This window comes from Paracoccus sp. SY, assembly GCF_002901215.1.
In the GTDB taxonomy this organism is placed as follows: domain Bacteria; phylum Pseudomonadota; class Alphaproteobacteria; order Rhodobacterales; family Rhodobacteraceae; genus Paracoccus; species Paracoccus acridae.
On record NZ_NWMQ01000002.1, the window covers coordinates 270,840 to 354,599 of the forward strand.

Below are 83,760 nucleotides of genomic sequence, written 5' to 3' on the forward strand. Positions count from 1 at the left end.
TTTCTTGTTCATTACTAGGACCTGCAAAGGCGGCAACTTTGCTCGTTTGCAGTATGTCTGGATTACCCCAAGGTACCAAGTGGCGGCTCTATGATGAACGCCGATGAGCTGGGATAGCTCGCCGTAGGTAAACGGATCTGCCTCCTGTCTTCCGACAGCCTTCGCCCTCTTCACTAGATGGGGCCAAGCTGCGCGCGCGCGTTCTAGGTGATCAATCGCCATAGTTACCTCTTAAATCTGAATGCCACGAAGGTGTTGTAGATCGCACTGGCAAGCAAGGATAACCTCTATGGCCGTTAAAGTTGGAAATGTGGCCGCGGACCCGCTGTCGAATTCCTTCATCAGCCTTGCGGATGCCATAGCATATCTGGAACCAGAAGCCGCTGTAGCGGGTACAGGCAGCCCGCTAGAGCAGTTCATGGCCGCAGACACAGCTAAGCAGGAAGGGGCGCTTGTGCGGGCCTCTCGCTGGCTGGCAGGAGCGTTCGAATGGCACCCCATGACAGAGGCTAGCCTGATCCGCCTTGGGCACGTTGCGGCGCGGCTGGCTGCTGAGGGCTTCGGGCGCGAGACATTCGCTGGGGTCGATGCTGCCGGAGTAATCCAATCTGAGACTGTTGGCCCAATCAGCGTCACCTATCGAGACGGCGTGCGGGCAGATGCAGGTGGGCTGGCCTTCGACTGGTTGCGGCCTATGCTGCGCGGTCTGATCGCCAGCGGCAACACAGCCTGGCTGACGCGGGCATGAAGTTCGACTACAGCCGCCCGCGCGCGACAGCGGATCGCCTTATCGAGCGGTTCGGCGCACCAGCCACGATCCACCGGCTGCCTGACTTGGCGCCGGATACGAACGACGACGGGCCGGAATACCCTTGGGAGGTCGAACCCGAGGGCGGGGACGACGACCCGACGACGCATCCTGATCCCGTGCCGATGCAGATCCCGGTGACCGCAGTCGATACCGGCACTCACACCCGATACGACCGGGGCGCAGACGGGGCGCTGATCCCACGAACCGTGAGGGTGATCCTGATCGCCGCCGCCCGTGCAGAGCCGAGGATGGGCGACCGGATTGTCATGCTCGACGGACCGCATGAGATTTCGCGTGTTGCGAGGGTTCAGCCAGGTGATACGGCCTTGCTCTTTGAGGTTGAGATAGCAATCTAGGCCGGGTGTTCTGGTCATTTCATCTGTGGCGGTTTCGGCTGCACCATTCGCAGGGCAATCCGATCATGGCGGCGCAAGCCCTGTGGTCCGATCCTGACATATTCACGATGACCGACGCGATTATCCTTGCAGCATGGGTTGCAGGCATCCGCGCGGAACTGACCCGCAGGGGGATGGATGGCCCGCAACCCGACACTGCAACAGATCGAGGCCGTTGAGGCGCTTCTAGCCGGTGCCGAGAAGCAGATCCGCGAGGCCTTCCTTGCAGCAGTCTATGCAGCACGGGGCAGGGTGGATCTGGGGGCGCTGATCGACGCCCTGGAACGGCGCGACATCGAGGCGACAATCGAGATGCTGCGGTTCGATCAGTCGCTGCTGTGGCCGCTTGAGGAGGCTGTGCGTGGCACGTTCCTGCAAGGTGGGGCATCGGTAGCCGGAAGCCTGCCAGCAGGCTTGCAGGGGCGCTTCGGGTTCAATGGGCGGCATCCGAGGGCGGAGGCAGAGATTGCCCGCATTGGGGCTGATCTGGTGGTCACGATAGAGCGGGAGCAGAACGAGGCGATCCGCACCGTGATCTTGGACGCGGCAGAACGCAACCGGCCGTCCGGCGAAACTGCCTTGGACATCATCGGCAGGGTTGTCCGTATCGGCCCCGAGAAGGGCCAGCGGACGGGCGGCATCGTCGGCCTGAGTGAGCCGCAGACCCAGCGATATCTGTCTGTGCAGCGCCTGATGGAGACCCCGGAGGGCGTGCAGGATCTGGTGGTTAAGAAGGACGGCAAGCTGACCGTCCGTTACAAGGTCAATCTGGCAACGAAGCAGCGCATCCTGCGGGCCTATAAGGCGGGCACGGCTGTTCCTGCGCCTGATCGGACCATCAGCAACCGGGAATACAAGAACAAGCTGCTGCAAGAGCGCGGCCAACTGATCGCCCAGAATGAGGCGCACGTCGCCCAGGCTGCGGGGCGGCATGAGGCATATCAGCAGATGGCCGAACGCGATGACGTGGAAGCGGTCACGGTCAAATGGATCCACGGGTTCAGCCGCGACTTCCGGCCCGATCATCTGCGCATGAATGGCGAGGTCCGGCGCCTCGGAGAAGGCTTCGTGATGGATGATGGCGTGGTGATGATGCACCCGCATGATCCGGCAGGTGGGGTGAAGCATTCGGCTTTCTGCCGCTGCACTGCCTTCTACCGAGCAATCCCTCGGAGGGTCTGATGGCTGGCAAGTTCACGGCTGACCTGTCCCGCCTCTGCGAGAAGGCCAAGGACAACCTCGAATACATCGCCAAGCAGGCGGTGCAGGACGTGCTGGAAGGCGCGCAGACCACGCAGCGCGGCATCACCCAAGGGGCCACCGGCTTTGAAACTGGCAAGATCCCAGTCGGCCTGACCTCCGATCTGGTCAACAGCCTGACGGTGGACGGCAAGAAAGGCGCAGATGCTTATGTGCTGGCCCTTGCCGACCTGAAGCTGGGCGACGTGATGGAGTTCGCGTGGACCATGCCCTACGCCGCCCGTATCGAGTTCGGCTTTGTCGGCACGGATAGCAAGGGCCGGGAATACGAACAGGCCGGCCGCTTTTTCGTGGGCGAGAATGCGGCCAAGTTTCAGCAGTTCGTGGAAGCGCGGGCCAAGGAGGTCAGCAAGTGAAGCCCTCCGCCGTGCAAAACCGGATCGGCCAGCATCTGGTCGGTCTGGGCAAATCCGTCGTGTTCCCCAATAAATCCGGCCCCATCCCGGCCAAGCCCTACTTGGTCATGCAGAACCGCAGCCGGACCGACGTCGACGGCGCTTTAGCAGGCGGGAAGGGCTACAGCGAGGGTAGCCAAGCGGTTGTGGTCGTGGGCGAACTGAACGCCTTCGCTACCGCAGCCGATGACCTGGCCTATGCCGTCAAAGAACGCTTCCCGAAGGCCCTGCGCTTGGGCGGCGTCACGATCCGGGGCGCATCCGTCCAGGGCGGCTATACGACCGAAACCGATTACCGCGTGCCCGTCATCATCGACTGGATCGCGACCTAGCTTGCCCCGCCTCGGGCTGCCCACCTGGGCGAACAGGGGCAAACAACCAACCTGGGACGCAACCTCCGCCATTGGCGGCTGTCTCGACATGCTTGAAAGGGCAAACCAATGGCCGACAATCTGACCACCGGCATCGGGACGATCCTCTACGTCTCCGCCACCATCCCCGCGACCTTGGATGAGGCCGGCTTTGCTGCCATCACCGGCTCCGGCTGGGTTGAAGTCGGGGAAATTACCGAGATCCCCGACTACGGCGGCACCTCCGAAGTCGTTACCCACACGCCCCTGAAGACCGGCGTGCAGGAGAAATTCCACGGCGCCGAGAACGCCGGCTCGCTGCAGATCCCGATGGCTTATGACCCCTCGGACGCGGGCCAGGCGATCCTGAAAGCCGCCAAGGCTGACAAGAAGCAGCGCGCCTTCCGGGTCGAATATCCCAAGGTCGATGTGGCGGCGACTGCCGGCCGCACCGACTACTTCGTCGGCAAGGTGTTCGGCGTGACCCGTGGTGCCACCACGGGCGGCGTCGTTTCCGGCACGGTCACGGTCGAACTCGACATGGAGCCGATTGAGGTCGCGGAAGACTGATCCGGCGCAAGTCGGGTATCGGGCCGGAGCGTCGGTGCAGCGTTCCGGCCCATCATGCACCAGCACCAACAGGATCACCCACATGGACTTTTTGAAGCAATTCGACGCGCGCGGCGCGGCTGAAACTGCACGCGAAATGGAACTGCGTGACCAATCCACGGGCGAGGTCATCACGAACGGCGGCAAGCCCTGTATCGTGCTGGTCAAGGGCGCATCGAGCCGGACCATTCAGGCCGCTCTGCGCGAGGACGAGATTGCCCGGGCCAAGAAGGCCAAGGCGGCGAAGGATGCCAGTGGAGAGGTGGACACGCAAACCGCCGAGGACCTGCATCAGGCCACCTGCAAGGCTGCCAGCCGGTTCATCGCCGGGTTCAAGAACATGCAGACCGTGGGCGAGGATGGGAAAGCGCGAGACCTGGGCGCAGATGACATCCCTGCCTTCATTGACCTGACATTCATCAGTCTGCCGCACCTGATGCGCGAGAAGGGCGACAACGAATGGCGCAAGCCGTCCTTCGCCCAGCAGGTGCTGGACTTCGCTCAGGATGACGCCGCTTTTTTGGCGAAATCCGGGAAAGCCTGACCCTCTACGCCCGGCAACTGGGCTGGCTGCACGCCCTGCACAAGCGGGGCGACAAGGAGAGCGACAATACGCGGATGGAGTTGCGCCGCAGTGCTGGCGCACCCCTCAACCTGCCTGAGCCGCTGGCCCGCCGTGATCTGCTGGATTGCATGATGGCGGATGACGGCATCGGCTGGACTTCGGTTGGCATGGATCACCGGCCGCTGCCGTGGTCGGAGATCGTAGCCTTCGCGGCGCATCAAGGGCTGGACGAATGGGAGCGCGGGACGATCCGCGCCTTGTCAGTGGCCTATCTGGATGGCCGAAACTGCACGGCAGAGCCGAACGCGCCGAAGGGCAGGGAAGGCAAGCTGGCTATGGCGGCCGCAATTGGTGCGGCACTGCGCAGCAGATGAAGGAACGGATGATGCTGAAAACCAATGACGACCGCACCCTATTCTGGGACGTGGGTGGCGGCAGGATCGAAAGCATCATGACGGGCAAGACTGTCGCAACGGTCCACCTCGACAACATCACGGCCGACGAAGCCTACAACGTCATGAACGCTACGCTGGACGCTTTGCATCAAGTATTCGCTCCGCCTAAAGACGAGGCGGAGCATCGGATGCTGCCCCGGTCAGCCTGGACCTTCAAGATCAGCCACGGGATGCTACTGGTTTGTCGGAAGCACCTTGTCTCGCCGGACGGAACTCACGCCGTGTGCTGGGAACGCGTCAGCTTCGACGGATCAGATCCTGCGGATGACCTTGTCGCCCAGAAGGATCTTGAAGGCCTGACCTTCAGACCCGTCGAGCGGAGTAACGTCTAAGCCATCGTCAAGGACGTAATCGATGGCCCCGCCACTTGTCTCAGAAGGCCTGCCAAGCGGCCTATATGTTACCTGCCGCTGGCGGACAACGACCGTATAAACATTGCCTTCGTCATCCTCGCAATCGAAGCGTTCAACTTCTTCCATCCCATTCCCCTGAGTCGTTCCCGCCCATCACGCCCCTAGGCAGGGTCGCGAGTCTAGCAGGAACATCCCGAAGTATTCCGTCTATGCATCTTCTCTTCAGGTGGTCGCGTTGACGCTCGATAGTACCGGGAGAGCGCTCATGACTAAGCTATCTGTTCTACTCGTTGCGGTCATGGGGTTGGCAGCCTGTGAACCAGCATTGAAGACCGCGCCTCCGCCCGAAGCGTCAGACCGTCCAATGGATGAGGTGCCAGTCCAAATGACGCTGGCGAATGGTGACAGGCATTACAGCTTCAAAAGCGGATGTGTTGTTATACTGGAGCCGACAGCAGCCGTGGTTCGTTCTGAGCAGGGAGCGTGCGAACTTCACCACCGCGATATCGCCCTGCTGTATGCTTCAGGGGATTGAGCAGGGCCTGCTCAGTGCCGTGTAACAGCCCTGTTACAGGACATTCGGCGGGTGGCGGCCGGAGGGTCAAACCTCACGTGCAGCTTGTTTGTTGTACGACAATTGATATGTTTTCATTGTGTTCTGCTATCGAGGGAATAGATGGACGGCGGGGTGACACTGAGGACCGATGACCTGATCACCGCTGCGCTGGATCGTCTGGACAGGGCTGCAGAAGAAACCCTGTACGAGGACTTGCGGGGCTATGACGATGTGAACCGCGCTCTCAACCTGATTTGCCAGCTGCATCCGCAAGGTGAACACTTGGCGAAGGTGTGGCGAGAGGTTTTGGAGTACAAGAAGCCCCGACTGCGGTCGAAGGAGTTGGCCAGTCTCGCAGGCAGGCTGCGGGAGGGGTGGGGATCGCTTCCTTCGTCCTAGTCGGCGGGGCTGTGACTGCTTTTCCGGTGCAATTAATTAGCTGGCGATGAAATGGGGCGACAATTCAGCCTTCTCGGTTAGATCTATGTGCGCTCCGCGCAGCTGCAATTTCTTCTAACGTGGGCGCATGATCGTCATCTGGATCGTGAGCGACATACTCCCAGTCTGGAGGGAGGGAAGAAATCGTGAGGTTTGAACACGATAACTCCTTCCTCAAAGCACGTTCCATTTCGGAGACCTGCAGCTTACCCAAGCCTGGCAGCCAGCACCGCTTAACGGCTGCGAACTCTTGCCTGAACTTAGGGTTGAAGTTTTTGATCAAGGCGCATTCATCTGCTAAAAATTCTTCGGAAGTTGTCATGAGGAGGACCTTTCGAGGGTGAAGCTCAATGCAGGCAGAGACGTCGGCTACTCATGTCGGGCGAAGATCACTCTATCCCAGGCCTCATAAGGGCCAGCTTGAGAATGGAACATCGCCCAGTCCGTTTGAGTGCGAGAGAATTCCAGGATGGACTGCTGGAAAAGCGTATGACCTTCGGGGGTGTCATCAACAGGCCGTGCGATGAAGCCTTGGGGGTCCGGTTCGACACGCGTGTGAGGGATGATCGGCAGATCGGTCATGGGGTGCTTCCTTCTTCTTTAGGCAATCCCTGCGCTCTGCGGACTTTCTCAGGGAGCGTGTAAAGGTAGGTCAGCAGCGTGAACGCGAACTCACGTGCTGGCTCGATCTCTTCGCGGCTGTCAAAATCATGATCGTCGTCATGAAGGGCAAAGTTGCCGTCGTTTTTAACTATCCGGATCCAGTCGAGCATAGCTGGCGGCAGCAGGTTGGTCTTTTCCAACATCCCGATCTTGGGACCAAGCATCTTGCCTTTAGCCTCTTCACTTAGAAGCGGCGTGACAGCCCGATCTACTGCCTTTCGATAACCCCCAGCAGCAAGGTTCCAGATGCCCTGAGAGTATGCCTTTTCTGCATCGAGGTAGGCCCTGAGAATAGGCGGAGGTAGATGCTCAGGCGCTGACGGTTTGGCTGGCGATGGTGCTTGAAAAACAATTTCAAGGTCTGCGTGATGTCCTTGAAACTTGGCTGTGCCTGACAGATCGCCTGCCGATTTCTCAAGTGCGGGCGGCGCTAAACAACGACCTTTAAAACCGGCAACGACCATGCGTCCGCATGGTCCACACACCCCTGAAGCGTCGAAGGTATAAGTTGAACTGCGATCTCGATCAGATCGAGAAGGGGTGGTGCTGGTGACGACTATCTTGTGGATGTAGAATGGAGAGTGCGACACCATGCAGTGTGGACAGTCGAGTGACATGAACAACGACACGCAAAATCTCCTTCGTGGAATGCTACACCAGCATAATGACACGATCGGTCTGTTTGACCGCCTGATCGCAGAGTACCGGGCAACTGGTGACGCCGGGAAGCAAGAACTGTTCGCGGCAGTTGCGGCCGAGCTAGCGACGGCCCAGGCAGCGGTCAGGGCGACAGCGGGCCGGAGGTTGTAAGCACTTACTGTTCGTCGGGTTCAAGGAAGGTGTCCTCGGCAAAGGGTTTTAGACGCTCAAGCAGCGCAGGGAATGCTGGTGACTTGTCAATGTCCAGGATCAGAACCTTAAGTTCCTTGGCGCTCGCGACGACCTTCTCGTCCGTTACCTCTCCGGCACCCACAATGACTCCAGCGTTAGAGCCAAACCGCTTTTTTGCCCTACTTACTCTTTCCACGTGCTCGACTGTTAGCTGGGAGAGAGACATTTTGCAGTCAACCGAAACGGCTATCGGTCCTTTGAATGCAATCATGTCGATGCCTTGGCGCTGGATGTCCATGCCGCTTTCTACACTCCATCCGAAATCCAGAAAGAAGGCTTCTACTCCTCGCTCAAAAACGTTCATTGCATGGGGTGCCGGATACGCGCTTTCCAACGTCGCAATGATCTCGGCATTCATGCTGCGATTGTTCGCCTCTGCGGCAGCCTTGATACGGTCGCGCATCCCGTCAGGGAGGCGGACGATGAACTTGTCGCTTTCGCGGGTAGTAGGGGCTGCCATAGCGATTCTCCGAATTGCTGGCACCGTGCCTTAAATTTATTCTTGACGCCATGCGTGGCACGGTGCCATATGGTGGCATGGCGCGGTGCCATAGCGAAAGAAGGACATGACAAGCAGGGAAAGCGACAAGTTCATGCTTCGGCTGCCTGACGGTTGGCGAGAAGCAATCAAAGCGCGGGCGGCGATCAATCGCCGGACCATGACACAGGAAATCCTGACGGCGCTTGAGAGTGTCGTGGGAGAGGCAGCGGGGGGCAAACTTGCCGGTGAGGCCCCCGCTGCCGGGAACGAAAACGCCGCGTTCGAGCGCGGCGCTGTCTAACCATCATGGCAAAGGAACTGCCACAATGACTGCGATGCAGAATATCACCAACCTACCGGCGGTGCAAATTGTCGGAACAGAGGTCCATAAGATCATCTACAAGGGCGATCCTGTGATCACCTTCGCTATGGTGGATGAAGTCCATCAGCGGGCGGAGGGAACTGCAGGGCGCAACTTTCGGGACAACCGAGATCGGTTCATCGAAGGAGAGGATTTCATCACGGAGAAGCTCGACGTTTTGCGTCGGGGTTTCCCCGGGGTCTTTCCCGCTCGTGGGGGTGGCGATACCATCCTGCTGACCAAGCGCGGCTACCTAAAACTGGTCAAGCCGATGAACGATGATCGCGCTTGGGAGGTCCAGGGCGAAATGATCGACCGCTACTTTGCGGTTGAGCTGATGGCACCTGTCGCCAAGAGGATTGCCAAGTCAGACTCACGGGAGGTTCGCCTCACGATGAAAGAACTGGTTAAGTTCGGCAAGTTGGCTGGCTTCGAAGGTTCTCAACTCGCGATCTACGCTAGCAGGGGAACGAAAGCCCTGACCGGCGTCGATCCGATGGAGCAGATGGGCATGACGGCCTTGCCTGCCCCGGACAGCGAGGCCCTTCTTTGCCCTTCCGACATCGGCGCTGAACTTGATGGCCGTTCAGGTCAGGCGATCAACCTGCTTCTAACTGGTTACGGTTATCAGACTGCCTTCCGTGACAGGAAAGGCAAGATTGCTTACGAGCCGACCGAACAAGGCAGGGCCGCTGGGGCGGTGATGGTCGATGTACGCCCAGATCACGACAGGGGCGCACCGAAGCGGCAACTTCGGTGGCCGCACAGCATTGTGGAGCGGTTGCGGGCCGATCTGAAAGGCGGTGCCGCGTGAAGCGTGCCGAGAAGCTTGGTGAAGCAACTATCAACGGCAAGCAGGTGTCTATTTTCACGCCGCCCCATGACGAACCGGATTTTCCGTGGGTAGACGCATATGAGCTTGCCCGTGCGTTCTTGCCGAAGCCAGCGGCGAAAGAGATCGTCGAGCGGACAAAGCGGTTCAGCAAAGGGCCATCTGCCGTGGCTACTACGCGGAATGGCGGAAAAGTCTCCATCATCATGTGCCACGCCATGGCTCAAGGACTGATGGGGTCGATAGATGACCTGAGCGGACATTCCGATAGCGAAGACGGTGCATGGCCCGATGGTGGTCCTGCGTTCCAGGAATACAGCATCAATGCCGGACGCTTCATGGCCGATAACTGGCCGCTGTCGTTTGAGGACTTGATGGCTGCTTTCAAGAACCAAGGCGGACCCTTCATGCGGAACGCCGTAGTCTGACTAAACGGCCGCGCGAGAAGGGATCAACTTCCCACGCGGCCTAACCATCAACCTGATCAATGGGAGATCAGATCATGGCTCAGGCCGAATATAGCGGCATGTCCGCTGCAATCCAAGGAAACACCGTTTCGCGTCGGCGCCTTCTCGCGGCATCCCCCGCAGCCTGCCTTATGGCGGCTGTCGGCGGTGCCTACATTGCCGGTGCAGAAGCTGCCGGTGCAACTGAGGCCGAAACCCGAACGCCGCTCGAAGCCCTCTTTGATCGCTGGCTGGTTCTGGACGCGGAAGAGCGCCGCATCTACGCCGAAAGCGACGACGAGGACGAACATGGTGACGCGACAGATCGCAAGATCGAGGTCGAAAACCAGATGCGGGCAGCCCCGAAGCTCAAGATCACCGATGTAGCCCTGATGATCCTGGCAAGCACCGATTATGGGTTGTTCGGGCTGTCCGACGAATGGCGGGAGCAGTTCCGGGACGAAGCCCGTGTGCTGATCGCAGCATAACGAAACCGGCCCTCAGGTCGTGGCAGGGGCGGGTGATCGCCCTTGTCAATGACAATCATCTTGGAGAATCAACATCCTTTTGCTTTATAGACAAAACCTTGCGGGATTTGTCATTTGCCTAGAGTTGTTGACGGACCATTTGAATGGGACTCTGCCAAGGAGCAGGAGAACATCGGCAAACACGGCATTAGCTTCGCGCAGGCTAAGTCCTTATTTCGCAAGACGTCTTTACGACGCGCAGCAAAAGTATCACCTAATGAGCGCAGGGAAATGTTCATCGGGGAACCGCATCCCCCAGTGAACAAGTTGTCAGGACATCAAGACAACGTGTGGAAGGTGATTTTCACTATTAAAGTGGATAGTGGTGGGATTCGCCGCTTCCGCATCATATCTTGTCATGACGCGAATGCTGGTGAACGCGCCGCGTATCGGGCTTTTTCCAGTTAGGGAAAGGATGTGCAATGAAGACGATGCCAGTCACAGGAACGCAGTTTGACCTCTTGGTCGAAGAGGGCGCTGACCTGGGTGCATTCTTCGAAGATGCTCCTATTCCTGATCATATTGTGGACACGCCTGAGGCACTCTTGGAATTCATCGCGACTGAACATGCCGATCTTGCGCTACCGGCCATCCCCCTTGGCACAGGTGATGTCTTCGGTGCTTGGATCAGTGGCGCAGATCTTAAACTGGGCGGCACAGGCGTTCTTGCAGACTTCGATATCGCGGTGAGAAAGAGTCAGCGAAAGCCCTCGAAAAACTTCATCAAACATGCTGAAAGAATTGCGAAATCTTTTAACGCAGCACCAAGAAAGAAGAAGCCGTCTGTAATGCGGGATGAGTATCTGACAGCCGCTCTTGCAGGATATGTGGCTCCGCCGTCCGGAAGATCTGCGAAGAAATGATGGCCAACTAAGGCTTGTGTGAGCGCCCCTTCAGGGGCGTTCTGCTATCTCAACGCCTCTTCGGCAATGTAGCATCGCATCCCATCGACGACCATCTGTGCGAAAACAGAGTCGCTAGCCTCTGCGCCAGTAGGGGCGTCCATCATAATAGCGCGTGCTAGCCGCCAAGGCGGAAGTTCGTGCGGATGGCTGAGAGAGTAGCCAATTGCTCGCCTAAGAACGGCAGGCCGAACCGAACAGCCTTTAGAGGCAATAACTGCAACTGCGACTGCCTTAGCCTCAAGCGACGGCTCGGAATTCCGCACATTCCATTCCACCGCAGCGACCCCGATGGCTGTCAACATTGCGGCGGCACCTAAAACATCAAACCACGCCATACTTCCTCCATGCATCAGTTGCTTGGAGGAAGATGGCGTTTTTCTTGAAGAAAATGCGAGGCCTAAATGTCTTCATTCGCCAAGGCTTAGTACAGGCGCCCCCTGAGGAGGCGTTCTGCTATTCTGGTGTAGGGAGAGGTTAGTAGCGGCGCACCTGCCGCTCACGGGGAGCATTCGGCGGAGCTGTAGAAGCATCCTGCTCTTTGGCTACCTGGTCGGTGGCGTCATAGTATTCCCGTCCGATCAGCAGCAGGACAGCACCCAAGGCCGGCATTAAGCTTGCTAAAAACAGGCCTACCTTTTCCGGCTCACCATACCCGGAAAAGGTCAAGACTTCGGTAAGCTGCCATCCGATTACGGCAGGGCCAGCAATGAAAAGCAGGGCGCCAAACCAGCCCAGAGCGCTCAGGCGCTGACGATAAACCGTCATTCTCTAATCCTCTCCAATCCTCGCAGCATTCTGCGGGGATTTTCGTGTTCTGCCAAGGAGGCGCCAGTGACCACAGCAGCGAAACTGGTTCTCATCGCCGACGCATCCAGCCTGAAGCAGGGAGAGAATGCGTTAGACTCGCTGGCCCGAACTGGGGGCCGCGTCGAAGGCAAACTCACTGTGGACATGAAGTCCATTGAAAAGGCTATGGCTTCGCTTGGCGGCGTCATGGGCAACCTCGACAAGACCATGCAGGCTGTTGAGCGTGCGGTCACTGGATCGATGAGCCGGGCGCAGCAGGAGACGACCAAGAGCGCACGGACCTTTGACGATCTGCGACGCGCGATTGATCCAGCGTATGCAGCGTCGCAGCGGTTCGCAGAAGTGCAGGGCGAACTAGCGTCTATGGTGGCGTCTGGCGCGGCCAACCAAGAGCAAGCCAATCAAGTCTTGGAGATCGCCCGCAGCCGATACTTGGGCGTCGCCACGGCGGCGGAACAGGCAGAACAGGCGCAGCGCCAGCAGGCGCAAGCTGTCGCCATGGCGACCAGCAACTACCAGTCTCTGCGCGCCAGTCTCGATCCTATCTATGCCAGCAGCAAGCGTTATGAGGCGGCAATCGAGACGGCAGATGCCGCGCTCAAGGCCAAGATCATCACCGAAGCCGAACATGCCCGCGTGATGAAGATGGCTGAGGCGCAGATGCTGTCTTTGGCACCTGCGACCGAGGCCATTGCGCCAGCGGCTCAAAAGGCTGGGGATGCAACCAGCAAATTCGGCATGGTCGCCAACCAGATCGGCTTCCAGCTTCAAGACGTCTTCGTATCTGCCCCCATGATCGGGTGGTTCCGGGCTGTTGCTCAACAGGCCCCTCAAGTGGCAGGCGCATTCGCCATGCTCGGCGGATCGCTTGGAACAATTATTCCATGGATGGGCACAGCAATAGCTGTCGGGGCCGCAATCCTTCCGATGTTCATGAATGCGGCGGAAGCATCGAATGCGGCAGAAGATGCCGTCAGCGATCTATCGGATGCAATGAGCAGGTATAAAGCAGCTTCGGAGGGCGCCGCGCGTCCTACGGCTGAACTGGCCGCCCAATTCGGCATCAACACGGAAGCAGCGCGCCGCCTCTACGAGGTTATGGCGGATCTGGCGCAACTGGATCTTGCGCAGTCTATGTCCGGCGCCGTCAGCGCAGCATCTGCACAACTGGAAGGACTGAACGAACAGGTTCAAAAGGTCGCTTATTCTGCCACGCTGATGAACGGCATCCTACGTCCAGAAGGTATCTCGATCTTCAAGGATGCCATGGCAAAACTCCGCAGCGAGTATGGCCTGACGGTTGGTCAAGCAGAAAGTCTGAATGCCGCCTTGCAGCGCCTGCAAAACGCTAAGGGCGTGAGGGATCAGGCTGTCGCAGCAGCGGACTTTGTGCGTGTTCTGCGCGATGCCCAAGCGGCAGGTGCGACGATCCCTCCTGAATTGGCAGCGACCGCGCGCCAAATGGCCCAAGCTGCGCAACTAGGCTTGGAATTGAGCGGCACGATGGACAGCAGCGCGGATAGTGCTGCCGCCATTTCCGCAGCATCCTTTGGCATTCCGCCTATTCTCAGCGAAGCCGCGCTGGAGGCCATGAAGCTTGCCCAGAACTTGGGCTTGGCAATGGGACAACTGAGCGCGGTGATCGCAGGTATCCAGACAGCGCAGCGCACCGCCCAGAACATCGCACGCATCAACTTGGAGACCGTTGGTGATCCTGTCGCCCGAGCCGGTGCCATCGCTGAATATAAATTGTTGGAGGAAAGCGGCACGGCTGCTTATGCGGCGATCCGCAGCGGCAGCACGGCGGCGCTACAGGATATCAAGCGTTCCACCGATGCCGTAGCGGAAGGTGCCCGCGTCACAGCGACAATGGAAATCAAAGCCAGTGACGCTGACAAGGCATATGCCAAGCTGGCAGCCGCAGCCGGTAAGGCCGGAAAGGCGGGCAAGAAGGGCGCCAGCGATGCCGCCAAGGAAGCCGAACGCCTGACCAAGGAACTCGACAAGGGTGCAGAGCGGTGGCGCGACATGCTCGACCCGATGAACAAGTATCGCCGGAAGATGGGCGAGTTGGCCCAGCTTACCGGCCGCTTGTCCAAGGACGAAATGGCCGAAGCCCAGAAGCGCCTGAACGTCGAACTGGCGGATAGCCTCCCCCTCGCGGGCGAGTTCGTGGACATCATGTCCAACGGCCTGCTGGACGGCTTCAAGGGCACGCTGTCGAACGTCATGGGCATGTTCAAGAAGTGGCTTGCCGAAATGATCGCGACGGCGTGGAAGAACCGCATTGTCGTGGGGATGGGTGTGAGCGGCGGCGGTGTCGCTGGCGCAGCGGCGGGGTCCGTCCCTGGCGTTCCCGGCATCGGCGGCGCAGGCGGCGTCCTGGGCGGGGCTATGAGCGGCTTGGGCGCCCTCGGTGGCGGCATCCTGTCCGGCGCATCGGGCTTCCTGTCGGCTGCCATGGGCGGTCTGGGCAGTGCTGCGACCTATACCGGTTTCATGCTCAAGGGCGCGACTGCGGGGCTTGCGGGTCTCGGGTCCGCCATCGGTGCGATTGCCCTGCCGGTGGCGGCTGTCGCTGCTGTGTTCTCGTTCTTCAAGAAGAAGACCAAGGAACTGGATGCCGGGATCCGCGTGACGGTGAAGGGCATGGATACGCTGGTCGAGGAATTCCGCAAGACCGAGACCAAGCGGTTCTGGGGACTCTCGAAAAAGACCCGCACCAGCTACGACGAAGCCGACCGGGAAACCAGCGATGCCATCAGCCGCGTCGTGGGCACTTTGCAGGCTGGCGTGATGGAAGCCGCAAAGGTGCTGGGCTTCGGCTCTGCCACCTTCCGCAACTTCGCCCATGAGATGAAGGTCAGCACAAAGGGCATGAGCGAGGATGATGCCCTCAAGGCGGTGCAGGAAGCCATCGCGGGCTTGGGCGACGACTTCGCGGGCATGGTTCCCGGCCTGAACCGGATGCGCAAGGACGGGGAAGGGGCCTCCGATGCCCTGCTGCGCCTCTCGCAGTCGCTGGTGACAGTCAACGGTATCATGGACACGCTGGGCCACCGCTTCCGCGCAGCGGGCCTGTCGGGCGCTGATGCTGCCTCCATGATCGCGGATGCCTTCGGGGGGCTGGATGCCATGGCACAGGCCACGCAGCGGTTCTACGAGGCATTCTACAGCGATGCCGAACGTCTGGCGACCACGACCCGGCAGACCGCGAAGGCCATGGCTGACCTCGGGATCGCCATGCCCAAGACCCGCAATGAATACCGCGCCATCATCGCATCGCTGGATCTGACCACGGAGAAGGGCCGCAAGACCTATGCCGCCATGATTGGCATGGCTGATGCCTTTGACCTGATCCTGCCGCAGATCGGCAGCTTCACGAAGGAGATGGAGAAGCTGCAAGGTCGGGTGACGACCGCCCTGGAGAGCGTCATCGACAAGCTGAGCAACGCGATCAAGTGGAACGCTGCCGCTGCGGCTGACTGGCGCAAGGCTGGCACCAGCATCCGTGAATATCTGGACAAGCTGCGCGGCACGGCAAGCGCCCTGTTCAGCCCGCAGCAGGCTTTGGCCTACAACCGCGCCGTCTATCAGCGCACCCTCGGGCAGGCCATGAGTGGCAACGTGGAGGCAGCACAGGCCCTTCCCGGCGCGGCGCAGACCTACCTAGGCAGCGTGCAGGATACAGCCCGCAGCCGCGTGGATGCCGCACTGGCGCAGGCCCGCGTTGCTGCCGCTCTGGGTAAGGTAGCGACCAAGACCGACACCACTGCCACGGCCTTGGAGAAGGTCGCGGAACTGCAACAGCAGCAGCTGGACCTACTGACAGCCGCGCGGGATCACATTGCGGCCGGGAATGCTCTGACCAAAGAAGGCATCACGAAGCTGCTGGGTCAGCTTGGAGGCTTGGATGCCAAGATCGCGCTGCGGGCCAATGATGCCGGGACCATCGTGGCGGGCTTCAACGAGGGTCTCAAGGGCACGAAGGTTCAGGCGAACGTCAGCGCCACTGTGTCGGGCATTGCGAAGATCACAGGGGCGGAAGGCTTGCAGGGTGCTATGGGCACGCTGCGCGGCGCCCTGGTGGATCTGCGCGCGGCCATTGCGGCGGAGACGAAGCGCCAGCAGGACGCCGTGAAGAAGGCCAATGAGGTCATCAACAAGCCGCCAGTTGCGCCGAAGCCAGCACCGCCCGTAACGCCCGCTCCGGTCAAGCCCCAGACCTACACGCTGGCTGATTACAAGCTGGTCGGCGGTTACGGCCTCGGCGGATCAGAAGGCAACGGCTACTCCTACACCATCCGGGGTCCGCTCGGGGGTGTGCGCACCTTCCGCGATGCCATGGGCACGATAGGCTGGCAGGACTGGATCAAGGGCCAGAACTTCCCCGCCTTTGCCACAGGCGGCACCCATCGCGGCGGGCCTGCCTATGTTGGGGAGAAAGACCTCGAACTGGTCGCGCCGTCCCGCATCTACAGCCCCCGCGAAACCAAGGCGATGCTCGACAACCGCGAGGTCGTGGCGGAACTGAAATCCATGAGGTCGGAAATGTCAGAACTGCGTGCCCATGCCAGGCGCACCGCTGAAAGCGTCGTGCAGACGGAAAAGACCCTGAAACGGGTCGATGCGGTCGGCGTGAAGATCGACCCCGACCAGAACGCAGTCGCTGGCATTGTCGTCAACACCCCTGGCTCAGGCTCGGGCGAGGGTGTTGATACCGACTATGTTGCCATCTTTGAGGCGGCACGAAATGGCTGAATTTGCCCTTGACGCCAACACCCGCGCCTTGGCTGCGGCCATGGGTGCGGCTGTGGGTGAAGTCGCAGCGAAAGCAGACGATGCTCGTGCTGCATCTGTCCCCTTTTCCGGCTACGACGCTGCCTTGGCAGCACCTAAGCTTGCATCACAAACCCGCATTTCTGCCGTGGTCTCGGGCTATCTGGTCGAGTGGGTCCACCAGTCGGGCGGGCCGTGCCTTGGGGGCGGTTGGTCGCCTGCCGGGGATTTCACGCCCATGCACTTCGGGGCAGTAGGCGACGGCGTGACTGATGACGGGGCCGCGATCAATGCGGCACTGGCGGCATATAGATCAATGGTCGAGAGCGTCACAGATGGCGTCGGCCCTGTCGATTTCGACCTGTGCGGACGCACATATAAGACGACCCTCAGTCTGAATGCGACGGGCCTTTCCACCTGGGGATGGGCGATCAAGAACGGGACCATTCTCGGCCACTGCACCGGCAAGCCCGTTCTGGACATGGTGGGTTCGCGCGGCGGCGAGATGCACAATCTCATCGTCTATGGTGACAAGAACAACCGCCCGTCAGTAGGAATTCAGAACGCCCGCGCTGTTGGCGCGGTGAGCGGGAACGAACACGCCTTCAGCGCCAACCAAACCATGTCCCACGTCATGACGCGGGGGTGGTTCTCCATCGTCGGCTTCTGGGCCTATGGGCAGGAAGTCACGACCTATCTGCATTGCGGGTTCTGGAACAACGACCCCAACGGGGCGGCGGCGTTCCATGTCGGGACGGATGATTTCGCCTATCGTGGCGTCCGGCCGATGCGGATGCAGTCCGACTACATGCCCCCGATGACGGGGGAGACCAGCTACATTTGCAACGTCTATCTCAATTGCGACTGGCGCTATCTTCCGCAGGGCAACTCCATATCAGGAACGTCCCTCACCAGGGGTACCACAACCACCTTCAACGCCGCCTTTGCCGCGCCCTTCACGGTTGGGCAAAAGGTGGTCTTTGCGTCCGACACCTACAACCCGGATGCCTATGGCGTTACCGGCTCCGTCTTGTCTGTCACCGGAACGACCGTGGTCGTTGACATCAACTCCACGGGTTGGCCCACCTATGCAGGTCAGGCATACAACCTTTACGGCGCGCAGGATGGCGCAACGGTGGTCTTTGGCCGGGGCCGCGACCACAACTTCACGACCTGTTACATCGTTGCCTTTGGCGGTCCTGCCATGGATGTGGTTTTCGGCACCGGGCAAGACCCGATGGATAAGATCAACCTTGATATGCTGTTCGAAGGGGCTGGTTCGGACAGCTATATTCGCTTCATCACGGAGCGGGCGGGACAGGGGCTAAGCGCATCCAGCATTTCGCTTTATCAGGTGGCGTCCCGAAATAGCTGTCTTGCCGTGCAGGGGTCTTTCCCGGTGGAACTGCGCAGCACGCCGATTTCAGTCGCGGGCCGCAGACAGACTTCGCCCAATGTGTTCGACGCACCGGCTAACTTCGCGATCCGGGGCGGTCCGATCTACACCTATCAGGCAGCGAAAGTTCCCTTGACGGGCTATGCGGCGTTCCGGTCGCGGGTCATCCAGAAGGACACCAACCGGATTTTCGATGTGGGTGCGCAAAGCTATGGCGCACATCAGATCGCTCCTGGGTCAGACGGCTTCTGTTCCATCCAGCTTATGAATGCAGCGAATGCTGTTTCCGGGTTCATCAGGTTTGATCCTGTCAGTGGCGCTTATACGTTTTCAAGCACGGGCACGGCTACTGACTACTTGATGACGGCCACTGCGTTTTACCCGAACGATGATTTCGCTTCAGACCTTGGCATAGACACCAGGTCGTGGAGGACAGTGAGGGCGCAGCAGTTCGTTGCGAATAATGTCGGCGGCAAAACCGGCACATTCACGACTGCGGACGGAAAGACCATCACCGTAGCGGGTGGCATCATCACGGAGATCTCCTGATGACCACGCGCAACCACCTGCCGCCACGGAAGATCTGATATGAGGATAATTGAGCCGATCACCGTCACCCCAGCCATGGTCACTGCTTCCAACGTGCCAGTTGAAAGCCTGCCCGCGTGGAATGTCGGTACGACGTATGCCAACGGCGCGCGGGTGATCTTCGACAACGGCATCTGGGAGAGTGTGCAGGCCAGCAACACTGGCCATAACCCGGGCGCGGACACCCTATCGCAATGGTGGGTGCGGCGCGGAGCAACAAACAGGTTCCGGCCCTTCGATCAACGGCTTGGGGAGGGGGCAACGGGCGGCGCGACGATCACTTATTCCATTGCCCTACCACGCACACTCAATGCCCTGTGCTTCTTCGGATTGAATGGCACATCGGTCCGGGTTCGCATCATAACGCCTGGCCCAAATGTGATTTATGACCGGACGATCCAGCTTGCGTCCCGTCAGCCCGCCGCGACCTTTTGGGAATACATCTACAACCCATTCACCTTCAAACCGGATCTCGTGCTAACGGGCCTCAAGCTTCCGTCTGGCGGCACAGTCGAGATCACCATCAATGCAGGTGCCGCCGCCCAAGTCGGAGAAATCTTCCTTGGTAATGATATTGCAGTAGGCACGACGCTTACCGGTTCCCGTTTGGGTATCGTGGACTATTCCAAGAAGGATCGTGATGAATGGGGCGGAGTATTCCTGGTTCCTCGGCCTGTCACCAAGACCGTCAACTTCCAATTTTCCATCCCCACAACCGCCGCCGCGCGGGTGCAGGAAATAATTGAGCGCGTCACGTCAAAGGTCTGCGTGTTCTATGCCGTCGATGGCGAAGACCCGTTTGGGACCACCGTCGCAGGCGTGATGCGGGACTATGATCTGACGCTCGACGCAGGCCGATCCTTCGGCACCATCCAGGCCGAAAGCCTGACCTGACACTTTCACCATCGAAGTAGGGAACCCGCCTTGCGCGGGCTTTTTTTGCATGGCAATCACTCCCCCGCCCACGCCACCGAATACCGGCGATCCCGCTTTTCTGGAACAGCGAGCCGATGCGTTCTTCGGCTGGTTTCCGACCTTCGTCAGCCAGTTCAATGCCGAACTACCGTTCATCTCATCCAAGGGTTGGGCAACGTATAGCGGAACGGCCAATGCCATTGTGCTTACGGCTGGCTATGTCTCGCTGCTACGAGGCACGCAAGTTCGGTTTCGGGCAACTGCAGCCAATACTGGCGCGGCGACGATCAATCTGGATGGGCTGGGCGCGCGGCAGTGCCGAACGATCACCGGGGCGCCTTTGCCCTCAGGGTATATCCTCACAGACGCAGATACTGTGGCTACTTATGACGGCACCTACTGGGTGCTGGATCGCCAAACAGAGCGCGGGATCAACGCCAACGGCGAATATGTCCGCTTCGGCGATGGCACTCAGGTTTGTACACACGTCCTGACTAACCTCCCTGATCCAGCGGCTGCTTGGGGCAGCCTCTACATATCCACCGAAACTGTATGGAACTTCCCGTCCAGTTTCCTTGGTGCGCCCTATGCCGATGCGAGTGTGCGCTTCGGTGGAGGCATCTTTGCTAAATGCAGGCCGAATGGAGCCACATCGGCCAGCGTTTCCCTGATCTCTGGGCAATCGCTGCCCAACACGCGGGTCGCGGACACAATCGCCATCGGCCGCTGGTTCTAGGAACACCCATGAAAATCATTCTGTCTCCGCAGCTTTGCGCTGCGCCGTTTGTCATGTCTGCGGTCGGGGATGTGCTGACCATTGACGGCATGGAATACGACTTCGGCCCCTTGGCCGAGGGCGATGTGCTTCCCCGTGATGCCGTGGACTGCCCTTGGTTGGCGTCGGACGTGACCCGCGAGAACGGGCATGTCTGCATGACGCTGATCCTACCGCACGGCACCACGGCGCCGCACGAGACGCGCTTCCCTGAGCATTTGACGATCACCGAGGACGGACCGGTTGAGCTGCCGCCCTTCGACACCACCCCTGCAATCGAGGAGCCGCAAGCATGATCGATTGGACAAAGGCTGTTACCCTTGAGGCCCGGGCCGCAACTCGCGATGCAATGGCGCGTGAAGCCATTCGCGCTCGCCGCGATGCTGCGATCAGCACTGGCATTTATGTCGCAGGCATCCCTGTCGGCACTGACGATCAGTCGCAAGCCAGGATCACGGGTGCAGCCCTGGCTGCAATGCGTGACGCTGCCTATTCCGTGGCCTGGAAGGGCAGCGATGGTGTGTTCGTCACTCTGACGGCGGATCAGGTGCTGACTGTAGCCGACGCCATCCGCGCCCATGTCCAGGCCTGCTTCGACCGCGAGGCTGCGCTTCTGTCTGATCTGACAACCGGACAGTCCTATGCTGTGAACGAAGGCTGGCCCAGCCAAGACGTGCGCTTGGCAGATGGGGCAGCCCTCGCGCATCGGGTCGGTGCCGGCGTCTATCGCGTCCTGACATCAAATGCCGATTGGGACGCAGAAGCACCCGAGGGCCTGACCGTCACCCTGTCTCACGATGGAACCGCGCTCACCGTCTGGGTCTGGCGCGGAACGTCTCTGGCAGACATCCCTACCGGCCAGCATCTCACGCTGCGCCCCATCAGCGAGGATTGAGCATGGCTCACGGCATCAAGCGCGGGGCCACGGTCCTGCTGGCACTGCAATTCACCCCGGAGGAGTGGGCGCTGATGGTGCCGATCTCTGAGACGGCGGCCAAGGTCAAGGTAGGGGGGTCAACGTACAGCTTCACCACAACTGTCGATCAGGCCAACCGCGCCATCCTCCTCCGGTCGGAAACCAGCGGATGGAAGATCGGCAAGGGCGAACTGGACGCAATGGCGATCCATGGCGGCGTGACAACGCTATTCCCGCAACTCGCCAACGTCGATTTCCCGGTCATTCAAGGGGTCACGCTATGAGGCTTGTCCAACTCAACGGCCCTCACCTGGTCGTCACTGAACTGTCCGGCATGGCCAATCGCTTGGCGGAGGTTCCGGATCCTTGGCAGATCGAGGGAATAGGCGACCTTGTGTCTGCTATGACCGGAGCATCGTCCTCTCCGGTGATCGTTGCGCCCCCGTCCTTGTCGCCTGCTACGGCCTTCGTGGGCGAGGCTGTTTCGGTGTTTCCTGGCATCTTCACGGGCGCTACGCCTACGGCCATCCTGCGGCTCAATGGTATCAACGTCACCGGCCAGATCATCAACGGGGAATACACCCCAACTGCGCCCGGTACGCTGTCCCTGTCTGTCACCGCACCTCCGCTGCCGACAATCTCTGTCAGCGCGACGATCAGCCCCTTGCCGGTTCAGCCGACCATTCCGGCGCAGTTTGCGGAAGATGATTGGGAGATCGCCACAGGGGCAAATCCTGGCGAAGTCCTGATCAACATCCTGGATCTGCCCGAGGATGGCGGCAGCCCGATCAACGCCATCAAGTGGCAGGCAGGTGATGGGACACCCCAGACCCTGGGCGGCACCGGCGTCGGCCAAAGGGCTGTGGCAGCGGGTTTGCCCGGCGCGGAGGTATCGGTCGTCCTATTCGCTGCGAATGCCATGGGAGATGGCCCACCCAGCGACCCCAAAACGGCTGTTACGGGCGCTGTCGCTCAGGAAGCCCCCTCCGTGCAGACGCCCCCGTCCATCAGCGGCAACACGCCCGTTGGCAGCATCCTCACTCGCACGGCTGGCACGGCAACCGGCGTTCCCACGCCGACCCGCGCAACGCAATGGCTGCGGAACGGGACCATCCTCTCGGGCCAGACCGCGAACAGCTTGGACACCACCGGCTTTGCTGCGGATGACGTCATCACCACGCGCGACGTGTGGACCAACAGCCAAGGCACCGCAACTGGCACGTCTGCCGGGGTGACGCTGGCAGCGTCGAACCTTCAGACCATAACCGCTACTCTGTCGCCCAACCCCCCGGCTGCGGGCCAGTCGTTCAGCGTGACGTTCAGCGTCGATCCCGATACGGCACCCGGCTTGACGGGAACCGGCTTCACCCGCACCGGCACTGCCCCTGCATCGGGCGACCTGACCATCAACGCGACCGAACCGGGCTATGCGCCGTTTGAGTGGGTGATTGCCACCGTTCCGGCGGTGGCCCCGGCTGCATCGGGTGGCTCTCTGCAACTGTCGGACGGTAAGGTCTCCTTGGTGGAGCCGAACGTAACGGCAGGTTATCCCGAGCCAACCACCACCCTGACCGCACTCACGCGGAACGGGACGAACATCCTGGCCGAACTAGACGAGAACGGAGAAATCCCGGATGCGGTCAAGGCCACTGCCAGCACCTATTCGGCAACGTGGGTCATCAGCAACGGGGGTGCCCCTGATGTGACCATCACTGAGACGCTTGAAGTTGCGGCGGCGGCCATCACGGCAGTCTCTGAGCCGACCACGGCACGGCTCTACGCAGGCCAGACCCCGGCAGCCATCCCGAACATCGCTGCCGCCACGAACACCGCCAACTATACGAGCGTGGCGGGCGTCGTCCTGTCCGCTCAGTTGCAGATCAACGGCGAGAACGCGACGACATCCACGGCCCTTGCGACCGGCGATGTGGTTTCCGTCCTTGTCACGGATGATGATGGCCTGACGCGGCGGTGGGTTCTGTCCACGGTCGAATATGCGGTCAAGTTCACAGACAAAGGCGCGGGTGGCTGGGCCGTTGACATCAACGACCTGGTGCCGGGAACGACCAACGTCACGATTGGCTGGGACGGTGAAACGACCACGACGACCCGGAACGCCATCGAGGCTGGGCCGGTGGTTCACATCGAGCCGACCATCAGCCTGGACGGCGAGGTCTTCACGGTCAGCAACCCAGGCCCGTGGATCAACGAGGCAAGCGCGGGCGACATCAGCTATACCTATCAATGGCGGCGCGGTAGCACGAACATCACAGGCGCGACCGGCGAAACCTACACCCGCGTTGCTGCTGATGCAGGCACGACTACGACCTGTCGCGTGACGGCGACGGACCTGAACGGATCGACGGTCTATACCACGACCGGCATCGCCAATCCGGCCGCGCAGGTGTTTGAGCCTTACGCAGCCGTAGCGGGAGCGCCCTATCGCTTCCAAGCCACCACGGCCAACACCTCGACGTGGACCGTGGACATCGGCACGGCTCACGCTGATCGGGATATTCTGGTCTGCGGCGGGCAGATTGGCGCGAACGGGCCGACGGTGACGGGTGTCACCATCGTTGCGGGTGGACAGACGATCACGCCGACGCTGGTCCGCGAACAGTCAAGCATAGCGACCAGCCCCAACACCCGCCTGCGCCTCTACCACGCAAAAGTGCCGCTAGGGACGACTGCCGATATCACCCTGACAACAAGTGCGAACACCACGTTTCGTTTCATCGATTACCGGCGCGGGGTGGGCAACACGATTTCCGCCCAGAACGGGGGTGGAACCGACGCAGGCACAAGTCAGGTTAGCGCGGTCCTTACCGGGGCAACTGCTGGCCATGAGGTGCTGGCCTTCCACGCCCGCCCTTCTACCCCCAATGTGGAATGGACCGGCGTGACCGAGGCTTACGACATCGACCCCACGGGCGGGACGAACAGATACATCTCGGCAGCGGAAGGCTTCATTCCCGAAACAGGCGAACTGACAGTCGCGACCCAAACCCGTGGATCGGCGGGCGGTGCCAGCAACGCTCAATCCGCATTCATTGCCATCGCAGCGGGAGAATAACCCATGACCGAAGCAACATTCCGACCTGTTCCGGCAGGCACGACCGCACTCCTGACGGCATCCGTTGGAGCGATCACCATCAACCAGACGGTGTTGTGGGGCGGCAGCGCAGGCGGGGGCACGGGCGGGGCAACCGCTACGATCAGCGTCCGTCGCGGCCAGCAGGACTTGGCGCCTGAGGGCATGGTCTTCTTTGCCGACGTTTCCGGCTTTGACGCCCAAAAGCCCACGGACGGATCAGTCTATGATCCGACCATGCACGATTTGCACTACACTTGGACCTTTGGCGATCCCGGAGATTATACCACGCCGGTCAATATGCTGCCGGAATGGCGCAACAAGAACGTCGCTTATGGGCCGTTCCCAGCGCATTGCTTCACGAAGCCCGGTGAGTATCGCGCCATTGTAACGGTCTATGAGCCGTCCAGCCGCAAGAGCGCAGCGGCCTTCGTTGATGTTGTGGTCCGCGATCCAAATGTTGTCGTGCCTGCCGCGACGACCGTTGTCTGTTCGTCCAGCAGCAACTGGACGGGAATGCCAGCGCATGACGTGTCGAACCGGACGACCACCTTTGATGATGCCATCGCCAGATTGCAGGCTCTGAAGGCAAACGGGGCGCTCACTCGTCTAGTGTTCCGCTCGGGCGATGAGTTCGACTGCCTCACCAGTCCCTATATTGGGGACAAATACCGCAACCTTCATGTATCCGCACACGCCGCTGGTAAGGCTATCATCCATAACAGATCGGGTTCTCCTGTATTCCGCTGCTACAGCGGTGTGCTGACGAGCGGGGTGTCTATTTCGGGGCTTCGCTTCATTGGAGGTTGGGATAGTACTACTGAGACCATTGATCCGACTTATCCAGGCACTAATGGGAGAAAAGGCGTCGCATGTGAGAGCGGCCACGTCACTGTTCATAACTGCGAAGGCGATGGTCTTTGGCAGACTGTCTTTGTCGGCGGCTCTCAAAATATCACCGCTGTCGCCTCTGAAATTGCTGCTACAAACTGGGAGGATTACGGATCTTATGTCGATGGTCCCAACCGTGACCTCACGGACCCAACATTTAACTCATATGCAGGCTTTCTAGGCTGTCGTTTCACACAGCATGTGAACGCCCTTCAGGGCGGCAATGGAAAGCTCATGGATGATAGAGGCAACCGCCATGGGCCTCTCCGCATCGAAAGCGTGGGCTATATTTACGTCGATTGCTTCGACCCCATGTCCAGGAATAGCTGGGCGCCACCTGCATACGGAGTTCCTGCTGAGCAGCCCTGTATCAGGGACCAGAGGAATGACCGACGCACTCGCGGGTTCTTTTCTCGCGTCATGGCCGAGGGCACGGCATACAATAATGGTCCTAATACCCCTAGCTCGACGTTCCAATACGAGCCATGCAACACCGTTATAGACAAGATCTATGATCTGGCGTCTGCTCGATCAATGAGAAGCTTCAACATTGTGTCCTCTGCGCTGACTTTGAGGAACTTCATTACACATAGAACCAATGTCGGAACTGGGAGTAATCCTTACAGTGCCAGTGTGGATATCGGCATACCTGAAGGCGACTTGCCGAAAGTCTCGGCACAGAATTTTGAGGAGCCGATCAAGATTTACAATGGCACAATCGTCAACGAGTGTGACGATACGCAGATTAGGAGAAACGGCTCTAATTCTCCTGAATTCGAGCCTTCCCGCGTGAGGCTCGGCATCAATGATGTGCAAATTAGCAATCTAGTGGCGCATTGCCCGAATTATGCAGGAGGCTTCACGGGTGACGGACCCATCAACATGGCCCGCCTTCCATTTACTGCACGGTATCTGGGCTATCGTTGGAAAAACCATGTTTCCAGCCAGCTTGGGGACAAGCTAACCATGGACACGTCCTTCGGTCAGAACCCCCCAGCTCCTTACTCGTATTTCCGGCCGCTCAGGGCAGGGCAGTCGGGCGCGACGGTCACATCCCCGGCAATCGGATCCGCGACGGGGCTGGTGGCCTATGACGATCTGCTGGGCAACATTCGGCCTGCGCAGGCGTCCCGTGGGGCGATAGAGCCGCTGGCGAATTAAGAACGGCGGCGCCTTCGCATCAGCGCGAGGGCGCCCAACCCCATCGGCAACAGAGCAGCGGTGGCGGGCAGTGGTACGGGGGCTAGTTCAATCGTCCCTGAGACATCGAGCGACCAAGGATAATCATCATCCCTATACCAAAGGGATCCCACTAAGCCGTTCCAGTTGATGAGGTAGGCATACAGTCCTTCGATGCTGGAGCGTTCGCTGTAGCGGCCATCTGAGTAATCATCGCGGAAGTATCCGAGGTTATTGACGGTACCTTTTGAGAAAAACACGATCCGTTGAAACAGATCGGCGTCCTTGTCGCCAATATGAAGATCGCCATAGACTGACTGTCCCACCGGGATACCCATGAACTTTGCGACACTCGGCGCGGGTTCATCACATTCCCCTGCTTCGCAGATATACTCCGCTGTGAGCGTCAGCTTGACGTGATCCACCGTCGCCGCCTCTGCCGATCCCACCCCCGCGACCACGGCAGCCGCCGCGCATAATGCCTTGATACCCATAATCCACCCCTGAAAATCGAATCACCCGGCCCCATGCGCGGCTGCCGGAATGATCCGCATCACGGCGGCGTGAGTCTCGGGGAATATGCGCGCGGTTAATCAATCGCGGCGCGAACCGTGATCCAGAACAGCATGATAGGCAGAATATGCTCAGTCGCTTTCCGTGGTTCACCCACTATGCCAGTCGCAAGCTGGAGTGGCTGATATCCATATACACGATCTGGTTCGGCGTGATGCTTGCCCTGCCGATGATGTCCATGACAAGCGCCAGCTTCATCGGGGCATTGGCGATCTTTGATGAGACCACATGGGGCATTGTGTATGCCTGCATCGGGGCGCTGCATTGCTACTCGCTGCACATCAACGGCATGGCGCCTTGGACCCCTTTTGCGCGGCTGGTCGCACTATTCCTGAACGCTAATGCATTCTTGGCGATGGCCTTGAGCCTTCTGCCAGCCAACCCTTGGGGAACAGGCGTATTGACCTACGGCTTTCTCGCGGTCGGGTTCTGCGGTGCCGCTTTGTATTCGGCCGCTCAAGATTGTGGCCGTGAAGTTAAGATCTGGCGGGCGGCACGACATGCAAAGCATTGAACACCTGAACTACTTCGGCCAGGGCATGGGCGCCCTGATTATCCTCATCGGCATCGTCTTTGGATATCTGAGGGGGTTTTTCAAAGGTGACGGCAAGCCTCCCCTGGAACGCCCGCCTGCACCCCATGAGGTCAAGCAGGCGATTAGCAACCTGCATTCCCAGATTGAGCGGACTGTGATGGATGAGGCTGTCGCGCGGGATCTTCTGAAAGGCATCGCCAAGCTGATCATCGCATTAGAGGCGGCTGCGGAAGCCTTGGACCAGAACACCGAAATGAGCGGCGATATGCGAGGCGACATCCGCGAGGTATCGCGTGACCTCCGGTCGCTTGTCACCGAACTGCTGCGGGCACAGATCGACGGGGCCAAGCGATGATCCACTGGCACGTTAGTAGCTGCGCAGGCTTCTTGCTGACGGGCCAGTATCGTCCTGTGTGTTCCATCGTCTGGGCCTTGCCTGACTGCCGCCCGCGCACGGCCTTCGCCCGGCGTATGAACGCCACCTTCTGCGAAGATCGGCACTGCGGCCGCATCCACGACACCTACGTCATCTGCGCCATGCTGCGCGGCCCGATCCAGTATGACCCACCCCCGATCACCGGCAGGCGTCATCCCGATCCCGGCTACTGACCCAACCTCATAGGCATCATCATGCAAACATCTGAAAAGGGCATTGCCCTAATAAAGGCGCATGAAGGCTTGCGTCTGGAAGCCTACCCGGATCCGGCGCACGGCTGGGCTGTGCCGACTATCGGATACGGCCACACCTCCGCTGCGGGATCGCCGCCCGTCACCAAGGGGATGCGGATCACCGAGGCGGGCGCGACTGAGATCCTGCGCAACGATCTGCGCAAGTTCGAGCGGTATGTGCTGGATGCCGTCACCGTGCCGCTGAACCAGAACCAGTTCGACGCCCTGGTCAGCTTCACGTTCAACCTTGGGCCGGGCAACCTGCGGAAGTCCACGCTGCTGCGCAAGCTGAACGCGCGGGACTATGCGGGCGCGGCCGATCAGTTCCTGGTCTGGAACATGGCTGGTGGCAAAGTTCTGAATGGCCTGACCAAGCGGCGCACGGCCGAACGGGCGCTGTTCCTGACCCCTGCCCAGGAAAGCCCTCGCCCCGCTCCCAAGCCCACCCCAGCCCCCGCACGGGCCGCCCCTGCTGGCGGCGGCGTGATCGCCGTTGTCGTCGCTGCAATCGCGGCTGTTGCCGCCTTCATAGGACTGCGCTGATGAAGCTGATCCCCCAATGGCGCAGCGCTCTGCGCATGTATTCCATTCAGATCCTGCTGTTTATTGCGGCCCTTCCGGCTGCGTGGGAAGCGGTGCCTGACGAAATCAAGCTGCTGATCCCGCTGCCCTGGCTGCCGTGGATCACGACCGCCCTAGCCATTGCGGGCATCGTCGCTCGTCTGGTGGACCAACGCAGCCCCGAACAACGCAAAGCCGATGAGGTGCGAAATGAAGTGGATGGCATGTCTGATGCTGCCGTTGCTGACCGCCTGCGCGACCGCGCCGACCGCTGATCCGATCTGCCCCGCGACCGATCAGGCACGAACCGCCTTGGCTGGTGCCTTGGTGGCTGATGGCGGGCCGCAGTCGCAGCGGGCAGGGCTGGTGCTGATCGAGACACTGGATGGGGTTTGCCGCTGATGCTGAACATCACGCCGGAACGCATGTCGGACCTAATGATGAAGTGGCATCTAGGACCGGGCAGCACGGGCAATGCGCTTGTGCTGCATCGGTTCGTTGGGCCGGATCATGGGCCGCACCACTCGCACCCTTTCAGTTGCCGCAGCTACATCCTGCATGGCGGCTATCAGGAGGAAGTCCTGCACCCTGACGGCCGGATCGAACTGCGAGACCACCGGCCCGGCGACGTGGTGGAAATCCCGCACGACCATGTGCATCGGATCGTCAGCTTGCATGAAGGGGAGGCGATCACGCTCTACGAGGTGCTGGGGCCGAAGGTGCAGGAACCCGGCTTCTTCCGCTGGGAGGACGGCCGCATGTTCTATCGGCAATGGGATGCGGCTGATTGGACCCCGGCATGAACCCCTGGCTGATCCTCTGGGCGTATCAAGCGGCGGTCGTCAAGTCGCTGGCTGCTTGGGGCGTCGGACCCGGCTGGCTCCGGTAACATGACCCGCCCGACCTGTTAACGATCCGCCGTTTCGCTGACATGACCGTCAAACGGCCGTTTTATCGCGTGGGGTGAAATTGTAGGCTGCCCATTATGCCGCTGTGGAATGAACCTGCGAGGGGAAGCTGATCGACCCTAGATGCGCCTTGCACTTGCTAACGGCAGGGCCGAAATCAGAAGCACCCCTGCTTTCTAGCACAGCGTCGATTTTCGCATCACGGCGCTTGTCATAAACTTCCACGGTCTGGTCGCCTATCGTGTAGAAGCCGAGGCGCTTGCTAGGGCAGGCGTCCAAGACTTCCTGAAGGCAGGCCAGCCATTTCTTTTCCGCTGCTGTCAGCATGTCATTTCCTCTCGGTAGACGTTTTCAATCGCTCGTTTCCTGACGCGGGTGATTTTCGGCCAATTTGGCCCGCAGTATCGCCAGCAGCAGCCCCCGCGCCGGGGGATAGCCGTCACCGGACCACACAGGAGCGGCAGGGGAGCGTTGCACCCACATCTGCCCGCCCGGTGCCCGGCCCCAGTCGTGATCGGGAAGGAGGATGCCCTTTAGAAACAGGGCGGCGTTCATGTCGTCCCTGCAAGCCTGCTGCACTAGATCGATATCGCGTTGCTCAAAAGCACAGACATGATCGTTGTCCATCCCCAAGAAGGGGACGTAGCTGCCAGCCTTCACCGCTTCTATCAGCCGTTCCAGCGCGTCAGTCATTGATCGGCTCCTGTGGTGGGGGCGGGCGGTAGGGCGTCGTAATCTTCATCCTCCGGCCAGTAATCGTCGTCTGGATGAATAACCCCGGACCCCATGCATTCCTCGCAGGTTTCGTCTCCGAAGCCGCAGTAGCAGTCACCGGGCCAGCAGTCGCAGCGGGTTTCGCCCCGACCATTGCAGGCGGGGCATCTTTCCAGGGGTTCAGCCATCAGCATCCCTCCATCGGTTTGACAAATCCCACGCAACCCATTGACCCACCGGGGGCGGGCAGGTCGTGCGCCTCGCATTGGCGGCGGATGATCTCGGCCATAGTCGCCGGATTGGACGGCGGCAGGATAGGATAGCCGCGCGCATCAGTATTCATGGGTTTCATCCCCTTTAGGAACGCACTGATATGCTGTCAGATCGGTGTGCGTCACAAATATGGCGCCGCCTAAAGCGCCCCACATAGCAAAGCTGAAAGCGACCCATAACTGCGCCATCACATCACCTCCATCGGTTTGACAACTTCCGTCCAACCCATTGACCCACCGGGCGCGGTTTGACGCTCTGCCGGGGGCCAAGTGGCTGATGTTGCGGGGGCGGCGACGGATTGAAAATCCGATGCTCTGGCTTCGCAACATTCCGGGTTCGTTCCGGCTTTGTCCGCGCATTTCTCGCAGCAAAGGCCGTTGAAATTGTTGGGGTTAACTAGCGGATTTGAAGTCCGGCCGCCCCACCGGGGACGATTCCCTTCCAATGTCGCCGAACAGGTCGGCGCGATGGGGATTGATGCGACGTAAATCGCCTCGGCGCAAGGTCAGGCCAAGGCGGTCGAAGAAGTCGAGGATCTCGATGGCGACCTTGCGGCCGTTCTGCACCCGGTCGCGAAAGGCGGGCGCGGTGAACCAGCCGTCGGGCGACTGCGCGGCCACGTCCAGGATGATCGCCACCATCTCTCGGGTCACCTCGCGGGCGAAGAAATGGTCATGCGCGATCTGGTCGGTGCGGCCCAGTTTCTGCGTCAGGCGCAGGACGCGACGCACGTCCTTTTCGTCGATGCCGAATTCGGTCGCGAAGTCGCGCACGCGCGGCGGGCGAAAGCGGGTCTCGCCCGCAAGGGCGGGCGCGATGCGGTCCCACAGGGCCTCGTCCTCGGGCGTCAGGCGGACCTCGTGGCCGGGCAGGCGGACGAAGGCGCCGTCCAGGACCGCGCGGCCCACATCAGCCTCGGCCCGCAGGAAGGCCAGGAAGGCGTCCTTCGGCAGGCGCGGTTGCAGTTGCAGGCGCAGGCGTTCGCGGCCCAGTCCCGCCAGATCGGGGTTGCCTTCGTGGAACTGCGTCAGGGTGTCCGTCAACTGGGCTTGCAGCGCGTCCAGCACCGGCCGGCCAAGGGCCAGGTCGCCGATGGTCGCCCCATCCGCGCGGCGCAACGCATCGGCCAGACCGGCGGGCGACAGGCTGCGGTCGCGGGCAAAGGCCGGCAGATCGACCGGCGCCACGGCCAGCATCGCGGCAAGGGCCGCCGCCGGATCCTCGGCGCGGGCGGCGTCCAGCAGCGCCAGCCGTTCGGGCGTGCGGCGCTTGCGTGCGGGGGCGCGCAGGTCCAGGAAGCCCCCGCCGCCGATGGTCCGGCTGGCCGACACGTCGCGCAGGATGAAGCGGTCATGCACCGCCGCAGCAATGGGCCGGTCCAGGACGATCTGCACCGGGCCGCCCTGGCCGGGCTGGATCGGATCGCCCAGGGGCACGATGCGCGCGCCGGTTTCGACCGCATGGCTGTGCAGGCGGGCGGGGAACCAGGTGCCGATGGGCTTCGGTTCGGACGGCAGCACCGTCAGCCAAGCGTCGATCCGGTCGGTCGGCGCGTGCAGCGCGGGCGACAGCACCACATCGCCCCGATGGATGGCGTCCTTGCTGATCGCCTCGCCTGCCAGGTTCAGCGCGCATCGCTGTCCCGCAAGGCCTTCGGTCGCCGGGCGGTTCTGCGCGTGGATGGCGCGGATGCGGGCGGGCAGGCCGCGCGGGCTGACGATGACCTGATCGCCGACCGCGACGCGCCCGGTCAGCATGGTGCCCGTGACCACCGTGCCCGCGCCGGACAGGGTAAAGCTGCGATCCACGGCCAGGCGCATCGGGCCATCGACATGGCGGGCGGCCGTCGCGGTCTCGGCGGCGATCAGGGATGCGCGCAGGGCGTCGATCCCCTCGCCGGTCAGGGACGACACGGGCAGGATCGGCGCATCGGCCAGGGCGGTCCCTGCCAAGGCGTCGCGGATTTCGGCCGCGGCTTCGGCGCGGCGCGCATCGTCCGCCAGGTCGGCCTTGGTCAGCGCCACGATGCCGCGCCCGATGCCCAGAAGGTCCAGGATCGCCACATGTTCCCGCGTCTGCGGCATCACGCCGTCATCGGCGGCCACCACCAGCAGCGCCATGTCGATGCCGCCCGCGCCTGCCAGCATGGTGTGGATCAGCCGTTCATGGCCCGGCACATCGACAAAGCCGGTGATGGTGCCGCCACCCAGGTCGGCATAGGCAAAGCCCAGGTCGATGGTGATGCCGCGCGCCTTCTCCTCGGCCAGGCGGTCGGTATCCGCGCCGGTCAGTGCCTTCACAAGCGCCGTCTTGCCGTGGTCGATATGCCCTGCCGTGCCGACGATCATGCCGACAAGGCCCCCAGCAGATCCTCGTCCCGATCCAGGCAGCGCAGGTCCAGGATCAAGGCGCCGTCGCGGATATGGCCGATGACCGGGCGGGGCAGGGTGCGCAACCGCGCGGCCAGCCGGTCGGGCGCATCGCCCCCCGCACCCGTGATCCGCAGCCCGGCCGAGGGGATGGTATCGGTGGGCAGCGCCCCCGATCCGATCTGGCTGGCGCAATCGGTCGTCGTGACGGTGTAACCGGGCAGCAGCGCGGCCACCTGCGGGGCAAGCTGGGCGGCCTGGGCTGCGATGTCGGCCTGCGGGCGCGACAGGTATCGCAGCGTGGGCAGGCGTTCGGCCAGCCGATCCGGGTCGCGGTACAGCCGCAGCGTCGCCTCCAACGCTGCGATGCGGATCTTGTCCAGGCGGACGGCGCGTTTCAGCGGGTTCCTGTTGATCTGCGCGATCAGGTCGCGCCGCCCGACGATGAAACCCGCCTGCGGCCCGCCTAGCAGCTTGTCGCCGGAAAAGGTAACCAGATCCGCGCCTTCGGCCACGGCCTCGGCCACGGTGGGTTCGCGGCGCAGCCCCCAGGCGGCCAGATCGACCAGCGACCCCGCGCCCAGGTCATTGAGCAGCACCACCCCGGCCTTGCCCGCGATCTGCGCGAGGTGCGGGGCCGGCACCTCGGCCGTGAAGCCCTCGATGCGATAGTTGGAGGTATGGACCTTGAGGATCAGGCCCGTGTCCGGCGTGATCGCATCCTGATAATCGCGAGGGTGGGTGCGGTTGGTGGTGCCCACCTCGACCAGATGCGCTCCAGCGCGGGCCATGATGTCGGGCATCCGGAAGGCGCCGCCGATCTCGATCAGTTCCCCGCGCGACACGATGGCCTGCCGTCCTTGGCCGAAGGTGTTCAGCGCGATCAGGACGGCGGCGGCATTGTTGTTGACGACGGTCGCATCCTCGGCCCCCGACAGCTCGCACAGAAGCCCGCGCAGATGGTCGTCACGCTGCCCGCGTCCGCCACTGCCCAGGTCGAATTCCAGGGCCAGGGGCGCGGCCATGGCTGCGCTTGCGGCCGCGATGGCCTCGTCCGCCAGGATCGCGCGACCCAGATTGGTGTGCAGGACGGTGCCGGTCAGGTTCAGCATCGGCCGCAGGTCCGACTGCGCGGCGGCGGCCAGGTCGGCGGCCAGCAGATGCGGCAGGCGCGCGGCCTCGGCATCGCCATCGGCGCCGTCGCGGATCGCGGCGCGGGCGGCGTCAAGCCGGACCCGCAGCCCCGCCGTCACCGCCGTGCGGCCGTGGCCGTCGATCAGCGTCCGGCCCATCGGGGACAACAGGAACTGATCGACCGAGGGCAGGGCCCGGAACCCCGTCATCAGTATCCCGCGATGAAGGGGTTGAAGCCGCCGCGCCGGAAGTCGGTGTCCTTCATCAGCATGTCCAGGCCCAGGCTGGACACGTCGTCGGCGATGGGATCGAGGCTCGCGTTCTTGACCTGATACAGGATCTTGACCCAGCCCTTGCAGTCGCCGCAAACCTCGGCCTTGACCGTCGCCTCGTCCGTTTCGGCGCTGCGATAGCTGATCGCGGCGTTCGATCCGCAGCAAAGGCAGACGACGCGCACCTCGTTCCACTGCGTCGCGCAGCAGCCGCAGGTGGCATAGCGCGTGCTTTCGATGCCCGCCGTGCCCATCACCGATGACGTGGCGGGCTTGCCGCCGCAGGTGGGGCAGGTGCCGGTCCTGATCTTGACCAGCTTCGTCGCGTCAAGCGTTCCCGCCAGCCGCGCCAGGTGCAGTTGCACCGCCGCGCCGACGAACAGGTGCGGGGCCGCGCTGTCGTGGGGGATGCGGTCGGACAGGATGTTTTCTAGCAGCCAATGCCGGTCGGCGATCCCCGACGCCGTCACGGCGGACAGCGAAAGGCGGGCCTGTTCCGGCATCTCAAGGGTCGCGGCCTCGGCCAGGAAGCGGTCCAGCGTGGCATGCATCCCTTCGTCCGTGGCAAGCGCCATGCGGTCGATGGGGGGCATCCGGCTGGCGCGGGCCAGTTCCACGCGGTCCGAGGGAATGGGCGTCACTGCAGGCAACTCGCGCGCAAGGCGCGCCTGCAAAGCGGTCAGGTCGGCCAGAAAGCGCATATAGGGCCCCAGGTTGCCGCCGTGATCCGCCAGAAAGGCGAAGCGCCCGGCCCGCTTGTCGAAGACAGCGGCGGCATCGGGCAGAAAGGCCAGCGGCGCCACAGGGACGCCGCCAATGACCGAAGGGTCGGGTTTCAGACTGTTGTTCATCGTCTCTCCGGGCCGGACGGTCTCATGTCCGGCCACTTGCCTTTGCGTTATTCTGCCGGGCCGTTCTGGCGGCGTCCAGCCAGCTCGCGCAGCCACTTGCGGTGGTGGCGATAGGCCCAGCCCCCGGTCACGGTGCCCCGCGTCATGGCCCGCAGCGTGCCGCGTGTCCAGAAGGCCGCATAGACGTGCAGGATGAAGACCAGGATAATCGCCACCGCCGCAAGCGCATGGGTCAGCACGGCCCAGCGGCGCGTCGGGATCGACACCAGGTCGCCGAAGAACTGTTCCCAGATCATGATGCCGGACACGATCAGCACCACGATCAGCAGCGTCATGCCCCAGAAGATGAACTTCTGCCCGGCATTGTACTTGCCAAGCTCGGGCAGGTTCTCCTCGTTCCCCTTCACCACGTCGCCGATCTGGGAAAGCCATTTCCGGTCGTCCGGCGTGGGCAGGTTCAGCCGCCACAGCTGGATGAACATGACCATGAAGCTGACGAACAGCACCACGCCGATGATCGGATGCAGCCACCGTGCGCTTTGCCCCCCGCCGAAAAGGCCGGTCAGGAAGTAGAGCGACGGGTGGAAGAACGCGAGGCCCGACAGCAAGAGCAGGATCAGCGAGATCGCCGTGACCCAGTGATTGGCCCGGATGAAGCCCCGGTAACGGCTGACCGTCACCGGGCGGGTCGATTCGATCCGGTCGCCCGGTTCGGAATAAACGGGACGCGCCATTCAGACAGCCCCCCTGTCATCCGAACCGCCGGAGCTGACCAGCTTCTCGGCCTCTTTCTCCTCGTGCTCGTCCACCTTGTTGGCGCGGGCGAAGATGCCGTGGATCGCGGCGCCGACGGCTGCCACGCCCATGACGGCCAGACCGGCGGTCTTGGTCACGCCCTTCCAGCCTTCGACCACCGGCGAGATGCGGGGATCGTCCGGCAGCTTTTCATAGATCGACGGCTTGTCGGCGTGATGCAGCACATAGAAGACATGCGTGCCGCCGACCCCCGCCGGATCATAGATCCCGGCGTTTTCATAGCCGCGCGACTTCAGATCCTCGACCCGTTCGTTGGCGTGCGCGATCATGTCTTCCTTGGTGCCGAAGACGATGGCCTGCGTGGGGCAAGCCTTGGCGCAGGCCGGACCCTGGCCCACGGCCACGCGGTCGGAACACAGGGTGCATTTATAGCTCTTGTGATCGACCTTGCTGATGCGCGGGATGTCGAAGGGGCAGCCGGTCACGCAGTATCCGCAACCGATGCAGTTCTCGTGGATGAAATCGACGATGCCGTTGGAATACTGCACGATGGCGCCGGGCGCCGGGCAGGCCTTGAGGCAGCCCGGATCCTCGCAATGCATGCAGCCGTCCTTGCGGATCAGCCATTCCAGGTTGTCGGTTTCCGGGTTCACCCATTCCGTGAAGCGCATCAGGGTGAACATGTTCGGCGTCAGGTCGTGGGGGTTTTCGTAAACCCCCACGTTGGTCTCGACCTCGGGCTTGGTGTCGTTCCACTCGATGCAGGCGGACTGGCAGGCCTTGCAGCCGATGCACTTGCTGACGTCGATCAGCTTGGCGACCTTTTCCAGTTGCCGCGTGGGCTGCGGCACGTTCGGCGTGGCCGAAATTCGGACCACGTCGGACGGCAGCAGGTTCGACGCGATCGGCTGAACCGGGGGGTTCGAGGCCGCGGTCTTGGGTTGGGGCGCGGTTTCGCTCATGCCACCGGCTCCTCTGCCGAAGGTTCGATATTGACCATGAAGGCCTTGAATTCAGGCGTTTCCACGTTGGCGTCGCCCACCTGGGACGTCAGGCTGTTCGGCCCGAAACCCTTCTTGGCGGCCCCCACGAAGCCCCAGTGCAGCGGAATGCCGATCACATGGACGGTCTTGCCGTCGATCTGCATCGGCCGCAGCCGCTTGGTCACCACAGCCTTGGCCCAGACCTCACCCCGCTTGGACCAGACGCGCACCCGTCCGCCGCGCGCGATGCCGCGCTCGGCCGCCAGTTCCTCGCTGATCTCCACGAAGAACTCGGGCTGCAACGCGGCGTTCACCGGGTTGTGCTTGGTCCAATAGTGGAAATGCTCGGTCAGGCGATAGGAGGTCGCCACGAAGGGGAATTCGGGATCCCCGATCTCGGCAAACTGGTCGGCGGTGCTTTCGAAGACCCGCGCCACCGGGTTGCCCCGCATCTTGGGGTTGAACACGTTGGCGATGGGGGCCTCGAACGGCTCCATATGGGTGGGGAAGGGACCGTCCCGCATCATGCCCCGGGTGAACAGGCGCGACGCACCTTCCGGGTTCATGATGAAGGGGCGGACCTCGCCCGGCTTGGCCGTGATCGGCATGTCGGGCACGTCATAGCCTTCCCATTTCTCGCCGGTCCATTCGATGATCTTGCGCGACGGATCCCACGGCTTGCCCTGCGGATCGCAAGAGGCCGCGTTGTACAGGATCCGGCGGTTCGCAGGCCATGCGAAGGCCCAGTTCAGGAAGGCGCCGGTGTCGTCGGGATCGGTGTTGTCCCGCCGCGCCATCATGTTCCCGGCCTCGGTCCAGCTGCCGGCATAGATCCAGCAGCCGCCCATGGTCGAGCCGTCGTCGCGGTAATGCCCGAAGCTGGACAGTTGCTGCCCGGCCTCGGCCACGACCTTGGTGGGATCGGCGGCGTCATAGACGGTTGCAAGGGCGCGGCCGTTCATCTCGCGCGCAAGCTCGTCTGCCTTGGGATCGTTCGGGTCGCGATAATCCCAGGTCAGGTTCAGGATCGGGTCGGGGAAGACCCCGCCTTCGTCCTGATAAAGCTTCTTCACGCGCAGGAAGATCTGCGCCATGATCCAGGTGTCGTGCTTGGCCTCGCCCGGCGGGGTCGCCCCCGGCCAGTGCCATTGCAGCCACCGCCCCGAGTTCACCAGGGCGCCTTCATCCTCGGCGAAGCAGGTGGTGGGCAGTTCCAGCACCTCGGTCTGGATCGCCGCGCTGTCCACGTCGTTGTGGATCCCGTGGTTCTGCCAGAAATGCGAGGTTTCCGTCGTCAGCGGGTCCATGACCACCAGCATCTTCAGCTTGGAAAACGCCTCGGTCATCTTGCCGCGGTTCGGGAAGGACAGGATCGGGTTGAAGCCCTGGCAGAAATACAGGTTCACCTTGCCGTTGTTCATCAGCTCGAACATGCGCATGCCGTCATAGGCTGGCACGTCGAGCTTCGGCAGATAGTGATAGGCCCAGTCGTTTTCCTGCGTGGCGGCATCGCCCCACATGGCCTTCATGAAGCTGACCATGAACTTGGGATAGTTCTGCCAATAGCTGATCTGGTTCGGCACGATCGGCTTGAAGCCGCGGGTGGACATGTAGGTCGCCCAGTCCGCTTCCTTTTCCGTCGGGATGTTGAGGTATCCCGGGATCAGGTTCGACATCAGACCGATATCGGTCAGGCCCTGGATGTTGGAATGGCCGCGCAGCGCGTTCATGCCCCCACCCCGGACGCCGATATTGCCCAGGATCAGCTGCAGCATCGCCATGCCGCGGATGTTCTGCGCACCCTTGGAATGCTGCGTCCAGCCAAGCGCATACATCGAGGTCATGGTCTTGGTCGGGGACGAGCATTCGCCGATCATCTCGGCGATGTGCAGGAACTTGTCCTTGGGCGTGCCGCAGACGCGTTCCACCATCTCGGGCGTGTAGGCGTCCACATGGGCTTTCAGCAGGTTCCAGACGCAGCGCGGGTCCTGCAGCGTGGGATCGGTCTGGACAAAGCCGTCCTCGCCCATCTTGTAGTCCCAGGACGACTTGTCATAGTCGCGCTTTTCCTCGTCATAGCCGGTGAAAAGCCCGTCGGACCAGCCGAACTCGTCCTTCACCAGGAAGGAGGCGTTGGTGTAGTTGCGGACGTAATCCCACTGAACCTTGTCGTTCTCGATCATCCAGCGGATCATGCCCATCAGGAACACGATGTCGCTGCCCGGACGGATCGGCGCATAATAATCCGACACGGAGGCCGTGCGGTTATAGCGCGGATCGACCACGATCAGCTTGGCGCCGCGATGGTGCTTGGCCTCGGTCACCCATTTGAAGCCGCAGGGATGCGCTTCGGCGGCATTGCCGCCCATGACAATGACGAGGTCGGTATTCTTGATGTCGGTCCAGGAGTTGGTCATCGCTCCACGGCCAAATGTCGGGCCCAAACTGGACACCGTGGGGCCGTGTCAGACGCGCGCCTGGTTATCGAATCCGACGATCCCCATGGACCGGACCGTCTTGTAGGTCAGCCATGCGGTTTCGTTTGTGGTTGCCGATGCCGCCAGGAAGCCGGTCGTCGTCCAGCGGTTGACCGGCACGCCGGCCTCGTTCGTCTGGATGAAGTTGGCGTCGCGGTCGTCCTTCATCGCGCGGGCGATCTTGTCCAGGGCCTCGTCCCAGGTGATGTCCTGGAATTCGCTGGCGCCGGCGGCGCGATAGCGCGGCTTGGTCAGGCGCGTCGGCGCCTTGACGAAATCCTTCAGCGCGGCGCCCTTGGGGCACAGCGTGCCGCGGTTCGTCGGGTGGTCCGCGTCGCCTTCGATATGCAGAAGCTCGGCGGTTTCGCCGGCTTTCACATCGCCCTTGGAATACATGATGATCCCGCAGGCGACCGAGCAATAGGGACAGGTGTTGCGTGTTTCCGTGGTCGTGGCCAGCTTGAAGGCGCGCACATGCGCCTGTTCCGCCGCCTCGGCCTCGCCGAAGCCCATTGCCCCGAGCGATGTCGCCGCAACCCCCGCACCCGCAAGCCGTAGGAAGCCGCGGCGCGAAAGGTCGATATTCATGAGACCCCTCCTGCTGCCTGTCATGAAATGAGATAGGTACATGACCACCTTTGCTTTTCAGGCAGGCAAAAGTCAAGGAGGGCAGGGTTGTGGACGCAGGATCGTGACCCCGCGGCAGGGTGCGGCAAGGTGCCGCATCCGCTGGTGCGCGGCGAGGGACTCGAACCCCCACGCCGAAGCGGTTGGACCTAAACCAACTGCGTCTACCAATTCCGCCAGCCGCGCACTGACGCACCCATAAGGCAGGACGGGCGACGCGGTCAACGGGTCATCGCGATGGCGATCTGCGCCGCAAGGCGGGCGTTGTTCAGGACCAGTTCGATGTTGGAGGCCAGCGAACGGCCATCGGTCAGTTCGAAGATGCGCTGCAGCAGGAAGGGCGTGACCTCCTTTGCGGCGATGTGCCGGTCCTGGGCTTCGGACAGGGCCTGTTCGATGAAGGGGCCGATCACGTCGGCGGTGATCTCGGATTCGCGGGGGATCGGGTTGGCGACAAGCTGGCCGCCCTTCAGGCCCAGGCGTGCGCGCATGGCGGCCGCGGCGGCGATCTGGTCCGCGCTGTCCATGCGCAGGGGCGCCTTGATGCCGCTGGACCGCGACCAGAAGGCGGGCAGTTCGTCCTGGCCAAAGGCGATCACGGGAACGCCCAGGGTTTCCAGCACCTCCCATGTCTTGGACAGGTCCAGGATCGCCTTGGCCCCGGCGGCCACGACCGTCACCGGGGTCTGCGCCAGTTCCTGCAGGTCGGCCGAGATGTCGAAGCTGCTTTCCGCCCCGCGATGCACGCCGCCGATGCCGCCGGTGGCAAAGACCCGGATGCCCGCCAGATGCGCGCAGATCATGGTGGCCGCGACCGTGGTGGCCCCCGTGCGGCCATTTGCCAGGCAGACGGCCAGGTCGGCGCGCGACAGCTTCATGGCCTGGTCCGAGGGCGTCTGTGCCAGGGCTTCCAGCGCATCGTCGGTCAGCCCGACATGGATTTGCCCGCCCATCACGGCGATGGTGGCGGGGGTCGCGCCGTTGTCGCGGATCACCTGTTCGACCTGTCGCGCCATTTCCAGGTTCTGGGGATAGGGCATCCCGTGGGTGATGATCGTCGATTCAAGCGCGACGACCGGGCGGCCCGCCGCAAGCGCGTCTTCGACTTCGGGCGAAAAGGTCAGGGGGGCACTCATGGAACGTCCTTTCCGGAAACATGCGCGGCGGCGGCATCCACCGCCTGGCGCAGGGCCGCGTCGCGCGGCTGGTGGTTCAGTTCGGCGGCAAGATGTGCCGCCAGGAAGCAGTCGCCCGCGCCGGTGACGCGGGCCACGGTGACAGGTGGCGGGGCGAAGGTCAGGGTGGGCGCGCCCGCCATGGCCTCGGCCACCGGGCGGGGTCCGTCCGTGACCAGCACGCGGGCCGCGCCGCGCGCCACCACGCCCTGCGCGGCGGTCGCGGCATCGGGGCAGGCACGCCCGGCCAGGATCTCGGCTTCCAGGCGGTTCAGGTAGAAGCAGCCGCGCCGGGCGGCGATCAGCGGTTCCAGCCGTTCGGCCTTGCCGGGGCTGGCGGGCACCACGCGCAGGTCGGCGGCGGCCAGGCGGGGGTCGCGGGCGATGGCGGCCAGCAGATCCTCGGTCAGGTTCCCGTCCAGGACGACCGGCGCGGTCCAGCCGGACAGCGCGCCGTCCAGGGCCGCCAGGATCGCGGTGCCCGCATCTTCAAGGCTGTGGACATCGGCGATGGCGGCGATCAGCCCCTCGCTGTCCTCGATGCCCATATAGGTGTCGGTGGGCAGGCCGGTGTCGCGGGCCAGATGATCGGTGACGACGCCCAGCCGCCGGGCTTCGGTCACCAGGACCTCGCCTTCCGGGTCGCGGCCGACGGCGGACAGCACGGCGGGGCGCAGGCCCCAGCGGGCCAGCGCGACCGCCACGTTCAGCGCCACCCCGCCGGGGATGTGGCGGATGCGGCCCGGCACATCGGCGCCCGGCGCCATGCGGCGCGGCGCGCGGCCGATCACGTCCCACAGCATCGCGCCGATGCACAGGATGTCGGGGCGCGCCGGATACTGGACCCGATCCTGGGCCTGATCCTGGGGGTCGGTCATTCGCGGGTCCAGCTTTGCATCTCGGCTTCCAGAAAGCGTTCGAAATCGTCCAGGTCAACAGGATCGAACTGCCCGAAGCCGCCCATCCAGACGGATGCCGCGCGCATCCCCTCGGGGTCCAGCTTGCACCAGGTGATCCGGCCCCGCCGCTCCTGCCGGATCAGGCCCGCCGCCGCAAGGACCGACAGGTGCTTGGAAATCGCGGCCAGACTCATGTCGAAGGGCGCCGCGACGTCGCTGACGGCCATGTCGTCCTCCAGCAGCATCGACAGCACCCGCCGCCGCGTGGGATCGGCCAGGGCCGCGAAGATCAGGTCCAGCGGGTCGGGCGAGGGGGTGTCCATGCCCATCTCATGGCGCGGAATGGCGGGAATGGTCAACTGCGCGGTTGAACGTTCTGCGGCCGGGGCAGGGGCCAAGGGCCGGTCCTTCGGCAGGCCGATCAAGCAAAACCTTTGTTTGCCAGATACTTGCATGATCAAGTCACTTGCTTGACTCGGGCGGCGATCCCCCCTAGACAGCGCCGCAACGAAGAACGGGGCATGACAGATGGCCGAAGACCCCCGGAGCGATGTGGACAGGGAAGCGGATGCCGCCCGTCTGCGCGACCTGGAAGACCGGCTGTCCCGCCTGACCCGGAAGCCAGAGGCGAACATGCCGATGGCGGGCTATGACAAGGCGCATGTCGCCTGGCGCATGGTCACCGAAATCGTCGCGGGCATCATGCTGGGCGCCGGGATCGGATACGGGTTGGATTACGTGTTCGGCACTTTGCCGGTCATGCTGATCCTGTTCATACTTCTCGGCTTCGTGGCCGGCATCAAGGTGATGATGCGCACGGCGGCCGAGCTTGGCAGCAATTCCGGCAAGCCGCCGGGGACCGACGAGAGGGATTGATCGTGGCGACCGAAGCGCATGGCGAGGCAACCGGCCTGTCTTTCCACCCGATGGACCAGTTCATCGTCCGCCCGCTGTTCGGCGACGGCCCGGTCCACTGGTACACGCCCAGCAACGTGACGCTGTGGCTGTTCGCCATCATCCTGGCCACGCTGGCGCTGCTGGTGCTGGGCACGCGCGGCCGCGGCATCGTGCCGACCCGCACCCAGTCGATCGCGGAACTGTCCTATGGCCTCGTGCACAAGATGGTCGGCGACATCGCGGGCAAGGACGGGCTGAAGTACTTTCCCTATATCATGACGCTATTCATGTTCGTGTTGTTCGCGAACTTCCTGGGCCTGCTGCCCCTGGCCTTCACGGTCACCTCGCATATCGCGGTGACGGGCGTGCTGGCGCTGGCGGTGTTCCTGTCGGTGACGGCTATCGGCTTCATCAAGAACGGCGCGCATTTCCTGGACCTGTTCTGGGTCCGCTCGGCCCCCTTGGCGATCCGCCCGGTTCTGGCCGTGATCGAGGTGATCAGCTATTTCGTGCGCCCCGTCAGCCATTCCATCCGACTTGCAGGCAACATGATCGCCGGCCATGCCGTGATCAAGGTCTTTGCCGGTTTCGCAGCCATCGCAGCCGTGGCCCCGATTTCCATCATCGCGGTCGTGGGCATGTATGCCTTCGAAATCCTGGTGGCCTTCATCCAGGCCTATGTCTTCACCATCCTGACCTGCGTCTATCTGAAGGACGCGCTGCATCCGTCGCACTGACGCCGGACGCACAGGTCATCAACCCAATCCACCACTTCCAACCGCAAGGAGCATCATCATGGAAGGCAATATCGGAGAACTGGGCCAGTACATCGGCGTCGGCCTGACCGCCATCGGCATGGGCGGGGCCGCCATCGGTGTGGGCAACGTCGCCGGCAACTTCCTGTCGGGCGCGCTCCGCAACCCGTCGGCCGCCGCCGGCCAGACCGCCACGCTGTTCATCGGCATGGCCTTTGCCGAAGCCCTGGGGATCTTCTCGTTCCTCGTCGCGCTTCTGCTGATGTTCGCGGTCTGATCCTGCGCCATCCTTGCGGCGGGGTGGGGCTTCGGCTCCGCCCCTTCGTGACTGTCAGGGCCAAGGGGTAGGACATGATCAGCCTGTTGCAAGAGGCCGCCACCACCGCGGCCGAACATACCGAAAGCGTGGCGTCCTCCGTCGCGCATGGAGAGACCGAGACGACAACGGGCCTGCCCCAGTTGGATCTCTCGACCTTTGCGAACCAGATCTTCTGGCTGGTCGTCGCCATGGTCGTTCTTTACTGGGTCGTCGCCAAGATCGCGCTGCCGCGCATCGGCGCCGTCCTGTCGGACCGCCAGGGCGCCATGACCGGCGACCTGATGGCCGCCGAGGAATTCAAGCTGAAGGCCAAGGAAGCCGAGGCCGCCTATGATAAGGCGCTTGCCGATGCCCGGGCCGAGGCGAACAAGATCGTCGCCGCGAACCGTGCGGAAATCCAGAAGGAACTGGATGCCGCCATCGCCCATGCCGATGCCGAGATTTCGGCGCGCGGCGCGGAGTCGGAAAAGCGCATCCGCGAGATCCGCGATTCCGCCGATGTCGATGCGCGAGAGGTCGCCCGCGACGTTGCCGCCGAACTGGTGCGCAGCTTTGGCGGGACGGTCGATCAGGCCGCTGTCGATCAGGCTGTGGACAGCCGCATGAAAGGGGCCCTGCAATGAAGAAACTTGCCGTCATTGCCGCCACCGGGCTGAGCGCCGGACCGGCCTTTGCCGCGACGGGTCCGTTCTTCTCGCTGCGGAACACGGACTTCATCGTCCTGGTCTCATTCCTGGCTTTTGTCGGGGTGCTGCTTTACTTCAAGGTTCCCTCGCGGATCGGGGCGCTGCTGGACAGCCGCGCCGCCGGCATCCGCCGCGACCTGGACGAGGCCAAGCGCCTTCGCGAGGAAGCGCAGGAAATCTATGCCAGCTATGAACGCCGGCAGCGCGAAGTGGCGGGTCAGGCCGACCAGATCGTCGCCAATGCCAAGCGCGAGGCCGAGGCCCAGGCCGCCAAGGCCAAGGCCGACCTGAAATCCTCGATCGAACGGCGCCTGAAGGCGGCCGAGGATCAGATCGCCAGTGCCGAGGCCGATGCTGTGCGTGCCGTGCGCGACCGCGCGGTGCAGGCGGCGATCGCCGCGGCGTCCAGCCTGCTGGCGCAGCAGGTCGGCGCAGGACAGCGGTCCGCAGGGATCGACGAAGCCATCGACGACGTGGCGCGCCGGTTGAACTGAGATCGCAGGAACAGCAATTGCGAAAAACCCCCGGTCGAAAGACCGGGGGTTTTGCTTTGCCTGCGCGTTTCGTGCGGCTGACGGTCAGCGGGTCGGGCGGATCAGGATCTCGACCCGGCGGTTCTGCGCGCGGCCGGCGGCGGTGTCGTTGGAGGCGATGGGCTGGCTGAAGCCTGCCCCGCTGGCGATCAGGCGCTGCGGCGACACGCCCGCTGCGGACAGGATGCCCGCGACGGACTGGGCGCGGCGCTGCGACAGGTCGGCATTCAGCGCCGCGCTGCCGGTGTTGTCGGTGTGGCCCACGACCTCGACCCGGCTGTTGGGATACTGGTTCAGGTTGCGCGCGACGGCATAAAGGTCGTTCTGCGCGGCGCCCGACACGGCGGCCGAGCCGGTGGCGAACAGGATCCCTTCGGGCATTACGACCTGCAGGTAGGAGCCGCGGTTGATGACCTGGATGTTCGGGTTCGACAGCGACTGCTGCAGCGCCTGCGCCTGGCGGTCGAGGATGTTGCCCGCGACGGCCCCGGCGATGCCGCCGACGATCGCGCCGCGCGCCGCGTCGCGGCCTTCGTTGTTGCTGTCGTCGTCGCGGGTCGCGCCCAGGACGGCCCCCACGGCGGCGCCGGCAAGTGCGCCTTGCTGCGTGCGGCTCATGCCGCTGGTGCCCGTGCCGGTGCCGTCCATGGGGGCGCAGGCGCCAAGTGCCACAAGGCCCCCGGCGGCGAGGAGAGAGGTGACGCGAAGGTTCATGGGAGTTCCTTTCATGGTCTTGCGACGTGAACATGCGGCAAATTCGCATCTGCCGTCAAACGTGCGCGAAGCTGGCCCAGTTCCGGGCGAAAGGGAAGTCACGGCTGCGTGGAAGGCGTTGGAGTGGCGGAAAAACCCGCCCTTGCAGGCCGGGCTTGCATTGCTGTCCCGGGCCGGTCAAAAGCGTCGGGCCATGGTCCAGCCCCGCCGCCTTGCCCCTCCCTTGCCCTTTGCCCAGCAGGTCGCGATCTTTTCGCGCCTGGCAAGCGCCAATCCGCAGCCGGTGACCGAGCTGGAGTTTTCCAACCCCTTCACGCTGGTCGTGGCCGTCGCCTTGTCGGCCCAGGCGACCGATGTGGGCGTGAACAAGGCTACGCGCGGGCTGTTCGCCATCGCCGACACGCCGCAGAAGATGCTGGACCTGGGCCTTGAGGGCGTGACCGAGCATATCAAGACGATCGGCCTGTTCCGCCAGAAGGCCAAGAACGTCATCGCCCTGTCCCGCATCCTGGTCGAGGAATTCGGCGGCGAGGTTCCCGACAGCCGTGCCGCCCTGATGCGCCTGCCCGGCGTGGGGCGCAAGACCGCGAACGTGGTCCTGAACAGCGCCTTCGGCCATCCTGCGCAGGCGGTCGATACGCATATCTTCCGGGTGGGCAACCGCACCCGCATCGCCCCCGGCCGCGACGTGGACGAGGTCGAGCGCGCCATCGAGGACAACGTGCCCGCCCGCTTCCAGGACAATGCCCATCACTGGCTGATCCTGCATGGCCGATACATCTGCCAGGCCCGGCGCCCGCGTTGCGCGGTCTGCCCCATCTACGACCTGTGCCCATACGAGGAGAAGACCGCATGACCACCCCCTATGTGATCGGCATCGGCAATGCGGTGATGGACGTGATCTCGCCCGTGGCCGAGGACCGGCTGGCGGCGCTGGGGGTGCGGAAGGGCATCATGCAGCTGATCGAGCGCGAGCGGTCGGAATACCTGATGGCCGCGCAGGCGGACGATCACGGGCCGGGGCGCGCGCAGTCGAAGCTGGTGCCGGGCGGGTCGGTCGCCAACACGCTGGCGGGGATCGGGATGCTGGGGCTGCGGACGGCCTTTATCGGGCGGGTGGCGGACGATCCGCTGGGCCTGTCCTATGCCGAGCAGACCGAGGCGGCGGGGACGGTCTTCGTCAACCCGCCGGTCGCGGGCGAGCAGTTGCCGACATCGCGGAGCATCATCCTGGTCACGCCGGATGGCGAACGGTCGATGAACACCTATCTGGGGATTTCCGCCGAACTGGGGCCGGACGACGTGAATCCATTCGTTTTTCAAGGGGCTGGATGGCTGTTCCTTGAAGGATACCTGTTCGACAAGCCCAAGGGGAAGGAGGCGTTCCTGAAGGCCGCGAAGTCCTGCCACGAGGCGGGCGGGCAGGCGGGGATCGCGCTGTCGGACCCGTTCTGCGTGGACCGCCATCGCGAGGATTTCCGCCGCCTGGTGGCGGGGCCGATGGATTACGTCATCGGCAATGTCCATGAATGGACCTCGCTTTACCAGGTCACGGATCTGGAGGAGGCCCTGCGGCTGGCCCAGGCCGATTGCGGGACGGTGATCTGCACGCGGTCGGGCGAAGATGCGATCCTGATCCGCGACGGGGAACGGGTGAGCGCGCCGGTCCACCGCGTCGTGCCGGTGGATGCGACCGGGGCGGGGGACCAGTTCGCGGCGGGGCTGATCTATGGGCTGGCAACGGGTGCGCCGCTGGCGGTGGCGGGGCGGATGGGCTGCATCGCCGCGGCCGAGGCGATCGGGCATGTGGGGCCGCGGCCCGAGCGCGATCTGCGGGCGGATTTCAGGGCCGAGGGTCTGATCTGAGTTTGCGTCCCGCGAAAGCCGGGGGCGCTTCGCCCCCCGGACCCCCCGAGGATATTTGAGGTCCAATGCAAAGTGCCGCTGGTCGGCAGCCCCGGCGTTGCGCGGTTCTGCCGGCGCGTGTATCAGGTCTGCGACAGATTTGCAGTTTGAAGGACATTGCGGATGCGCAGGGTTGTTGTCACCGGATTGGGCATGGTCACGCCGCTGGCCTGCGGCGTCGAGGCGACATGGGAACGGCTGCTGGCCGGGCAGTCCGGCGCGGGGCCGATCACGCGCTTTGATTCCAAGGACGTGGTGACGAAATACGCCTGCGAGATCCCCTTCGGCGACGGCAGCGACGGCAGCTTCAACCCCGACGACTGGATGGAGCCGAAGGACCGGCGCAAGGTCGATGACTTCATCCTGTACGGCATGGCCGCGGCCGAGCAGGCGGTGAAGGATTCGGGCTGGGAGCCGCAGACCGAGGAGGACCGCGAGCGGACCGGCGTGATGATCGGATCGGGGATCGGCGGGCTGACCTCAATCGCGGAAACGGCGGTGCTGATCAAGGAACGCGGGCCGAAGCGGGTGTCGCCCTTCTTCATTCCCGGCGCGCTGATCAACCTGGTGTCGGGGCAGGTGTCGATCCGCTTCGGCTTCAAGGGGCCGAACCATGCGGTCGTGACCGCCTGTTCCACCGGGGCGCACGCCATCGGGGACGCGGCGCGGCTGATCATGCTGGGCGATGCCGACGTGATGGTCGCGGGCGGCGCCGAAAGCCCCATCAGCGAGATCGGCATCGCGGGCTTCAACGCCTGCAAGGCGCTGTCCACCAAGCGCGACAACGATCCGCAGTCGGCCAGCCGCCCCTATGACGTGGACCGGGACGGCTTTGTCATGGGCGAGGGCGCCGGCTGCCTGGTGCTGGAGGAATACGAACACGCCAAGGCGCGCGGGGCGAAGATTTACGCTGAAATTCTGGGCTATGGCCTGTCGGGCGATGCCTATCACATCACCGCGCCCAGCGAGGATGGCGATGGCGGCTTCCGCGCGATGCGCAACGCGCTGAAGAATGCGGGGCTGGAGCCTTCGGCGGTTGACTACATCAACGCGCATGGCACCAGCACCATGGCCGACACGATCGAGCTTGGCGCGGTGGAGCGCCTGCTGGGCGATCACGCGCCGAACGTGGTGATGTCGTCCACGAAGTCGAGCATCGGCCACCTGCTGGGCGCGGCGGGCGCTGTCGAGGCGATCTTCTGCGTGCTGGCGATCCGCGACGGGATTTGCCCGCCGACGATCAACCTGGACAACCCCGCGGTCGAGCCGAAGCTGGATCTGGCGGCCAATGCGGCCGTGCGGCGCAAGGTCGATGTGGCGCTGTCCAACAGCTTCGGCTTTGGCGGCACGAACGCCTCGCTGGTCCTGGGGGCGGTCCGGGGATGATCTGGCGCAACATCGCCTCGAACTTCCTGACGCTGCTGATCGTGCTGCTGATCGCCGCGGCCGCGGCGGTGGCCTGGGGCAAGCACCAGTTCAGCGGGCCGGGGCCAAGTGCTGTCGCGCAATGCGTGCAGGTGGCGCCGGGGGCAAGCCTGAACGCGGTCAGCCAGCAGCTTGTGGAACAGGGCGCGATCAGCAATTCCTATGTCTTCCGGGCCGGGACGGATTATCTGGACCGCGCGCGCGATCTGAAATTCGGCAGCTATCTGGTGCCGCCCCATGCCAGCATGGCGCAGATCGTCGATGTGATCACCACGGGCGGGCCCTCGACCTGCGGGACCGAGGTCGTGGTGCGGGTGGGCGTTCGGGAAAACACCGTGCTGTTGCGCGACATGAACCCGGACACCGGCGCCTTCGAGGAGATGGCGCGTTACAACCCCGCGACCGAGGAAGCCCCGCAGGCGATCCTGGCGGCTGCGGACAGGCCCGGGGCGCGGCTGCGCGTGACCATGGCCGAGGGCGTGACCAGCTGGCAGGTGGTCGAGGCGCTGAAGGCCGCGGCTTTCCTGACCGGCGAGGTCGAGGACATCCCGGCCGAGGGAAGCCTTGCCCCCGATACCTATGAGGTCGAGAAGGGCAGCGATCGGTCTGCCCTGCTGGCCGAAATGGCCCGGCGGCAGTCGGCCATCCTGGCGGCGGAATGGGAGGCGCGGCCCTTTGGCCTGCCCTATCGGACGCCCGAGGAGGCGCTGATCATGGCATCCATCGTGGAGAAGGAGACGGGGGTGCCCGAGGAACGACCCCAGGTGGCCAGCGTCTTCGTCAACCGGCTGGAGCAGGGGATGCGGCTGGAGACCGACCCCACGGTGATCTATGGCATCACGGGCGGGGAAGGGATTCTGGACCGAGGCCTGAGGCGGTCCGAACTGGCGGCAACGACGCCATACAACACCTATCGCGTGGATGGCCTGCCGCCCACCCCGATCGCCAATCCGGGCCGCGAGGCGATCCGGGCGGCGTTGAACCCCGACAGCACGGACTATCTGTTCTTCGTGGCGGACGGATCGGGCGGGCACGCGTTTTCGCGCACGCTTGAGGAACACAATGCCGCCGTGGCGCGCTGGCGCGAGATCGAGCGGCAGCGTGGCGCGGATGCGACCAGTCCCGTCCAGGGCGACGGCTGACACGGCCCAAGCCGTTCAAAGGGTTTGACAAAGCCCGCCCTGCGCCGCAGCATTGCGGTCAAGGGGCGGGCTTTTCCAATGGCGCGAACCGCGCCGGGCGCCGCCCTGGCAGGAGGATGCGCCATGAAACTGTCCGACATGTTCTCGACCCTGGCCGAAAATGCCCGCACCTATGAAAAGCGCGTGGCCGAATGGCAGGACGAGATGAACAGCCGCAACGACGAGATGATGGCCAGCGCCCGCAAGTGGCAGGAAACGGCCATGCAGCGCCAGGACGAGATGAACCGGCAGTTCCGGGGCTATTTCGAGGAAGCCGGCGAAAACGTCCGCAACCAGTGGCAGACGATGCAGACCGCCTGGGAGGAGCAGTTCCAGAAGATGCGCGAAAAGGGCGAGGAAATGCGTGCTGCCGCGATGAAGTCCGGGCATTTCCCCGAATGGGCCGAAGCCTACGCCGCGCAGATGGTGGGCTTTGCCCAGAAGATGCAGGACGAGGCCGCCAATGCCATCGCCGCCGCGACCGAGGCGAAGGGCAGCACGTCCAAGGGGACCAAGGACGTCTGACAGGCGAATCCCGCGCCCTGTCGGAGTGGTTTCCGGCAGGCGTTGCCCGGCAACATCCAAGGGTGTTGCGCAGGGTGTTGCAGGGGGTCAACCCTTTGTTCGGTTTTGCTAATTCCTGGTTGACCGTGCGCGCACCGGTTTAGCGATTGACTTACCGAACGCCCTGGGGTAGAACATTTACATGCTGGGAAAAGTGGGCAAGCGGCCGGGGGGCGACCTCTAGGGCCGCTTTTTCAGTTTTCGGCTCGTGCGGACAGGACACGAGGCGGGACAGTTTGCATGAACGATATGAAATGGCGCGGGGTCGTTGATCCCGAAGGACCGTTTGCGGCCGGGGCAAGCCCTGCCCGGACGGACGTGAAGCCTGGTGCGAGTGCTGCGCCGGAGGTGGACCCGAACGAGGCCATCGCCGTCGCAGAAGGGTTGTTCTGGTCGTATGTCAAGGATTTGAAACGTCACGAGGCCGCGTTGGAGGCCCGGCAAAGCGGGGCCGTCGATCCCGCCGAGCTGAAGGAAGCCATGCAAACCGCGAAGGTCGTCCGCGAGGCGGTCGGTCTTCTGATGGCGGAAAGGAACAGGGTTGACAAGCTACGCAAGGATATCGCCGGAGGGGTCGGGGGCGGAAGCCTTGACCTTGACCAGGCACGAGATGAGATCGGGCGCCGCCTGGCTTGCCTCCGCCGCGCCGGAGGACGTTGACGAATTCCTGGGCGGGCTGTCGGAAAACGCGCTGATGGCGCTGCCCTGGATGTTCGAGTTCTGGGCCCTGGATCATCAGTTGCCCCCCGAGGGCGACTGGAAGACCTGGGTGATCATGGGCGGGCGGGGCGCGGGCAAGACCCGCGCCGGGTCCGAATGGGTGCGGCGGATGGTCGAGGGTCCGACCGCCGCCGCACCGGGGCGCTGTCACCGCGTGGCGTTGGTGGGCGAAACCTTCGACCAGGTGCGCGAGGTGATGGTGTTCGGCGAAAGCGGGATCCTGGCCTGTTCGCCCCCCGACCGCCGCCCCGTCTGGGAAGCCGGGCGCAGGCGGCTGGTCTGGGCCAATGGCGCCACTGCCACGGTTTATTCCGCGCATGAGCCCGAGGCGCTGCGCGGGCCGCAATTCGACGCGGCCTGGGCGGATGAGCTTGCCAAGTGGAAGAAGTCCGAGGATGTCTGGGACATGCTGCAATTCGCGCTGCGCCTGGGGGATCATCCGCAACAGGTGGTCACCACGACGCCGCGCAACGTGGGGGTGCTGAAGCGGATCCTGGGCAATGCGTCCACGGTCACAACCCATGCGCCGACGGATGCGAACCGTGCCTATCTGGCGGAAAGCTTCCTGGCCGAGGTCGCGTCGCGCTATGGCGGGACGCGGCTGGGGCGGCAGGAACTGGATGGCGTGCTGCTGGACGATGTGGAAGGCGCGCTGTGGACCACGGCGATGCTGGAAGGCGCGCGGGTGGAACGCGCGCCGAAGCTGTCGCGTGTCGTCGTCGCCGTCGATCCGGCGGTGACGGCGGGCAAGGCCAGCGACGAATGCGGCATCGTGGTCGCGGGCGTCGTGGCCGAGGGCGAGCCGGGCAGCTGGACCGCCTATGTGCTGGAGGACGCGACGGTGAAGGGCGGGCCGCTGGATTGGGCGCGCGCCGCCATCGCCGCGATGGACCGCCATGGCGCCGAGCGTCTGGTGGCCGAGGTGAACCAGGGAGGCGACCTGGTGGAAAGCGTGATCCGGCAGGTGGATCCCCTGGTCCCGTTCCGTGCCTTGCGGGCAGGGCGGGGCAAGGGGCTGCGGGCCGAGCCTGTGGCGGCGCTTTACGAGCAGGGGCGGGTCAAGCACCTGCGCGGCCTGGGCGCGCTGGAGGACCAGATGTGCCAGATGACGGTGCGCGGCTTTGAAGGCCGGGGCAGCCCGGATCGGCTGGATGCGCTGGTCTGGGCGATCCACGAGTTGGTGATCGAGCCGGGGGCAAGCTGGCGGCGGCCGCAGATGCGGCGGTTGTGACAAGGCCGGGGGCGCTTCGCCCCCCGGACCCCCAGAGGATATTTGGACCAGGATGAAAGGGCTGCCGAAAGGCGGCCCTTTCTCGTTGGCATGGAGGCAAAGGATGGCGTTTCGGTTGTTTACGCGGGAGGAGAAGCAGGCTCCTCCGCCAAAAAGAAAGGCCAGTGCGACCGGCCGTGTCGTGGCCCTTGCCAGCGGTTCGGGCCGGGCAGTCTGGTCGTCGCGCGACACGGTCAGCCTGACGCGGGGTGGCTTTGTCGGCAACCCGGTGGGCTTTCGCTGCGTCAAGCTGATCGCAGAGGCGGCGGCGGCGGTGCCGCTGGTCTGCGAGGATCGCGAGCGGCGCTACGACATCCATCCGGTGCTGGATCTGCTGCGGCGCCCCAATCCGGGGCAGGGCCGGGCGGAACTGTTCGAGGCGCTGTTCGGGCAGATGCTGCTGTCGGGGAACGGTTACGTCGAGGCGGCGGGCCTGGGTGCCCAAGGGTTGCCCGAGGAGTTGCACGTCCTGCGGTCGGACCGGATGAGCATCGTGCCCGGCGCGGACGGCTGGCCCGTCGCCTATGATTATGCCGTCGGAGGGCGCAAGCACCGGTTCGACATGACGGGCAGTCCCGATCCGATCTGCCACATCAAGTCCTTCCACCCGCAGGACGACCATTACGGGTTGTCGCCCATGCAGGCGGCGGCGGTGGCGCTGGACGTTCACAACAGCGCATCGGCCTGGTCCAAGGCGCTGCTGGACAACGCGGCGCGACCCAGTGGGGCCATCGTCTACAAGGGGGTGGACGGGCAGGGGGTTCTGTCGCCCGAGCAATATGATCGCCTGGTCGGTGAGATCGAGACGAACCACCAGGGCGCGCGCAATGCGGGGCGTCCCATGCTGCTGGAAGGGGGTCTGGACTGGAAGCCCATGGGCTTCAGTCCCAGCGACATGGAGTTCCACGAAACCAAGCTATCAGCGGCGCGAGAGATCGCGCTGGCCTTCGGCGTGCCGCCGATGCTGCTGGGGATCCCCGGCGACGCGACCTATGCCAATTACGCCGAGGCGCACCGGGCCTTCTATCGCCTGACGGTGCTGCCGCTGGCCACGCGAGTCGCGGCATCGGTTGCCTGGTGGCTGTCCGAGCATCAGGGCGCCGAGGTCGATCTGCGCCCCGACCCCGACCGCATCCCCGCCCTGGCCGAGGAACGCGACCAGCAATGGGCGCGGATCGGGGCCGCCACCTTCCTGACCGATGCGGAAAAGCGGGCGCTTCTGGGCCTGCCGCCGCTGGCCGGGGCGTGACCCGATGGAAGGGTCGCGTTTCGTCAAGGACAGCTTCGGCTGGCATGACCAGCGGTTCGAGGCCCAGGAGAGGATCATGGCGCTGCAGTTCGGCACCATGGAGAAGCGGCTGGAGCGGATCGAGGCGCTGATCGAGGGGCTGGAGCGGCGGCTGTGGATGACCGTCTATGGCGTCGTGGCCGTGATCCTGACGCAGGCGGTGCAGGGAATTTTGGAATTCGCGCCGAAAGGAGGGTGACGGATGGTTCCGGGACTTGAGGTGAAATTCGCGGGCGGTGCGCCGGTTCTGTCCGACGGCCAGGTGATCGAGGGCTATGCCAGCCTGTTCGGCCTGACCGACCAGGGCGGCGACGCGGTGGCGCCCGGGGCGTTCCAGGCGTCGCTGGCGCGGCTGGCGGCCAAGGGCGACAAGGTGCGGATGCTGTGGCAGCACGACCCCGCCAAGCCCATTGGCGTCTGGGACGAGATCCGCGAAGACGAGAAGGGCCTGTGGGTCAAGGGCCGCCTTTTGCCCGAAGTGGCGCAGGCGCGCGAGGCCGCGGCGCTGATCCAGGCAGGGGCGATCGACGGGCTGTCCATCGGCTATCGTACGATCCGTGCGGAACGGGACAAGCAGGGCCGCCGCGTCCTGGCCGAGGTCGAGTTGTGGGAGGTGTCGCTTGTGACCTTCCCGATGCTGCCCGAGGCCAAGGTGGGCCGCAAGGAGGCGGACGACCTGCGAGAAGTGGCAGCGCTGTTCACGGCAGCGGCGGAAGCCTTGCGGGTTTGAGATTGCGGTGCGTGCGAGGCACGCACCCCAGGGGTTTGGGCCGCTGCGGCGGTCCGAAAACAGGGGCGGGTCGGCCCCGATCATCGCGATGAGGAGACAGACCATGACCGAGGTGAAAGCCGCGGAAGGTGGCGGCACGGCCGCCGACCTGAAGGGGGCCATGATGGGGTTCGTCAGCGAACTCAAGGGCTTTCGTGACGACATTCAGAAGAAATTCACTGCACAGGAAGAGCGTATGAACATGCTTGATCGCAAGACCGCCATCCGTGGCCGCACCCCTCTGTCCGCAACCGCCGAGGTCGAGGTGCCCCACCAGAAGGCGTTCAACGCCTATCTGCGCAGCGGCGACGATGACGGCCTGCGCGGTCTGGTCATCGAGGAAAAGGGCCTGACGGTCGCCAGCGACGGCGGCTTCCTGGCCGCCCCGCAAGTCGCCGAGACGGTCCAGAACGTGCTGCGTTCCGGCGCGTCGCTGCGCAGGCTGGCCAATGTCGTGGCCATCGAATCCGCCAGCTATGAAGTGCTGGTCGAGAAGAACGAGATGGGCGCGGGTTGGGCCACCGAGGCTGCCGCAGCCGAGACGGCGCCCGGCCAGATCGAGCGCATCTCGATCCCGCTGCACGAGCTGTCGGCCATGCCCAAGGCCAGCCAGCGTTTGCTGGACGACGCCGCCTTCGACGTCGAGGCATGGCTGGCCGAACGTATTGCCGACAAGTTCGCGCGGTCCGAAGCCGCTGCCTTCATCACTGGCGACGGGGTTGCGAAGCCGAAGGGTATCCTGACCTATCCGACCGCGCTGAACGCCGCAGCGGGCACCAACAAGATCGGCGTGGTCGAGACTGGCACCGCAGGCGGGTTCAACGCGGCTGCCCCGGCCGATGCGCTGATCGACCTGATCTATGCCCTGGGCGCGGAATACCGGGTCAATGCCAGCTTCGTCATGAACTCGAAAACGGCAGCGGTCATTCGCAAGATGAAGGATGCCGATGGCCGCTTCCTGTGGACGGATGCGCTGGCGGCCGGGCAGACGCCGCAACTGCTGGGCTATCCGGTCCTGATCAGCGAGGACATGCCCGACATCGGCATCGACGCGCTGGCCATTGCCTTTGGCGATTTCCGCGCCGCCTATACCATCGTCGAGCGTCCCGACCTGCGCGTCCTGCGCGATCCGTTCAGCGCCAAGCCCCATGTGCTGTTCTATGCGACCAAGCGCGTGGGCGGCGGCGTGACCGACTTCCGGGCCGTCAAGCTGCTGCAGTTCGCCTGATCCCGGATCGCGGGAACAGGTGAGGGAAAGACCGCGCACGGGTCGGTGGCCATCCTGGCTTTGCAACTGTCCGCGCGTGCTGATGGCTGGCGCGCGGGCGCGGTCTTTCCCGATCTGATGCGACGACAAGGCCCCCAGCGGGCCTTGTCCCGGTGGATGACGAGCGGACAGCAAGACGGGAGGTTCGCGAGATGATGCTGATCGAGGAAACGGCGCCGGCGGCCGAGGCGCTGCCTGTCGCGGCGCTGCGCGAGCATTTGCGGCTTGGAACGGGGTTCGAGATTGCGCAGGACAATGCCGAGGACATGGCCTTGGCAGGCTTTCTGCGTGCGGCGATCGCCACGATCGAGGCGCGCACGGGCAAGGTCCTGCTGACACGGCGCTTTCGGATGCAACTGGACGACTGGCGCGACCGGCTGGGGCAGACCCTTCCCCTGGCCCCTGTGATCTCGGTCGAAAGGATCGAGATCGATGACGGCATGGGCACCGTCACCGAGATTCCGGCAGATAATTGGCGGCTGCTGCCGCATGGGCAGCGCCCGATGATCCTGCCTGCCGGGGTGATCCTGCCGCATGTGCCGCGGAGGGGCTTGGTGAATGTGACCTTCTGGGCCGGCTTCGGCGAGACCTGGTCGCAGGTTCCCGCCGATCTGGCGCAGGCCGTGATCATGCTGGCGGCGCAGTATTACGAGGATAGGGGCCAATCGGGCGCAAAAGGTGCGATGCCATTCGGCGTCAGCGCCTTGATCGAACGCTGGAGGCAGGTTCGGACCCTGGCAGGACGCGGCAGCCGAGAGGCACGCCGATGAGCACGCCCAAGCTGAATGTGCGGTTGGCTTTGGAAGGATCTGCCCGGCAGGACGATGGAATGGGCGGCTATCGCACCGTCTGGCAGCCGGTCGGTTCGCTGTGGGCCGAGATGAAGTCGCAGGCGGGACGAGAGCGCGGGGCCGAGGTGGGTCCCGAAAGCGTCGTGTCCTGGCGGATCACCGTTCGGGGCGCCAGGGCCGGGGACCCGCGCCGTCCGGTCGCAGGCCAGCGGCTTCGGATGGGCCAGCGGATATTCGTCATCGAGGCCGTGGCGGAACGCGACCCGGCTGGCCAGTCTCTGACCTGTTTTGCCCGAGAGGAGAAGCAGACATGAGCTTTGCGGCAAGCATCGCCCTGCAAGGGGCGGTTTATCAGCACCTGCGCGCAGATCCCGCCCTGAACGACATGGTCGGAGACGCGATCTTCGACGCGATGCCGGTCGAGGCGCCTGCGGGTGTCTTTGTCTCGCTTGGCCCAGAAGATGTGGTGGATGCCGGCGACATGACTGCGGCGGGATCGCGGCACGACTTTGTCGTGTCCGTGCTTTCGGGTGCCGGGCAGGGCGGGGGTTTCGCCGCGGTCAAGGCGGCCGCCGCCGCTGTGGCCGAGGCGCTGGACCAGGCGCCCCTGACGCTGAGCAAGGGGCGGCTGACCGCCCTGTGGTTCCTGCGCGCCAAGGCGCGGCGGGTGGAAAACGGTGCCGCGCGGCGGGTCGATCTGACCTTTCGCGCGCGGATAGATCTTGGCTGAGGAGATAAGCCATGGCGGCACAGAATGGACGTGATCTGCTGATCAAGATGGACATGACGGGTGACGGCGCGTTCGAGACCATTGCAGGTCTTCGCGCCTCTCGCCTGTCTTTCAATGCCGAGACGATCGATGTGACCAGTCTGGAAAGCGAAGGCGGCTGGCGCGAGTTGCTGGGCGGGGCGGGCGTGCGCAACGCGTCGATTTCCGGGTCGGGCGTGTTTCGCGACGCCAACACCGATGGGCGTGCACGCCAGATCTTCTTCGACGGAGAGGTGCCCCGCTTCCAGGTCGTGATCCCCGATTTCGGCACGGTCGAAGGGCCATTCCAGATCACGGCGCTGGAATATGCCGGAAGCTACAACGGCGAGGCCACCTATGAGGTGACGATGGCATCCGCTGGCGCGCTGACCTTCGTGGCGCTGTGATGGCGAATCCGTTGCGCGGAGAGGTCGAGGTGGTGCTGGACGGCACCGCCCATGCCGCCCGGCTGACGCTGGGCGCGTTGGCTGAACTGGAGCACGAGCTGGGCGCCGACAGCCTGATGGCGATTGCCGGGCGGTTCGAGCAGGGCCGTTTCAGCAGCCGCGACGTGCTGGCCGTGCTGGTGGCGGGTCTGCGCGGAGGCGGCTGGCGCGGGACCGCGGCGGATCTGCTGACAGTCGAGATCGGCGGCGGGCCGGTCGCAGCCGGCCGGGCGGCCGCCGAGCTTCTGGCGCGGGCGTTCCGGACCCTTTCATGAGTGGGGGCTTGGACTGGCCCGGTCTGATGAGGGCCGGCATCCGAGGGTTGGGGCTGCGCCCTGACCAGTTCTGGGCACTCACGCCCGCCGAACTGGCGCTGATGCTGGGGATCGAGGCGGGATCGCCCGCCATGACGCGGGACAGGCTGGCGGAACTGGCCGCGCGCTATCCCGATCGGCCAAGGGAAACATCTGGATAAGGGCAAGGATCTATGGCCAACAAGGACGGGTTCAGTTCAACGCTGGATCAACTGGATGAAGGGTTCAGCCAGACCAGCCGCATGACCGCCGCCTTCGAGGCGGAGCTTGACCGCTTGCGGCAGTCCGTGACCGTGACCGCGCGCGAAGTAGGGTCGCTGAGTTCGGGGATCGAGGGCGGGCTGCGCCGGGCTTTCGATGGCCTGATCTTTGACGGTGAGAAGCTGACGGACGCGCTGAAGGGCATCGGGCGGTCGATTGCGGACACCGTCTTCTCGATGGCGATGAAGCCGGTCGAGAATGCCCTGGCCGGTTCCCTCGCGCAAGGCATTGGTGGAATGCTGTCGGGCGCAACGCCTTTCGCCAATGGCGGGGCCTTTGTCCAAGGCCGGGTGATGCCCTTTGCCAAGGGCGGGGTCGTCAGCCAGCCGACGCATTTTCCCATGCGTGGGGCAACCGGCCTGATGGGCGAAGCGGGGCCCGAGGCGATCATGCCCCTGCGGCGGGGTGCCGATGGCAGGCTTGGCGTCGCGGCCGCCGGAGGCGGCTCGCGTCCCATGAATGTCACGGTGAACGTGACCACCCCCGACGTGGCGGGTTTCCAGCGCAGCCAGTCGCAGATTGCCGCACAGCTTGGCCGCGTGCTTGCGCGCGGCGAACGCAACAGCTGAGACAGGGACCAAGATGGCATTTCACGAGGTAAGATTTCCGGCCAACCTGTCGTTCGGCTCCATTGGCGGGCCCGAGCGTCGGACCGAGATCGTGGCACTGGCCAGCGGGTTCGAGGAACGCAACACCCCCTGGGCACATGCACGCCGCCGCTATGACGCGGGGATGGGTCTGCGGTCCCTGGACGACTTGTCTGCCTTGGTCGCGTTCTTCGAGGCTCGGGCGGGTCAGTTGCACGGCTTTCGATGGAAGGATTGGTCGGATTACAAAAGCTGCCTTCCTTCGCAGGCGCCGTCCTTCGACGATCAGAAAATCGCATCAGGGGATGGGATGACGACGGTCTTTCAGTTGACCAAGACCTATTCCTCGGGTCCAGGCCGCTATGCAAGGCCGATCACCAAGCCGGTGAAGGATACGGTGAAGGCAGGGATCGGCGGAAACGAAGTGTTCCCGGGCACGCATTATGTCGTCGATCATGAGACGGGCCTGATCGCCTTCGCCGATCCACCGGAACCGGGAGCCGCTGTAACCGCGGGTTTCGAGTTCGACGTGCCGGTGCGATTCGATACGGATCGGATCGCCGTGTCCGTCGCGTCCTTTCAGGCGGGCGAAATGCCCGCCATTCCGGTGATCGAGGTGCGGGTATGACGACGACCACGATCGCGCGCGCCTGGATGGTGCAGCGTGCCGACGGGATGGTCCTGGGGTTTACCGATCACGATGCAGGGCTGAAGTTCGACGGCATCCAGTTCCGCCCGGACCACGGCATGTCGGCGCGTGCCCTGGTGCAAGCGACGGGCCTTTCGGTTGACAACTCCGAAGCTGAAGGCGCGCTGTCCGACGACGCCATCACGGAAAAGGACGTACTGGCAGGACGATGGGACGGCGCGGTCGTCAAGATGTGGGAGGTGGATTGGACAAACGTATCTGCCCGGCGGCTGGTCTTCGCAGGCAGCCTGGGAGAGATCGTGCGATCCCAAGGCGCCTTTCGCGCGGAACTGCGCGGTTTGTCCGAACCTTTGAACGCCGCGCGCGGACGGGTGTTTCATCCACGCTGTTCGGCACGCCTTGGGGACGGGCGCTGCAGGCTGAGCCTGACCAACGAAACCTTCATGATCGAGGCTTCAATCGCCGACATCAGGGACGGGCATATCCTGCGTTTTGCAGGGTTTCCAGCCTATGAAGCAGGGTGGTTCGAGCGGGGCAGCCTTCTGGTTCTGACAGGCAAGGCAGAGGGACTTCGGGGCACGATCAAGAACGACACGGCCTTTTCGAACGGCGTCCGAGAGATCGAACTGTGGCAGGGTCTGGGTATTGCGCCGGTTGCAGGGGATCGGGTCCGAGTGACGGCAGGCTGCGACAAGAGAGCAGTGACATGCCGCCAGAAATTCAACAATTTTATGAACTTTCGCGGCTTTCCTCATCTTCCTTCGGAAGATTGGATCATGGCTCCGCAGGCGGGTCGATGACCATGTCAGACGATATCGTGAGAATGGCGCGGGCCTGGATCGGTACGCCCTATCAGCATCAGGCGAGTGTCAAGGGCGTCGCTTGCGACTGTCTGGGCCTGATCCGGGGCATATGGCGTGAACGTCATGGGACCGAACCAGAGACACCCCCACCCTATACCGCCGATTGGGGTGAGGGCGGCGGGCAAGAGGTTCTGATGACCGCCGCGTTGTGCCATTTGATGCCGATTGATCGCCAAACGCCGATGGAGCCCGGAGAGGTCTTGCTGTTCCGAATGCGTCCAGGTGCGGTTGCCAAGCATCTGGGCATCCTGTCCGCTGCCGGCCAGGCGCCGCGCTTCATACATGCCTATAACGCGCATGGTGTCATCGACAGTCCGTTGACGACGCCCTGGCAAAGCCGGATCGCTGCCCGGTTCCACTTTCCCTGAATTCCAGACTTAGGAGGCCATCATGGCGACCATCATGCTGTCCGCCGTAGGAGCGTCGATTGGCGGAAGCTTCGGCGGTGCGGTTCTTGGCCTGTCGGGCGCCGTCATTGGCCGCGCAGTCGGCGCGACGGTCGGCCGGGTCATCGATCAGCGGTTGCTGGGCAACGGATCTAAGGCGGTCGAAACCGGCCGCATCGACCGGTTGCGCCTTCAGACAGCAGGCGAGGGTGCCCCAATTCCGCGGATTTGGGGGCAGATGCGTTTGCCTGGCCATGTCATCTGGGCTTCGCCCCTGGAGGAGATTGCGCGATCCGAGGAGGCGGGCGGCGGCAAGGGTGCGCCGAAGTCGAAGGTCACCCAGATCAGTTATCGCCTGTCAGTCGCGCTTGCGCTGTGCGAGGGACGTATTCTGGGGGTCGGGCGGGTCTGGGCGGATGGCGAGGAGATTTCGCCTGACGATCTGAACATGCGCGTTTACAACGGCGATGAAACCCAACAACCTGACCCGGCGATTGCCGCGCATGAGGGCGATATGGCGCCTGCCTATCGCGGGCTTGCCTATGTCGTGCTGGAGGATTTGACCCTGGAGGCCTGGGGCAATCGGATGCCTCAGCTAAGCTTCGAGGTGACGTCGCCTGCACAGGACGGCAGCGGATTGTGTCGCGATGTGAAGGCTGTCGCGCTGATTCCCGGGACGGGAGAGTACTCTCTGGCGACGACTCCGGTCCATCAGGATCTGGGCCTGGGCGAACTGCGTTCGATGAACGTCAACACGCCGATGGGCGGCACTGATTTCACCGTTTCGATGAACATTCTTGACCGAGAGTTGCCAAACGTCGGATCGGTATCGGTGGTCGTATCCTGGTTCGGCAGCGACCTGCGCATCGGCCAGTGCACGGTGCAGCCCAAGGTAGAGCAGCGTGAGATCGATGGCGACGAACTTCCTTGGCGGGTTGGGGGAATTGGCCGCAATGCTGCAGTGCCGGTGGCCCGGGTCAACGACCGGCCCATCTATGGCGGAACGCCCGCGGACCAGGCCGTGATCGAAGGATTGCGGGCCATTGCAGCGTCGGGACGGAAGGCGGTCTTCTATCCCTTCATCCTGATGGAGCAGATCGCCGGCAACAAGCTTGCCGATCCCTATGGCGCCGACGAACAGCCGGTCATGCCGTGGCGGGGCCGGATCACGACATCCATAGCTCCGGGTCGGCCGGGATCGGTTGATGGCACGTCCGCTGCCGTTGCCGAAGTAGAGGCGTTCTTCGGCAAGGCTGCCGTCGATGATTTTTCGCGCGACGGCGACAGGGTGAACTATGGCGGTCCCGAGGAATGGTCGTATCGCCGCTTCATCCTGCACTATGCGCATCTCTGCGCGGCAGCAGGAGGCATCGACGCATTCCTGATCGGTTCCGAGATGATCGGAATGACGCAGATCCGTGGGCCGGGAAACAGCTATCCGGCAGTGCAGCAACTGTGCCGTCTGGCCCAAGATGTAAGGAGGATCCTGGGTCCTTCGGTCAAGATCGGTTATGCTGCCGACTGGTCGGAGTACTTCGGCCACCATCCGGGCGGGGGAGAGCTGTTCTTCCACCTGGATCCCCTGTGGGCGCATCCCGACATCGATTTCATCGGCATCGACAACTATATGCCCCTGTCGGACTGGCGCGATGGCGAAGATCACCTGGATGCCTCATGGGGACATGTCGGAAATCCAGCATACCTCGAGGCCAATGTCTGCGGGGGCGAGGGCTACGACTGGTATTATGCCAGCGATGCCGACCGTGACGCGCAGCGGCGCACGCCGATCACCGATGGCGCCTATGACGAGGCCTGGGTCTGGAAGTACAAGGACCTCGCAAGCTGGTGGCAGAACCTGCATTATGATCGGCCGAACGGGGTGCGGTCGCGACAGGCGACAGGATGGGTGCCCGGATCGAAGCCGATCTGGTTCACCGAATACGGCTGTGCGGCGCTTGACAAGGCCACCAACCAGCCAAACAAGTTCCTGGACGCCATGAGTTCGGAAAGCACGCTGCCCTTCTACTCCAGCGGGCAGCGTGATGATGCGATCCAGGCGGCGTACATCCAGGCAGTCGCGTCCTATTGGTCTAAACCGGCCAACAATCCTGCCATGGAGGATGGGCGGCGGATGGTCGATCTGGACCGGGCGCATGTCTGGTGCTGGGATGCGCGGCCATACCCGGCCTTTCCTGGTCGTACGGATCTCTGGTCCGATGGTCCTGCCTGGCAGCGTGGACATTGGCTGAACGGGCGTGCCGGATCGATCATGCTGTCCACGGTCATCGGCGATATCTGCCGTGAGGCGGGCGTGGCGAACTTTGACGTCAGCACCGTCACCGGGGTCGTGCGCGGCTTTCATGTGAACGGGGGCGAGACATCGCGGGCGGCGTTGCAGCCCATCTTGCTTGCGCATGGGCTGGACACAGTTGAACGCGACGGGAGCCTGCGGTTCGTACCGCGCGACGGTCAGGTGACGCGGCATCTGGGTCACGAGCATCTTGCCATTGGGGACGAGGTCAATGGCTTCGAGACGACCCGGCAGGCACAGGTGGAACTGTCGGGCCGTTTGCGGCTGACCCATGTCGAGGCGGGTGGAAGCTATACGACCGCCACGACCGAGGTCAGCTTGGCGGATGCCGATGGCAACTCGGTCAGCGACAGCGAATTCGCCATGTCTCTGACGCGCGCCGAAGGCCGGGCCATCGCCGAGCGGTGGCTGGCAGAGGCGGTCGTTTCGCGGGACACGGCGCGCTTCGCTCTGCCCCCGTCGGCCGCCGACCTGGGACCAGGCGACGTGATCCGCATGGATGATGGCCGGGGTGAGCCGAAGCGCTGGCGCATTGATCGGGTGGAACGGGCAGGAGCCATCACAGTGGACGCCGTCCGGGTCGAACCTGGGGTGTATCGTCCGGCCGTCACGAACGAAGACGACAGGATTGCCACACGCTATAGTCCGCCACTGCCGGTATGGTCGTTGTTCTTGGATCTGCCGTTGCTGAAGGGCGATGAGCAACCGCACGCGCCTTATCTTGCGGCAACGGCGAAGCCATGGCCGGGATCGGTCGTGGCCTATTCTTCGATCGAGAGCGAAGGCGGGTTCGAACTGAACACGACGTTGAGCCGACGTGCCTTCATCGGGCGGACGGAAACGCCACTTGTTCGGGCGCGTCCGGGCGTGATCGACCGCAGTGCGCCCTTGCTGGTCAGGCTGAAGGACGCGTCGCTGAGATCGGTCGGAGAAAAGGCGCTGCTTGCAGGGGCGAACGCCCTGGCGATCGGTGACGGATCGATGGAGAACTGGGAAGTCATCCAATTCTCCAAGGCTGTTCCGGTTGACAAGGACCTGTGGGCGATCAGCGACAGGCTGCGCGGCCAGGCGGGAACCGATGGCATCATGCCGGAAGTCTGGCCGAAAGGCAGTGTTGTCGTATTGCTGGATGGGGCGGCGCAACAGGTGGCATTGCCACCTTCGGCCCGCGGGCAGGAACGGTTCTGGCGCATCGGGCCGGCCCGAAGAGCTTTCGACGATCCCAGTTATCGCACCCGTGCGACACAGGCGCGGGGGATCGGCCTGCGGCCCTATGCCCCTTGCCACTTGCGTGCCCAAGGCCGGACGCTGGGATGGGTCCGTCGCAGCCGCGTCGATGGCGACGGTTGGGATGGCGCCGACATTCCATTGGGTGAAGTTAGCGAACGCTATCGTGTCCGCATCCTGCAAGACGGTCGTGTGCTGCATGAAGCGGATGTGAACGCACCGGAATACACCGTGCCCGAGCAAGTCTGGAACAACGCGCAGCAGGGTGGCCCCTTTGTCGTCGCTGTTGCGCAATTGTCCGATCAGTTCGGCCCCGGCCCCTTTGTCAGGAGGACTTTCAATGACGAATGAAACCACGCGTTTCCAGTTGCCGCTGCTGCAACCCGCCCAGGCCCAGAAGCATGTGACGGTCAACGAAGCCTTGATGCGTCTGGATGGCCTGACCAACGCCGTCTTGGAAAGCACCTCGGTCCTGATCCCCCCAGAAGCCGTGATCGACGGGCAGTGCTGGGCCGTCCCGCAAGGGGCCACCGGCCCATGGGCCGGGCAGACTGGGCGGATTGCGGTTGGCACCAATGGTGGTTGGGTCTTCATGGCCCCCTCGCGAGGGATGCGTGCCTTTGTGGCCGACCAAGGGGCCGAGGCGATCTTTGACGGCCAAGGGTGGTTTGTAGGCGGCGCAACCTTTGGCAGGCTGGGTTCCGGTCTGGCCGTCCGCATGTCCGAGAAGGAGGTGACTGTTGGTGCGGGTGCATCCTTCGACACGGGCCTTGTCATTCCGGCAGGTGCGATGGTGATCGGCGCCGCCGCCAGAGTTGTCCAGCCCCTGACCGGCAGCTTGCAGACCTGGCGTCTTGGCACGGCGGATTCGAACAACCGCTTTGGCCAGGGCCTTGGAAAAGGGGCGGGTTCATGGGCGCGCGGAATGCTTGGCGCGCCCATGACCTATTACATCAGTGCCAACCTGCTAATGACTGGCGAAGGCGGGTCGTTCACCGGCGGGAAGGTCAGGCTGGCCGTTCACTGGATGGAACTGCGGTTGCCGGACTGAGAGCCGTTCTTTCCCTTGGTCGCTGTTCACGTTAAGAAGGGTCAGTATTCGCCCGGATCAGTGACATGAACATGCAAAGCAGCACCAAGAAGAACCTGGGCCTGGATCGCGATGCGATCTGGGCGCAACTGCGGGACGAGGCGCGAGCAGCGGTTCGGGACGAGCCCCTGCTTGGCTCATTGATCCATGCGGGTTTGCTGCATCACAACAGCCTTGAGGCTGCGCTGGCTTATCGGTTCTCGCTCAAGCTGGCCAGCGGCGAGATGAGCGAACAGATCCTGCGAGAGATCGCGGACCAGGCCTATCGTTCCTCGCCCGAACTGGGTGATGCGGCGCGTGCGGATCTGCTGGCTGTTTACGATCGTGATCCCGCCACGCATCGGTTGTTGCAGCCCATCCTGTTCTTCAAGGGGTTCCAGGCGTTGCAAGCCTATCGCATGGCGCATTGGCTGTGGCAGACGGGTCGGATCGACATGGCCTATTTCGTGCAGATGCGCTGCTCGGAATGCTTTGGCGTGGACATTCACCCTGCTGCCGTCATCGGCACGGGCGTGATGATCGACCATGCCCATTCGATTGTCATCGGTGAAACGGCGACGGTCGGCAACGACGTGTCGATGCTGCACTCCGTCACGCTTGGCGGCACCGGCAAGGAAGATGGCGACCGTCATCCGAAGATCGGCGACGGAGTGATGATCGGGGCAGGCGCCAAGGTCCTGGGCAACATCCGTGTTGGTCATCATTCGCGTATTGCCGCAGGTTCGGTGGTCTTGCACGAGGTGCCGTGCTGCAAGACGGTCGCCGGTGTTCCGGCGCGCGTCATTGGCGATGCGGGATGCCCTGAACCATCGCAGAGCATGAATCAGCTGTTGGGTCTGGGCGAGGATTATCTTTGAGACCAGGCGACGGCGCCGCTGCCGCGCAGGTCTGCCAGCGTGATGTTTTCCTTGCGCAGTCGCATATCCAGAGCCTCGGCCATTTGCGTGACCAGGGAAAACCCCTGGTAGATCAGGGCGGAATAGATCTGGATCGCAGTTGCACCTGCCCGGATCTTCTCCCAAGCGTCATCGACTGATGAGATTCCGCCCACCCCGATGATCGGAATTGCGCCACCCGTGGCGCGATAGAGTTTTGCCAGAACCACAGTCGAACGTTCGAACAACGGGCGTCCCGACAATCCCCCCGCCTGCCCGGACTGGGGGCTGGCAAGACCATCGCGTGACAAGGTGGTATTGGTGGCTATGATGCCATTGACGCCGCTTTCCATGGCGACGGTTGCGATGTCGGCAATTTCCCCATCCGCCAGGTCAGGGGCGATCTTCAGAAAGATCGGCCGTCGCAATGACAGCCTGTCTCGCGCCTCCAGCACTCCCTGCAGCAGGGCAGAAAGCGCCGCAGCCCCTTGAAGATCGCGCAGCTTTTCGGTGTTGGGCGAGGAAACATTCACCGTCAGGAAGTCTGCCGACGCGCCGGCGATATTGACCACGGCTGCAAAGTCGGCGGCGCGGTCTGCGCTGTCCTTGTTCGCCCCGATGTTCAGGCCGACGGGTATGCCCCGGGGTCTTGCAGCCAGACGCAGGGCGATGGCCTGCGCTCCTTCATTGTTGAAGCCGAAGCGGTTTATGATGGCCTGATCCTTCGTCAGGCGGAAGAGGCGCGGCTTGGGGTTGCCCGGCTGCGGACGCGGCGTGGCGGCGCCCAGTTCGATAAAGCCGAACCCCGCCCGCATCAGGGGGCCAACAGCCTTCGCGTTCTTGTCATAGCCAGCCGCCAGTCCGATGGGATTTGGCAAATCCAGACCCGCCAGGCTGGTCCGCAACCGATCGGACGTGACAGGCGATCCGGTCAGGGGGACCAGACCTGCCGACAAGGCCATGATCGACAGGTCGTGCGCACGTTCTGGATCCAGCCGATGCAGGGCCGCCAAACCAAGTTTTTCCACCAACGTCATTCCAGTGGTCCCGTCTGGTGGCCATCCTTGCTGCGCGAGATGACCCGTGACCACGCGATGTCCCCCATTTTCAGGGGGCGATAAAGATGCGGGAACAGATCGCCCCCGCGCGACGGCTCCCATCGCAGATCGTCCCCGAAGGCTGCCACATCGCAAGCCAGAAGAAGCAGGTCCCCTTCATCCGCGAAATGCCTTTTCAGGGTGGTTTCAAGCTGGGCCGCAGTCGAGAAATGCACGAATCCGTCAGCCAGATCGACCGGTGCCCCCTTCGAGGTGCCCGCTGCCTGAAGATCGGCCCATTCGGCAGGCCGCAATACCTTGTAGATCATCATGGGCGCATTTGCCGCCTGACCCCGCCCCTGGTCAAGCGGGGACATCCGCGTGTTTGACCCTTTCTGCAGGCTGGGCCAATCTTCCTTCGATCCGATCCAATGGGAACGAAAGGAATCACCGATGTCATTCCGCCTTCTGTCCGCCGTCTCGGCTGCGGCGCTTTTCGCGGGCGCGGCCCAGGCCGAAACGGTGCTGCATATCCTGCATACCAACGACCTTCACAGCCGCATCGAAGCGATCAACGAATACGACAGCACCTGCGACGCGGAAACCGCTGCGGCCGGGGAATGTTTCGGTGGCGTCGCGCGGGTTGCGGCCAAGGTCAAGGAACTGCGCGACAGGATCACGGCCGAAGGCGGCAATGTCATCGTGCTTGATGCGGGCGATCAGTATCAAGGCTCGCTGTTCTACATGACCTACAAGGGCAAGGATGTCGCCGAATTCATGACTGCCATTGGCTATGACGCGATGGCGGTCGGCAACCATGAATTCGACGATGGCCCGGAAGGACTTGCGGTCCTGGCGGATGGGGTGGAATTTCCGGTCGTGTCCGGCAACCTCGACCTGTCGCAGTCCAACGTGCTGAAGGGCAAGGTCGAGAATGTCGTGACCCTGGACATCGGCGGGGAAAAGATCGGCATCGTTTCCGCCTTGGCCATGGATACGCCGGAAACTGCATCCCCCGGTCCCAGCGTGATCTTCCAGGACGACATTGAAATCCTCAAGGCCGATGTGCAGGAACTGACGGACCAGGGCGTGAACAAGATCATTGCCCTGACCCATGTCGGCTATCTGCGCGATCAGGATTTCGCCAGGCAGGTGCCCGGTCTTGATGCCATCATCGGCGGCCATTCGCATACCCTTCTGGGCGACATGGAAGGGGCCGAGGGCCCGTATCCGACCATGGTCGCCGGTCCTGACGGGACCGAGGTTCCGATTGCAACTGCCTATGCTTATTCGAAATATCTTGGGCACCTGACCCTGACCTTCGACGATGACGGTGCCCTGACCAAGGCCGAAGGGCAGCCGATCCTTCTGGACAATTCCGTCCCCCAGGACGAGGCCGTCGCCGCGCGCGTCAAGGAAATGGCTGCGCCCATCGAAGAACTGCGCCAGCAGGTCGTGGCAGAAACCGCAGCGCCCATCGACGGAGACCGCACCAGTTGCCGCGTCAGGGAATGCGAGATGGGCAACCTGGTGGCCGACGCGATGGTGGACCGGGTGAAGGACCAAGGGATCACCCTTGCCATCGCCAATGGCGGCGGATTGCGGGCCTCGATCGACCAGGGACCCGTTACCATGGGCGAGGTTTACACCGTCCTGCCGTTCCAGAACACGCTGGCGACGTTCCAGTTGACAGGGGCGGATGTGGTCGCCGCGCTGGAGAATGGTGCCAGCCAATACGAGGAGGGCGCCGGGCGGTTCGCACAGGTTTCTGGGCTGAAATACACCGTCGATCCCGCAGCCGAGCCGGGAAGCCGGATCAGCGACGTGATGGTGATGGCGGATGGCGAATGGAAACCCATCGACCCAGCCGCGACCTATGGCGTCGTGTCGAATAACTACATGCGGTCGGGTGGCGACGGATATGACGTCTTCGCGACAAACGCGCAGAACGCCTATGACTTCGGCCCTGATCTGGCGCAGGTCGTCGCCGATTACCTGGCTGCGCAGGATGGCGCCTATCAGCCGGCCATGGATGGCCGCATCACCGTAAAATAAGACAGACTGCCCCCGGCCTACGGGGGCGTTCTTCCTTACAGCGGTTCGACCAGATGCCTGCGGCCCAGGTTTCGGCGCTGGCGCTCGGCAAGCTGCCGCGCTTCATGCCCGGACAGCAGTCGGCGGGCAGGATGGAGCGATCTCTTCTGCGCCAGTTCGGGAAACAGGGTCAGGATTTCTCGGCGGGCGGCGTCGCTGACGGTGTTCATCGCCTGCGGTCCCGTGAAAAGGCTCTCGGACCAGGCGCCGTTCGACATGACAATCTCGTGCCGATCAAACAGAAGGTGGAAATAGGTCACGCCTTGCACCGGGATGGTCACCTCGATCCCCGGAAGGCCGACCAGATGCTTGGCCGCCACCAATATCTCGGCATCCTTGAACAACCGGTGGGCGATGCGGGACCGGACCAGCATCCTGTGCTGCGGCGAAACGGTCAGGTCGCGGTCAGGGCAACCGGCCCCAAGCGCCCCGGCACGGATCAGGATGGGGCGCAGGTTGGGCCGGGCTTCCAGACCTTCTGCCGTCACATGCGATCCGCCCTGCCAGCGCAAGGGTTGAAGGCCCCGATCCTGGGTCAGGACCATGTCGCCGGGGCTCAGCGTCTCGACGGTTTGCGAACCTTCCGCCGTGGCGATCAGCGTGCCTTGTGCAAAACATGTCACTGCGGCGGGCGGCGCATAGGCGACCGCGTCGTTGCTGCGCCCGATAGTGTGAAGCTCCTTGTAGGTATAGGATCGGGCAAGGCTGAAGGTCGGGAAACTGCCGTCCGGTTTTGCAACAGGCATCAACAGCACCGAATAGCGCCCACCCAACTCTGGACCGGTCGCACCTGGAACAACCTGCCTGGGAAACAGCGCGCGGAACTCGTCGCGTGTGCCGTCGGGATTGACCGTCGTGCTGCGGATGATTGACGCAAGATGGAACGAGATCTGCGTTCCTGCCGGGGTCGGCTGCGCATCATTGCCGAAGATCACCGCAGTTGTCAGCGTCTGACCGGTCGGGTCGGGATTATAGCGGCCGCTCTGAAAACTGTTGTCATCGTCGCTGATGGTAATCGACGACAAGGTTGCGCCAGGAAGCCCGATGACACCCGAAATATTCGACCAAGGAGCCTGCTCTTCGCCGCCGGACGCTTTTGTCGTGATCGGTTGACTGACGGTCAATACTGTAAACTGATAGTCCATTCACCAATGCCCCGCCGGCTTGTCCGCCTGGGGCGCCGGACACGCAGCCGTCCGCACTGGCATATCGTCCGATGGTTAATGAACTGTTAACGGCTGCTGCCGCCGTCAGGGATTCCAGCGCAAGAAATTCGCGATCAGCCTCAGCCCGACGGCTTGGGATTTCTCGGGATGAAACTGCGTGCCCACGATATTGTCGCGCCCGACGACGGCCGTGACCGGCCCGCCGTAATCGACATGCGCCAGCAGATGCGCGGGATCGGCGACCTTGAACTGCCAGCTGTGGACGAAATATGCGTGATCGCCGGTTCCGATCCCCTCCAGAACCGGATGGGGACAGTCGATCACCAGATCGTTCCAGCCCATATGCGGCACCTTCAGGCCGGGGGCGGCGATCGCGTCGATCTGCCCGCCGATCCAGTCCAGGCCGGGCGTTTCGCGGTATTCGTGACCCGTGGTGGCCAGCATCTGCATGCCCACGCAGATGCCCATGAAGGGCACGCCGCGGCCCAGAACCGCCTCGCGCAGGGCCTCGGCCATGCCGTCCACTTCGCCCAGGGCCGTGCGGCAGGCGGGGAATGCCCCGTCGCCCGGCAGCACGATCCTGTCGGCGCGGGCGGCCACCTGCGGATCCGCCGTCACGACGATCTCGGCCCCCGCGTCGCGGCCCATCAACTGAAAGGCCTTTTCGGCCGAATGCAGGTTCCCGCTGTCATAGTCGATCAGTGCCACCCGCATCACAGCGCCCCCTTGGTCGAGGGCAGAACGCCCGCCATGCGCGGATCGGGTTCGATCGCCTCGCGCAGCGCGCGGGCCACGGCCTTGAAGGCCGCTTCGGCGATGTGATGGCTGTTGATGCCGTGGATGCGGTCCACATGCAGCGTGATCCCGCCATGGGTGGACAGGGCCTGGAAGAATTCGCGCACAAGCTGGGTGTCGAAGCTGCCGATCTTCTCGGTCGGGAAATCGACGTTCCAGACCAGGAAGGGCCGCGCCGACAGATCCAGCGCCGCGCGCACCAACGAATCGTCCATCGCCAGCAGGAAGCTGCCATAGCGGCGGATGCCCTTCTTGTCGCCAAGCGCGCGGACCAGGGCCTGGCCGATGGCGATGCCCGTGTCCTCGACCGTGTGGTGGTCGTCCACATGCAGGTCGCCCTTGGCGCGGATCGTCAGGTCGATCAGCGAATGGCGCGACAACTGGTCCAGCATGTGATCGAAAAAGCCAACCCCCGTCTGGTTGTCATAGACCCCCGTGCCGTCAAGGTTCAACGCGACCTCGATCTGCGTCTCGGCGGTGGTGCGGGTGATGGTGGCTTCGCGCATGGGCATGTCCTTTCGTCGGCTTGCCTTATAGGGTGCGGGGCGCGGCGCGCCAAGCGGGCAGGCTTGTCATGGGCGGGTCGGGATGCCAAAAACAAGGAACGCCATGAAAGGACCGCCGATGAGCGATATCTCTGTCAGCGAACGCCGTCTCAGCGCGGCCCTGGATCGGATCGGCCAGTTCCTGGACCGAAGCGGATCCGTTTCCGCCGGGCAGGGGGCCGATCTGCAGGCGGAACTGGACGCGGCCCAGGCGCAGATCGCCGCGCTGACCGGGCAACTGAACCAGCGGCAGGCGGATGCGCAGGCCGGTGATCTGGCGGAACAGGCCGCGCGGCTGGCTGCGGCCAATGACGACCTGGCTGCGGCGAACCGTGCCCTGGTCCAGGCGATCGCCAAGGAAAGCGATGCGGTCGAGGCGGTCAGCGTCGCCCTGGAGGCCGAGATCGAGGCGCTGCGCGCCGCCCGCGCCGCCGAGGCCGCCCAGCTTGGCGCCTTGATGGCCGAGGTCGAGCGGCTTCTGGCGGAAGACGGCGCCAAGCCGGACGCCACGCCCGAAATCGCCGGGGACGCGGGCGGGGTTCCCGAAGACGATTTGCAGGGGGGGGGCAGATAATGGCCGAGGTCGAATTCACCATCGGGCACAAGGAATACCGTGTCGCCGCCCAGGACGGAGAGGAGCGCCTGCTGCAGCGGGCCGCCGGACTTCTGGACGCCGAAGCGCAGCATATCCTGTCGCAGGCGGGCCGGACGCCAGAACCGCGCCTACTGCTTCTGGCGGGGCTGATGCTGGCGGACCGGCTGGCGACGATGGAGGAGCGTGCCGAAAAGGCCGAGCGTCATCTGAACCGCCTGCAAGCCAATCCCACGCGGGTCGAGGTGCCGGTCATTCCGGCGGATCTGAAGGAAGCCATGGCCGAACTGGCGGCCCGCGCGGAATCCTTGGCCGACCGGCTCGAGGAACAGGCCGGGCGTTAACCCGGTCTTAACATCCCGCATGGCAGAAAGGCGCCATGCGTGCCTTGGTCCTTTTGCTTCTGCTTTGCGCCTGCGCGACACCCTCGCCGCGGATGATGGGGTCGGTCCGCCATGACATCCGCCTGCAAGGCATGGATTTCGCCGTCTTTCACAAGGACGACCGGGCCGAGGTCGTGCGGCTGGATTTCGTCGCGCGGCCATCCGTCGCCATCATCCGCCCCCTGATGGAACAGGCGGCGCAGCAGGCGACGGGATGCACGGTCATCCCTTTCAGTGGAACAAGCGTGGTGTCCCGCGATACGGGTGTCGCTTCCTTCGATCTGGATTGCTGGGGAACGCTCAGCCCTGGCCCAGGAAGGTGATCAGGATCTGTGCCACCGCCTCGGGCGCGTCGGCATGAAGCCAATGGCCCGCGCCCTTGACGCGCACGACCCGCGCCTGCGGGAAATGCGCGCGCAACGCAGCCTGGCCGGGGTCGGTCACATAATCCGACCGTTCGCCCGCGATTTCCAGGACAGGTCCCTCGAAGCTGCCCTGCGGAAGGTCGTCCGGCCAGCCGGTCAGCGCATCCATCTGGTCGCGCAAGGCCTTCAGGTTCAGTCGCCACGCCTTCGGATCGGATTTCAGGTCCAGCGATTGCAGCAGGAAGGCCCGCACGCCGGGATCGTCGATCTGCCGGGCAAGGGCGGCGTCGGCGGCGCTGCGGCGGTCCACAGCCTCAGGGTCCAGCGACTCCATCGCGTCGATCAGATGCGACTGCGAATGACCATAGGCGACTGGCGCGATGTCCATGACGACCAGCTTGCGGACCCGTTCGGGCCGGGTCAGCGCCAGCACCATGGATGCCTTGCCACCCATCGAATGCCCCACCAGATCGACACGTCCCCCCAGATCCGCGATCAGCCGCGCCAGATCGTCGGCAAGCGCGGGATAGCTGTGGTCGGGGTCGTGAAAGCTGTCGCCGTGGTTGCGCATGTCCACCGTGACGACACGCCGCGCATCGGCCAGCCGGCGGGCCAAGGCGCCCAGGTTGCGGCCCTGCCCGAACAGGCCGTGGACCATCAGGATGGGCAAGCCGCCATCCGTGCCCATGATCGAGTGATTCAGCATCATGCAGCGACCCTAGATCGTCTGGCGCCCCCCCGCCAGAGCGTCTAGACTGCCGCCATGACCCGCAATGCAACCGGCCCCGACGATATCCGCGACATGGCAGACGAGGTGTCGCGCCTGATCGCCGCCCGTTTCGGCGGTGCCCGGCGGGGCGAACGCCCGCCCTTGTCGGTGATGCTGCGCCGCCGTGGCGGCGCGCTGCCGCGCCGGTTGCGGAAGCAGGCGCTGGCCCTTGCCCAGGCCGACGAGATGTCCGCCCAGCCGAAGATCGCCCGGCAACTGGATCTGGCGGGCCTGTCGCGCATCCATCAGGCCCTGGTCCTGCATCTGCAGCCGCTTGGCGAATTGTCCCGGTGGCAGGGACGGGCGATCGGCTTCGCCGCCTCGGTGGCGCTGGGCCTGCTGGTTCTTGCGTCGGTGGTGATCTGGATCCTGCTGTGGCGCGGGTATCTTTGACCGTTGCATTCCCTGCAAGGCAGGTTTAGCGCCATCACACTTGTATTTGCTGCATTCAGCAAGATGCTGAGGCATCTCCCACAGGAACGCGCGCATGACTGAACACGGCAATCTTCGCTATGCCATTCTGGCATTGGCCCTTGGCGCCTTTGCCATCGGCACATCGGAATTCGCGGCCATGGGGCTGCTGCCGTATTTCGCGGGCGATCTTGGCATTTCCGAGCCGCAGGCGGGACATGTGATCAGCGCCTATGCCCTGGGCGTGGTGATCGGCGCGCCGCTGACGTCCATCATCGGGGCGCGACTGCCGCGCAGGCGGTATCTGGCCGCGTTGATGGCCTTCTATGGGGTGATGAACATCGCCGCCGCCGTCCTGCCGGGGCTGGCCGTGCTGACCGGGATGCGCTTTCTGGCGGGCCTGCCGCATGGCGGTTTCCTGGGCGTGGCGATGCTGTACGCCGCCGATGCCCTGCCGCGCGAACATCGGGCGCGGGGCGCGGCGCAGGTCATCATGGGGCTGACCGTCGCCAATATCGTCGGCGTTCCGCTGGCCGGCTGGCTGGGCCAGAGCATCGGCTGGCGTTGGGGTTTCGCGCTGCCGGGCTTCATCGCGCTGCTGTCGGCCTGGCTGATCCTGAAGGTCGCCCCCCGCGTCGGCGGCAATCCCAATGCCCGACCCTGGGACGAGCTTCAGGCCCTGCGCAACCCCCGCGTCCTGTGGCTGCTGGCCGTGGGCGCGATCGGCTTCGGCGGGTTCTTCGCCGTCTATGCCTTCCTGACCGCCGCGATGATCGCCACGACCGATGCGCCGGCCTATGCGATCCCGCTGGCGCTGGGCGTCTTTGGCGTCGGCGGCACGCTGGGCACCTGGGTCGCGGGGCGCCTGACCGAACGCCTGGGCCAGGTCCGCGCGGCCTATATCAGCCTGGCCGCCATGGCCGCGACGCAGGGCTTTGCGTCCTTTGTGGTCGGCAACTGGCAGATGATGGTTCTGTCGTCCTTCCTGCTCGCGGCGGGGGCGGGGCTGGTGATCCCCCTGCAGACTCGGCTGATGGATGTCGCGGGCCGGGCACAGAACATGGCCGCCGCCATGAACCATGCCGCCTTCAACGCGGCTAATGCGCTGGGGCCGTTCCTGGCGGGCCTTGCGCTGGCGGCGGGCTGGGGCTGGGCCTCCAGCGGCTATGTGGGCATCGCGCTTACGGCTGCGGGGGCGGTGGTGCTGACGCTGGCAGTCTGGCATGATCGGGCAAGCGGGGCGGTGGCAGACTGCGCATGATCACTTGGCGCGAAGTCGAGGCGAATTCCCGCCGCCAGGTCACGAACAGCACGACGGCCGTCCCCAGCATCAGCACCCAGGGACCGGCCAGCCATCCCAGCGATCCCAGCGCGAAATAGACGCTGCGCAGCCCTGCGTTGAAGCTGCGCGCGGCGGTGATGTTCAGATCCGCCGCCTGCATGGCGCGGTCGCGCGTCATCGGGTCCAGCGGGTCGTTCGGAACCGCCGCCATCATGATCGCGCAATATCCGAACAGCCGATGCGCCCAGACGAACTTCAGGAAGGCGTTGACGACGAAGAACATCGTCACCAGCAGCTTCAGTTCCCACAGGATGTCGCCGCCTTCCAGGGCAAGTTCCCGGGCCAGGCCCTGCAACTGGTCGGTATTGCCGATCAGCGCCAGGATCCCGCCCGTGGCGATCATGCAGGCGGATGCGAAGAAGGCCGTTCCTTCGCGCAGGCTGGCCAGGATGTTGCCGTCGAAGATGCGCGGGTCGCGGGTGATGAAATGCACCATCCATTCGCGCCGGAACCGCGTCATCAGCACCGACACGGAAGGCTTGCCCGCAGGGGGCCTTTCGGTGAACCAGCCGATGCCGAACCAGACGGCGAACAGCAGGACGATGGCCGACAGGTCGGCGGCAGAGATGGAGGCGGGCAGCGACAAGAGCAGATCCATGGCCCGTTCTAGCCCCGTTCACAGCTGGTTGAAAAGGCCGGGGTAGAGGTCTTGACAGGGCCTTTCCTGCTCCTAAATCGACATTACCGGCGGCCAGATGGCGCCGGTTCATGGCCTGCCCGGTGATCGGGGGGCACAGACTATTGCATCGCTTGTGAAGGATGTGACCATGCGCAACTTTGACCTGACCCCTCTCTATCGTGCCTCGGTCGGCTTCGACCGTCTGGCCGACGTGATGGACCGCGCCCTGTCGGCTGACGTGTCCGCGCCGACCTATCCGCCCTACAATATCGAGAAGACCGGCGAGGATGCCTATCGCATCTCCATCGCCGTGGCCGGCTTTGCCGCCGACGACCTGAATGTCGAGGTTCGTGACGGCGCCGTGATCGTGTCGGCCCGCAAGGCCGAGGAAGACGACGGCCGCACCTATCTGCACCGCGGCATCGCGACCCGCGCGTTCGAACGCAAGTTCACCCTTGCCGATCACGTGCGCGTCGATGGCGCCAGCCATGTGGACGGGATGCTGCATATCGACCTGGTCCGCGAGATCCCCGAGGCCCTGAAGCCCCGCCGGATCGAGATCGCGAAATCCGCCCCCAAGGTCGAGCATCTGGACGCCTGAGGCACCCGGACGGCTTCCGCTCCGTGAAGCCCGAATGCCCGTCGGTTCACCCCGGCGGGCATTTTGCTGTGGTAGGCCCGGAGGGACTCGAACCCCCAACCAAGGCGTTATGAGCGCCCTGCTCTAACCATTGAGCTACAGGCCCGGCCGTCCGTCCCGGTTAATCGCAGGGCGGCATTGGGTCAAGCACCGATCACCGTTGCCCCGGTTGGCGGCTTCCGTTATCGGGTGCGCAGCATTCAGCCGGGGGCCGCCATGACCAAGAACGGGATCAGCTATCGCGATGCGGGCGTCGATATCGACGCGGGCAATGCGCTTGTCGAACGCATCAAGCCCGCCGCCGCCGCGACCGCGCGTCCCGGCGTGATGGATGCGCTGGGCGGCTTTGGCGCGCTGTTCGACCCGCGCGCGGCGGGTTACGACGATCCGGTTCTGGTCGCGGCCACGGATGGCGTGGGCACCAAGCTGCGCATCGCCATCGACACCGGGCATCTGGACGGCATCGGCCAGGATCTGGTCGCGATGTGCGTGAACGATCTGGTCTGCCAGGGCGCGGAGCCCTTGTTCTTCCTGGATTATTTCGCCACCGGCAAGCTGTCGGTCGATGAGGGCGCGCGCGTCGTCGAAAGCATCGCGCGCGGCTGCAAGGCGGCCGGTTGCGCCCTGATCGGCGGCGAGACGGCCGAGATGCCGGGCATGTATCACGATGGCGATTTCGACCTGGCGGGCTTTGCCGTGGGCGCCATGCAGCGCGGCACGGCCTTGCCTGCGGGCGTGGTCGAAGGCGACGTGCTGCTGGGCCTTGCATCCGACGGGGTTCATTCCAACGGCTATTCGCTGGTCCGCAAGGTAGCCGAACGCGCGGGCCTTGGCTGGAACGCGGCCTCGCCCTTTGGCGAGGGCGATCTGGGCACATCCCTGCTGACCCCCACGCGGCTTTACGTCAAGCCCGCCCTCGCCGCGATCCGCGCGGGCGGCGTCCATGCTCTGGCCCATGTCACCGGCGGCGGCATCACCGAGAACCTGCCCCGCGTCCTGCCGAAAGACCTGGGTGCGGATATCGACCTGTCGTCCTGGACCCTGCCGCCGGTTTTCCGCTGGCTGGCTGAGGCGGGCGGGATCGAGGGCGCCGAGATGCTCAAGACCTTCAACAGCGGCATCGGCATGATCCTGTCGGTCGCGGCCGACCGGGCCGATGCGCTGTCCGACCTGCTGGCGGGACAGGGCGAGACGGTCCACCGCCTGGGCCGCGTCACGGCGGGGCAGGGCGTGCGCTACAGCGGAACGCTTGCGTGAAGCGCGTCGCCATCCTGATTTCGGGCGGCGGTTCGAACATGCTCCGCCTGGTTCAGGACATGCAGGGGGGCGATCATCCGGCGCAGCCGGTGCTGGTCGCCTCGAACGATCCCGACGCCGCCGGCCTGGCAAAGGCCGCAGCCCTTGGCGTGCCCACCGCCGCCGTGGATCACCGCGCCTATCCGGGCGACCGCGCCGCCTTTGAAGCCGCGCTGCTGGAACCGCTGCTGGACGCGCGGCCCGACATCATCTGCCTTGCGGGCTTCATGCGCATCCTGACGCCCGGCTTCATCGACCGCTTCGAAGGCCGGATGATCAACATCCATCCTTCTCTGTTGCCCAAATACCCCGGCCTCCATACCCACAAGCGCGCCATCGAAGCAGGCGATGCCGAGGCAGGCGCAACGGTTCACGAAGTCACGACCGACCTGGATTCAGGCCCGATCCTGGGCCAGGCGCGCGTCCCGATCAAGCCGGGCGACACGCCCGAGACCCTGGCCGCGCGCGTCCTGGAACGCGAACACCAGCTTTACCCGCTGATCCTGCGCCGCTTCGCCGCGGGCGCCCGCGAACGCTTCGACATCTAGCCCCAAAGCGCGGTCAGGGCGGCCACGGGATCCTCGGCCGTCCAGATCTCGGGTCCGATGGCGATGAAGTCGCTGACCGGGGACAGTTGTTCCAGCAGTTCGCGGGTGATCGCGCCTTCGGCAACGACCGGAACCTCGATCATCTCGGACCACCACTGGAACAGTTCCAGTTCGACCGGCTCGCCCCGATACAGCGCGGACTGCCCCACCGGGCCGAAGCTGACGTAATCCGCCCCGGCCTCGCCCGCGTTCATGCCCTCGTGGCGCGAATTGCCGCAGAAGCAGCCGACGATGGCATCCGCGCCCAGCTCCTTGCGGGCATAGCGCACGGCCTTCGCGCCGTCGGTCAGATGCACCCCGTCCAGGCCGTGCCGCTGGGCCAGGGCCACATGATCGTCAATCACCACCGCCACGTCGCGGGCGTGTGCGATTTCGCGCGCAAGATCGGCAAGGCGGCCCAGTTCGTCCTCCTCGGCCCCGGCACGGATCCGCAGGCATGCCACAGGAAAGGCATCCATGACCGCCGCCAGTTGCGGTCCCAGGGTCGATGCTTGCGCGCCTGCGGGCGTCATCAGGTAAAGCTGCGGGGCGTCGGGGGTGGCGTCAGACATGGCGGAACTCCTTTATGTCGCAGATAGCGCAGCTTGCCGCCCGCCGCCAGACGGACTATCTGCCCCCCATGCACAGCGAACGCCTGCCCGTCATCATCCTGGTCCGCCCGCAGATGGGCGAGAATATCGGCGCCGCCGCCCGCGCCATGCTGAATTTCGGCCTGACCGAGATGCGTCTGGTCGATCCCCGCGACGGCTGGCCCAACCCCCGCGCCGTCGCCATGGCGTCGGGCGCGGCAGGGCAGGTGCTGGACCGCGCCCGCATCTATCCGACCCTGGCCGAGGCGATGGAGGGCATCGACTTCGCCTTCGCCACGACCGCGCGGGGCCGCGAACTCTCGAAGCCCGTACATACCCCGGCCACCGCGATGGAGATGGCGCGCAACCATTCCGGCCGCTGCGCCATCATCTTCGGCCCGGAACGCACGGGGCTTGAAAACGACGACGTGGCGCGCGCCAATGCCATCGTGACGGTGCCGGTGAACCCCGATTTCCCGTCGCTGAACCTGGCCCAGGCCGTGCTGCTGATGGGCTATGAATACGGGCGCGACATCCTGCCCGCCGAACCCTCGCCCCACCATGCCCGGCCCGAGGCGATTGCCCTGGCCGACCGGCTGGAGATCGAGAAGCTGGGCGATCACTTCGAGGAAAGGCTGACCGAGGCGGGCTTCTTCTTTCCCGACACCAAGGCCGCGTCCATGCGGCTCAACCTGCGCAACATGTGGGCGCGGCTGGCGCTGACCCGCGGCGACGTGCGCATCCTGCACGGGATGCTGCGGCAGTTGACCCGGCGCTGACCCACCCCTACTGTCCGCCTGAAGGAGCAAGCGATGGCCAAGCGCCCCGTTTTCGAGGAAGTTTCGGACCCCACCGCCACCAGCCGCCCCGTCACCACGACCGGCATGATCGACGCGGCCCCGCGCGGCGCACGGCGCGCGATCCGCCTCTGGCTGATGATCCTGTTCGTGATGGTGCTGTCGATGATCGTGCTTGGCGGCGCCACGCGGCTGACCGGATCGGGCCTGTCCATCACCGAATGGGCGCCCGTCACCGGCACCATCCCGCCCCTGAACGAGGCGGACTGGCAGGCGGAATTCGAGGCCTACAAGCAGATCCCCCAGTATTCCCAGGTCAACCCGGACATGGATCTGGCAGGCTTCAAGGAAATCTATCTTTGGGAATGGGCGCATCGCCTGCTGGGCCGGCTGATCGGGCTGGTCTGGGCGGCGGGCTTCGTCTTCTTCCTGGCGACCCGGCGCATTCCCACTGGCTGGGCGCCGCGCCTGCTAGGCCTGGGCGCGCTTGGCGGGCTGCAGGGGGCTATCGGTTGGTGGATGGTCAGTTCCGGTCTGGTCGAGGGGATGACCCGCGTGGCGTCCTATCGGCTGGCGACGCATCTGGGCCTGGCCTTCGTGATCCTGGGCCTGATCACCTGGTATGTCCTGCTGCTGGGCCGGTCCGAGGCCGATCTACTGCGCGCCCGCCGCGCGGGGGAACCCAAGCTGTTTTCCATGTCCACGGGCCTGATGCACCTGGCCTTCGTGCAGATCCTGATCGGCGCGCTTGTCGCGGGCATCGACGCTGGCCGCACCTATACCGGATGGCCCACCATGGGCGGCGAATGGATCCCCGCGCTGATCTGGGATCCGGCGCTTGGCTGGCGCAACTTCTTTGAAAATCCCGCCCTTGTGCAATTCGTCCACCGCATGGCAGGCTATCTTCTGGCGATCTTCGCGGTCGTGGTCTGGCTGCGCGCGCGGCGTTCGCCCCATCCGGTGACGCGGGGCGCCTTCACGGCGATGATCGTGGCGGTGGCGGTGCAGGTGGGCCTGGGGATCATGAACGTGATCCATGCCTCGCCCCTGGGACTGGCGCTGACGCACCAGCTGGGCGCGGTCGTCCTGTTCGCGCTGATCATCCGGGCGCGCCACCATGCGCGCTTTCCGCACGAAACCTCGGTCAGGGGGACCATCCGATGACGGCCATCAACGACCTGCTTGCCTTCCAGCGCCAGACCGAGGCGCTGTCCTCCATCGCCGAACGGCTTGGCTGGGACCAGGAAACCGTGATGCCGCGCGGCGCGGTCGAGCAGCGGGCCGAGGAGATGGCCGCGATCGAGGCCGTGCTGCACGAACGCCGCACCGATCCGCGCATCGGCGAATGGCTGGACGTGGCCGAACCCCGGACCGAGGCCGAGGCCCGGTCGGTCGAACTGATCGCGCGCGATTTCAGCCGCGCCAACCGCATCCCCGCCAAGCTGGCGCAGGAACTGGCGCGCCTGACATCCCTGTCCCAGGGCATCTGGGCCGAGGCACGCGCCAAGGACGCGCCCGAGGATTTCCTGCCCACGCTGGACCAGGTCCTGGTCCTGAAGCAGGACGAGGCCGCCGCCCTGGCCGATGGCGGCGATCCCTATGACGCGCTCTTGGACGATTACGAACAGGGCATGACGGGGGCCGAGATCGCGGCCCTGTTCGACACCATGCGCCCGCGTCTGGTTGCGCTACGCGAGGATGTGCTGGGCGCCGAAAGGCAGCCCCAGCCGCTGGCGGGCCATTTCCCCCAGGAAACCCAGATCCGGCTGGCCCGCATCTGCGCCACGGCCTTCGGCTATGACTGGTCGCGCGGGCGGATGGACATCGCCGTCCATCCCTTCAGCAGCGGCCGCTGGCAGGACAGCCGCATCACGACGCGGGTGGTGGAAACCGATCCCTTCAACTGCATCTATTCCACCATCCACGAGGTCGGCCATTCCTCCTATGAACTGGGCATCGACGACGACTATGCCTTCACGCCGCTGGGCCGGGGCGTGTCTATGGGCGTCCACGAAAGCCAGAGCCGCATCTATGAAAACCAGATGGGCCGGGGCCGCGCCTTCGCGGGATGGCTGTTCAACCGCATGTCGGACGCCTTCGACGGGCTGAACATCACCGACGCGGATGCCTTCTATGCCACCGTGAACCGCGTCACCACCGGCTTCATCCGCACCGAGGCCGACGAGGTGCAATACAACCTGCACATCATGATGCGCTTCGACCTGGAACGCGACCTGATCGCGGGCAAGCTGTCCACCGACGATCTGGTCGAGGCCTGGAACGACCGCTTCCTGCGCGATTTCGGCGTGGTGGTGGACCGGCCTGCGAATGGCGTCTTGCAGGACGTGCATTGGGCGGTGGGCCTGTTCGGATATTTCCCGACCTATGCCCTGGGCAATGTCTTTGCGGGCTGCCTGAACCAGGCGATGCGCGATGCCGTGCCGGATCTGGATGCCTCGCTCGCCGCGGGCGATGCCGCGCCTGC

Annotated in this window: 99 protein-coding genes and 2 tRNA genes; 73 read left to right on the top strand and 28 right to left on the bottom strand. The window is 64.0% G+C overall.

The window, feature by feature from the left end; all coding sequences use genetic code 11:
- Window positions 1-289: 289 nt before the first annotated feature.
- The 10 genes from CK944_RS03280 to CK944_RS03325 all read left to right on the top strand — a co-directional run bounded on the left by CK944_RS03280 (window position 290) and on the right by CK944_RS03325 (window position 6,148).
- On the top strand, window positions 290-748 hold the full coding sequence (locus tag CK944_RS03280; protein ID WP_103171597.1) for a hypothetical protein: 459 nt from the start codon (window positions 290-292) through the stop codon (window positions 746-748).
- Window positions 745-1,167 carry a hypothetical protein gene (locus CK944_RS03285; RefSeq protein ID WP_103171598.1) on the top strand — a complete coding sequence of 141 codons (423 nt, stop codon included), beginning with the start codon at window positions 745-747 and terminating at the stop codon, window positions 1,165-1,167. The genes CK944_RS03280 and CK944_RS03285 overlap by 4 nt, the downstream gene beginning before the upstream one ends.
- A gap of 291 nt (window positions 1,168-1,458) precedes the next feature.
- A complete protein-coding gene (locus CK944_RS03290) occupies window positions 1,459-2,388 on the top strand; it encodes a hypothetical protein (RefSeq protein ID WP_158247945.1) in 930 nt (309 codons plus the stop codon).
- Window positions 2,388-2,822 carry a hypothetical protein gene (locus CK944_RS03295; RefSeq protein WP_103171600.1) on the top strand — a complete coding sequence of 145 codons (435 nt, stop codon included), beginning with the start codon at window positions 2,388-2,390 and terminating at the stop codon, window positions 2,820-2,822. Before CK944_RS03290 ends, CK944_RS03295 begins: the two co-directional genes overlap by 1 nt.
- Window positions 2,819-3,193, top strand: coding sequence for a hypothetical protein (locus CK944_RS03300; RefSeq protein WP_158247946.1), 375 nt, complete (start codon window positions 2,819-2,821; stop codon window positions 3,191-3,193). Before CK944_RS03295 ends, CK944_RS03300 begins: the two co-directional genes overlap by 4 nt.
- 108 nt (window positions 3,194-3,301) lie before the next feature.
- Window positions 3,302-3,781, top strand: a complete 480-nt coding sequence (locus CK944_RS03305; RefSeq protein WP_103171602.1) for a phage tail tube protein — start codon at window positions 3,302-3,304, stop codon at window positions 3,779-3,781.
- A gap of 34 nt (window positions 3,782-3,815) precedes the next feature.
- Window positions 3,816-4,364 (top strand): hypothetical protein, encoded by a 549-nt coding sequence (locus CK944_RS03310; RefSeq protein WP_146038590.1) that lies wholly within the window; start codon window positions 3,816-3,818, stop codon window positions 4,362-4,364.
- Between the two features lie 74 nt (window positions 4,365-4,438).
- Complete coding sequence (locus CK944_RS03315; RefSeq protein WP_103171604.1) at window positions 4,439-4,759, top strand: hypothetical protein; 321 nt, start codon at window positions 4,439-4,441, stop codon at window positions 4,757-4,759.
- Between the two features lie 8 nt (window positions 4,760-4,767).
- Window positions 4,768-5,172, top strand: coding sequence for a hypothetical protein (locus CK944_RS03320; protein WP_103171605.1), 405 nt, complete (start codon window positions 4,768-4,770; stop codon window positions 5,170-5,172).
- Window positions 5,173-5,869: 697 nt separating this feature from the next.
- Window positions 5,870-6,148 (top strand): hypothetical protein, encoded by a 279-nt coding sequence (locus tag CK944_RS03325; RefSeq protein WP_103171606.1) that lies wholly within the window; start codon window positions 5,870-5,872, stop codon window positions 6,146-6,148.
- Between the two features lie 64 nt (window positions 6,149-6,212).
- On the opposite strand, the gene CK944_RS22790 is transcribed toward CK944_RS03325, so the two are convergent.
- The 4 genes from CK944_RS22790 to CK944_RS03340 form a co-directional block, all read right to left on the bottom strand.
- Window positions 6,213-6,509 carry a hypothetical protein gene (locus tag CK944_RS22790; RefSeq protein ID WP_146038592.1) on the bottom strand — a complete coding sequence of 99 codons (297 nt, stop codon included), beginning with the start codon at window positions 6,507-6,509 and terminating at the stop codon, window positions 6,213-6,215.
- A 47-nt stretch (window positions 6,510-6,556) separates the two neighbouring features.
- Window positions 6,557-6,769: a hypothetical protein gene (locus CK944_RS03330; protein ID WP_103171607.1), complete on the bottom strand. Its 213-nt coding sequence runs from the start codon at window positions 6,767-6,769 to the stop codon at window positions 6,557-6,559.
- Window positions 6,766-7,479, bottom strand: a complete 714-nt coding sequence (locus CK944_RS03335) for a DUF4145 domain-containing protein (RefSeq protein WP_103171608.1) — start codon at window positions 7,477-7,479, stop codon at window positions 6,766-6,768. The genes CK944_RS03330 and CK944_RS03335 overlap by 4 nt, the downstream gene beginning before the upstream one ends.
- Window positions 7,480-7,664: 185 nt before the next feature.
- Entirely contained in the window at window positions 7,665-8,201 is a 537-nt protein-coding gene (locus CK944_RS03340) for an Arc family DNA-binding protein (RefSeq protein WP_103171609.1), read from the bottom strand.
- Window positions 8,202-8,307: 106 nt separating this feature from the next.
- Between CK944_RS03340 and CK944_RS24185 the strand changes: the two genes are divergently transcribed.
- The 6 genes from CK944_RS24185 (at window position 8,308) to CK944_RS22795 (ending at window position 11,251) form a co-directional block, all read left to right on the top strand.
- The gene (locus tag CK944_RS24185) at window positions 8,308-8,523 is read left to right on the top strand and encodes an Arc family DNA-binding protein (protein WP_103171610.1); all 216 of its coding nucleotides are present in this window, start codon (window positions 8,308-8,310) and stop codon (window positions 8,521-8,523) included.
- Between the two features lie 25 nt (window positions 8,524-8,548).
- Window positions 8,549-9,397 (top strand): ORF6N domain-containing protein, encoded by an 849-nt coding sequence (locus CK944_RS03350; protein ID WP_103171611.1) that lies wholly within the window; start codon window positions 8,549-8,551, stop codon window positions 9,395-9,397.
- Window positions 9,394-9,843 carry a hypothetical protein gene (locus tag CK944_RS03355; protein WP_103171612.1) on the top strand — a complete coding sequence of 150 codons (450 nt, stop codon included), beginning with the start codon at window positions 9,394-9,396 and terminating at the stop codon, window positions 9,841-9,843. Before CK944_RS03350 ends, CK944_RS03355 begins: the two co-directional genes overlap by 4 nt.
- Before the next feature lie 74 nt (window positions 9,844-9,917).
- Window positions 9,918-10,349 carry a hypothetical protein gene (locus CK944_RS03360; protein WP_146038593.1) on the top strand — a complete coding sequence of 144 codons (432 nt, stop codon included), beginning with the start codon at window positions 9,918-9,920 and terminating at the stop codon, window positions 10,347-10,349.
- A 114-nt stretch (window positions 10,350-10,463) separates the two neighbouring features.
- A complete protein-coding gene (locus tag CK944_RS24315; RefSeq protein WP_158247947.1) occupies window positions 10,464-10,796 on the top strand; it encodes a BrnT family toxin in 333 nt (110 codons plus the stop codon).
- A gap of 14 nt (window positions 10,797-10,810) precedes the next feature.
- Window positions 10,811-11,251 (top strand): hypothetical protein, encoded by a 441-nt coding sequence (locus tag CK944_RS22795; RefSeq protein WP_146038594.1) that lies wholly within the window; start codon window positions 10,811-10,813, stop codon window positions 11,249-11,251.
- Between the two features lie 516 nt (window positions 11,252-11,767).
- Here CK944_RS22795 and CK944_RS03370 read toward each other — a convergent pair.
- Window positions 11,768-12,058, bottom strand: a complete 291-nt coding sequence (locus CK944_RS03370; RefSeq protein ID WP_103171615.1) for a hypothetical protein — start codon at window positions 12,056-12,058, stop codon at window positions 11,768-11,770.
- A 66-nt stretch (window positions 12,059-12,124) separates the two neighbouring features.
- Between CK944_RS03370 and CK944_RS03375 the strand changes: the two genes are divergently transcribed.
- From CK944_RS03375 to CK944_RS22805, 9 genes are read left to right on the top strand one after another with little or no spacing between them, the layout of a single operon-like run.
- Window positions 12,125-16,861, top strand: coding sequence for a hypothetical protein (locus CK944_RS03375; RefSeq protein ID WP_146038595.1), 4,737 nt, complete (start codon window positions 12,125-12,127; stop codon window positions 16,859-16,861).
- Window positions 16,854-18,824 carry a hypothetical protein gene (locus tag CK944_RS03380; protein WP_103171617.1) on the top strand — a complete coding sequence of 657 codons (1,971 nt, stop codon included), beginning with the start codon at window positions 16,854-16,856 and terminating at the stop codon, window positions 18,822-18,824. Before CK944_RS03375 ends, CK944_RS03380 begins: the two co-directional genes overlap by 8 nt.
- Window positions 18,825-18,863: 39 nt before the next feature.
- Window positions 18,864-19,757: a hypothetical protein gene (locus CK944_RS03385; protein ID WP_103171618.1), complete on the top strand. Its 894-nt coding sequence runs from the start codon at window positions 18,864-18,866 to the stop codon at window positions 19,755-19,757.
- Window positions 19,758-19,806: 49 nt separating this feature from the next.
- A complete protein-coding gene (locus tag CK944_RS22800; RefSeq protein WP_146038596.1) occupies window positions 19,807-20,514 on the top strand; it encodes a hypothetical protein in 708 nt (235 codons plus the stop codon).
- An 8-nt stretch (window positions 20,515-20,522) separates the two neighbouring features.
- Entirely contained in the window at window positions 20,523-20,849 is a 327-nt protein-coding gene (locus CK944_RS03390; RefSeq protein WP_103171619.1) for a hypothetical protein, read from the top strand.
- On the top strand, window positions 20,846-21,448 hold the full coding sequence (locus tag CK944_RS03395; protein ID WP_103171620.1) for a DUF4376 domain-containing protein: 603 nt from the start codon (window positions 20,846-20,848) through the stop codon (window positions 21,446-21,448). The genes CK944_RS03390 and CK944_RS03395 overlap by 4 nt, the downstream gene beginning before the upstream one ends.
- Window positions 21,449-21,450: 2 nt before the next feature.
- Window positions 21,451-21,753: a hypothetical protein gene (locus CK944_RS03400; protein ID WP_103171621.1), complete on the top strand. Its 303-nt coding sequence runs from the start codon at window positions 21,451-21,453 to the stop codon at window positions 21,751-21,753.
- On the top strand, window positions 21,750-24,542 hold the full coding sequence (locus CK944_RS03405) for a hypothetical protein (RefSeq protein ID WP_103171622.1): 2,793 nt from the start codon (window positions 21,750-21,752) through the stop codon (window positions 24,540-24,542). Before CK944_RS03400 ends, CK944_RS03405 begins: the two co-directional genes overlap by 4 nt.
- 3 nt (window positions 24,543-24,545) lie before the next feature.
- Entirely contained in the window at window positions 24,546-26,612 is a 2,067-nt protein-coding gene (locus CK944_RS22805; protein WP_146038597.1) for a hypothetical protein, read from the top strand.
- On the opposite strand, the gene CK944_RS03410 is transcribed toward CK944_RS22805, so the two are convergent.
- Window positions 26,609-27,124, bottom strand: a complete 516-nt coding sequence (locus tag CK944_RS03410; protein WP_103171623.1) for a hypothetical protein — start codon at window positions 27,122-27,124, stop codon at window positions 26,609-26,611. The genes CK944_RS22805 and CK944_RS03410 overlap by 4 nt on opposite strands.
- A gap of 146 nt (window positions 27,125-27,270) precedes the next feature.
- Here CK944_RS03410 and CK944_RS03415 point away from each other — a divergent pair, with 146 nt between their 5' ends.
- Genes CK944_RS03415 through CK944_RS03435 form a run of 7 tightly spaced genes read left to right on the top strand, consistent with a single transcriptional unit; the run spans window position 27,271 to window position 29,771 of the window.
- Window positions 27,271-27,717, top strand: coding sequence for a hypothetical protein (locus tag CK944_RS03415; RefSeq protein WP_103171624.1), 447 nt, complete (start codon window positions 27,271-27,273; stop codon window positions 27,715-27,717).
- The gene (locus tag CK944_RS03420; RefSeq protein WP_103171625.1) at window positions 27,704-28,093 is read left to right on the top strand and encodes a hypothetical protein; all 390 of its coding nucleotides are present in this window, start codon (window positions 27,704-27,706) and stop codon (window positions 28,091-28,093) included. Before CK944_RS03415 ends, CK944_RS03420 begins: the two co-directional genes overlap by 14 nt.
- Window positions 28,090-28,347 (top strand): hypothetical protein, encoded by a 258-nt coding sequence (locus tag CK944_RS22810; protein ID WP_146038598.1) that lies wholly within the window; start codon window positions 28,090-28,092, stop codon window positions 28,345-28,347. The genes CK944_RS03420 and CK944_RS22810 overlap by 4 nt, the downstream gene beginning before the upstream one ends.
- 21 nt (window positions 28,348-28,368) lie before the next feature.
- A complete protein-coding gene (locus tag CK944_RS03425; RefSeq protein WP_103171626.1) occupies window positions 28,369-28,950 on the top strand; it encodes a lysozyme in 582 nt (193 codons plus the stop codon).
- Complete coding sequence (locus tag CK944_RS03430) at window positions 28,950-29,243, top strand: hypothetical protein (RefSeq protein WP_103171627.1); 294 nt, start codon at window positions 28,950-28,952, stop codon at window positions 29,241-29,243. The genes CK944_RS03425 and CK944_RS03430 overlap by 1 nt, the downstream gene beginning before the upstream one ends.
- Entirely contained in the window at window positions 29,200-29,370 is a 171-nt protein-coding gene (locus CK944_RS23130; RefSeq protein ID WP_158247948.1) for a hypothetical protein, read from the top strand. The genes CK944_RS03430 and CK944_RS23130 overlap by 44 nt, the downstream gene beginning before the upstream one ends.
- The gene (locus tag CK944_RS03435) at window positions 29,370-29,771 is read left to right on the top strand and encodes a hypothetical protein (RefSeq protein WP_146038599.1); all 402 of its coding nucleotides are present in this window, start codon (window positions 29,370-29,372) and stop codon (window positions 29,769-29,771) included. Before CK944_RS23130 ends, CK944_RS03435 begins: the two co-directional genes overlap by 1 nt.
- A 180-nt stretch (window positions 29,772-29,951) precedes the next feature.
- Here CK944_RS03435 and CK944_RS03440 read toward each other — a convergent pair whose 3' ends face one another.
- The 12 genes from CK944_RS03440 to CK944_RS03495 form a co-directional block, all read right to left on the bottom strand.
- Complete coding sequence (locus CK944_RS03440; protein ID WP_103171629.1) at window positions 29,952-30,203, bottom strand: hypothetical protein; 252 nt, start codon at window positions 30,201-30,203, stop codon at window positions 29,952-29,954.
- Window positions 30,204-30,227: 24 nt separating this feature from the next.
- Complete coding sequence (locus CK944_RS03445) at window positions 30,228-30,569, bottom strand: hypothetical protein (protein WP_103171630.1); 342 nt, start codon at window positions 30,567-30,569, stop codon at window positions 30,228-30,230.
- 686 nt (window positions 30,570-31,255) lie between these two features.
- Window positions 31,256-33,211 carry a selenocysteine-specific translation elongation factor gene (selB, locus tag CK944_RS03450; RefSeq protein WP_103171631.1) on the bottom strand — a complete coding sequence of 652 codons (1,956 nt, stop codon included), beginning with the start codon at window positions 33,209-33,211 and terminating at the stop codon, window positions 31,256-31,258.
- The gene (selA, locus tag CK944_RS03455) at window positions 33,208-34,575 is read right to left on the bottom strand and encodes an L-seryl-tRNA(Sec) selenium transferase (protein WP_103171632.1); all 1,368 of its coding nucleotides are present in this window, start codon (window positions 34,573-34,575) and stop codon (window positions 33,208-33,210) included. Before selA ends, selB begins: the two co-directional genes overlap by 4 nt.
- Window positions 34,575-35,489, bottom strand: a complete 915-nt coding sequence (gene fdhE, locus CK944_RS03460; protein WP_103171633.1) for a formate dehydrogenase accessory protein FdhE — start codon at window positions 35,487-35,489, stop codon at window positions 34,575-34,577. The genes selA and fdhE overlap by 1 nt, the downstream gene beginning before the upstream one ends.
- Before the next feature lie 47 nt (window positions 35,490-35,536).
- The gene (locus tag CK944_RS03465) at window positions 35,537-36,223 is read right to left on the bottom strand and encodes a formate dehydrogenase subunit gamma (protein WP_103171634.1); all 687 of its coding nucleotides are present in this window, start codon (window positions 36,221-36,223) and stop codon (window positions 35,537-35,539) included.
- Window positions 36,224-37,207, bottom strand: coding sequence for a formate dehydrogenase subunit beta (fdxH, locus tag CK944_RS03470; RefSeq protein ID WP_103171635.1), 984 nt, complete (start codon window positions 37,205-37,207; stop codon window positions 36,224-36,226). It abuts the gene before it with no gap.
- Complete coding sequence (gene fdnG, locus CK944_RS03475) at window positions 37,204-40,293, bottom strand: formate dehydrogenase-N subunit alpha (protein WP_103171636.1); 3,090 nt, start codon at window positions 40,291-40,293, stop codon at window positions 37,204-37,206. The genes fdxH and fdnG overlap by 4 nt, the downstream gene beginning before the upstream one ends.
- A 142-nt stretch (window positions 40,294-40,435) precedes the next feature.
- Window positions 40,436-40,518: transfer RNA gene (locus CK944_RS03480), tRNA-Leu, on the bottom strand.
- 35 nt (window positions 40,519-40,553) lie between these two features.
- Entirely contained in the window at window positions 40,554-41,468 is a 915-nt protein-coding gene (locus CK944_RS03485) for a pseudouridine-5'-phosphate glycosidase (protein ID WP_103171637.1), read from the bottom strand.
- A complete protein-coding gene (locus CK944_RS03490) occupies window positions 41,465-42,385 on the bottom strand; it encodes a PfkB family carbohydrate kinase (RefSeq protein ID WP_103171638.1) in 921 nt (306 codons plus the stop codon). Before CK944_RS03490 ends, CK944_RS03485 begins: the two co-directional genes overlap by 4 nt.
- On the bottom strand, window positions 42,382-42,729 hold the full coding sequence (locus tag CK944_RS03495) for a helix-turn-helix transcriptional regulator (protein ID WP_103171700.1): 348 nt from the start codon (window positions 42,727-42,729) through the stop codon (window positions 42,382-42,384). The genes CK944_RS03490 and CK944_RS03495 overlap by 4 nt, the downstream gene beginning before the upstream one ends.
- Window positions 42,730-42,934: 205 nt before the next feature.
- Between CK944_RS03495 and CK944_RS03500 the strand changes: the two genes are divergently transcribed.
- The 5 genes from CK944_RS03500 (at window position 42,935) to CK944_RS03520 (ending at window position 45,557) form a co-directional block, all read left to right on the top strand.
- A complete protein-coding gene (locus CK944_RS03500) occupies window positions 42,935-43,282 on the top strand; it encodes an AtpZ/AtpI family protein (RefSeq protein WP_188715146.1) in 348 nt (115 codons plus the stop codon).
- A 2-nt stretch (window positions 43,283-43,284) separates the two neighbouring features.
- Window positions 43,285-44,040 (top strand): F0F1 ATP synthase subunit A, encoded by a 756-nt coding sequence (locus tag CK944_RS03505; protein ID WP_103171701.1) that lies wholly within the window; start codon window positions 43,285-43,287, stop codon window positions 44,038-44,040.
- 58 nt (window positions 44,041-44,098) lie between these two features.
- Window positions 44,099-44,335 carry a F0F1 ATP synthase subunit C gene (locus CK944_RS03510; protein ID WP_089343169.1) on the top strand — a complete coding sequence of 79 codons (237 nt, stop codon included), beginning with the start codon at window positions 44,099-44,101 and terminating at the stop codon, window positions 44,333-44,335.
- Window positions 44,336-44,409: 74 nt separating this feature from the next.
- Complete coding sequence (locus CK944_RS03515; protein WP_103171639.1) at window positions 44,410-45,000, top strand: F0F1 ATP synthase subunit B'; 591 nt, start codon at window positions 44,410-44,412, stop codon at window positions 44,998-45,000.
- Window positions 44,997-45,557, top strand: a complete 561-nt coding sequence (locus CK944_RS03520; RefSeq protein WP_103171640.1) for a F0F1 ATP synthase subunit B — start codon at window positions 44,997-44,999, stop codon at window positions 45,555-45,557. The genes CK944_RS03515 and CK944_RS03520 overlap by 4 nt, the downstream gene beginning before the upstream one ends.
- Before the next feature lie 84 nt (window positions 45,558-45,641).
- Here CK944_RS03520 and CK944_RS03525 read toward each other — a convergent pair whose 3' ends face one another.
- A complete protein-coding gene (locus CK944_RS03525; protein WP_103171641.1) occupies window positions 45,642-46,310 on the bottom strand; it encodes an OmpA family protein in 669 nt (222 codons plus the stop codon).
- A gap of 193 nt (window positions 46,311-46,503) precedes the next feature.
- Here CK944_RS03525 and nth point away from each other — a divergent pair, with 193 nt between their 5' ends.
- From nth to cysE, 24 genes are all read left to right on the top strand, one after another.
- The gene (gene nth / locus CK944_RS03530; RefSeq protein WP_103171642.1) at window positions 46,504-47,166 is read left to right on the top strand and encodes an endonuclease III; all 663 of its coding nucleotides are present in this window, start codon (window positions 46,504-46,506) and stop codon (window positions 47,164-47,166) included.
- Window positions 47,163-48,176, top strand: a complete 1,014-nt coding sequence (locus tag CK944_RS03535) for an adenosine kinase (protein ID WP_103171643.1) — start codon at window positions 47,163-47,165, stop codon at window positions 48,174-48,176. Before nth ends, CK944_RS03535 begins: the two co-directional genes overlap by 4 nt.
- 162 nt (window positions 48,177-48,338) lie before the next feature.
- Window positions 48,339-49,601: a beta-ketoacyl-ACP synthase II gene (fabF, locus tag CK944_RS03540; RefSeq protein ID WP_103171644.1), complete on the top strand. Its 1,263-nt coding sequence runs from the start codon at window positions 48,339-48,341 to the stop codon at window positions 49,599-49,601.
- The gene (gene mltG / locus CK944_RS03545) at window positions 49,598-50,782 is read left to right on the top strand and encodes an endolytic transglycosylase MltG (RefSeq protein ID WP_103171645.1); all 1,185 of its coding nucleotides are present in this window, start codon (window positions 49,598-49,600) and stop codon (window positions 50,780-50,782) included. Before fabF ends, mltG begins: the two co-directional genes overlap by 4 nt.
- Window positions 50,783-50,905: 123 nt before the next feature.
- A complete protein-coding gene (locus CK944_RS03550) occupies window positions 50,906-51,346 on the top strand; it encodes a hypothetical protein (protein ID WP_103171646.1) in 441 nt (146 codons plus the stop codon).
- Window positions 51,347-51,733: 387 nt separating this feature from the next.
- Window positions 51,734-52,045: a permease gene (locus CK944_RS03555; protein WP_239985948.1), complete on the top strand. Its 312-nt coding sequence runs from the start codon at window positions 51,734-51,736 to the stop codon at window positions 52,043-52,045.
- Window positions 51,996-53,336: a DNA-packaging protein gene (locus tag CK944_RS03560; RefSeq protein ID WP_103171647.1), complete on the top strand. Its 1,341-nt coding sequence runs from the start codon at window positions 51,996-51,998 to the stop codon at window positions 53,334-53,336. The genes CK944_RS03555 and CK944_RS03560 overlap by 50 nt, the downstream gene beginning before the upstream one ends.
- Window positions 53,337-53,439: 103 nt before the next feature.
- Window positions 53,440-54,624 (top strand): phage portal protein, encoded by a 1,185-nt coding sequence (locus CK944_RS03565; RefSeq protein ID WP_103171648.1) that lies wholly within the window; start codon window positions 53,440-53,442, stop codon window positions 54,622-54,624.
- A 4-nt stretch (window positions 54,625-54,628) separates the two neighbouring features.
- Entirely contained in the window at window positions 54,629-54,862 is a 234-nt protein-coding gene (locus CK944_RS03570) for a hypothetical protein (RefSeq protein ID WP_103171704.1), read from the top strand.
- A gap of 3 nt (window positions 54,863-54,865) precedes the next feature.
- Complete coding sequence (locus CK944_RS03575) at window positions 54,866-55,393, top strand: HK97 family phage prohead protease (protein WP_103171649.1); 528 nt, start codon at window positions 54,866-54,868, stop codon at window positions 55,391-55,393.
- Window positions 55,394-55,496: 103 nt separating this feature from the next.
- Complete coding sequence (locus CK944_RS03580) at window positions 55,497-56,660, top strand: phage major capsid protein (protein ID WP_103171650.1); 1,164 nt, start codon at window positions 55,497-55,499, stop codon at window positions 56,658-56,660.
- A gap of 191 nt (window positions 56,661-56,851) precedes the next feature.
- Window positions 56,852-57,469: a head-tail connector protein gene (locus CK944_RS03585; protein ID WP_103171651.1), complete on the top strand. Its 618-nt coding sequence runs from the start codon at window positions 56,852-56,854 to the stop codon at window positions 57,467-57,469.
- Window positions 57,466-57,804, top strand: a complete 339-nt coding sequence (locus CK944_RS03590) for a head-tail adaptor protein (RefSeq protein ID WP_103171652.1) — start codon at window positions 57,466-57,468, stop codon at window positions 57,802-57,804. The genes CK944_RS03585 and CK944_RS03590 overlap by 4 nt, the downstream gene beginning before the upstream one ends.
- Window positions 57,801-58,220, top strand: a complete 420-nt coding sequence (locus CK944_RS03595) for a DUF3168 domain-containing protein (RefSeq protein WP_103171653.1) — start codon at window positions 57,801-57,803, stop codon at window positions 58,218-58,220. Before CK944_RS03590 ends, CK944_RS03595 begins: the two co-directional genes overlap by 4 nt.
- Window positions 58,221-58,231: 11 nt before the next feature.
- Entirely contained in the window at window positions 58,232-58,645 is a 414-nt protein-coding gene (locus CK944_RS03600; protein WP_103171654.1) for a phage major tail protein, TP901-1 family, read from the top strand.
- Entirely contained in the window at window positions 58,645-58,959 is a 315-nt protein-coding gene (locus CK944_RS03605; RefSeq protein ID WP_103171655.1) for a gene transfer agent family protein, read from the top strand. The genes CK944_RS03600 and CK944_RS03605 overlap by 1 nt, the downstream gene beginning before the upstream one ends.
- Window positions 58,956-59,159 (top strand): rcc01693 family protein, encoded by a 204-nt coding sequence (locus tag CK944_RS03610; protein WP_103171656.1) that lies wholly within the window; start codon window positions 58,956-58,958, stop codon window positions 59,157-59,159. Before CK944_RS03605 ends, CK944_RS03610 begins: the two co-directional genes overlap by 4 nt.
- Before the next feature lie 12 nt (window positions 59,160-59,171).
- Window positions 59,172-59,828: a phage tail tape measure protein gene (locus CK944_RS03615; protein WP_103171657.1), complete on the top strand. Its 657-nt coding sequence runs from the start codon at window positions 59,172-59,174 to the stop codon at window positions 59,826-59,828.
- Window positions 59,829-59,841: 13 nt separating this feature from the next.
- Entirely contained in the window at window positions 59,842-60,474 is a 633-nt protein-coding gene (locus tag CK944_RS03620) for a DUF2460 domain-containing protein (RefSeq protein WP_103171658.1), read from the top strand.
- Complete coding sequence (locus tag CK944_RS03625; RefSeq protein ID WP_103171659.1) at window positions 60,471-61,295, top strand: DUF2163 domain-containing protein; 825 nt, start codon at window positions 60,471-60,473, stop codon at window positions 61,293-61,295. The genes CK944_RS03620 and CK944_RS03625 overlap by 4 nt, the downstream gene beginning before the upstream one ends.
- A 23-nt stretch (window positions 61,296-61,318) precedes the next feature.
- Window positions 61,319-61,726, top strand: coding sequence for a peptidase (locus tag CK944_RS03630; RefSeq protein WP_371411644.1), 408 nt, complete (start codon window positions 61,319-61,321; stop codon window positions 61,724-61,726).
- A gap of 22 nt (window positions 61,727-61,748) precedes the next feature.
- A complete protein-coding gene (locus CK944_RS03635) occupies window positions 61,749-65,633 on the top strand; it encodes a glycoside hydrolase/phage tail family protein (protein WP_103171660.1) in 3,885 nt (1,294 codons plus the stop codon).
- Complete coding sequence (locus tag CK944_RS03640; protein ID WP_103171661.1) at window positions 65,623-66,333, top strand: DUF2793 domain-containing protein; 711 nt, start codon at window positions 65,623-65,625, stop codon at window positions 66,331-66,333. Before CK944_RS03635 ends, CK944_RS03640 begins: the two co-directional genes overlap by 11 nt.
- A 65-nt stretch (window positions 66,334-66,398) precedes the next feature.
- Window positions 66,399-67,229 carry a serine O-acetyltransferase gene (gene cysE, locus CK944_RS03645; RefSeq protein WP_103171662.1) on the top strand — a complete coding sequence of 277 codons (831 nt, stop codon included), beginning with the start codon at window positions 66,399-66,401 and terminating at the stop codon, window positions 67,227-67,229.
- Here the strand turns inward: cysE and CK944_RS03650 are convergent.
- Window positions 67,220-68,284, bottom strand: a complete 1,065-nt coding sequence (locus tag CK944_RS03650; RefSeq protein ID WP_103171663.1) for a quinone-dependent dihydroorotate dehydrogenase — start codon at window positions 68,282-68,284, stop codon at window positions 67,220-67,222. The two genes, cysE and CK944_RS03650, sit on opposite strands and share 10 nt — an antisense overlap.
- On the bottom strand, window positions 68,281-68,616 hold the full coding sequence (locus tag CK944_RS03655) for a DUF952 domain-containing protein (RefSeq protein ID WP_103171706.1): 336 nt from the start codon (window positions 68,614-68,616) through the stop codon (window positions 68,281-68,283). Before CK944_RS03655 ends, CK944_RS03650 begins: the two co-directional genes overlap by 4 nt.
- 121 nt (window positions 68,617-68,737) lie before the next feature.
- Between CK944_RS03655 and CK944_RS03660 the strand changes: the two genes are divergently transcribed.
- A complete protein-coding gene (locus tag CK944_RS03660) occupies window positions 68,738-70,339 on the top strand; it encodes a bifunctional UDP-sugar hydrolase/5'-nucleotidase (protein ID WP_103171664.1) in 1,602 nt (533 codons plus the stop codon).
- A 35-nt stretch (window positions 70,340-70,374) separates the two neighbouring features.
- Here the strand turns inward: CK944_RS03660 and CK944_RS03665 are convergent, their stop codons facing one another.
- The 3 genes from CK944_RS03665 to hisB form a co-directional block, all read right to left on the bottom strand.
- A complete protein-coding gene (locus CK944_RS03665; protein WP_229665142.1) occupies window positions 70,375-71,403 on the bottom strand; it encodes a Hint domain-containing protein in 1,029 nt (342 codons plus the stop codon).
- 225 nt (window positions 71,404-71,628) lie between these two features.
- Complete coding sequence (gene hisH / locus CK944_RS03670) at window positions 71,629-72,258, bottom strand: imidazole glycerol phosphate synthase subunit HisH (protein WP_103171665.1); 630 nt, start codon at window positions 72,256-72,258, stop codon at window positions 71,629-71,631.
- Window positions 72,258-72,845, bottom strand: a complete 588-nt coding sequence (gene hisB / locus CK944_RS03675; protein ID WP_103171666.1) for an imidazoleglycerol-phosphate dehydratase HisB — start codon at window positions 72,843-72,845, stop codon at window positions 72,258-72,260. The genes hisH and hisB overlap by 1 nt, the downstream gene beginning before the upstream one ends.
- 118 nt (window positions 72,846-72,963) lie before the next feature.
- Between hisB and CK944_RS03680 the strand changes: the two genes are divergently transcribed.
- From CK944_RS03680 to CK944_RS03690, 3 genes are read left to right on the top strand one after another with little or no spacing between them, the layout of a single operon-like run.
- Window positions 72,964-73,458 (top strand): hypothetical protein, encoded by a 495-nt coding sequence (locus CK944_RS03680; RefSeq protein WP_103171667.1) that lies wholly within the window; start codon window positions 72,964-72,966, stop codon window positions 73,456-73,458.
- Window positions 73,458-73,820 (top strand): cell division protein ZapA, encoded by a 363-nt coding sequence (locus CK944_RS03685; protein WP_103171668.1) that lies wholly within the window; start codon window positions 73,458-73,460, stop codon window positions 73,818-73,820. Before CK944_RS03680 ends, CK944_RS03685 begins: the two co-directional genes overlap by 1 nt.
- Window positions 73,821-73,855: 35 nt before the next feature.
- On the top strand, window positions 73,856-74,182 hold the full coding sequence (locus CK944_RS03690) for a hypothetical protein (protein WP_103171669.1): 327 nt from the start codon (window positions 73,856-73,858) through the stop codon (window positions 74,180-74,182).
- On the opposite strand, the gene CK944_RS03695 is transcribed toward CK944_RS03690, so the two are convergent.
- Window positions 74,160-74,933 (bottom strand): alpha/beta fold hydrolase, encoded by a 774-nt coding sequence (locus tag CK944_RS03695; protein WP_103171670.1) that lies wholly within the window; start codon window positions 74,931-74,933, stop codon window positions 74,160-74,162. The two genes, CK944_RS03690 and CK944_RS03695, sit on opposite strands and share 23 nt — an antisense overlap.
- Window positions 74,934-74,987: 54 nt before the next feature.
- On the opposite strand from CK944_RS03695, the gene CK944_RS03700 reads away from it, so the two are divergent.
- On the top strand, window positions 74,988-75,386 hold the full coding sequence (locus tag CK944_RS03700; RefSeq protein ID WP_103171671.1) for a hypothetical protein: 399 nt from the start codon (window positions 74,988-74,990) through the stop codon (window positions 75,384-75,386).
- Window positions 75,387-75,480: 94 nt separating this feature from the next.
- A complete protein-coding gene (locus tag CK944_RS03705; protein WP_103171672.1) occupies window positions 75,481-76,665 on the top strand; it encodes an MFS transporter in 1,185 nt (394 codons plus the stop codon).
- Here the strand turns inward: CK944_RS03705 and CK944_RS03710 are convergent.
- Window positions 76,586-77,344 (bottom strand): DUF599 domain-containing protein, encoded by a 759-nt coding sequence (locus tag CK944_RS03710; RefSeq protein WP_103171673.1) that lies wholly within the window; start codon window positions 77,342-77,344, stop codon window positions 76,586-76,588. The genes CK944_RS03705 and CK944_RS03710 overlap by 80 nt on opposite strands.
- Before the next feature lie 169 nt (window positions 77,345-77,513).
- Between CK944_RS03710 and CK944_RS03715 the strand changes: the two genes are divergently transcribed.
- Window positions 77,514-77,966 carry an Hsp20 family protein gene (locus tag CK944_RS03715; RefSeq protein WP_103171674.1) on the top strand — a complete coding sequence of 151 codons (453 nt, stop codon included), beginning with the start codon at window positions 77,514-77,516 and terminating at the stop codon, window positions 77,964-77,966.
- Window positions 77,967-78,035: 69 nt separating this feature from the next.
- Here CK944_RS03715 and CK944_RS03720 read toward each other — a convergent pair.
- Window positions 78,036-78,111: transfer RNA gene (locus tag CK944_RS03720), tRNA-Ile, on the bottom strand.
- Window positions 78,112-78,221: 110 nt separating this feature from the next.
- Between CK944_RS03720 and purM the strand changes: the two genes are divergently transcribed.
- The gene (gene purM / locus CK944_RS03725; protein ID WP_103171708.1) at window positions 78,222-79,262 is read left to right on the top strand and encodes a phosphoribosylformylglycinamidine cyclo-ligase; all 1,041 of its coding nucleotides are present in this window, start codon (window positions 78,222-78,224) and stop codon (window positions 79,260-79,262) included.
- The gene (gene purN, locus CK944_RS03730; RefSeq protein ID WP_103171675.1) at window positions 79,259-79,849 is read left to right on the top strand and encodes a phosphoribosylglycinamide formyltransferase; all 591 of its coding nucleotides are present in this window, start codon (window positions 79,259-79,261) and stop codon (window positions 79,847-79,849) included. The genes purM and purN overlap by 4 nt, the downstream gene beginning before the upstream one ends.
- On the opposite strand, the gene CK944_RS03735 is transcribed toward purN, so the two are convergent.
- On the bottom strand, window positions 79,846-80,460 hold the full coding sequence (locus CK944_RS03735; RefSeq protein WP_103171676.1) for a thiamine phosphate synthase: 615 nt from the start codon (window positions 80,458-80,460) through the stop codon (window positions 79,846-79,848). The genes purN and CK944_RS03735 overlap by 4 nt on opposite strands.
- Window positions 80,461-80,528: 68 nt before the next feature.
- Here CK944_RS03735 and CK944_RS03740 point away from each other — a divergent pair, with 68 nt between their 5' ends.
- The 3 genes from CK944_RS03740 to CK944_RS03750 all read left to right on the top strand — a co-directional run.
- Complete coding sequence (locus CK944_RS03740) at window positions 80,529-81,257, top strand: RNA methyltransferase (protein ID WP_103171709.1); 729 nt, start codon at window positions 80,529-80,531, stop codon at window positions 81,255-81,257.
- 33 nt (window positions 81,258-81,290) lie between these two features.
- Complete coding sequence (gene ctaA, locus CK944_RS03745; RefSeq protein ID WP_103171677.1) at window positions 81,291-82,439, top strand: heme A synthase; 1,149 nt, start codon at window positions 81,291-81,293, stop codon at window positions 82,437-82,439.
- On the top strand, window positions 82,436-83,760 hold a 1,325-nt coding region (locus tag CK944_RS03750; protein ID WP_103171678.1), incomplete at its 3' end, for a carboxypeptidase M32. The genes ctaA and CK944_RS03750, both read left to right, overlap by 4 nt.

What these genes read in the sequence shown, in the direction of transcription:
- CK944_RS22805 (WP_146038597.1), top strand. Translation starts at nt 24,546, where the DNA reads ATGACCGAAGCAACATTCCGACCTGTTCCGGCAGGCACGACCGCACTC.
- CK944_RS03635 (WP_103171660.1), top strand. Translation starts at nt 61,749, where the DNA reads ATGGCGACCATCATGCTGTCCGCCGTAGGAGCGTCGATTGGCGGAAGC.
- CK944_RS03700 (WP_103171671.1), top strand. Translation starts at nt 74,988, where the DNA reads ATGACCCGCAATGCAACCGGCCCCGACGATATCCGCGACATGGCAGAC.
- CK944_RS03690 (WP_103171669.1), top strand. Translation starts at nt 73,856, where the DNA reads ATGCGTGCCTTGGTCCTTTTGCTTCTGCTTTGCGCCTGCGCGACACCC.
- CK944_RS03710 (WP_103171673.1), bottom strand. Translation starts at nt 77,344, where the DNA reads ATGGATCTGCTCTTGTCGCTGCCCGCCTCCATCTCTGCCGCCGACCTG.
- CK944_RS03445 (WP_103171630.1), bottom strand. Translation starts at nt 30,569, where the DNA reads ATGACTGACGCGCTGGAACGGCTGATAGAAGCGGTGAAGGCTGGCAGC.
- CK944_RS03620 (WP_103171658.1), top strand. Translation starts at nt 59,842, where the DNA reads ATGGCATTTCACGAGGTAAGATTTCCGGCCAACCTGTCGTTCGGCTCC.
- CK944_RS03575 (WP_103171649.1), top strand. Translation starts at nt 54,866, where the DNA reads ATGGTTCCGGGACTTGAGGTGAAATTCGCGGGCGGTGCGCCGGTTCTG.
- CK944_RS22790 (WP_146038592.1), bottom strand. Translation starts at nt 6,509, where the DNA reads ATGACAACTTCCGAAGAATTTTTAGCAGATGAATGCGCCTTGATCAAA.
- CK944_RS03380 (WP_103171617.1), top strand. Translation starts at nt 16,854, where the DNA reads ATGGCTGAATTTGCCCTTGACGCCAACACCCGCGCCTTGGCTGCGGCC.
- CK944_RS03705 (WP_103171672.1), top strand. Translation starts at nt 75,481, where the DNA reads ATGACTGAACACGGCAATCTTCGCTATGCCATTCTGGCATTGGCCCTT.
- CK944_RS03535 (WP_103171643.1), top strand. Translation starts at nt 47,163, where the DNA reads ATGACCACCCCCTATGTGATCGGCATCGGCAATGCGGTGATGGACGTG.
- CK944_RS24185 (WP_103171610.1), top strand. Translation starts at nt 8,308, where the DNA reads ATGACAAGCAGGGAAAGCGACAAGTTCATGCTTCGGCTGCCTGACGGT.
- CK944_RS22795 (WP_146038594.1), top strand. Translation starts at nt 10,811, where the DNA reads ATGAAGACGATGCCAGTCACAGGAACGCAGTTTGACCTCTTGGTCGAA.
- CK944_RS03695 (WP_103171670.1), bottom strand. Translation starts at nt 74,933, where the DNA reads ATGATGCTGAATCACTCGATCATGGGCACGGATGGCGGCTTGCCCATC.
- CK944_RS03370 (WP_103171615.1), bottom strand. Translation starts at nt 12,058, where the DNA reads ATGACGGTTTATCGTCAGCGCCTGAGCGCTCTGGGCTGGTTTGGCGCC.
- CK944_RS03490 (WP_103171638.1), bottom strand. Translation starts at nt 42,385, where the DNA reads ATGACCGACCCCCAGGATCAGGCCCAGGATCGGGTCCAGTATCCGGCG.
- selB (WP_103171631.1), bottom strand. Translation starts at nt 33,211, where the DNA reads ATGATCGTCGGCACGGCAGGGCATATCGACCACGGCAAGACGGCGCTT.
- CK944_RS03395 (WP_103171620.1), top strand. Translation starts at nt 20,846, where the DNA reads ATGATCGATTGGACAAAGGCTGTTACCCTTGAGGCCCGGGCCGCAACT.
- CK944_RS03515 (WP_103171639.1), top strand. Translation starts at nt 44,410, where the DNA reads ATGATCAGCCTGTTGCAAGAGGCCGCCACCACCGCGGCCGAACATACC.
- CK944_RS03590 (WP_103171652.1), top strand. Translation starts at nt 57,466, where the DNA reads ATGAGCACGCCCAAGCTGAATGTGCGGTTGGCTTTGGAAGGATCTGCC.
- CK944_RS03325 (WP_103171606.1), top strand. Translation starts at nt 5,870, where the DNA reads ATGGACGGCGGGGTGACACTGAGGACCGATGACCTGATCACCGCTGCG.
- selA (WP_103171632.1), bottom strand. Translation starts at nt 34,575, where the DNA reads ATGACGGGGTTCCGGGCCCTGCCCTCGGTCGATCAGTTCCTGTTGTCC.
- CK944_RS03715 (WP_103171674.1), top strand. Translation starts at nt 77,514, where the DNA reads ATGCGCAACTTTGACCTGACCCCTCTCTATCGTGCCTCGGTCGGCTTC.
- CK944_RS03680 (WP_103171667.1), top strand. Translation starts at nt 72,964, where the DNA reads ATGAGCGATATCTCTGTCAGCGAACGCCGTCTCAGCGCGGCCCTGGAT.
- CK944_RS03360 (WP_146038593.1), top strand. Translation starts at nt 9,918, where the DNA reads ATGGCTCAGGCCGAATATAGCGGCATGTCCGCTGCAATCCAAGGAAAC.
- CK944_RS03280 (WP_103171597.1), top strand. Translation starts at nt 290, where the DNA reads ATGGCCGTTAAAGTTGGAAATGTGGCCGCGGACCCGCTGTCGAATTCC.
- CK944_RS03660 (WP_103171664.1), top strand. Translation starts at nt 68,738, where the DNA reads ATGTCATTCCGCCTTCTGTCCGCCGTCTCGGCTGCGGCGCTTTTCGCG.
- CK944_RS03405 (WP_103171622.1), top strand. Translation starts at nt 21,750, where the DNA reads ATGAGGCTTGTCCAACTCAACGGCCCTCACCTGGTCGTCACTGAACTG.
- CK944_RS03605 (WP_103171655.1), top strand. Translation starts at nt 58,645, where the DNA reads ATGGCGAATCCGTTGCGCGGAGAGGTCGAGGTGGTGCTGGACGGCACC.
- fdxH (WP_103171635.1), bottom strand. Translation starts at nt 37,207, where the DNA reads ATGAGCGAAACCGCGCCCCAACCCAAGACCGCGGCCTCGAACCCCCCG.
- CK944_RS03625 (WP_103171659.1), top strand. Translation starts at nt 60,471, where the DNA reads ATGACGACGACCACGATCGCGCGCGCCTGGATGGTGCAGCGTGCCGAC.
- CK944_RS03415 (WP_103171624.1), top strand. Translation starts at nt 27,271, where the DNA reads ATGCTCAGTCGCTTTCCGTGGTTCACCCACTATGCCAGTCGCAAGCTG.
- CK944_RS03285 (WP_103171598.1), top strand. Translation starts at nt 745, where the DNA reads ATGAAGTTCGACTACAGCCGCCCGCGCGCGACAGCGGATCGCCTTATC.
- hisH (WP_103171665.1), bottom strand. Translation starts at nt 72,258, where the DNA reads ATGCGGGTGGCACTGATCGACTATGACAGCGGGAACCTGCATTCGGCC.
- CK944_RS03400 (WP_103171621.1), top strand. Translation starts at nt 21,451, where the DNA reads ATGGCTCACGGCATCAAGCGCGGGGCCACGGTCCTGCTGGCACTGCAA.
- mltG (WP_103171645.1), top strand. Translation starts at nt 49,598, where the DNA reads ATGATCTGGCGCAACATCGCCTCGAACTTCCTGACGCTGCTGATCGTG.
- CK944_RS03585 (WP_103171651.1), top strand. Translation starts at nt 56,852, where the DNA reads ATGATGCTGATCGAGGAAACGGCGCCGGCGGCCGAGGCGCTGCCTGTC.
- CK944_RS03685 (WP_103171668.1), top strand. Translation starts at nt 73,458, where the DNA reads ATGGCCGAGGTCGAATTCACCATCGGGCACAAGGAATACCGTGTCGCC.
- CK944_RS03430 (WP_103171627.1), top strand. Translation starts at nt 28,950, where the DNA reads ATGAAGCTGATCCCCCAATGGCGCAGCGCTCTGCGCATGTATTCCATT.
- CK944_RS03295 (WP_103171600.1), top strand. Translation starts at nt 2,388, where the DNA reads ATGGCTGGCAAGTTCACGGCTGACCTGTCCCGCCTCTGCGAGAAGGCC.
- nth (WP_103171642.1), top strand. Translation starts at nt 46,504, where the DNA reads ATGGTCCAGCCCCGCCGCCTTGCCCCTCCCTTGCCCTTTGCCCAGCAG.
- CK944_RS03510 (WP_089343169.1), top strand. Translation starts at nt 44,099, where the DNA reads ATGGAAGGCAATATCGGAGAACTGGGCCAGTACATCGGCGTCGGCCTG.
- CK944_RS03440 (WP_103171629.1), bottom strand. Translation starts at nt 30,203, where the DNA reads ATGCTGACAGCAGCGGAAAAGAAATGGCTGGCCTGCCTTCAGGAAGTC.
- CK944_RS22810 (WP_146038598.1), top strand. Translation starts at nt 28,090, where the DNA reads ATGATCCACTGGCACGTTAGTAGCTGCGCAGGCTTCTTGCTGACGGGC.
- CK944_RS03385 (WP_103171618.1), top strand. Translation starts at nt 18,864, where the DNA reads ATGAGGATAATTGAGCCGATCACCGTCACCCCAGCCATGGTCACTGCT.
- CK944_RS03630 (WP_371411644.1), top strand. Translation starts at nt 61,319, where the DNA reads ATGGCGCGGGCCTGGATCGGTACGCCCTATCAGCATCAGGCGAGTGTC.
- CK944_RS03655 (WP_103171706.1), bottom strand. Translation starts at nt 68,616, where the DNA reads ATGATGATCTACAAGGTATTGCGGCCTGCCGAATGGGCCGATCTTCAG.
- CK944_RS03350 (WP_103171611.1), top strand. Translation starts at nt 8,549, where the DNA reads ATGACTGCGATGCAGAATATCACCAACCTACCGGCGGTGCAAATTGTC.
- CK944_RS03570 (WP_103171704.1), top strand. Translation starts at nt 54,629, where the DNA reads ATGGAAGGGTCGCGTTTCGTCAAGGACAGCTTCGGCTGGCATGACCAG.
- CK944_RS23130 (WP_158247948.1), top strand. Translation starts at nt 29,200, where the DNA reads ATGCTGCCGTTGCTGACCGCCTGCGCGACCGCGCCGACCGCTGATCCG.
- CK944_RS03425 (WP_103171626.1), top strand. Translation starts at nt 28,369, where the DNA reads ATGCAAACATCTGAAAAGGGCATTGCCCTAATAAAGGCGCATGAAGGC.
- CK944_RS03560 (WP_103171647.1), top strand. Translation starts at nt 51,996, where the DNA reads ATGAGATCGGGCGCCGCCTGGCTTGCCTCCGCCGCGCCGGAGGACGTT.
- CK944_RS03600 (WP_103171654.1), top strand. Translation starts at nt 58,232, where the DNA reads ATGGCGGCACAGAATGGACGTGATCTGCTGATCAAGATGGACATGACG.
- hisB (WP_103171666.1), bottom strand. Translation starts at nt 72,845, where the DNA reads ATGCGCGAAGCCACCATCACCCGCACCACCGCCGAGACGCAGATCGAG.
- CK944_RS03740 (WP_103171709.1), top strand. Translation starts at nt 80,529, where the DNA reads ATGCACAGCGAACGCCTGCCCGTCATCATCCTGGTCCGCCCGCAGATG.
- CK944_RS03390 (WP_103171619.1), top strand. Translation starts at nt 20,523, where the DNA reads ATGAAAATCATTCTGTCTCCGCAGCTTTGCGCTGCGCCGTTTGTCATG.
- CK944_RS03340 (WP_103171609.1), bottom strand. Translation starts at nt 8,201, where the DNA reads ATGGCAGCCCCTACTACCCGCGAAAGCGACAAGTTCATCGTCCGCCTC.
- CK944_RS03580 (WP_103171650.1), top strand. Translation starts at nt 55,497, where the DNA reads ATGACCGAGGTGAAAGCCGCGGAAGGTGGCGGCACGGCCGCCGACCTG.
- CK944_RS03330 (WP_103171607.1), bottom strand. Translation starts at nt 6,769, where the DNA reads ATGACCGATCTGCCGATCATCCCTCACACGCGTGTCGAACCGGACCCC.
- cysE (WP_103171662.1), top strand. Translation starts at nt 66,399, where the DNA reads ATGAACATGCAAAGCAGCACCAAGAAGAACCTGGGCCTGGATCGCGAT.
- CK944_RS03435 (WP_146038599.1), top strand. Translation starts at nt 29,370, where the DNA reads ATGCTGAACATCACGCCGGAACGCATGTCGGACCTAATGATGAAGTGG.
- CK944_RS03315 (WP_103171604.1), top strand. Translation starts at nt 4,439, where the DNA reads ATGGAGTTGCGCCGCAGTGCTGGCGCACCCCTCAACCTGCCTGAGCCG.
- CK944_RS03320 (WP_103171605.1), top strand. Translation starts at nt 4,768, where the DNA reads ATGATGCTGAAAACCAATGACGACCGCACCCTATTCTGGGACGTGGGT.
- fdhE (WP_103171633.1), bottom strand. Translation starts at nt 35,489, where the DNA reads ATGAACAACAGTCTGAAACCCGACCCTTCGGTCATTGGCGGCGTCCCT.
- CK944_RS03465 (WP_103171634.1), bottom strand. Translation starts at nt 36,223, where the DNA reads ATGGCGCGTCCCGTTTATTCCGAACCGGGCGACCGGATCGAATCGACC.
- CK944_RS03305 (WP_103171602.1), top strand. Translation starts at nt 3,302, where the DNA reads ATGGCCGACAATCTGACCACCGGCATCGGGACGATCCTCTACGTCTCC.
- CK944_RS03550 (WP_103171646.1), top strand. Translation starts at nt 50,906, where the DNA reads ATGAAACTGTCCGACATGTTCTCGACCCTGGCCGAAAATGCCCGCACC.
- CK944_RS03610 (WP_103171656.1), top strand. Translation starts at nt 58,956, where the DNA reads ATGAGTGGGGGCTTGGACTGGCCCGGTCTGATGAGGGCCGGCATCCGA.
- CK944_RS03650 (WP_103171663.1), bottom strand. Translation starts at nt 68,284, where the DNA reads ATGACGTTGGTGGAAAAACTTGGTTTGGCGGCCCTGCATCGGCTGGAT.
- CK944_RS03495 (WP_103171700.1), bottom strand. Translation starts at nt 42,729, where the DNA reads ATGGACACCCCCTCGCCCGACCCGCTGGACCTGATCTTCGCGGCCCTG.
- CK944_RS03525 (WP_103171641.1), bottom strand. Translation starts at nt 46,310, where the DNA reads ATGAACCTTCGCGTCACCTCTCTCCTCGCCGCCGGGGGCCTTGTGGCA.
- CK944_RS03565 (WP_103171648.1), top strand. Translation starts at nt 53,440, where the DNA reads ATGGCGTTTCGGTTGTTTACGCGGGAGGAGAAGCAGGCTCCTCCGCCA.
- CK944_RS03485 (WP_103171637.1), bottom strand. Translation starts at nt 41,468, where the DNA reads ATGAGTGCCCCCCTGACCTTTTCGCCCGAAGTCGAAGACGCGCTTGCG.
- fabF (WP_103171644.1), top strand. Translation starts at nt 48,339, where the DNA reads ATGCGCAGGGTTGTTGTCACCGGATTGGGCATGGTCACGCCGCTGGCC.
- CK944_RS22800 (WP_146038596.1), top strand. Translation starts at nt 19,807, where the DNA reads ATGGCAATCACTCCCCCGCCCACGCCACCGAATACCGGCGATCCCGCT.
- CK944_RS03500 (WP_188715146.1), top strand. Translation starts at nt 42,935, where the DNA reads ATGGCCGAAGACCCCCGGAGCGATGTGGACAGGGAAGCGGATGCCGCC.
- CK944_RS03420 (WP_103171625.1), top strand. Translation starts at nt 27,704, where the DNA reads ATGCAAAGCATTGAACACCTGAACTACTTCGGCCAGGGCATGGGCGCC.
- CK944_RS03520 (WP_103171640.1), top strand. Translation starts at nt 44,997, where the DNA reads ATGAAGAAACTTGCCGTCATTGCCGCCACCGGGCTGAGCGCCGGACCG.
- CK944_RS03615 (WP_103171657.1), top strand. Translation starts at nt 59,172, where the DNA reads ATGGCCAACAAGGACGGGTTCAGTTCAACGCTGGATCAACTGGATGAA.
- purM (WP_103171708.1), top strand. Translation starts at nt 78,222, where the DNA reads ATGACCAAGAACGGGATCAGCTATCGCGATGCGGGCGTCGATATCGAC.
- CK944_RS03640 (WP_103171661.1), top strand. Translation starts at nt 65,623, where the DNA reads ATGACGAATGAAACCACGCGTTTCCAGTTGCCGCTGCTGCAACCCGCC.
- ctaA (WP_103171677.1), top strand. Translation starts at nt 81,291, where the DNA reads ATGGCCAAGCGCCCCGTTTTCGAGGAAGTTTCGGACCCCACCGCCACC.
- CK944_RS03595 (WP_103171653.1), top strand. Translation starts at nt 57,801, where the DNA reads ATGAGCTTTGCGGCAAGCATCGCCCTGCAAGGGGCGGTTTATCAGCAC.
- CK944_RS03410 (WP_103171623.1), bottom strand. Translation starts at nt 27,124, where the DNA reads ATGGGTATCAAGGCATTATGCGCGGCGGCTGCCGTGGTCGCGGGGGTG.
- CK944_RS03735 (WP_103171676.1), bottom strand. Translation starts at nt 80,460, where the DNA reads ATGTCTGACGCCACCCCCGACGCCCCGCAGCTTTACCTGATGACGCCC.